The 112,806-nt window shown below is 73.9% G+C and carries 100 protein-coding genes, 1 pseudogene and 2 riboswitches (2 of these 103 only partly in view); of the genes and pseudogenes, 41 read left to right on the plus strand and 60 right to left on the minus strand.

Annotation, left to right across the window (positions count from 1 at the left end; translation table 11 throughout):
* From ACA361_RS30485 to ACA361_RS30495, 3 genes are all read left to right on the plus strand, one after another.
* Positions 1-453, plus strand: the 3' portion of a protein-coding gene (locus ACA361_RS30485) for a winged helix DNA-binding domain-containing protein (protein ID WP_375017662.1). Its footprint begins 693 nt before the window's first position; the window shows 453 of its 1,146 coding nt (coding positions 694-1,146); its start codon lies beyond the left edge, outside the window; the stop codon is at positions 451-453.
* 169 nt (positions 454-622) lie between these two features.
* Entirely contained in the window at positions 623-1,042 is a 420-nt protein-coding gene (locus ACA361_RS30490) for a histone-like nucleoid-structuring protein Lsr2 (RefSeq protein WP_375017663.1), read from the plus strand.
* Positions 1,043-1,218: 176 nt separating this feature from the next.
* Positions 1,219-1,827, plus strand: a complete 609-nt coding sequence (locus ACA361_RS30495) for a hypothetical protein (RefSeq protein ID WP_375017664.1) — start codon at positions 1,219-1,221, stop codon at positions 1,825-1,827.
* On the opposite strand, the gene ACA361_RS30500 is transcribed toward ACA361_RS30495, so the two are convergent.
* The gene (locus tag ACA361_RS30500; RefSeq protein ID WP_375017666.1) at positions 1,790-2,683 is read right to left on the minus strand and encodes a DMT family transporter; all 894 of its coding nucleotides are present in this window, start codon (positions 2,681-2,683) and stop codon (positions 1,790-1,792) included. The two genes, ACA361_RS30495 and ACA361_RS30500, sit on opposite strands and share 38 nt — an antisense overlap.
* Before the next feature lie 74 nt (positions 2,684-2,757).
* Between ACA361_RS30500 and ACA361_RS30505 the strand changes: the two genes are divergently transcribed.
* Positions 2,758-3,654: a LysR family transcriptional regulator gene (locus ACA361_RS30505; RefSeq protein ID WP_375017668.1), complete on the plus strand. Its 897-nt coding sequence runs from the start codon at positions 2,758-2,760 to the stop codon at positions 3,652-3,654.
* Here the strand turns inward: ACA361_RS30505 and ACA361_RS30510 are convergent.
* The gene (locus ACA361_RS30510) at positions 3,651-4,793 is read right to left on the minus strand and encodes an epoxide hydrolase family protein (protein ID WP_375017670.1); all 1,143 of its coding nucleotides are present in this window, start codon (positions 4,791-4,793) and stop codon (positions 3,651-3,653) included. The genes ACA361_RS30505 and ACA361_RS30510 overlap by 4 nt on opposite strands.
* Positions 4,794-4,854: 61 nt before the next feature.
* Here ACA361_RS30510 and ACA361_RS30515 point away from each other — a divergent pair, with 61 nt between their 5' ends.
* Complete coding sequence (locus tag ACA361_RS30515; protein ID WP_375017672.1) at positions 4,855-5,805, plus strand: helix-turn-helix transcriptional regulator; 951 nt, start codon at positions 4,855-4,857, stop codon at positions 5,803-5,805.
* 679 nt (positions 5,806-6,484) lie between these two features.
* Here the strand turns inward: ACA361_RS30515 and ACA361_RS30520 are convergent.
* Positions 6,485-7,216 (minus strand): hypothetical protein, encoded by a 732-nt coding sequence (locus ACA361_RS30520; RefSeq protein ID WP_375017674.1) that lies wholly within the window; start codon positions 7,214-7,216, stop codon positions 6,485-6,487.
* 247 nt (positions 7,217-7,463) lie between these two features.
* Between ACA361_RS30520 and ACA361_RS30525 the strand changes: the two genes are divergently transcribed.
* The gene (locus ACA361_RS30525; protein ID WP_375017676.1) at positions 7,464-8,933 is read left to right on the plus strand and encodes a hypothetical protein; all 1,470 of its coding nucleotides are present in this window, start codon (positions 7,464-7,466) and stop codon (positions 8,931-8,933) included.
* Positions 8,934-8,964: 31 nt separating this feature from the next.
* Here ACA361_RS30525 and ACA361_RS30530 read toward each other — a convergent pair whose 3' ends face one another.
* Entirely contained in the window at positions 8,965-9,783 is an 819-nt protein-coding gene (locus tag ACA361_RS30530) for an IPT/TIG domain-containing protein (RefSeq protein ID WP_375017677.1), read from the minus strand.
* Between the two features lie 87 nt (positions 9,784-9,870).
* On the minus strand, positions 9,871-10,005 hold the full coding sequence (locus ACA361_RS30535; RefSeq protein WP_375017679.1) for a hypothetical protein: 135 nt from the start codon (positions 10,003-10,005) through the stop codon (positions 9,871-9,873).
* Positions 10,006-10,114: 109 nt separating this feature from the next.
* On the opposite strand from ACA361_RS30535, the gene ACA361_RS30540 reads away from it, so the two are divergent.
* Both ACA361_RS30540 and ACA361_RS30545 read left to right on the plus strand, forming a co-directional pair.
* Positions 10,115-10,468: a hypothetical protein gene (locus ACA361_RS30540; protein ID WP_375017681.1), complete on the plus strand. Its 354-nt coding sequence runs from the start codon at positions 10,115-10,117 to the stop codon at positions 10,466-10,468.
* 79 nt (positions 10,469-10,547) lie between these two features.
* Positions 10,548-11,552: an LLM class flavin-dependent oxidoreductase gene (locus tag ACA361_RS30545; RefSeq protein ID WP_375017683.1), complete on the plus strand. Its 1,005-nt coding sequence runs from the start codon at positions 10,548-10,550 to the stop codon at positions 11,550-11,552.
* Between the two features lie 10 nt (positions 11,553-11,562).
* Here the strand turns inward: ACA361_RS30545 and ACA361_RS30550 are convergent, their stop codons facing one another.
* Entirely contained in the window at positions 11,563-15,018 is a 3,456-nt protein-coding gene (locus ACA361_RS30550) for an AAA family ATPase (RefSeq protein WP_375017685.1), read from the minus strand.
* A gap of 170 nt (positions 15,019-15,188) precedes the next feature.
* A complete protein-coding gene (gabT, locus tag ACA361_RS30555) occupies positions 15,189-16,526 on the minus strand; it encodes a 4-aminobutyrate--2-oxoglutarate transaminase (RefSeq protein ID WP_375017687.1) in 1,338 nt (445 codons plus the stop codon).
* 97 nt (positions 16,527-16,623) lie between these two features.
* On the opposite strand from gabT, the gene ACA361_RS30560 reads away from it, so the two are divergent.
* From ACA361_RS30560 to ACA361_RS30575, 4 genes are read left to right on the plus strand one after another with little or no spacing between them, the layout of a single operon-like run.
* On the plus strand, positions 16,624-18,126 hold the full coding sequence (locus ACA361_RS30560; RefSeq protein ID WP_375017688.1) for a PucR family transcriptional regulator: 1,503 nt from the start codon (positions 16,624-16,626) through the stop codon (positions 18,124-18,126).
* Positions 18,127-18,130: 4 nt separating this feature from the next.
* Positions 18,131-19,558, plus strand: a complete 1,428-nt coding sequence (locus ACA361_RS30565) for an aldehyde dehydrogenase family protein (RefSeq protein ID WP_375017690.1) — start codon at positions 18,131-18,133, stop codon at positions 19,556-19,558.
* A gap of 47 nt (positions 19,559-19,605) precedes the next feature.
* Complete coding sequence (locus tag ACA361_RS30570) at positions 19,606-21,078, plus strand: aldehyde dehydrogenase (protein ID WP_375017692.1); 1,473 nt, start codon at positions 19,606-19,608, stop codon at positions 21,076-21,078.
* Positions 21,075-21,779 carry a gamma-glutamyl-gamma-aminobutyrate hydrolase family protein gene (locus ACA361_RS30575; protein WP_375017694.1) on the plus strand — a complete coding sequence of 235 codons (705 nt, stop codon included), beginning with the start codon at positions 21,075-21,077 and terminating at the stop codon, positions 21,777-21,779. Before ACA361_RS30570 ends, ACA361_RS30575 begins: the two co-directional genes overlap by 4 nt.
* Here ACA361_RS30575 and ACA361_RS30580 read toward each other — a convergent pair.
* Both ACA361_RS30580 and ACA361_RS30585 read right to left on the minus strand, forming a co-directional pair.
* The gene (locus ACA361_RS30580) at positions 21,770-23,278 is read right to left on the minus strand and encodes a carboxyl transferase domain-containing protein (protein ID WP_375017696.1); all 1,509 of its coding nucleotides are present in this window, start codon (positions 23,276-23,278) and stop codon (positions 21,770-21,772) included. The genes ACA361_RS30575 and ACA361_RS30580 overlap by 10 nt on opposite strands.
* 55 nt (positions 23,279-23,333) lie before the next feature.
* Positions 23,334-24,365, minus strand: coding sequence for a sensor histidine kinase (locus ACA361_RS30585; protein ID WP_375017698.1), 1,032 nt, complete (start codon positions 24,363-24,365; stop codon positions 23,334-23,336).
* Between the two features lie 566 nt (positions 24,366-24,931).
* Between ACA361_RS30585 and ACA361_RS30590 the strand changes: the two genes are divergently transcribed.
* Entirely contained in the window at positions 24,932-26,233 is a 1,302-nt protein-coding gene (locus tag ACA361_RS30590) for a serine/threonine-protein kinase (RefSeq protein ID WP_375017700.1), read from the plus strand.
* 4 nt (positions 26,234-26,237) lie between these two features.
* On the opposite strand, the gene ACA361_RS30595 is transcribed toward ACA361_RS30590, so the two are convergent.
* Complete coding sequence (locus ACA361_RS30595; RefSeq protein WP_375017701.1) at positions 26,238-27,353, minus strand: PP2C family protein-serine/threonine phosphatase; 1,116 nt, start codon at positions 27,351-27,353, stop codon at positions 26,238-26,240.
* 184 nt (positions 27,354-27,537) lie between these two features.
* On the opposite strand from ACA361_RS30595, the gene ACA361_RS30600 reads away from it, so the two are divergent.
* A complete protein-coding gene (locus ACA361_RS30600) occupies positions 27,538-27,762 on the plus strand; it encodes a hypothetical protein (RefSeq protein WP_375017702.1) in 225 nt (74 codons plus the stop codon).
* A 152-nt stretch (positions 27,763-27,914) separates the two neighbouring features.
* Positions 27,915-29,027: a hypothetical protein gene (locus tag ACA361_RS30605; RefSeq protein ID WP_375017704.1), complete on the plus strand. Its 1,113-nt coding sequence runs from the start codon at positions 27,915-27,917 to the stop codon at positions 29,025-29,027.
* A gap of 14 nt (positions 29,028-29,041) precedes the next feature.
* Here the strand turns inward: ACA361_RS30605 and ACA361_RS30610 are convergent, their stop codons facing one another.
* The 7 genes from ACA361_RS30610 to ACA361_RS30640 form a co-directional block, all read right to left on the minus strand.
* A complete protein-coding gene (locus tag ACA361_RS30610; RefSeq protein WP_375017706.1) occupies positions 29,042-29,524 on the minus strand; it encodes a ribose-5-phosphate isomerase in 483 nt (160 codons plus the stop codon).
* 106 nt (positions 29,525-29,630) lie between these two features.
* Positions 29,631-30,578, minus strand: a complete 948-nt coding sequence (locus tag ACA361_RS30615) for an ATP-binding protein (protein WP_375017707.1) — start codon at positions 30,576-30,578, stop codon at positions 29,631-29,633.
* A 119-nt stretch (positions 30,579-30,697) separates the two neighbouring features.
* Positions 30,698-31,447, minus strand: a complete 750-nt coding sequence (locus ACA361_RS30620; protein ID WP_375017709.1) for an energy-coupling factor ABC transporter ATP-binding protein — start codon at positions 31,445-31,447, stop codon at positions 30,698-30,700.
* Positions 31,444-32,208 carry a cobalt ECF transporter T component CbiQ gene (gene cbiQ / locus ACA361_RS30625; protein WP_375017711.1) on the minus strand — a complete coding sequence of 255 codons (765 nt, stop codon included), beginning with the start codon at positions 32,206-32,208 and terminating at the stop codon, positions 31,444-31,446. The genes ACA361_RS30620 and cbiQ overlap by 4 nt, the downstream gene beginning before the upstream one ends.
* Positions 32,209-32,520 carry a PDGLE domain-containing protein gene (locus tag ACA361_RS30630; protein ID WP_375017713.1) on the minus strand — a complete coding sequence of 104 codons (312 nt, stop codon included), beginning with the start codon at positions 32,518-32,520 and terminating at the stop codon, positions 32,209-32,211.
* Entirely contained in the window at positions 32,517-33,203 is a 687-nt protein-coding gene (locus tag ACA361_RS30635; protein ID WP_375017714.1) for an energy-coupling factor ABC transporter permease, read from the minus strand. The genes ACA361_RS30630 and ACA361_RS30635 overlap by 4 nt, the downstream gene beginning before the upstream one ends.
* Before the next feature lie 125 nt (positions 33,204-33,328).
* Positions 33,329-33,946, minus strand: a complete 618-nt coding sequence (locus ACA361_RS30640) for a disulfide bond formation protein DsbA (RefSeq protein WP_375017716.1) — start codon at positions 33,944-33,946, stop codon at positions 33,329-33,331.
* Between the two features lie 202 nt (positions 33,947-34,148).
* On the opposite strand from ACA361_RS30640, the pseudogene pepN reads away from it, so the two are divergent.
* Positions 34,149-36,716: pseudogene (gene pepN / locus ACA361_RS30645) on the plus strand (aminopeptidase N); the annotation flags it as partial.
* Between the two features lie 934 nt (positions 36,717-37,650).
* On the opposite strand, the gene malQ reads toward pepN, so the two are convergent.
* Positions 37,651-39,738, minus strand: a complete 2,088-nt coding sequence (malQ, locus tag ACA361_RS30650; RefSeq protein WP_375017718.1) for a 4-alpha-glucanotransferase — start codon at positions 39,736-39,738, stop codon at positions 37,651-37,653.
* 139 nt (positions 39,739-39,877) lie between these two features.
* A complete protein-coding gene (locus ACA361_RS30655; RefSeq protein WP_375017720.1) occupies positions 39,878-41,302 on the minus strand; it encodes an amidase in 1,425 nt (474 codons plus the stop codon).
* A 237-nt stretch (positions 41,303-41,539) separates the two neighbouring features.
* Here ACA361_RS30655 and ACA361_RS30660 point away from each other — a divergent pair, with 237 nt between their 5' ends.
* The 3 genes from ACA361_RS30660 (at position 41,540) to ACA361_RS30670 (ending at position 44,942) form a co-directional block, all read left to right on the plus strand.
* A complete protein-coding gene (locus ACA361_RS30660; protein WP_375017722.1) occupies positions 41,540-42,445 on the plus strand; it encodes a nuclease-related domain-containing protein in 906 nt (301 codons plus the stop codon).
* A 385-nt stretch (positions 42,446-42,830) separates the two neighbouring features.
* On the plus strand, positions 42,831-44,684 hold the full coding sequence (gene ilvD, locus ACA361_RS30665) for a dihydroxy-acid dehydratase (protein WP_375017723.1): 1,854 nt from the start codon (positions 42,831-42,833) through the stop codon (positions 44,682-44,684).
* A gap of 39 nt (positions 44,685-44,723) precedes the next feature.
* Complete coding sequence (locus tag ACA361_RS30670) at positions 44,724-44,942, plus strand: zinc ribbon domain-containing protein (RefSeq protein ID WP_375017725.1); 219 nt, start codon at positions 44,724-44,726, stop codon at positions 44,940-44,942.
* Between the two features lie 44 nt (positions 44,943-44,986).
* Here the strand turns inward: ACA361_RS30670 and ACA361_RS30675 are convergent, their stop codons facing one another.
* On the minus strand, positions 44,987-45,496 hold the full coding sequence (locus ACA361_RS30675; RefSeq protein WP_375017727.1) for an HNH endonuclease: 510 nt from the start codon (positions 45,494-45,496) through the stop codon (positions 44,987-44,989).
* A 233-nt stretch (positions 45,497-45,729) separates the two neighbouring features.
* Complete coding sequence (locus ACA361_RS30680; protein WP_375017728.1) at positions 45,730-46,464, minus strand: hypothetical protein; 735 nt, start codon at positions 46,462-46,464, stop codon at positions 45,730-45,732.
* A gap of 199 nt (positions 46,465-46,663) precedes the next feature.
* Between ACA361_RS30680 and ACA361_RS30685 the strand changes: the two genes are divergently transcribed.
* Both ACA361_RS30685 and ACA361_RS30690 read left to right on the plus strand, forming a co-directional pair.
* Complete coding sequence (locus tag ACA361_RS30685; RefSeq protein WP_375017730.1) at positions 46,664-48,724, plus strand: prolyl oligopeptidase family protein; 2,061 nt, start codon at positions 46,664-46,666, stop codon at positions 48,722-48,724.
* A 120-nt stretch (positions 48,725-48,844) separates the two neighbouring features.
* Positions 48,845-49,627 (plus strand): class I SAM-dependent methyltransferase, encoded by a 783-nt coding sequence (locus tag ACA361_RS30690; RefSeq protein WP_375017732.1) that lies wholly within the window; start codon positions 48,845-48,847, stop codon positions 49,625-49,627.
* A 9-nt stretch (positions 49,628-49,636) separates the two neighbouring features.
* On the opposite strand, the gene ACA361_RS30695 is transcribed toward ACA361_RS30690, so the two are convergent.
* Together ACA361_RS30695 and ACA361_RS30700 are read right to left on the minus strand one after the other, a co-directional pair.
* Complete coding sequence (locus ACA361_RS30695; RefSeq protein WP_375017734.1) at positions 49,637-50,227, minus strand: GNAT family N-acetyltransferase; 591 nt, start codon at positions 50,225-50,227, stop codon at positions 49,637-49,639.
* 1 nt (position 50,228) lies between these two features.
* On the minus strand, positions 50,229-51,881 hold the full coding sequence (locus tag ACA361_RS30700; RefSeq protein WP_375017736.1) for an XRE family transcriptional regulator: 1,653 nt from the start codon (positions 51,879-51,881) through the stop codon (positions 50,229-50,231).
* Between the two features lie 402 nt (positions 51,882-52,283).
* On the opposite strand from ACA361_RS30700, the gene ACA361_RS30705 reads away from it, so the two are divergent.
* Complete coding sequence (locus ACA361_RS30705; RefSeq protein WP_375017737.1) at positions 52,284-52,670, plus strand: hypothetical protein; 387 nt, start codon at positions 52,284-52,286, stop codon at positions 52,668-52,670.
* 504 nt (positions 52,671-53,174) lie between these two features.
* Positions 53,175-54,173 carry a mechanosensitive ion channel family protein gene (locus ACA361_RS30710; protein WP_375017738.1) on the plus strand — a complete coding sequence of 333 codons (999 nt, stop codon included), beginning with the start codon at positions 53,175-53,177 and terminating at the stop codon, positions 54,171-54,173.
* Between the two features lie 59 nt (positions 54,174-54,232).
* On the opposite strand, the gene ACA361_RS30715 is transcribed toward ACA361_RS30710, so the two are convergent.
* Positions 54,233-55,423, minus strand: a complete 1,191-nt coding sequence (locus ACA361_RS30715) for an RNA-guided endonuclease InsQ/TnpB family protein (protein WP_375017740.1) — start codon at positions 55,421-55,423, stop codon at positions 54,233-54,235.
* Between the two features lie 219 nt (positions 55,424-55,642).
* On the opposite strand from ACA361_RS30715, the gene ACA361_RS30720 reads away from it, so the two are divergent.
* Positions 55,643-56,026 (plus strand): globin, encoded by a 384-nt coding sequence (locus ACA361_RS30720; protein WP_375017742.1) that lies wholly within the window; start codon positions 55,643-55,645, stop codon positions 56,024-56,026.
* Between the two features lie 50 nt (positions 56,027-56,076).
* Here the strand turns inward: ACA361_RS30720 and ACA361_RS30725 are convergent, their stop codons facing one another.
* The 22 genes from ACA361_RS30725 to ACA361_RS30830 all read right to left on the minus strand — a co-directional run bounded on the left by ACA361_RS30725 (position 56,077) and on the right by ACA361_RS30830 (position 81,186).
* Positions 56,077-57,501, minus strand: a complete 1,425-nt coding sequence (locus tag ACA361_RS30725; protein WP_375017744.1) for a S28 family serine protease — start codon at positions 57,499-57,501, stop codon at positions 56,077-56,079.
* A 155-nt stretch (positions 57,502-57,656) separates the two neighbouring features.
* Positions 57,657-57,878 (minus strand): hypothetical protein, encoded by a 222-nt coding sequence (locus tag ACA361_RS30730; RefSeq protein ID WP_375017746.1) that lies wholly within the window; start codon positions 57,876-57,878, stop codon positions 57,657-57,659.
* Between the two features lie 66 nt (positions 57,879-57,944).
* Complete coding sequence (locus tag ACA361_RS30735; RefSeq protein WP_375017748.1) at positions 57,945-58,529, minus strand: GNAT family N-acetyltransferase; 585 nt, start codon at positions 58,527-58,529, stop codon at positions 57,945-57,947.
* Complete coding sequence (locus tag ACA361_RS30740) at positions 58,526-58,963, minus strand: acyl-CoA thioesterase (RefSeq protein WP_375017750.1); 438 nt, start codon at positions 58,961-58,963, stop codon at positions 58,526-58,528. Before ACA361_RS30740 ends, ACA361_RS30735 begins: the two co-directional genes overlap by 4 nt.
* A 145-nt stretch (positions 58,964-59,108) precedes the next feature.
* Entirely contained in the window at positions 59,109-60,773 is a 1,665-nt protein-coding gene (gene ettA, locus ACA361_RS30745) for an energy-dependent translational throttle protein EttA (RefSeq protein WP_375017752.1), read from the minus strand.
* 63 nt (positions 60,774-60,836) lie between these two features.
* Complete coding sequence (locus ACA361_RS30750; protein WP_375017754.1) at positions 60,837-62,123, minus strand: GGDEF domain-containing protein; 1,287 nt, start codon at positions 62,121-62,123, stop codon at positions 60,837-60,839.
* Between the two features lie 455 nt (positions 62,124-62,578).
* Positions 62,579-63,052 carry a single-stranded DNA-binding protein gene (locus ACA361_RS30755; protein WP_375017756.1) on the minus strand — a complete coding sequence of 158 codons (474 nt, stop codon included), beginning with the start codon at positions 63,050-63,052 and terminating at the stop codon, positions 62,579-62,581.
* 88 nt (positions 63,053-63,140) lie between these two features.
* Positions 63,141-64,781: a GTP-binding protein gene (locus tag ACA361_RS30760; RefSeq protein ID WP_375017757.1), complete on the minus strand. Its 1,641-nt coding sequence runs from the start codon at positions 64,779-64,781 to the stop codon at positions 63,141-63,143.
* Complete coding sequence (locus ACA361_RS30765; RefSeq protein ID WP_375017759.1) at positions 64,778-66,682, minus strand: AAA family ATPase; 1,905 nt, start codon at positions 66,680-66,682, stop codon at positions 64,778-64,780. Before ACA361_RS30765 ends, ACA361_RS30760 begins: the two co-directional genes overlap by 4 nt.
* Entirely contained in the window at positions 66,679-68,004 is a 1,326-nt protein-coding gene (gene cobA, locus ACA361_RS30770) for a uroporphyrinogen-III C-methyltransferase (RefSeq protein WP_375017761.1), read from the minus strand. Before cobA ends, ACA361_RS30765 begins: the two co-directional genes overlap by 4 nt.
* 144 nt (positions 68,005-68,148) lie before the next feature.
* Positions 68,149-69,246, minus strand: a complete 1,098-nt coding sequence (gene cobT, locus ACA361_RS30775) for a nicotinate-nucleotide--dimethylbenzimidazole phosphoribosyltransferase (protein ID WP_375017763.1) — start codon at positions 69,244-69,246, stop codon at positions 68,149-68,151.
* Positions 69,247-69,264: 18 nt separating this feature from the next.
* Positions 69,265-70,299, minus strand: coding sequence for an Rv2231c family pyridoxal phosphate-dependent protein CobC (gene cobC, locus ACA361_RS30780; protein ID WP_375017765.1), 1,035 nt, complete (start codon positions 70,297-70,299; stop codon positions 69,265-69,267).
* Positions 70,289-71,239, minus strand: coding sequence for a sirohydrochlorin chelatase (locus ACA361_RS30785; protein WP_375017767.1), 951 nt, complete (start codon positions 71,237-71,239; stop codon positions 70,289-70,291). The genes cobC and ACA361_RS30785 overlap by 11 nt, the downstream gene beginning before the upstream one ends.
* Entirely contained in the window at positions 71,236-71,832 is a 597-nt protein-coding gene (locus ACA361_RS30790) for a precorrin-8X methylmutase (RefSeq protein WP_375017768.1), read from the minus strand. Before ACA361_RS30790 ends, ACA361_RS30785 begins: the two co-directional genes overlap by 4 nt.
* Positions 71,829-73,619 (minus strand): precorrin-3B C(17)-methyltransferase, encoded by a 1,791-nt coding sequence (gene cobJ, locus ACA361_RS30795; RefSeq protein WP_375017770.1) that lies wholly within the window; start codon positions 73,617-73,619, stop codon positions 71,829-71,831. Before cobJ ends, ACA361_RS30790 begins: the two co-directional genes overlap by 4 nt.
* Positions 73,616-74,887, minus strand: a complete 1,272-nt coding sequence (gene cbiE, locus ACA361_RS30800) for a precorrin-6y C5,15-methyltransferase (decarboxylating) subunit CbiE (RefSeq protein WP_375017772.1) — start codon at positions 74,885-74,887, stop codon at positions 73,616-73,618. The genes cobJ and cbiE overlap by 4 nt, the downstream gene beginning before the upstream one ends.
* The gene (locus ACA361_RS30805) at positions 74,884-75,381 is read right to left on the minus strand and encodes a hypothetical protein (RefSeq protein ID WP_375017774.1); all 498 of its coding nucleotides are present in this window, start codon (positions 75,379-75,381) and stop codon (positions 74,884-74,886) included. The genes cbiE and ACA361_RS30805 overlap by 4 nt, the downstream gene beginning before the upstream one ends.
* Positions 75,378-76,190, minus strand: a complete 813-nt coding sequence (cobM, locus tag ACA361_RS30810; protein WP_375017775.1) for a precorrin-4 C(11)-methyltransferase — start codon at positions 76,188-76,190, stop codon at positions 75,378-75,380. The genes ACA361_RS30805 and cobM overlap by 4 nt, the downstream gene beginning before the upstream one ends.
* Positions 76,191-76,207: 17 nt before the next feature.
* A complete protein-coding gene (gene cobI / locus ACA361_RS30815; protein ID WP_375017776.1) occupies positions 76,208-76,972 on the minus strand; it encodes a precorrin-2 C(20)-methyltransferase in 765 nt (254 codons plus the stop codon).
* Entirely contained in the window at positions 76,969-78,375 is a 1,407-nt protein-coding gene (locus tag ACA361_RS30820) for a cobyrinate a,c-diamide synthase (RefSeq protein WP_375017778.1), read from the minus strand. Before ACA361_RS30820 ends, cobI begins: the two co-directional genes overlap by 4 nt.
* Positions 78,376-78,379: 4 nt before the next feature.
* Entirely contained in the window at positions 78,380-78,982 is a 603-nt protein-coding gene (cobO, locus tag ACA361_RS30825) for a cob(I)yrinic acid a,c-diamide adenosyltransferase (RefSeq protein WP_375017780.1), read from the minus strand.
* 2 nt (positions 78,983-78,984) lie between these two features.
* Positions 78,985-81,186, minus strand: a complete 2,202-nt coding sequence (locus ACA361_RS30830; protein ID WP_375017782.1) for a VWA domain-containing protein — start codon at positions 81,184-81,186, stop codon at positions 78,985-78,987.
* Positions 81,187-81,283: 97 nt separating this feature from the next.
* Positions 81,284-81,417: riboswitch (cobalamin riboswitch) on the minus strand.
* A gap of 133 nt (positions 81,418-81,550) precedes the next feature.
* Here ACA361_RS30830 and ACA361_RS30835 point away from each other — a divergent pair.
* Positions 81,551-82,246: a TetR/AcrR family transcriptional regulator gene (locus ACA361_RS30835; RefSeq protein WP_375017784.1), complete on the plus strand. Its 696-nt coding sequence runs from the start codon at positions 81,551-81,553 to the stop codon at positions 82,244-82,246.
* Between the two features lie 15 nt (positions 82,247-82,261).
* Here the strand turns inward: ACA361_RS30835 and ACA361_RS30840 are convergent, their stop codons facing one another.
* The gene (locus ACA361_RS30840; protein WP_375017786.1) at positions 82,262-82,816 is read right to left on the minus strand and encodes an ATP-binding protein; all 555 of its coding nucleotides are present in this window, start codon (positions 82,814-82,816) and stop codon (positions 82,262-82,264) included.
* A gap of 187 nt (positions 82,817-83,003) precedes the next feature.
* On the opposite strand from ACA361_RS30840, the gene ACA361_RS30845 reads away from it, so the two are divergent.
* The 3 genes from ACA361_RS30845 to ACA361_RS30855 all read left to right on the plus strand — a co-directional run bounded on the left by ACA361_RS30845 (position 83,004) and on the right by ACA361_RS30855 (position 85,158).
* Positions 83,004-83,846, plus strand: a complete 843-nt coding sequence (locus ACA361_RS30845) for a helix-turn-helix transcriptional regulator (RefSeq protein ID WP_375017788.1) — start codon at positions 83,004-83,006, stop codon at positions 83,844-83,846.
* On the plus strand, positions 83,843-84,043 hold the full coding sequence (locus ACA361_RS30850; RefSeq protein ID WP_375017790.1) for a DUF397 domain-containing protein: 201 nt from the start codon (positions 83,843-83,845) through the stop codon (positions 84,041-84,043). The genes ACA361_RS30845 and ACA361_RS30850 overlap by 4 nt, the downstream gene beginning before the upstream one ends.
* A 95-nt stretch (positions 84,044-84,138) precedes the next feature.
* The gene (locus tag ACA361_RS30855) at positions 84,139-85,158 is read left to right on the plus strand and encodes an LLM class F420-dependent oxidoreductase (RefSeq protein WP_375017792.1); all 1,020 of its coding nucleotides are present in this window, start codon (positions 84,139-84,141) and stop codon (positions 85,156-85,158) included.
* A 167-nt stretch (positions 85,159-85,325) separates the two neighbouring features.
* On the opposite strand, the gene ACA361_RS30860 is transcribed toward ACA361_RS30855, so the two are convergent.
* The 5 genes from ACA361_RS30860 to ACA361_RS30880 form a co-directional block, all read right to left on the minus strand.
* Positions 85,326-86,111, minus strand: coding sequence for a methyltransferase domain-containing protein (locus tag ACA361_RS30860; RefSeq protein WP_375017794.1), 786 nt, complete (start codon positions 86,109-86,111; stop codon positions 85,326-85,328).
* Between the two features lie 167 nt (positions 86,112-86,278).
* Complete coding sequence (locus tag ACA361_RS30865) at positions 86,279-86,491, minus strand: hypothetical protein (RefSeq protein ID WP_375017795.1); 213 nt, start codon at positions 86,489-86,491, stop codon at positions 86,279-86,281.
* 177 nt (positions 86,492-86,668) lie between these two features.
* Positions 86,669-88,612, minus strand: coding sequence for an ABC transporter permease (locus ACA361_RS30870; RefSeq protein WP_375017797.1), 1,944 nt, complete (start codon positions 88,610-88,612; stop codon positions 86,669-86,671).
* The gene (locus ACA361_RS30875; RefSeq protein ID WP_375017798.1) at positions 88,612-89,292 is read right to left on the minus strand and encodes an ABC transporter ATP-binding protein; all 681 of its coding nucleotides are present in this window, start codon (positions 89,290-89,292) and stop codon (positions 88,612-88,614) included. Before ACA361_RS30875 ends, ACA361_RS30870 begins: the two co-directional genes overlap by 1 nt.
* Positions 89,289-89,426, minus strand: a complete 138-nt coding sequence (locus ACA361_RS30880; RefSeq protein WP_375017800.1) for a hypothetical protein — start codon at positions 89,424-89,426, stop codon at positions 89,289-89,291. Before ACA361_RS30880 ends, ACA361_RS30875 begins: the two co-directional genes overlap by 4 nt.
* 120 nt (positions 89,427-89,546) lie before the next feature.
* Here ACA361_RS30880 and ACA361_RS30885 point away from each other — a divergent pair, with 120 nt between their 5' ends.
* The 4 genes from ACA361_RS30885 (at position 89,547) to ACA361_RS30900 (ending at position 92,519) form a co-directional block, all read left to right on the plus strand.
* Complete coding sequence (locus ACA361_RS30885) at positions 89,547-90,716, plus strand: sensor histidine kinase (protein ID WP_375017802.1); 1,170 nt, start codon at positions 89,547-89,549, stop codon at positions 90,714-90,716.
* Positions 90,717-90,729: 13 nt separating this feature from the next.
* Positions 90,730-91,377 carry a response regulator gene (locus tag ACA361_RS30890; protein WP_375017804.1) on the plus strand — a complete coding sequence of 216 codons (648 nt, stop codon included), beginning with the start codon at positions 90,730-90,732 and terminating at the stop codon, positions 91,375-91,377.
* Positions 91,378-91,431: 54 nt separating this feature from the next.
* Entirely contained in the window at positions 91,432-91,764 is a 333-nt protein-coding gene (locus ACA361_RS30895; protein WP_375017806.1) for a hypothetical protein, read from the plus strand.
* A gap of 86 nt (positions 91,765-91,850) precedes the next feature.
* On the plus strand, positions 91,851-92,519 hold the full coding sequence (locus tag ACA361_RS30900; RefSeq protein WP_375017808.1) for a DUF4328 domain-containing protein: 669 nt from the start codon (positions 91,851-91,853) through the stop codon (positions 92,517-92,519).
* 12 nt (positions 92,520-92,531) lie between these two features.
* On the opposite strand, the gene ACA361_RS30905 is transcribed toward ACA361_RS30900, so the two are convergent.
* The 3 genes from ACA361_RS30905 to ACA361_RS30915 all read right to left on the minus strand — a co-directional run bounded on the left by ACA361_RS30905 (position 92,532) and on the right by ACA361_RS30915 (position 96,666).
* The gene (locus ACA361_RS30905) at positions 92,532-95,951 is read right to left on the minus strand and encodes a DNA polymerase III subunit alpha (RefSeq protein ID WP_375017810.1); all 3,420 of its coding nucleotides are present in this window, start codon (positions 95,949-95,951) and stop codon (positions 92,532-92,534) included.
* 7 nt (positions 95,952-95,958) lie between these two features.
* Positions 95,959-96,234: a DUF6504 family protein gene (locus ACA361_RS30910; protein WP_375017812.1), complete on the minus strand. Its 276-nt coding sequence runs from the start codon at positions 96,232-96,234 to the stop codon at positions 95,959-95,961.
* A gap of 159 nt (positions 96,235-96,393) precedes the next feature.
* Positions 96,394-96,666, minus strand: a complete 273-nt coding sequence (locus ACA361_RS30915; protein ID WP_375017814.1) for a hypothetical protein — start codon at positions 96,664-96,666, stop codon at positions 96,394-96,396.
* Positions 96,667-96,943: 277 nt separating this feature from the next.
* Between ACA361_RS30915 and ACA361_RS30920 the strand changes: the two genes are divergently transcribed.
* Entirely contained in the window at positions 96,944-97,603 is a 660-nt protein-coding gene (locus ACA361_RS30920; protein ID WP_375017816.1) for a TetR family transcriptional regulator, read from the plus strand.
* Between the two features lie 81 nt (positions 97,604-97,684).
* On the plus strand, positions 97,685-99,409 hold the full coding sequence (locus ACA361_RS30925) for a serine/threonine-protein kinase (RefSeq protein WP_375017818.1): 1,725 nt from the start codon (positions 97,685-97,687) through the stop codon (positions 99,407-99,409).
* Between the two features lie 13 nt (positions 99,410-99,422).
* Here the strand turns inward: ACA361_RS30925 and ACA361_RS30930 are convergent, their stop codons facing one another.
* Together ACA361_RS30930 and ACA361_RS30935 are read right to left on the minus strand one after the other, a co-directional pair.
* Positions 99,423-100,373 (minus strand): alpha/beta hydrolase, encoded by a 951-nt coding sequence (locus ACA361_RS30930; RefSeq protein ID WP_375017820.1) that lies wholly within the window; start codon positions 100,371-100,373, stop codon positions 99,423-99,425.
* A 44-nt stretch (positions 100,374-100,417) separates the two neighbouring features.
* Complete coding sequence (locus tag ACA361_RS30935) at positions 100,418-100,930, minus strand: hypothetical protein (protein ID WP_375017822.1); 513 nt, start codon at positions 100,928-100,930, stop codon at positions 100,418-100,420.
* 112 nt (positions 100,931-101,042) lie between these two features.
* Between ACA361_RS30935 and ACA361_RS30940 the strand changes: the two genes are divergently transcribed.
* Positions 101,043-101,843: a helix-turn-helix domain-containing protein gene (locus ACA361_RS30940; RefSeq protein WP_375017824.1), complete on the plus strand. Its 801-nt coding sequence runs from the start codon at positions 101,043-101,045 to the stop codon at positions 101,841-101,843.
* Between the two features lie 71 nt (positions 101,844-101,914).
* A complete protein-coding gene (locus ACA361_RS30945) occupies positions 101,915-102,358 on the plus strand; it encodes a VOC family protein (protein WP_375017826.1) in 444 nt (147 codons plus the stop codon).
* Positions 102,359-102,362: 4 nt separating this feature from the next.
* Here ACA361_RS30945 and ACA361_RS30950 read toward each other — a convergent pair whose 3' ends face one another.
* Positions 102,363-103,151: an SAM-dependent methyltransferase gene (locus ACA361_RS30950; protein WP_375017828.1), complete on the minus strand. Its 789-nt coding sequence runs from the start codon at positions 103,149-103,151 to the stop codon at positions 102,363-102,365.
* A gap of 200 nt (positions 103,152-103,351) precedes the next feature.
* Here ACA361_RS30950 and ACA361_RS30955 point away from each other — a divergent pair, with 200 nt between their 5' ends.
* Entirely contained in the window at positions 103,352-104,755 is a 1,404-nt protein-coding gene (locus ACA361_RS30955; RefSeq protein WP_375017830.1) for an amino acid permease, read from the plus strand.
* 1 nt (position 104,756) lies between these two features.
* A complete protein-coding gene (locus tag ACA361_RS30960) occupies positions 104,757-104,996 on the plus strand; it encodes a hypothetical protein (RefSeq protein ID WP_375017832.1) in 240 nt (79 codons plus the stop codon).
* Here ACA361_RS30960 and cobN read toward each other — a convergent pair whose 3' ends face one another.
* Both cobN and ACA361_RS30970 read right to left on the minus strand, forming a co-directional pair.
* A complete protein-coding gene (gene cobN, locus ACA361_RS30965; protein ID WP_375017834.1) occupies positions 104,997-108,623 on the minus strand; it encodes a cobaltochelatase subunit CobN in 3,627 nt (1,208 codons plus the stop codon).
* A gap of 62 nt (positions 108,624-108,685) precedes the next feature.
* A riboswitch (cobalamin riboswitch) is annotated at positions 108,686-108,756 on the minus strand.
* A gap of 42 nt (positions 108,757-108,798) precedes the next feature.
* Positions 108,799-109,392 carry a hypothetical protein gene (locus ACA361_RS30970; protein ID WP_375017836.1) on the minus strand — a complete coding sequence of 198 codons (594 nt, stop codon included), beginning with the start codon at positions 109,390-109,392 and terminating at the stop codon, positions 108,799-108,801.
* Positions 109,393-109,551: 159 nt separating this feature from the next.
* Between ACA361_RS30970 and ACA361_RS30975 the strand changes: the two genes are divergently transcribed.
* The 3 genes from ACA361_RS30975 to ACA361_RS30985 form a co-directional block, all read left to right on the plus strand.
* Positions 109,552-110,031: a general stress protein gene (locus ACA361_RS30975; RefSeq protein ID WP_375017837.1), complete on the plus strand. Its 480-nt coding sequence runs from the start codon at positions 109,552-109,554 to the stop codon at positions 110,029-110,031.
* Between the two features lie 102 nt (positions 110,032-110,133).
* Positions 110,134-112,212 carry a hypothetical protein gene (locus ACA361_RS30980; protein ID WP_375017839.1) on the plus strand — a complete coding sequence of 693 codons (2,079 nt, stop codon included), beginning with the start codon at positions 110,134-110,136 and terminating at the stop codon, positions 112,210-112,212.
* Between the two features lie 451 nt (positions 112,213-112,663).
* Positions 112,664-112,806, plus strand: partial view of an HAD domain-containing protein gene (locus tag ACA361_RS30985; RefSeq protein WP_375017841.1) — the 5' end (the start) only. 331 nt of this gene lie beyond the right edge of the window; only the first 143 of its 474 coding nucleotides appear in the window; its start codon is at positions 112,664-112,666; the stop codon falls past the right edge of the window.

Raw genomic sequence — 112,806 nt, forward strand, 5'->3', positions numbered from 1 at the left:
AAGGCCCTGCGGGCCATGGGCGACGGCGTGGAGCGGCTGGAAGGGCCCGGCGGGGCGGTGCTGTACGACCTGCCCGGGGCGCCGCGGCCGCCGGAGGACACCCCGGCGCCGCCGCGGCTGATGGCGATGTGGGACGGCGTGCTGCTGTCCCACGCCGACCGCGACCATGTCATCCCGCCCGAGTACCGGCCGCTCGTGATCCGCAGGAACGGCGACGTGCTGCCGGTGCTGCTGGTGGACGGGCGGGTCGCCGGGGTGTGGCGGGCGGCCGGGGAGGGGATCGAGGCCACCGCCTTCCGTCCCCTCCCCGAGGACGCCTGGGAGGGGCTCGCGGCGGAGGCCCGTTCCCTGCTGCGCTTCCTGGCGGGCCGGGAGCCGCAGGTCTACCGGCGCTACCACCACTGGTGGGCCAGGCTTCCCGGCGGCGCCGCTACGCGCGTCCTGCCCGGGTGACCGGTCTCTCCGTGCCGGGGCGAGGTCCCGTCGGTCGTCCCGAGCCGACCGCGCGACGCCTACGCCGAGGGCCTGCGCGCGCTCGTCCGGGGACTGCTCGCCGAGGGGTGAATCCGGGCGCGTCCGGCCTGACTACCTGCCGGAATCCGCTAGCGTCTTGATGCTCACGGTGGCTAGCGGAAAGGACCACATGGCCGAGAAGGTCATCCTCGTTGACGACATGGACGGCACCGAGGAGAGCGACGTCGCCAAGCGTGACTTCGACGTCCTGGGACGGAAGTTCACGATCGACCTGAGCGACGCGAACGACAAGCGCCTTCGGGACGCGATCGACACGATCGAGCAGTTCGTGGAGAAGGCGCGCGAGGTGAAGGCCGCCGGACGGGGACGCAAGGCGGCCGCCCCGGCGAAGGTGAAGGGCTACACCAACACCGACGTGCGGGAGTGGGCCCGCGCCAACGACGTCGAGGTGTCGGCCAAGGGCGTCATCGCCGACGAGGTGTACGCGGCGTTCATCGCGGCGCACCCCGACGCCGACCCCAACGCCAAGCCGGAGACCGGTTCCGAGGAGCCGGGGAGCGAGGAGTAGGGGCCGGAGAGCAGGGGCCCGGACGGGCGGCACGGGGCTTCCGTGCCGCCCGTCCGCTTTTCCTCCCTGCGGGGGATCCGTCCCGCCTCCGCGGGGGAGTCCCCGGGGCGGCGCCGGGCCGGAGGATCGGATCGCCCGGGTCAGAGCGGCCCGGAGCGACTCCCAAGGGGTACGACATGCGCAAGCTGACGATCGTGGCCGCGGCGCTCGCGTTCGCGTCGGTGGCCGGGATGGGCACCGCCGCGTACGCGCTGCCGCAGGAACGGCCGGCCGGGCCCGAGATCGCGAGCGTGCGGGGGTCGGCCGACTTCCGGCTGACGTTCGCGCCTGACGAGGACGTCCGCAACTTCACCTTCGACGCGCGCGCCGAGCCGTACTCGCGCCCGCTGCCCGGCCTCCCCGAGGGGCTGCCCTCGGACGCGACCGGAACGGTGAAGGTGTCGCACTACGTGGCGAAGGACAAGGTGACCGTACGGTTCGAGGCCGTCGTGGACTGCATGACGACGAGCCCGGGGAACGCGGCGCTGACGGCGAAGGTCGTGCGGGCCGACGACGTCGTGAAGGACTGGGTCGGCAAGCGGCTCGGGTTCAGCGTCCAGGACGGCCCCAAGGGACGCGACCGGGTCGGCTTCTCGTGGTCGATCGGGAACGCCGACCAGAACGAGCAGGGCGAGTGGGTCGAAGGCAGGGTCGGCACCTGCCAGGCCCCGGCGGCGTTCGCCCCCGTCACGCGCGGCGGGTACCAGGTCAGGCACGTCGATCTGGCTCCGCCGCCGCAGGGCTGACGCCGGGGGGGTCGCCGCCGCCGTCGCGGGCGGCGGTGGCGACGACCCCTGCGGACGCGACGCTCACGCACGCGATCGCCGCCCACTGCGGCGGCGCCAGTTCCTCCGCCAGCAGGACGAGGCCCGCGGCGGCTCCGGCGGCCGGTTCCAGGCTCACCATCACGGCGAGGACGCGTTCGGGGAGGCGGCGGAGGGCGGCCAGGTCGAGCGACCACGGGACGGCGGCGGAGACCAGGGCCGCGCCCGCTCCCGCGAGCAGGAGGCCGGGGCGGAGCAGGTCCGTCCCGGCGGACAGCGGCCCGAGCGGGAGCGTGAGCGCCGCGGCGAAGACGACCGCCCAGGTGAGGACCGAGCCGTCGCCGGCGCGCGCGCCCGCGCGCTTGTTCAGCACCAGGTAGGCCGCCATGAACCCGCCCGAGGCCAGCGCGAACGCCAGCCCCGCGAGGGAGGGGACCTCGCCGCCGGGACGGTAGATGAGCACGACGCCGAGTCCCCCCAGGCCCGCCCAGAGCAGGTCGGCCGGCCGCCGCGAACCGGCCAGGGCCAGGACGAGCGGCCCCAGGAACTGCACGGTGGAGGCGATCCCGATCGGGAGCAGGGCCATCGCCGGATAGATGAACTGCATCCCCGCGATGGCCGTTCCCAGCGCGGCGATGAGCGGAAGCGCCTCCCGGCCGGGCAGCGAGGGCCGCCAGAGAAGCAGCAGGAACGCGGCGGCGAACACCAGCCGGAGCGTCACGACGCCCAGCGGGCCGGCCTCGCCGAACAGCTGCTTGCCGAGCGCCTGGCCAGTCTGGACCGACACGACGCTTCCCAGGACCAGGACGGGCGCCGGTACGAGTGCGACACGGGACATGGTTCCGAGTCTGCGAAGAACCCACCGTGCGGGTCCATCGAAAGATCTCTCATCGGATCGTGTTGAATAGCCGCATGATCGACCCTCGGCTGCAGGCGCTGCGCGTCCTCAAGGAGCAGGGCACGGTCACCGCCACGGCGGAGATGCTGCACCTCACGCCCTCGACGGTCTCCCAGCAGCTCCGCCTCCTGGCGCGCGAGCTGGGCGTGACGCTCCTGGAGGCCCAGGGACGGCGCGTGCGGCTCACGCCCGCCGCGCACACCGTCCTCGACCACGCCGACGTCCTCTTCGCCCAGTGGGAACGCGCCCAGGCCGACCTGGCGGCCCACCGGGAGGGCGCCGCCGGGCAGGTGCGGTTCGGCTCGGTGTCGAGCGCCCTGGCCGCGATCGTCACCCCGGCGGCCGTCCTGCTCGGCCGGGAGCATCCGCGGCTGGCGGTGCGGATGAGCGAGACCGAGAGCGAGGACGCGTTCCCGCTGCTGCTGGCGGGACGGCTGGACATCGCCGTGCTCATCCCGACCGCGGGCGGCCCGCCGTCCGACGACCCGCGCTTCGAGCAGCGGCCCCTGCTGGACGAGCCGCAGGACCTGCTCGTCCCGCCCGGGCACCCGCTGGCGGAGCGGGCGCGGCCGGTGCTGGCGGACGCGGCGCGGGAGCCCTGGATCGGCTCCCCCGACCGCGGCGACCAGCACCACCTGATGCTCACCGCCTGCGCCGCCGCGGGGTTCACGCCGCGGATCGTCCACCACGCCAACGAGTGGTTCGCGGTCGCCGCGCTGGTGGCGGCCGGGTTCGGGGTCGGGCTGGTCCCCCGGCTCGCGCCGCTGCCGCCCGAGCACCGGGCCGTCCGGGTGCCGCTGCGCGGGGAGCCGGTCCCGTCCCGGCGGATCATCACCTGCGTCCGCCGGGGCAGCGACCGGCAGCCCGCCATCGCGCACGGCCTGGACGCGCTGCGCCGCTCCGTCCCCTAGCGCCCGTCGCGCAGGGAGCGGAAGAACGCGCGGACGTCGCCGACGAGCAGGTCCGGCCGTTCCAGCGCGGCGAAGTGCCCGCCGTGCTCGAACTCCGTCCAGTGGACGATCTTCTCGTCGCGTTCCGCGAGGGCGCGGACGGGCAGGGCGATGTCGTGCGGGAACACGGCGACCCCCATGGGTACGGTCGACGCCTCCGGCACGCTCCAGCCCGCGTGCGCGAACTCGTAGTACAGCTGCGCGGAGGAGGCCGCCGTGTTGGTCAGCCAGTAGAGGGTGACGTTGGTCAGCAAGGCGTCGCGGTCCACGCCGTTCTCGGTCCATTCGGCGAACTTCTCCGCGATCCAGGCCAGCTGCCCCGCCGGCGAGTCCGCCAGCCCGTACGCGAGCGTCCGCGGCCGCGTCCCCTGGATCGCCATGTAGCCGCCCAGGTCTCCCTGGAAGCGCTCCAGCCCGGCGAGCCGCTCCCGGTCGGGCTCGGTGAGGCCGTCCAGCTCGCCCTCCCGCCCGGACGGGAACGTGAGGAGGTAGTTGACGTGGACGCCCAGGAGGTGATGCGAATCGATCTTGGCCAGCTCCCGGGACACGCCCGAGCCCCAGTCGCCTCCCTGCGCGCCGTACCGGTCGTACCCCAGGCGGGCCATCAGCGCCGCCCACGCCTTCGCGATGCGGCGCAGGCCCCAGCCGTCCTCCCGGAGCGGCGCGGAGAAGCCGTAGCCGGGCAGTGACGGGACGACCAGGTGGAACGCGTCGGCGGGGTCCCCGCCGTGCGCGCGCGGGTCGGTGAGCGGGCCGATGACGTCGAGGAACTCCACGACCGAGCCCGGCCAGCCGTGCGTGAGGACGAGCGGCGTCGCGTCCGGCTCGGGCGAGCGGACGTGCAGGAAGTGGACGTCCTGCCCGTCGATCTCGGTCACGTACTGCGGGTGGGCGTTGATCCTGGCCTCGTGCTCGCGCCAGTCGTACGCGGTGGCCCAGTGGTCGACCAGCGCGCGCAGGTCGCCCGCGGGGAGGCCCCGGTTCCCGCCGCTGCCGGGCACCTCTGCCGGGAGCCGCGTGCGGGCCAGGCGCTCGCGCAGATCGTCCAGGTCGGCCTGCGGGACATCGATGCGGAACGGGCGGATCTCGTTTTCGCTCATGTCCCGACCGTAGGAAGAAATGCGGCAGGATCCCTGCCGCGATTGCCGGACAATCGATCCCATGCTGGAAGCCTCGGCACGACTCCTCCGCCTGCTGTCGCTGTTGCAGGCGCGTCCCGGCTGGACGGGCGCGCAGCTCGCCGAACGCCTGGAGGTCAGCCCCCGCACCCTGCGCAACGACATCGGCAAGCTCCGCGACCTCGGCTATCCCGTCCACGCCGCCCCCGGCGTGCACGGCGGCTACCGCCTGGGCGCGGGCGCCGCCCTGCCGCCGCTGCTGCTGGACGACGACGAGGCCGTGGCGGTCGCGATCGGCCTGCGCACCGCCGCGGCGGGCACGGTCGCGGGGATCGAGGAGACCTCCGTACGGGCGCTGGCCAAGCTGGAGCAGGTCCTCCCGTCACGGCTGCGCGAACGCGTGAACGCGCTGCACGAGTACACGACCCCGCTGCCTACAGGCGCCCCCACGCCGTCCGTACCGGCCGAGGTCCTCACCACCATCGCCGCCGCCTGCCGCGACCGCCACCGCCTGCGCTTCGACTACCGCGCGCACGACGGCACGGCCCTCGCCCGCGACGTCGAGCCGTACCGCCTGGTCAGCATGGGGCGGCGCTGGTACCTGCTCGCCTGGGACGTCGCGCGCGGCGGCTGGCGCACCTTCCGCGCAGACCGGATGGAACCGCGCGTCCCGCACGGCCCGCGCTTCTCCCCGCGCGAGGACCCGCCGGCCGATCTCGTCCCGCGCGGCGTCGACATCGCGCTGTCCCGCTACAAGGCGAAGGTGACCGTCCACGCCCCCGCCGAGACGATCGCCGCCCGCGTCCCCGCCGCGATCCTGGTCGAGCCCGTGGACGAGCGCACCTGCCTCGTCCACGCGGGCGGCGACACCCCCATGCAGCTCGCCCTGCACATCCTGATGCTCGACGCCGGCTTCCACGTCACGGGGCCGCCCGAGCTCCTGGCCGCCCTGGAGACCCTCGCCTCCCGCGCCTCTGGCCCTTTCACGCCATAAGGGGGCGCGGAGGGTGGCGGCGCGCTACCATCTCGAAAATGCACGTGCATCGGCTCATGCATCTGCACGGTACTGCGACCAACCGGGGGTTGGCTGTGCGAGAAGTGGCGCCCGCCATGCACTGGGCGATCGTGTACGTGGACGTGGCGGGCTTCGGCGACCGGCGGCGCACCAACCGCGACCAGATCGCGGTGCGCGAGGGCCTCTACCGGGCGCTGCGGCGCGCGCTCGCGCGGTCCGGCGTGCGCTGGGAGGACTGCCGCACGGAGGACCGCGGCGACGGCGTCCTCATCCTGGTGCCCGCGGACGTGCCCAAGGAGCGGCTCGCGGTGACGCTGCCGCTCCAGCTGGCCGCCGCGCTGGAGTCCTGCAACGCGAAGGCGTCCGAGGCGGCGCGGATCGAGCTGCGCGCGGCGCTGCACGCGGGAGAGGTGCACCACGACGAGCACGGCGTCGCCGGCACCGCCATCAACCTGGCGGCCCGCCTGCTGGACGCGGCGCCCCTCAAGGAGGCCCTGCGCGAGTCCGCCGGTCCCTTGGCGCTCATCGCGTCCGACTGGTTCTACGACGAGGTCGTACGCCACCACCCGGAGAGCGCACCGGACGCCTACCGGGAGATTCACGTGTCGGATCCCGGAGTCCGGGACCCGGTGCTCGACCGGGGCCCGGGCGGGACGCTTCAGCCCTGCGAACGGCCGCGCTCCCCGGTACGGCGGGGGGCGTCGGGGTCGTCCGGGCGGCGGGGGGCGCCGTCCACGAGGTCGGTGCCGCGCGACCGCGCCGAGACGGGCTCGTCGCTCTCCCTGCTCTCCCTGCCGTCCTTGCTCTCGGCGCTCTCCGCCGGCTCCTTCAGCAGGCCGGCGTTCTCGGCGTACTGGAGGCCGCGGGGGGTGATGTCCCACGCGTTGTGGCGCCACTCCTTGCGCTTCCACACCACGCCCGCCGACAGCAGCCGGCGGCCGACCCGGCTGATCTCGGTCTCGTCGGTGCCGAGCTCGGCGGCGAGCTGCTGGTTCGACAGGCCCTGGCGGCGGGCCACGGCGGCCAGGAAGCGCGCCGCGTGGCCGCCCGGCTGGAGGGAGAGCTGGAGTCCGGAGGGAAGGCGCTGCAGCGCCCAGTGCGCACAGTCGATCAGGCCGAGGATCCGGCCCCGCTGCTCGCGCTGGTCGCCGTCCAGGGAGCGGGTGTCGAGGTAGTTGCGGTGCAACCACTGGAGCCCGTCCTTCACCTCGGTGAGGGCGGGCTCGTCGGCGTTGAGGGAGGCATCGGTGATGAGCATCCCGAGCGCGCTGAAGTGCCCCTCGGTCAGCTCCTTGGCGTGTTCCATCGCGTCGATCAGCCGCCGCGCCTCACTCCTGCGGTCGCGGCCGAGCTGCGGCATCCTCGCCTGCGTCTCTGCCCTCGCGTTCACCGGCTCACCCCAAGGTCGTCGAGGAAGGGCGGACCCCTCCAGAGTGCGCCCATGCCAAGTGAATGTCAAGTGACAGCTTCGTCCGATTTCGGACCACGCCGAAGCGGCTCGTGACCGTTCCGGTACCCAGGATCTCCAACATCCGTGGCCGAATCTGTATCTGATGCCACTGAAGACGCGAACTCGCGAGAGTTAGCATCGATCGACTACCCGTAACCGGCCCTGTCAACCCCCTGGGGGAACATCTATGACCGATCAGTTGGCGGCTGTTGCCCAAGCGGCCTACCCGGCCGAGCCGGCTGATCTCTTCATCCGCCTCTACGACGCCCTTCCGGACCACGTCTTCCAGGGCTGGACGGCGACGATGTGGAACGACGACGCGCGGGTCCGCCGCCGCGCCGCGGAGATCTCCGAGATCGTGCTGGCCCTCGGCGTGCTCGACCCCGACATGACCGAGGAGATCATCGCCGCGGACGGCGACCGCGGCCGGTTCGCGATCCTGCTCGGGCTCGACGCCGCGCTCGCGCACGCCAACCCGTACGGGCCGTACCACAACGTCCCCGCCATGAGCGGCGTCCTCATCCAGTACCTCACCGAGGGCCGGTTCAACGGCGACGAGGGCGAGGGCGCGCTGCTGCCGCGCTGCGCGTTCCCGGGCCGGCCGCTCGGCCGCCGGACCAAGGCCGAGTTCTTCGGCGTCCACCGCGTCCCGCCGGAGGAGTGGGACCGCGTCGAGCACCGCGTGCTGCCGTCCGTCCACGACCCGCACTTCAGCCGGGACGAGCCGGTGCGCGTCGGCTGCGCGCCGATGCTGGAGAACTTCGACGACATCGAGATCGAGTTCGAGAAGCGGCACGGCATGACCGTCTACCGGCTGTGCCCCCGGGACTCCTCCAAGATGCACACCCGCGTGCGGTCGGTCATCCGGCGGCTGGACGAGGCCGGCGCGCAGGTCGCGGTGATGCCCGAGATCGCGCTGTCGGACTCCCTCCTCGAACACTGGAAGGAGGTCGCGTTCGACACCGCCGGGCGCGACCGGCACCGCCACCCGCTGCGGTTCATCCTGCTCGGCAGCGGCCCGCTCGGCCCGGACGACCCGCCGCCCAACCGCGCCGTGCTGCTGGACCGCTGGACGGGCGAGGAACTGCTCGTCCAGGACAAGCTCTCCGGCTTCACCCTCACCGCCGGGCAGATGGCGCTGTGGCGGCTGCCGGGCGCGCCGAAGAGCGGCACCGCCGACGAGTACATCGCCCCCGGCACCGGCGTCGCCCTGCTCGACACCGCCCTCGGCCGGCTCGCCGTGCTGATCTGCGAGGACCTCGGCCGGTCCGTCGGCTGGGAGCGCGAGCTGCTGGCCTGCGGCGTGTCGCACCTGCTCGTCCCGATCTTCTCCAAGCCGATCCTGCGGTACCGCTGGGAGCAGCAGGGCGCCGAGCGGCAGATCGCCGCGCTGGGCAGCTGGGTCACCGTCTCCAACAGCCTGGTGATCAGCAACGCGATCCCGGACGGCGACCTGGAGGGCGACCGCTTCACCTCGCTGGTGGCGGGACCGATCAGCCCGGAGCGCGACACCTACAGCGACTCCGCCGTGTTCGCCGCCTCGCACGCCGGCGACCGGCCCGCCGTCCTCGACCCGGCCGATCCCCGGTCGCTGCCCACGTTCCTGCCGGGCGCGGCGTACGAGCAGTGGCACGACCACTGGCCCGACCCGGCCTGACCCCGGCCCGGCCCGCGGGGTCCGGCCCGGTTCAGGCGACGGTGAAGTCGGCGGGGCTGGTGGCCGACCCGGCTGGCGTGGTGACGACGAGGCGGCCGGTGGACGCGCCCGGCGGGACGGTCGTCTGGAGCCGGCCGTCGGTGACGTCGGTGACCGCCGCCTCCACCGTCCCGAACCGCACGGCCGACGCCGACCCGAGGCCGATGCCGCGGATGACGACGACACCGCCGACGGGCGCGCCGGCCGGCTCGACCGCGTGGATCCGCGGTGGCAGCGCCTGGTCGCGGCCGGCCTTGGCGGGCGCGAGCAGCGTCTGGAACACCGCGCGCAGCTTCTCGGCGGTCTCCTGCGAGAACAGCCCGACCAGCGCGGCGATCGCCGTCATGCCGTACGGGTTGACCTCGGTGAACCCGCCGGCCGGCGAGGTCAGCCCGCCGCGCAGCACGAGGTAGACGATCAGCCCGTACAGGGCGCCGGTGACCGGGAGCAGCAGGTACATCATCAGCCAGCTGCGGCGCAGCGCGCGGTTGCCCACGTACCAGTACAGCGAGCGCAGCGCGTGGACGACCGCGCCGAGCGCGCCCGCCGCCATCACGATGACGAAGAAGCTCGCCTCGCGGCCGACCGCGGGCCGCCATCCGAGCAGCCGGAGCGTCACCGACTTCACCGGCGCCTCCGGCCGGCCGTCCGGGGCGATCTGCGGCGCGGGCGGCCACGCCTGCACGAGCAGCGTCACGAGGGCGGCGGTGAGGAGCAGCAGGAACGCGGCCATGAGGACGATGTCGCGCGTCCGCGCGTACCGCGTGCCGACCGACGACTCGTCCCCCACCAGCACGCCCCCATCGCTCATCCGGCCGCTCCCCCGCGGCACGGCCATCTGGTTCATCGCCCCGTCCGGCGGCGGCGTTTCCGCGGCACGCCCCGCTCCGGGTGTTCATCACGACCCCAGCTGAACGTCGACCCGCGCGATCGGATCGGCGTCGATCGGACGATCGCGAATCCGGCCACCACCAGTGACGGCGACGACCAGCAAGGCCGGGACCTGGAGCGCTACCGACGACGCGCGGGCCATCTGTCATCCTGGCCGTTCCACCGGCTCGGTGAGTTCATCAGCCACAAGACTCGCCGGGCGTACGAGTGAGCGTATGATCCGGGTCACATCTGAAGACCCGGAGGACGCCATGACCGAAGCCGCTCCGTCCACGCCGCCCGTGCCCCCCGTGCCGGCCGTCCCCGGCGCGTTCGCTCCGCGGCTCGCGCCGGGGATCGGGCCCGACGGCACGTACACGCTCGGCGGGCAGATCACCGCGTTCCTCCTCGGGCTGTACGCGATGGTGGTGTTCTTCCCGGCGCTGATCGCCGCCGCGCTCCTCTACACCTGGGCCGAGGAGCGCTTCGAGCGCGACCCGGCCGGCGCCCGCACGCGGGTGATCTGGTCGTGGATCTGCGTCACGGCCGGCCCGGTCGTGGGGCTGCTGGCGGCCCTGCTGGTGGGCGGGCTGGTCTACGGCATCGTCCGGCTGGTCACGGGCTGAGCCGGGTGCGGCCGGGTGGACTGAGCCACACGCGGGACGCGGCGGGAAGACGCGCGCCGGTCGCGGGGTTGCACGAGGAATGACCGTCCCGTTCTCTGTTCTCGACCTGTCCCCCGTGGTGAGCGGATCCACCTCCGCCCAGGCGCTGCGCAACACCCTGGACCTGGCCCGCCGCACCGAGGCGCTCGGCTTCCACCGGTACTGGCTCGCCGAGCACCACACGATGCCGGGCATCGCCAGCTCCGCGACCGCCGTGCTCATCGGCCAGGTCGCCGCAGCGACGGCCCGGATCCGGGTCGGCTCGGGCGGGATCATGCTGCCCAACCACGCGCCCATGGTCGTGGCCGAGCAGTTCGGGACGCTGGAGGCGCTCTACCCGGGGCGGATCGACCTCGGCCTCGGCCGGGCGCCCGGCACCGACGCCAAGACGGCGCGGGCGCTGCGGCGCTCGCCGGACGCCCTGTCGGTGGACGACTTCCCCGAGCAGGTGCACGAGCTGCGCGCCTACTTCGGCGAGCACAGCACGGTCACCCCGGCCGCCGGGAACGAGCCGCCCGTCTGGCTGCTCGGCTCCAGCGGCTACAGCGCGCGCCTGTCGGGGCTGCTCGGGCTGCCGTTCGCGTTCGCGCACCACTTCAGCGCCGAGAACACCCTTCCGGCGCTCAAGCTCTACCGCGAGTCGTTCCGGCCGTCCGCCGAGCTGGAGCGGCCGTACGCGATGATCGCGGTGTCGGTCACGGCGGCCGACACCGACGAGCGGGCGCGCGAGCTGGCCGCCCCGAACGCGCTGTCGTTCCTGCGGCTGCGGCAGGGCCGTCCGGGCCCGCTGCCGAGCCCTGAGGAGACGGCCGCCCACCCGTACACGCAGCTGGAACGGGAGATCGTCCAGTCGCGGCTGGCGGGGCAGGTCATGGGCGGGCCCGAGACCGTCCGCAAGCAGCTGGACGCGCTGCTGGAGGAGACCGCGGCCGACGAGGTCATGGTGGTGACCTCGACGTACGAGCACGCCGACCGGCTGCGCTCGTACGACCTGCTCGCCGGCCTCTACGACCTGAAGACGGCCCCGGACGAGGCGGCGGTCTAGCCGGGGCGACCTACAGGTAGTTGCCGACGGTGCCTGCGGCGTCGCCGGCGGCGGGCGGTCCGGGGAGGTCCTCGACCAGCAGCGTGACGACGTCCTCGGGGCCGGGCCGCCCGCCGGTGGCGAGCCGCTGCGCCTGCGCGCTGATCGTCGCGTCCAGCAGGTTGCGCATGAACCGCCCGTTCCCGAACGAGGGCCCGCGCTCCACCCGGCGCAGCAGGTCGAACAGCGCGCCGGTCACCCCGCCGGCGAGCGCGAAGCCGTCCACCGTGGCGGCGTGCTCGAAGATGCCGACGAGTTCGGCGTCGCTGTAGTCGCGGAAGCGCAGGTGCTTGGCGAAGCGGGAGCGCAGGCCCGAGTTGGCGTCCAGGAACCGCGCCATCTCGTCCTCGTAGCCGGCCGCGATGACGACGAGGTCGGTGCGGTTGTCCTCCATCAGCTTGACCAGCGCCGCGACCGCCTCCTTTCCGAAGCGGTCCTTGTGCAGGGCGTACGCCTCGTCGATGAACAGGACGCCGCCGAGCGCCTGCTGCACGGCCTTGTGGACCTTCGGCGCGGTCTGGCCGAGGTACTCGCCGACCAGGTCGGCGCGCGTCACCTCCACCAGGTGCCCGGACGACAGCAGCTCCAGCCGGGCGTAGACGCGCGCGATCAGGCGGGCCACCGTCGTCTTGGCCGTCCCGGGGTTGCCGGAGAACACCATGTGCCGGGTCGGCGCGGGCGTCCGCTGCCCCGCCGCCCGGCGCGCCTCCAGCACGCGCGCCTCGGCCCTCAGGGCGCGGACCTCGGCCTTGACGTCCTCCAGCCCGACCATGGCGGCCAGCTCGGCGAACGGGTCGCCGTCGGCGACCGTCCGGGTCGCGCCGCTGAGGGAGTCGGGGATGTCCCCGGGCAGCAGGACGGCCAGGTCCTTCTCGCCGCCGCCGGCGTTCAGCACGCGGTCGGCCTGGAGCGGGAGCGCGCGCTGGCAGAGGTTCCGCATCACCCGGGCGTTGCCGAACGACCTGCCCCGCGGCGCCCGGCGCAGCAGGTCGGCGACCTTCTCCCGGGCGCCGTCGCCCAGCCGCAGCCCGGCCTTCCGCGCCTGCCCGACGAAGATCTCCACCAGGTCGTCGTCGGTGTAGTCCGGGAAGTGCAGGGTGACGGGGAACCGGGAGGCCAGCCCCGGGTTGGCGGACAGGAAGTCCTGCATCTCCCGCTGGTAGCCCGCCGCGAACACCACGAGGTCGTCGCCGTGGTCCTCCATCAGCTTGACCAGCGTGGCGACCGCGTCCGCCATCGAGTTGGACTCGCCGCGGCCGAGCACGTACGCCTCGTCGATCAGCAGCGCGCCGCCGATCGCGCGTTCGATCACCTGGCGGGGCTGGCCGTAGTTCTGGCCGACCAGGTCGGTGGGCGTTACCTCCACCACGTGCCCCGACGACAGCACGCCCAGGTCGGCGAACACGCGCGCCAGCAGCCGCGCCACCTCGGTCTTGCCGGTGCCGGGGTTGCCGGTCAGCACCATGTGCCGGGTGGGCGGGGCGACGGCCGGCCCGGCGGGGTCGCGGGTGCGCATCTCGGCCGCCCGCGCCTCCGCCAGCACCAGCTCGACCTGCCGCTTGACGGAGGCGAGACCGGTCAGGGAGGCCAGCTCGGCCAGCGGGTCGCCGGTGGCCCCGGTGACGTTGATGCTCGCCGGGACGTGCCCTCGCCGTACCACCGTGGCCGCGCCGGCGGGGGTCGCGCGGCGGGCGTTCTCGACGACCGTCCCGGCGAGCCGGTTCGCCAGCCGGGCGTTGCGCATGTTGCGCACCGGCCTGGTGCGCAGCAGCAGTTCGGCCGCGGCGTCCAGCGCGGGGCGGGTGGCCGTGGCGCCGGCCCGCCGGACCGCCTTGTCGAACAGCTCCCGGTATCCGGCCGCGGTGAACGGGCGGGACCGCGCCACGGTGAACCGCAGCGCCAGCGCCGGGTTCATCTCCCGGATGCGCTCGTCGCCGCCGGTCTCGCAGAGCGCGATGACGCTCAGGTCGGGGAACAGGTCGATCGAGCGGTGCAGCTCCTCGATCACCGCCTCGCCGTTGAACGGCTCGCGGGCGGCGGCGTCCAGCCCGTCGATGATCAGCACCCGCTTCCCGTCGCTCTCCCGCGCGATGTCGGCCAGGTACGTGGTGGCGGAGAAGATGTTCATGCCGTTGAGGTAGTCGGCCGCCAGCCAGAACGGCGCCTCCTGCATGGGCCCCTGCCGCTTCGCGACCAGCTCGTTGATGCGCTTGGCCGCCCGGCGCTTGCCGGTGCCGTCGGGTCCGGCGATCAGCAGCCGGACCGGGCCGGACCCCTCGGCCACGTCCCGGATGGCCGCGGCCAGCTCCGGCTGGTCGATGGTCCTGCCCGCCTCCTCTTCGGCCGCGGGAGCGGTGCCGGTGCCCGCCGTGCCGCGCGTGCCCGCCGTGCCCTTGCCGGGGCTCTCGCCGGCGGCGGCCGGGCCGGGCGGCGCCGAGCGGTACGGGCTCCAGATCTCCCGCAGGTCCTGCTGGAAATCGCGGACGAGGTTCAGGTAGGGGGTCGTGTAGAGCGCCACGAGCGTTCCGTCCCTCGCCGCGGTGGCGGCGGTGGCGGCGAACCGGACCGCCAGGTCGATCCAGGCGCGGCAGTCCTCGGCCTCGCCCGCCCACAGGAGCCGCCGCAGCCACGCCCGGGTCCGGGCCGCCCACTGGGCTTCGACCGACGCGAGCGACCCCGAGGCGACGTCGTCGATGAGGGTGCCGAACCGCTCGGGCGGCAGCACCGCGAGCAGGGCGTTCGGCACGGCGGTGACCTTGGCCGCGAGCAGCAGGTCGCGCAGCAGGTGCGGCTCGTCCCAGGTGGTGGCGGAGGCGGCGCACAGCCTCCCGTGCACGGCGAACAGCCCGTCGCAGATCCACTTCAGGTGGCCGGCGAACCCCGCGACCTCGGGCAGCGCCGCCAGGACGCCGTCCGTCGCGTGCTCCGCCCAGAGGTCCCGCCAGGCGCCGCGGCGCGCGTCCTCGACGCCGGGCGGCGGGTCGGCGAACAGCTCCAGCAGCGCCCGCCGCCGCGGCTCCAGCGGTTCCAGCCCCGCCGGCACCTCCAGCAGCTCGCGGACGATCTGGAACGCCTTCCCGGGCCCGAACCGCTCCCGCAGCGCCGGGAACTCCGGGACGCCGACGGCCTCGGACACGTGGTAGTCCCAGGCGACGGTCCGCGGCGGCAGGTAGGGCCGCAGGATCCCGCGGGCCAGATCGCCGTACTCGCCGCCCCGCGCGCCGGCGCCGTTCAGGAACTCGAAGAGCGGCCGGGCCGCGGCGAACACGGCGGAAGCGGGCTCGCACACCTCGCCCCATCCGCCGACGACCTCTTCGAGCCGCTTCCGTGCGGCCTCGACCGTCTCGTCCGGCACCCGCCACGGGGCCCGCGAGTACAGGTCGAGGACCGGTTCGCCGGTCAGCAGCACCCGCAGATCCTCCGGCAACGACAACGCGATCCCCCGAAACACCAGAAACTCCGCAACACCAGCCGATCGGTCCAGCAGCCTAAAGCCTGCCGAACCGCCCGACCGGGAGATCGCCGCGTCGACTCGTGGCGTGTCCCCTCCTGAGCGCGCCCGCCGCGGGCCGACACGCCACGAGTCGACGCTCGGGGCTAGCCGGCGGCGAACGCCTCCTCCAGGACGTCCAGGCCCTCCTTGAGCAGGTGCTCGGGGATGACCAGCGGGGGCAGGAAGCGCAGCACGTTGCCGTACGTGCCGCAGGTCAGCACGAGCAGCCCGGCGGCGTGGCAGCGGCGCGCGATCTCGGCGGTCAGCGCCGCGTCCGGCACCGTGGTGCCCGGCTCGACCAGCTCGATCGCGAGCATCGCGCCGCGGCCGCGGACGTCGCCGATGGCGGGATGGCGCTCGGCCAGCGCGCGCAGGCGCGGCAGCATGATGTCGCCGATGGCGCGGGCGCGGTCGGCGAGCTTCTCGTTCTCGATCTCCTCCAGGACGGCCAGCGCGGCCTGGCACGCGACCGGGTTGCCGCCGTAGGTGCCGCCGAGCCCGCCCGCGTGGATCCTGTCCATCAGCTCGGCGCGGCCGGTGACGGCTGCCAGCGGCAGCCCGCCCGCGATGCCCTTGGCGGTGGCGACGATGTCGGGCACGACTCCCTCGTGCTCGCAGGCGAACAGGTCGCCGGTCCGCGCGAAGCCCGTCTGCACCTCGTCCGCCACGAAGACGATCCCGTTGTCCCGGCAGAACGCGGCGAGCGCGGGCAGGAACCCGGGCGCCGGGTCGATGAAGCCGCCCTCGCCCTGGATCGGCTCGATCACCAGGGCCGCGACGTTGGCCGCGCCGATCTGCTTGGTGATCTGGTCGATCGCCTGCGCCGCCGCCTGCGGGCCGCAGTCCTCGCGGCCGCCCGGCCAGCGGAACGGGTAGGCCATCGGCATCCGGTAGACCTCCGGCGCGTACGGCCCGAAGCCCTGCTTGTACGGCATGTTCTTGCTGGTCAGCGTCATGGTGAGCAGGGTCCGGCCGTGGTAGCCGTGATCGAACACCACCACCGCGTCGCGGCCGGTCGCGTACCGGGCGATCTTGACGGCGTTCTCCAGCGCCTCCGCGCCGCTGTTGACCAGGATCGACCGCTTCTCGTGGTCGCCCGGGGTGAGCCGGTTGAGGGCCTCGCACACCTCCACGTACGACTCGTACGGCGCGACCATGAAGCACGTGTGGGTGAACCGGTCGACCTGCGCCTTCACCCGCTCGGCGACCCGCGGGTTGGCGTTGCCGACGTTGGTCACCGCGATGCCCGACCCGAAGTCGATCAGGGAGTTGCCGTCGGCGTCGACGATCACGCCGCCGCCCGCGTCCGTCACGTACACCGGCAGCACGCTGCTCACCCCCGGCGCGACGGCGGCCGCGCGGCGCTCCTGCAGCGCCCGCGAGCGGGGTCCCGGGATCTCGGTGACGACTCGGCGTTCCTGCGGCGGATTCTGGCTGCTCATGGCGCGAACATAAGCCGGTCCTGACCTACGCTGAACCGTACGGACCGGCGAATCCCGCCCGTCCCGTTGGACACCGTGCACAGGAGGGGCCCGCGAGATGCCGCCCACGCTCGGCAAAGTCGCCGCGCTGCCCGGGCTCGGCCTGCGCCCGCTGACCGAGGTGCCCCGGGACGCGCCCGTCCGCTGGGTCGCGGTCAGCGAGCTGGAGGACCCGACCCCGTTCCTGGAGGGCGGCGAGCTCGTCCTCACGGTCGGGATGCGGCTCACGCCCGGGAACGCCGGCCCGTACGTCACCCGCCTGGTGGAGCGCGGCGTCGCCGGGCTGGGCTTCGCGGTCGGGGTCATCCACCCGTCCGTGCCGCCGGAACTGCTCGCGGCGGCGCGCGCGCAGGGCCTGGCGCTGCTGGAGGTGCCGCGCCCGACGCCGTTCATCGCGGTCGGCAAGGCGGTGTCGCGGCTGCTCGCGGCGGAGGAGTACCGGGACGTCACCCGCTCGTTCCAGGCGCAGCGGGAGCTGACCCGCGCCGCGCTGAAGGGCCCCGGCACCCTGATCGTCCGGCTGGCCCGCGAGCTGGACGGCTGGGCGCTGCTGCTCGACCCGGCCGGCGCGCCCCGCCACGCCGAGCCGTCCCGCGCCCGCAGGCACGCCGGGCACCTGGCCGAGGAGATCATCCGCCTGCGGCCGTCCGGGGGCGGGCCGGTGAGCATCGCGCTCGCCGGGGCGGACGGCCATGTCGTGGCGCAGTCGATCGGGCTGGGCGGGCGGCCGCGCGGCTACCTGGTGGTCGGCACGGAGGAGCCGCTGCCGCCGGCGGCGCACACGATCGTCGGGGCGGCGGTGTCGCTGCTGACGCTCCAGCTGGAGAGCCCGCGCAGCGGGCGGCGGGTGCGGGCGGCGCTGGGCGGGGTGCTGCTCGGGGTGCGGCCGCCGGGCGCGGCGCTGCCGGAGCCGCCGCTGCGGGTGCTGGCGTGCGGGGACTCGGGCGGCGCCGTCCTGGACGCGCTGGAGGCCGACCCGGTGGGCGAGCGCTGCCTGGCCGTCCCGGTCGGCGACTTCACCGCGGTGATCGTCCCGGACCGGCTGGCGGGGCAGGCGGCGGCGCCGGCCCGCACCTGCGGGCCGGTCGGGGTGAGCGGGCCGGTCCCGGATCCGGAGTCGCTGCCCGGGGCGCTGGAGCAGGCCGGGCGGGCGCTGGCCGCGGCGCGGCGCGTCCGGGAGGGGCCCGACAGCCCGTACGGGCTGATGCGGTACGAGGACCTGCCCGGGCAGGGGCTGCTGGGGCTGCTCCGCGACGACCTCGCCGAGGGCTTCGCGGACGCGCTGCTGGCGCCGCTGCGCGCGGAGGACCCGGCGCTCGTCGCGTCGCTGCGGGCGTACCTGGCGGCGAACGGGCAGGGCGAGGCGGCGGCGCGGGCGCTGGGCGTGCACCGGCACACGCTCCGCGCCCGGATGCGCAAAACGGCCGAACTCCTCCATCGCGACCTGGACGATCCGGCGGTCCGTGCCGAATTGTGGGTCGCGCTCGCCGTGGCGGCGAACCGGGACACCCCGATTGGACACGCTGGAGGCTTTCCCGGCGGGCCCGCGGGGATAGCGTGAGCGCATGGACGTGACCCCATTCTGGCTGGCCGGTCGGCCCGCGACCGGTGACGAGGAACTGACCGTTGCCCACCCGTACGACGGCCGCGTCGTCGGGACCGCCGCCGTACCGACCCCGGATCAGGTCGAGGAGGCCGTCGCCGCCGCGTACGCGCTGCGCAAGGAGGCCGCCGCGCTGCCGCTGCACGTGCGCGCCGAGGCGCTGGCGCACGTCTCGCGGCGGCTCGCCGAGCGGTCCGAGGAGATCGCCCGGCTGATCACCGGCGAGAACGGCAAGCCGCTGCTGTGGGCGCGCGGCGAGGTGACCCGCGCCGTCTCCACCTTCCGGTTCGCCGCCGAGGAGGCCCGCCGCTGGAGCGGGACGACGCAGCGGCTCGACACCGACCCGGCCGCCGCCGGCCGGATGGCGTACGTGACGCGCGTCCCCAAGGGCGTGGTGCTCGGCATCTCCCCGTTCAACTTCCCGCTCAACCTGGCCGCCCACAAGATCGCCCCGGCGATCGCGGTCGGCGCCCCGATCGTGCTCAAGCCCGCGCCCGCCACCCCGCTGTCGGCGCTGCTGCTCGGCGAGCTGCTGGCCGAGACCGACCTGCCCGCGGGCATGTTCTCGGTCCTGCCGGTGCCCAACGACCGCGCGCCCGCGCTGGTGGACGACCCGCGGCTGCCGATCGTCTCGTTCACCGGGTCCGTCCCGGTCGGCTGGGCGATCCGCGACCAGGCGCCGCGCAAGCACGTCACGCTGGAGCTGGGCGGCAACGGCGCGGCCGTCGTGCTGCCCGACGCCGACCTCGACTGGGCCGCCACCCGGATCGGGCTGTTCTCCAACTACCAGGCCGGCCAGAGCTGCATCGCCGTGCAGCGCGTCCTGGTCGACCGCTCGGTGTACGAGGAGTTCGTGCCGAAGCTCGTCGACGCGGTCAACGGCCTCGTCACCGGCGACCCCTGGGACGACAAGACGCAGGTCGGCCCGCTGGTCAGCCAGGACGCCGCCGAGCGCGTCGAGTCCTGGGTGAAGGAGGCCGTCGAGGCGGGCGCCCGGGTGCTGGCGGGCGGCACGCGCGACGGCGCCGCGTACGCGCCGACCGTGCTGGCCGACGTCCCCGCCGACGCCAAGGTCGCCCGCGAGGAGGTCTTCGGGCCGGTCATGCTCGTCCAGCCGGTGGACGGCGTGGACGAGGCGTTCGCGACCGTGAACGACTCGGCGTTCGGCCTCCAGGCCGGCGTGTTCACCCGGAACCTGGACATCGCGTTCCGCGCCCACCGCGAGCTGGACGTGGGCGGCGTCGTCATCGGCGACGTGCCCTCCTACCGCGCCGACCAGATGCCGTACGGCGGCGTGAAGGACTCCGGTGTCGGGCGCGAGGGCCTGCACTCGGCGATGACCGACTACACCGAGGAGAAGGTGATGGTCCTCACGGGCCTTCCCCTCTGAGCCTTCCATCCCCTCTGATCCCCTCTGATCCCCCAGGAGGAGACCCTTTGACCGGCGTTGCGTACGAGGACTGGCTCGCCCGGGCCGACCGGCTCGACCCGTACACCGACCATCACATCGACGGCGCGTCCTCACCCGGCGAGGGGACCGCGCCCGTGGTGTCGCCGCGCGACGGCCGCACCATCGCGCGCGTCGCGTCCGCCGGCGCGGCGGACGTGGACCGCGCGGTGGGCGCGGCGCGGCGCGCGTTCGACGCCGGGCCGTGGCCGCGGATGTCGCCCGCCGAGCGGAAGGCGGCGCTGCTGCGCTGGGCCGCCCTCGTGGAACGTGACAGGGAGGAGCTCGCGCTGCTCGTCAGCCTGGAGATGGGCAAGCCGATCTCCGAGGCGGACGGCATCGAGCTGCGCGCGGTGATCGGCTGCCTGCGCTGGTACGCCGAGGCCGCCGACAAGCAGCTGGACGAGTCGCCGCGCACCGACGCCGGCTCGCTGGCGCTGGTCACGCGCGAGCCGGCGGGGGTCGTGGCGGCCGTGGTGCCGTGGAACTTCCCGCTCACCATGGCCGCCTGGAAGATCGCCCCGGCGCTGGCGGCCGGCTGCACGGTCGTGCTGAAGCCCGCCGAGGAGTCGCCGCTGTCGGCGCTGCGGCTGGCCGCCCTCGCCGCCGAGGCGGGGCTGCCGCCCGGGGCGTTCAACGTCGTGAACGGCCCCGGCGAGATCGCCGGCCGGGCGCTCGGCGAGCACCCCGGCGTGGACGTCATCGCGTTCACCGGGTCCGGCGAGGTCGGGCGGCACTTCCTGCGGTACGCCGCCGGGTCCAACCTCAAGCGGGTCTGGCTGGAGCTGGGCGGCAAGTCGCCCAACATCATCCTGCCCGACGCGCCCGACCTGGACGCCGCCGCCGACACCGCCGCGTGGGGGATCTTCTTCAACGCCGGCGAGATGTGCACCGCCCCGTCCCGGCTGCTGGTGCACCGCTCGGTCACCGGCCGGGTGCTCGACCGGATCGTGGCGCGCGCCGAGAAGCTCGCGGTCGGCGACCCGCTCGACCCGGCCACCGAGATGGGCCCGCTGGTCTCGGCGCGCCAGCACGAGCGGGTGCTGTCGTACGTCGAGGCGGGGCGGGCCGAGGGCGCCCGGCTCCGCGCCGGCGGCGAGGGCGAGGGCCTCTTCCTCCGGCCGACCGTCTTCGACCGGGTCGAGCCGGGGATGCGGATCGCCCGCGAGGAGATCTTCGGGCCGGTGCTGTCGGTGCTGGAGTTCGACGACGCCGACGAGGCCGTGCGGCTGGCCAACGACACCGAGTACGGGCTGGCCGCCGCCGTCTGGACGGGCGACCTGTCGGCGGCGCACCGCATCTCCCGTTCCCTGCGGGCGGGGACGGTGTGGGTGAACTGCTACGAGGAGGGGGACATGAGCGTCCCGTTCGGCGGGATGAAGCAGTCCGGGCACGGCCGCGACAAGTCGCTGCACGCGTTCGACAAGTACACCGACCTCAAGACCACCTGGATCACCCTGTGAGCAGGCCGCTCATCGCCCTGCCCGCCCGCTTCTCCACGAACGCCTCCGCCCTCCGGTACGCCGCCGAGGTCGCGGCGCGGGCGCTGGTGGAGGCGGTCTGGCGGGGCGGCGGCGAGCCGTTCGTCATGCATCCGGCCGATCCGGCCGGCGCGGCGGAACGGCTGGACCGCTGCGACGGCGTCCTGCTGCCGGGCGGCGGCGACCTGCACCCCCGCCACTACGGCGCGGCCGACGAGCACGAGGCCCTGTACGACGTGGACGAGGAGCAGGACGCGTTCGACCTCGCCGTCGCGCGGCACGCGCTGTCGGCCGGGATCCCGCTGCTGGCCGTCTGCCGGGGCCTCCAGATCGTGAACGTCGTGCGCGGCGGCACCCTCCGCCAGCACATGGACGCCGAGCACCGCCACCTCGTCCATCCGGTCGCGGTCTCCCCCGGCACGCTGCTGGCCAAGGTCCTGGACGGGACGGAGGCCACCGCGTCCTGCTACCACCACCAGGACATCGACGTCCTCGGCGCCGGGCTGGAGGTCACCGCGCGGGCCGCCGACGGGACGATCGAGGGCGTCGAGGTGGCGGGGCACGCCGGGACGGGCTGGTTCCTCGGCGTCCAGTGGCATCCGGAGGACACCGCCGCCACCGACCCGGCCCAGCAGGCGGTCTTCACGGCCCTGGTGACGGCGGCCGGCACGCGTCAGCGGTAGCGGGCCGCGCGGCGGGCGAGGCGTTCCTCCGGCGGCAGGCCGGCCAGCGCGGTGAGCGCCTCCCCGACCGCCGCGGCGGTCCGGCGGCAGAACGCCTCGGGTTCGTCGGCGGCGTCCGGGCGTTCGTCGATCAGGGCGTCCGCGATGCCGTCGCCGAGGAGGTCGGCCGAGCGGACGCGCTGCGCCGCCGCCATCTCCGCCGCCCGGTCCGGGGTGCGGTGGACGATCACCGAGGCGCCCTCCGGCGGCAGCGGGGACAGCCAGGCGTGCCGGGCGGCCAGCACGCGGTCCGCGGGCAGCAGCGCCAGCGCCGCGCCGCCCGTGCCCTCGCCCATCAGCAGGCACAGCGTCGGCGCGGACAGCGTGATCAGGTCGGCCAGGCAGCGCGCGATCTCCCCCGCGAGCCCGCCCTCCTCCGCCTCCGCCGACAGGACGGCGCCGGGCGTGTCGACGACCGTGAGGAGGGGCAGCCCGAGTTCGGCGGCCAGGCTCATGCCGCGGCGCGCGACCCGCAGGCCCGCCGGGCCGAGGAGGTGGCCCTCGCGCTGGCTGCGGCGGTCCTGGCCGACGACCACGCACGGCGCGTCCCCGAAGCGGGCCAAGGCGAGCAGGACCCCCGGGTCGGCCTCGCCCTGCTGCGTCCCCGACATCGGCGTGACGGCCGCCGCGCCGTACCGGAGGAGTTCGCGCACGCCGGGACGGTCGGGGCGGCGGGAACTCACGATCGAGTCCCACGCCGGGCCCTGGTCGGGGACCCGGACGGGCTGGCGGCGCTCCACGGCGGGCGGAGGGAGCGGCGGAGGTGCCGGGGGCGGGGTGCGCGCGCAGAGGACGTCCAGCGCCCCGGCGGCGACCGCGCCCAGCTCGCCGATCCCCACGACCGCGTCCACCAGGCCCTTGTCGAACAGGTTCTCCGCCCGCTGGACGCCTTCGGGGAACGGCTCGCCGTACAGGCCCTCGTAGACGCGGGGCCCCAGGAAGCCGATCAGCGCGCCGGGCTCGGCCGCCGTCACGTGCCCCAGCGAGCCCCACGACGCGAACACGCCGCCCGTGGTGGGGTGCCGCAGGTACACCAGGTACGGCAGGCCCGCCGCGCGGTGCCGGGTGACGGCGGCGGTGATGCGGGCCATCTGCGCGAACGCGAGCGTCCCCTCCTGCATGCGCGTACCGCCCGAGGACGGCGCCGCGACCAGCGGCAGCCCCTCCGCGGTGGCGCGTTCCACCGCCGCCACGATGCGGTCCGCGGTCGCCACGCCGATCGAACCCGCCAGGAAGCCGAACTCCGAGACCACGTACGCGACCCGGCGGCCGCGCAGCAGGCCCGCGCCGGTCACCACCGCCTCGTCGCGGCCGCTGCGCTCGCGCGCGGCCGCCAGCTCCCGCTCGTACGCCGAGCCGGGCGCCGCCACCCGCCGCGGCGGCACGTCCCAGGACTCGCGGCCGCCCGCGTCCAGCACCCGCTCCAGCAGTTCCCCGGCCCCAGCCCGCCCGCCCGGCATGCCCACCTCCGTCGAATCCGCGGCCTTCAACCTAGCCCGCGCCGATCTTGCCGGGTCAGGCCAGGGGCAGGCGGAGGACCAGCCGGGCGCCGCCGGCGCCGTCGGCGTCGCCCACGACCAGGTCGCCGCCGTGCGCGACGGCGATGTCGCGGGAGATCGGCAGGCCGAGACCGGTGCCGCCGGCGTCGCAGCGGCGGCCCTCGGCCAGCCGCTGGAAGCGCTGGAAGACGCGCTCGCGCTCCTCGGGCGGGATCCCCGGGCCGTCGTCGGCGACCATCAGCAGGGCGTGCCTGCCGTCGGTGCCCACGGCGACGCGCACCCAGGACGTGGCGTGCCGGTCGGCGTTGTCCAGCAGGTTGGTCAGCAGCCGGATCAGGTGCGAGCGGGCGCCGTGGACGACCACGCCCTCGTCGGTCTCCAGCTCGATCGGGACCCGGCCGGTGCGGCGGCGGGCCGTCTCGGCGCGGACCAGCTCGCCGAGGTCGATCATCTCCTGGTCGCCGATCACGCCCGCCTCCAGCTTGGCCATGACGAGCAGGTCGCTGATGATCCGGTGCAGCCGGTCGGCGTCGGTCAGCGCGGACCGGGCGGTGTCCGGCCAGTCCTCGTCCTCGGGGTGCGCCAGGGCCAGTTCGAGCTGGGCGCGCAGGCCGGTGAGCGGGCTGCGCAGCTCGTGCGAGGCGTCGGCGACCCAGGCGCGCTGGCGCTCGTTCAGGCGTTCCAGGCGGCGCAGGGTCCGGTTCACCGCGCCGGCCAGCTCGGCGACCTCGTCATGCCCGGCGGGCACGGTGACCTGGTGGAACGAGCGGTCATCGCTGATCGCGCAGAGTTCGCGGGTCATCGTGCGGACGGGGCGCAGGGCGCGCTTGACGGCGTGCCAGACCGACCAGGCCACCGCGGCCAGCGCGGGGACCAGGCCCAGCAGCAGGAACGCCAGATCGCGCGGCGCCTGGTGGAAGTGCCCGGCCGGGGCCAGCGCGTAGAACACCGCCATCCCGACGGCGAGGAGCACGGCGACCACGGCGGTCGCCATGCCGGTCACCCTGGCCTCGACCGACCAGTGCCGGCGCAGTACCGGATTCCCCATCCCGGCACCTCCCGTTCCCGGTCCCGCGCGGTACGCCGCGCTTCCCGCGCCTGGGGGGTGAGCGGAATGTTCGTCTCTACCTGGCCTAGAACTGGTTGTAACCCTCCCATTGCCGTGCGAAACACCGGCCTGGCCGTGGCCCACCGGTGGCCCGGGACGTGCCGTGCCTCCGCCGTCCCGGGCCACCCCCGCCCCTGCCGCCGAAAGCGCCCTTGACGGCGGGGACCACGCGCCCATCCTGGCGCCGATTCCCTATAAAGTCAACCAGTTTTATAGGGAATTAGGCGAAACCGATGCCCGCGCGGAACGGTGCCTCCCACCCCTGGGGTACCGACCGCGCGGACATCGCCTTCGGTGCCGCCAACCACCGGCCCCGCGCGCCGAGGAGGATCCACCGGAGCCGGGCGATTGCCGAACTGGAGATAACTCTGCCCTGTCCGGATGCCATCGGGGCTACATCGAGGTGACGAACACGTTTCCTACAACCCGTGTTCATGCGGCACCATACTGTGCACACGATCGGGGACAGGACGGACTGAGCCGACGAAAGGGGACGAGGGGACAGCATGGACGGGCACGCCACCGGGTCCCCGACGGACCACGCACATCCCCTCGAAGCGAGCGATCCGCCGATGGTGGGCGGCTACCCCCTGATCGGCCGGATCGGCGCGGGCGGGATGGGAACGGTCTACCTCGGCCGCGAGCCGGGCTCGGACGCGCGCGTCGCGGTCAAGACCATCCACCCGCACCTGGCCGCCGACGCCGCGTACCGCCGCCGGTTCGGCGACGAGGCCGTGCTCGCGGGGCGGGTCGCCTCGTTCTGCACGGCCCGCGTCCTCGCGCACGGCGAGGAGGACGGGCGGCCGTACATCGTGAGCGAGTACGTCGGCGGCCTGTCCCTCCAGCACCGCATCAGCGCGAACGGCCCGCTGCCCGCCGCCGACGTGCACGGCGTGGCCGTCGGCGTGATGTCCGCGCTGGCGGCGATCCACTCCGCCGGGCTCGTCCACCGCGACCTCAAGCCCGCCAACGTGATGCTCACGCTCTCCGGCTGCCGCGTGATCGACTTCGGGATCGCCCGCGCGCAGGACGCCGCGGGCACGCTCACCGGCGCCGGAACGGTCCTCGGCACCCCCGGCTGGATGGCCCCCGAGGTGCTGACCGGCGGCGCCGCCGGCCCGGCCGCCGACATCTTCGCCTGGGGCTGCCTGATCGCGTACGCGGGCACCGGGCGGCTGCCGTTCGGCGACGGGCAGCCGATCGCGGTCGCCCGCCGGGTGATCCGCGACGAGCCCGACCTGGCGGCGCTGCCGGGCACGCTGCTGCCGGCCGTCCGGTCCGCGCTGTCCAAGGACCCGGAACGGCGGCCGTCCGCCGCCCGGCTGCTGCTCGCGCTGGTCGAGCAGAGCGAGATCCCGGCCGTGCCCGAGCCCCGTTCCTCGTCGCGTCCGTCCCGGCCGTCCCGTTCCGGGGGGCGGAGGAAGGGCGCCGTGCTCGTCCCCGAGCCCCGGCGCGCGCCCGGCGGCGAGGGGCCCGACACCGCGGCGTTCACGGTGATCACGCATGTCGGGGCGCGCTCCACCACCCGGGTACGGCTCCTCGCGGCCGCCGGCGCGGCCGCCGCGACGCTGCTGATCGGCGGCCTCGTCGCCGGCCTGGGCGGCCGGGAGGGCGGCGCCGCGCCCGTACCGCAGACCACGGCCGCCTCCCCCGCGCCGGCCGATCCGGCGGCGTCGCCGTCCCCCTCGGAGGCCCCCGTACGGCGCGCCGTGCCCGTGCAGAAGAGGAGGCCCGAGCTCCGGCCGAAGACGGGCGCGACGTCCAAGCAGAAGGGCAAGGGGAAGGCGAAGAAGGGGCGCGGGCGCTGAGCGGTCAGGTGCGCCAGATGAGGATGAGGGCGCAGTCGTCGTCGCGTTCGGCGGCCATCGTCTGGACCAGCTCCCTGGCGCCCTTGCGGAACCCCTCCGGGACGAGCCGCTCGGCCTCGCCCAGCAGCCGGTCGATGCCCGCGTCCAGATCGCGGCCGGGCGACTCCACCAGCCCGTCGGTGTAGAGGAGCAGCGCGTCGCCGGGGCGGAGCTGGCCGTGCTCGGGGACGCAGCGCAGGTCGGGCACGACGCCCAGCACCACGCCCTTGGCCGGGCTGACCTGCCAGGTGCCGCTGCCCGCGTCGAACTGGACGGCCGGCGGGTGGCCGGCCGACTCGACGGTGTACTCGCCCGTCGCCAGGTTCAGCACCAGGTGGACGGCCGTGACGAAGCCCTCGTCCCAGCGCTGCCGCTGGAGGTAGGTGTTGGCGGCGGGCAGGAACTGCCCGGGCTGGAGCGATCCAAGCAGACCACCGAACGCGCCCGAGAGCATCAGCGCCCGCGTTCCGGCGTCGGTGCCCTTGCCGGACACGTCGACCAGCGCCAGCTCCAGCATGTCGCCCTCGCGGGAGGAGACGACGAAGTCGCCGCCGAACGACGAGCCGCCCGCCTGGAGCAGCACGACCTGCGAGTCCCACCCGGCGGGCAGCTCGGGCATCTGGCCCTGGCGGTGCAGCCGGTCGCGCAGCTCCAGCAGCATCGAGTCGCCGCGCAGGCCCTGCACGCCGAGCTGCTGGCGGGTCCGCGCCAGCGTCAGCGCCAGCACCGCGGTGATCACCAGCGTGGCGATCATGCCGGGGCCGACCTCGCGCGGGTCGTGCCAGTTGTTGTACGCGACCATGACCGCGACCACGCCCAGCAGCGCCACCAGGCTCCTCACCTTCAGCAGCAGCCCGCCGCCGAGCACCGTCAGCACCAGCGCGCTGGGCGGCGCCCAGGCCCGCGACACGGTCGCGCCGATGCCGAGCACCACCGCCAGCACGGCCAGCGCCACGAACACGTTGCGCTCGCGCTTGAGCCGGCCCATCCGGAGCCACCGGTACAGCCGCACGAGGGGAGGGATCCGGCGCAGGAACGCGCGGACCCCCGGCGGGAGGAGGTGGACCAGACGCTGCAGCATGACTCCGGCACTGTATCGAGCATCCACCTCGGCGGGCGCGCATCCGCGCCACCGATCACCCGTTGCAACGGTCCAGCAACGGTCCAATTCCCCGCCTCCGGGCCAGGGGCCGGGTTCGTCCGGGTTTCCGAGCGGCCCGGCCTGGCGAGAATCAGGGGAACGGCGAGGCGAGGGAGGCGGCGCGATGGGCCAGCCGGGCATGCGGATCACGCTGGACGCGGCGATGCGGGCACGGGAAGTGTCGCGGCCGCGCCCCGACGGCGCCGCACCGCCGCCGCCCAGGCCGGCCGCCGTTCCGGACGAGCAGACCGCCAGGCGCGGCAAGGCCGCCAAGAACGAGCGCCGCCGCCTCGGCAAGCGCGGCCCCCACCGCCCGCCCGCCCCCTCACCGGCGGCCGAGAACCTCTGACCCGCCCGCTGATACGGCCGGGCCACCGCCGGAAGCGGACACCCCGCGCCCGTTGCCACGGCGCGGCCGCGAGCCGACGATGAGGGCCGCATCGGGGGTCACGCCCGGCGCCGGCATCGGGTCCGCGCCGGGGTGGCCGGAACGGGGGGCACATGATCCTCCACAGGCCGTACCACGAGGACAGCGACGCGCTCACGAAGATCAAGGACGATCTGGAGACGCAGGAGACGGTCGCCGCGCTCCGCGCGCAGGGCCTCCAGGACGACACGTTCGACGGGTACGCGGTGCAGGCCGTGCGCCCGCCGCTCAAGAACTACGCCGTCGGGCACGGCATCGCCGGCATGATGATCGACCAGCCGCTGGAGGACCGGTTCGCGGCGAACCTCGCCGCGCGCGGGATCCAGGGCGGCGACGAGATCGTGCTGATCGTCTGCTTCGCCGGCGAGCCCGGGGGCGCGGCGCAGAAGCTGGCCGACGAGCTGGGCCGGCTCGGCCTGGTCGGCGTGAAGGTCACCGGGGCCGTGCACTTCGTGCACTGGACCTCGCAGGGCGCGCTGCCGATCAAGCGCTACCCGTCGAACGACGCCGTCAGGGCCGCGGAGAGGGGGTACACCAAGGCCGAGGACAACGCGTGGAAGTCCTACGTCACCGCGCTGAAGGCGGCGGCCGCCGTGCACATGGCGACGGCGCTGAAGCACGGGGAGGACATCGTCGTCGCCCGCGTGCTCCGGTTCGCCGGGGCACGGCCGGACGACAACAGGGCCAAGCTGAACGCTGCCATGACCGCCGCCAAGACCGGGACCAACACCGGGGCGGCGCTGAGGGACATCATCATGAGGTCCGAGCCCGACTACGTGTACGACAGCAAGCGCATCGTGCTCCGCCCCCTCTCGCACGAGCGCTGGTCGGCGGAGCTGCGCGCCCTGCTGACGGACCTGAGCGTCCTGGCCGACCCGGCCGGCGGCGCGATCCGGGCCGAGACCGACATCACCGAGGCCCGCGACGCGCTCCGCAACTCGCTGAAGGCCGCCTGGCCCGCCTACAGCAGCGGCTACCTGGACGGGATGCGCGCCCTGCTCACCCCCGACGCCACCGGCGAGTGGGCCTCCTACACCAGTGCGGCCGTGCGGAGCATCGCCCCGCCCCCGCAGCAGCCGACCGCGCAGCCTCCCCAGCGCACGCTGGAGGAGACCCGGGCCGCCGAGGCCCTGGACCTCGACGAGATCGACGCGCTGATCCGGGAGCTGGGGGGCGGCGACGGCTGACCGCCGGGGTCAGGTCAGCCCGCGGGCGGTACGGGAAGCGGCGGGAGCTCTCCGGTCGTCTCGTAGTCGCTCAGCATCGTGATGCGGCGGGTGTGCCGCGGCTCCTCGGAGTACGGCGTCTCCAGGAAGAGGCGGACGAACTCCGTGGCGGTGTCCTGGTCGTGCTGGCGCGCGCCGATGCTGATGACGTTGGCGTCGTTGTGCTCGCGGGCCAGCCGGGCGGTGTCCTCGTTCCACACCAGCGCGGCCCGGACGCCCTTGACCTTGTTGGCGGCGATGGCCTCGCCGTTGCCGGAGCCGCCGAGCACGACTCCCAGCGAGCCGGGCTCGGCGGCGGTCCGCTCGGCCGCCCGCAGCACGAACGGCGGGTAGTCGTCGACGGCGTCGTACTCGAACGCCCCGCAGTCGACCGGCTCGTGGCCGTTCGCCTTCAGCCAGGCGACCAGGTGCTCCTTCAGCTCGAAGGCGGCATGGTCGCATCCAAGAAACACGCGCATGCGCCGATTCTCCCAGGTGCGCCGCACCGCTCCGGCGCCGGGGCGCTCCCGCCCGCCGATCGACCGCCGGCCACCCCGCCGGCGACCCCGCCGGCCGGCCCGCCGGTCAGCCCGCGACGGGGACGGGGAACCGGAAGCCGTGGTCGACCTGGCCCTCCAGGTCCTCGCCCACGGCCCGGTTGGCCCAGCTCCGCGCGTTCTTGACGTGGAACTCCACGCCCTGCCGCCGGAACCGGTCCCAGTCGCGCTCGCGCGCGTCGACGGCCGCGAGCATCCGGTCCAGCGCCGCCTCGTTCGCCGGCTCCAGCGGGACGCCGCCGCGGCCCTGCTCCAGCGCCCGCACGGCGGCGGACTGGCCGAGCCACGTCAGCAGGTCGTCGCCGACGTGCTCGCGCAGGTACGCCACGTCGCCGTCGCCCTGCACCTTGTTGCCCACGACGGTGATCGCGACGTCGTAGTCGCGGGCGTAGTCGGTGTACTGCCGGTAGACGCCGACGCCCTTGCGGGTCGGCTCGGCCACCAGGAACATCAGGTCGAACCGGGTGAAGAGCCCGGAGGCGAACGTGTCGGCCCCGGCGGTCATGTCGACCACGACGTACTCGCCCGGCCCGTCGACCAGGTGGTTGAGGTAGAGCTCCACCGCGCCGGTCTTGGAGTGGTAGCACGCCACCCCGAGATCGTCGTCGTTGAACGGGCCGGTGGCCAGCAGCGTGACGCCGTCGACGTCGTACCCCAGCGCGTGCACGGGATCGTCCCCGCCGATCCGCAGCAGCCGGGACCCGGCGCCGGGCGGGGTCGTCTTCACCATCGCGGCGGCCGAGGAGATCCGCGGGTTGTCGCCGCGCAGCCATTCCTTGATCTCGGGGAGCCGGTCCCCCATGGCGGGCACCTCGGCGGCGCGCGCCTCGTCCAGCCCGAGCGCCACGCCCATGTGCTGGTTGATGTCGGCGTCGATGGCCACCACCGGCAGCCCGCGCGCGGCCAGATGCCGGACGAAGAGCGACGACAGCGTCGTCTTGCCGCTGCCGCCCTTGCCGACGAACGCAACCTTCACGAAAGCCCCCGTTCCGGATTGTTTCGGGTCGATTTGGATATGAAAACCGTTGCCATTCCGGGAACGAGTTTCCCCAACCCCGCCGGTCGAAGCAAGCGGAACGGCCGAACTCCCCCGACTCAGCTCCGCACGGCGCCGGGATCGAAGCCGAAGGGGAGTTCCAGGCGATGGGACGCCAGGAGGTCCGCGTCGGACAGGACGTCCAGGGTGGGGCCGTCCGCCGCGATGACGCCGCCGGAGAGGACGAGGGCGCGGGGGCACAGCTGCGCCGCGTACGGGAGGTCGTGGGTGACCATCAGGACCGTCACGTCGAGGGAGAGCAGGACCTCGGCGAGCTCGCGGCGGCCGGCCGGGTCCAGGTTGGAGGACGGCTCGTCCAGCACCAGGATCTCCGGCTCCATCGCCAGGACGGTCGCGACCGCCACCCGGCGGCGCTGGCCGAAGCTGAGGTGCTGCGGCGGGCGGCCGGCGGCGTCCAGCATGCCGACGGCGGCCAGCGCCCGCTCGACCCGCGCGTCCAGGTCGGAGCCGCGCAGGCCGAGGTTGGCGGGGCCGAACGCGACGTCCTCGCGGACCGTCGGCATGAACAGCTGGTCGTCGGGGTCCTGGAAGACGATGCCGACGCGGCGGCGGACCTCCCGCAGCGCCTTCCTGTCCCCGGGGTCGACGAGCAGCCCGCCGACGCGGACGGAGCCGAGGCCGCCGTGCAGGATGCCGTTCAGGTGCAGGACGAGCGTCGTCTTGCCCGCGCCGTTGGGGCCGAGCAGCGCCACCCGCTCGCCGCGCTCGACGGCGACGTCCACGCCGTAGAGGGCCTGGGTGCCGTCGGGATAGGCGTACGCGAGGCCGGTCACTTCCAGGGACTTCACGGCACCGTCCAGGCGGCGAGGGCGATCAGGGCGGCGGCGAGGGGCAGCGCGGCCGCGGCCGACCACTGGCGGGGCGAGGCGGCCACGTCGTACGGGACGGGCATGCGGCCGTCGTAGCCGCGGCTGACCATCGCCAGGTGCACCCGCTCGCCGCGCTCGTACGAGCGCAGGAACAGCGCGCCGAGCGAGCGGGCCAGCACGCGCGCGTCGCGGAGGCCGCGCGGCTCGAAGCCGCGGGCGGCGCGGGCGGTCCTCATCCGGCCCAGCTCGGCGGCGACGACGTCGCCGTACCGGAGCATGAACGCGGCGATCTGCGTGATCGGCTGCGGCATCCGCAGCCGCTCGATGCCGTGCAGGAGCAGGCGCGGCTCGGTGGTGGCGGCCAGCAGGACCGAGGCGACCACGCCGAGGGTGCCCTTGGCGAGGATGTTCCAGGCGCCCCAGAGGCCCTCCACGCTGAGGTGGAGGCCGAGTACCGCGGTCTCCGGGCCGGTCGCGACGAACGGCATCGCCAGCGCGAACGCCACGAACGGGACCTCGATCATCGTGCGGCGCAGCACCGTCCCGTACGGGATCCGGGCCGCTGCGGCGACGGCGGCGAGCAGGGCCGCGTACGCCGCGAAGGCCCAGACGCGTTCGCGGGGCGTCGCCACCACGGCGAGCACGAACGCCAGGTGCGCGACGAGCTTGCACTGCGGCGGGAGCCGGTGCACCGGCGAGTCGCCCCGCACGTAGAGCCGGTGCACATGGCCCGCGCCCATCTAGTCGTCCTGGGACGGGCGCCGCCGCAGCGCCCAGAACAGGCCGCCGCCCACCAGCAGCACGGCCCCGACGCCGATCACGCCGGACAGGCCGCCCGAAAGGCGCGCGTCGTCGATCCCCTTGACCCCGTAGTCGCCCAGCGGGGAGTCCTTGAGCGCGTGCTCCTTCTCCCCGGCCTCCCCGGCGCTGATGCCCTTGTCGCCGGCGACCTTCTCCAGGCCGTCCGGGCTGGAGCTGGCGTAGTGGCTGACGATCCCGGCCATGACCAGCGTGACCAGGAGGGCGGCGGCGAAGAAGCGCCTGGTGGTCATACCGCCGCCTCCTTCGTGCGGAGCGGCGCCTTCGCGGCCAGGCCGCGCGCCCCGTACACCAGGTCGGGCCGTACGGCCAGGACGCTGGAGACGGCCAGCGCGGTGATCAGCCCCTCGCCGACGCCGATGAGCACGTGCACCCCGAGCATCGCGGCGGCGACCGTGCCGATCGGGACGTCCGTGGTGCCGCCGGCCGCGTAGAGCAGCGTGAACGCCAGCGCCGAGGCCGGCACCGACACGGCGGCGGCCAGGAACGCCGCCCCGCTCGCCGCCGGCCGCGTCTTCGGCAGCACCCGCAGGAGCGCCCGGAACAGTACGTACCCGACGGGGACGGTGACCAGCGCCATCAGCGTGATGTTGACGCCGAGCGCGCTGACGCCGCCGTCCGCGAACAGGAGGGCCTGGAGGAGCAGGACCACCGACACGCACAGGACGCCCGCGTACGGCCCGACGAGGATCGCCGCCAGCGCGCCGCCGAGCAGATGCCCGCTGGTCCCGGCGGCGACCGGGAAGTTGAGCATCTGCGCGGCGAACACGAAGGCGGCGGTCAGCCCGGCCAGCGGCGCCGTGCGGTCGTCCAGCTCGCGCCGCGCGCCGCGCAGCGCCACCGCCACGCCCGCGACGGCGACCGCGCCCGCCGCGAGCGAGACCGGCGCGTCGAGAAATCCGTCCGGTACGTGCATGATCGTCACCATCCACACGGCATGTACGAATAAGAGCCAGTGTGAACGCACGCGGACGGCAATTGCAAGAAAGTCGCAACAGCCGATCACTCGCCGGAACGGGCCGCGCGGGCCCGCGCGGAAGATCAGTCGAAGATCGGCTCCCGGTCGCGGGTGCGCTTGAGCTCGTAGAAACCGTCGGTGGACGCGACCGCGAGCACGCCGTCCCAGAGCTTGACGGCCGCCTCACCGCGCGGGATCGGGGTGACGACCGGGCCGAAGAACGCGCTGCCCTCCACCTCGATCACCGGGGTGCCGACCTCCTGGCCGACCTTGTCGATGCCGACCTTGTGCGAGGCGCGCAGGGCCTCGTCGTACGCGGTCGAGTCGGCCGCCTCGGCGAGCGCCGGGTCCAGGCCCGCCGCCTCCAGGGCCGCCGCGAACGTCTCCTTGGTCTTCGGCAGCTTCTCGTGGTGGAAGCGGGTGCCGAGCTCGGTGTAGAGCCGGCCGAGGACCTCCGGGCCGTACTTCTGCTCGGCCGCGATGCAGACCCGCACCGGCCCCCAGCCCACGTCCATCAGGTCGCGGTACTTCTCCGGCAGGTCGCGGCCCTCGTTCAGGACCGACAGGCTCATCACGTGCCAGCGCGGCTCGATCGGCCGCAGCTTCGCCACCTCGTGGATCCAGCGCGAGGTGATCCACGCCCACGGGCACAGCGGGTCGAACCAGAAGTCGACGGGCGTACGCGATTCTTCGGACGGCAAGGCGGCCTCCCACAGGAACGGACTGATCAGGGTTCTTCCACGGCAACCCGGGAAGGGGCACCGCCATTCCCGGCCATGAGGTGGCCGTACCCGGCCCCTCCCAGGCGCCACACCGGAACCGATGGACGCGCCACCGCCCCACGAGCGGCGGGGCGGTTGGTAGACATGGAGCGACACCTTTCAGGACACCCAAGGAGTACATGTGGCAGGCAACCTCACGCGCGACGAGGCGCGGGAACGGGCCCGGCTGCTCACCGTCGACTCGTACACGGTCGAGCTCGACCTCACGACGGGTGAGGAACGGTTCGGTTCCACCACCGTGATCCGGTTCGGCGGCACCGAGGCCGGCGCGTCGACCTTCGTCGACCTGCACGGCGCCGTCGTGCGCGAGGCCACGCTGAACGGCACCGCGCTCGACCCCGCCACCTACGACGCCGAGAAGGGCCGGCTGCCGCTGCCCTCCATCGCCGAGTCCAACGAGCTGCGCGTCGTGGCCGACTGCGCGTACTCCCGTTCCGGTGAGGGCCTGCACCGGTTCGTGGACCCGGTGGACCAGAGCGTCTACCTGTACACGCAGTTCGAGACGGCCGACGCGCACCGGATGTACACGTGCTTCGACCAGCCCGACCTCAAGGCGACGTTCGAGTTCACCGTGACCGCGCCCGAGGACTGGCAGGTCGTGACGAACGAGGCCGCCGACCGGAGCGAGGGCGGTTCCTGGCACTTCCCGCCGACGCCGCGCGTCTCGACCTACATCACGGCGCTGATCGCGGGCCCGTACCACGTCGAGACCGACGAGTACCGGCGGGCGGACGGCAGCGTGATCCCGCTGGGCGTCTACTGCCGCGCGTCGCTGGCCGAGCACCTGGACGCGGCCGCGATCGTGGACGTGACGCGGCAGGGCTTCGCGTACTTCGAGGACGTGTTCGGGCGGCCGTACCCGTTCACCAAGTACGACCAGCTGTTCGTGCCGGAGTTCAACGCGGGCGCGATGGAGAACGCCGGCGCCGTCACGTTCCTGGAGGACTACGTCTTCCGGTCGCGGGTGACGGACGCCGCGTACGAGCGCCGCGCCGAGACGATCCTGCACGAGATGGCGCACATGTGGTTCGGCGACCTGGTCACCATGCGCTGGTGGGACGACCTGTGGCTGAACGAGTCGTTCGCGACGTACATGAGCGTGCTGTGCCAGGCAGAGGCCACCAAGTGGAAGGGGTCCTGGACGACGTTCGCCAACCTGATGAAGGCGTGGGCGTACCGGCAGGACCAGCTGCCGTCCACGCACCCCATCTCGGCGGACATCCCCGACATCCAGGCGGTCGAGGTCAACTTCGACGGGATCACCTACGCCAAGGGCGCCAGCGTGCTCAAGCAGCTGGTCGCGTACGTGGGCCGCGACAACTTCCTGGAGGGCGTGCGGCGCTACTTCCGGCGGCACGCGTGGGGCAACACGGTCCTGTCGGACCTGCTGGACGCGCTGGAGGAGACCTCCGGCCGCGACCTGGCGTCCTGGTCGAAGGAGTGGCTGGAGACGGCGGGCGTCAACACGCTGCGGCCCTCGTACGAGGTGGACGCGAACGGCGACTTCACCTCGTTCGCCGTGCTCCAGGAGGCCAAGCCGGACTACCCGACGCTGCGCTCGCACCGCGTCGCGATCGGGCTCTACGACCGCACGGACGAGGGCCCTGACGCGGTCGCCGGGGGGAGCGGGGGGTCGTCCCCCCGCAGCAAACTCGTGCGGCGGGAGCGGATCGAGCTGGACGTCGTCGGCGCGCGCACCGAGGTCAAGGAGCTGGTCGGCAGGAAGCGGCCCGACCTCGTCCTGGTGAACGACGACGACCTCACCTACGCCAAGATCCGGCTGGACGACCACTCGCAGTCGACCCTCGTCTCCGGCATCGGCGACATCAAGGACGGGCTGCCGCGCGCCCTGTGCTGGTCGGCGGCGTGGGACATGACGCGGGACGCCGAGATGGCCACCCGCGACTACGTCAAGCTCGTCATCAGCGGCATCCGCGGCGTCACCGACATCTCGGTCGCGCAGACGCTGCTGCGGCAGACGCGCACCGCGCTCCAGCAGTACGCCGACCCGGGCTGGCGCGCCACGGGCCTCGGCCTGCTCGCCGACGCCCTGCACGAGCTGGCGACCGGCGCCGAGGCCGGGTCGGACTTCCAGCTCGCCTACGTCCAGGCGTTCGCCGGCACCGCCGTCTCCGACCGGCACCTGAACGTGATCGCCGGGATGCTGGACGGCTCGGAGGTCCCCGCCGGGCTCACCGTCGACACCGAGCTGCGCTGGACGCTGCTGCGCCGCCTGGTGGTGACCGGCCGCGCCGGCGAGGCCGAGATCGACGCCGAGCTGGAGCGCGACCCGACCGCCGCCGGCGAGCGGCACGCGGCCGGCTGCCGGGCCGCGATCCCGACCGCCGAGGCCAAGGCCGCGGCCTGGGAGTCGATCATCGGCGGGAAGCTGCCGAACGCGGTGTTCCGGGCGACGCTGGGCGGGTTCGTGGAGCCCGACCAGGCCGAGCTGCTCGTCCCGTACGTGGACAGGTACTTCGCGGAGGTCGGCCGGATCTGGAAGGAGTGGAGCGGCGACATGTCCCAGACGTTCGCCGAGGTCGCCTACCCGTTCCTGGTCGTCGACCAGACCACGATCGACCGCACCGAGTCCTACATCGCCGAGAACCGGCCGCCGGCCGCGCTGGTGCGGCTGCTGTCGGAGGGCCGCGAGGTGGAAGGCTGGGACGGTGAAGACCGCGCGGGACGTACTGACGGAACTGGCACGAAGGCATGCGTTCGGGGACATCGAGGCGCTCGTGTCGAGCGGCCCCGTACTGGACGGGGACGCGACGCGGGTGGCGGCGCTGTGCGCGTTCGGGCAGCGGGTCCTCGACCTGGACGCCGAGGACTTCGGCATGCCCGAGGAGGTCGGGGAGGTCCCCGAGGATCTGCTCGAACGCGCCCATTTCAGCCGGATGCCGCAGCGCCCCCGCGAGTACCCCCGGGGCGCTCTCGCCAGCCTGCGCCCGGCGTACGCGCTGCTGCTGGAGGTCGTCGCGATCCGCTGGGAGCGGCGCGAGATGGCCGCGCTGGTGGCGGCGGTGCACATCGCCAGCGAGTACGCCGCGCTCCTGGCCTGGGAGCCCGTGCTCGGCCACGCCGGCGACCCGGCCCGGCTCAAGGAGGCCGTCACAGGCCCCGGCAGCCGCTTCGGCGTCGCGCTCGAACCCGGCGAGGCGCGCACCTGCGACCACACCCGCCCGGAGCGGTCGGCGTGCGACCGCGCCCTGCGCGTCGCCAACGAGCCCCCGCCCGGCTGGCGCGCCTACCTGGACCGCCAGCACAGCCAGGTCGCGCAGGCGCTGGGCGACTGCGCGGCCCGCTGCCGGACGCCGTGCTCTGTCATGGGCCGGCTGGACGCCGATGTACGGGCCGACCTGGAGGCGCGGTGCAAGCTCGCCGCCGAGTTCACGGAGGGCGCGCTGGTGAGGCTCCGGCACGCCGCGCCGGTAGGGCACGGCTTCGGTGTGCCCTCTCCCGAGGAGGTCCAGACGGCGTGGGCGCGTGCGCGCGCGTCGTTCAAGCGCCATCCGCTGGCGAAGGACGTCCTCGCCTCCGCCGAGGACGACACGTACCCGCTCCCGGGTCTCCCGGCCCTGTTCTCGGCGATCGCCGCTACCCGGATCGAGCCCGACACGCTCCTAGACGACGTCTCGTCCCGCCTCGTCGCGGCCCTGTCGTGAGGCGCTGAACGGCGCGAGCGCCGCTTGCAGGGAGGCCGAGGACGGCAGGTCCTCCATCATCACGGGCTCGCCACCGGAGTCGGCCAGAGGGACGCGCCAGTTGGGGTACTCGTCCACCGTCCCGGGCTGGTTCTGCGTACGGCGCTCCCCCACGGCGTCGGCCAGGGAGACGCCGATGAGTCGCGCGGGCGTACGGCACAGGAAGGCGTGCAGGGCCGCCGTAACCTCCGCGTCGTAGGAGGTGTCACCGGCCTCCACTGCGTGCAGCACGTCCTCCGGGGGCGTACCCAGCAGCCCTTCCTCGTGGAGCAGGCGCAGCCAGTCCGTGAGCTGCGCGCGGTGGTCGCCGAGCTCCGTCTCCACCGGGCGCGTGAGGAGGTCGAGGCGGTCGCGCAGCTCGATGTGGTCGGCGTGCAGGAACCCGGTGATGGGCGGCATGTCGTGGGTGCCGACGGTGGCCAGCGACGCCTCCCGCCATCCGGACGGCCTGCGCGGCCGCCCCTCGCCGTCCCGTTCGAACCACAGGAGCGAGGTGCCCAGGACGCCCCGGTCGGCGAGGTCCTCGCGCACCTCCGGCTCCACCGTCCCGAGGTCCTCGCCCACGACGACGGCGCCGGTCCGGGCCGCCTCCCAGACGAGCGTGGACAGCATCGCCTCCCGGTCGTACGCGACGTACGTGCCCTCCGCCGGAGAGCCGCCCTCGGGCACCCACCAGAGCCGCGAGATCTGCATCGCGTGGTCGAGCCGGAGGCCGCCGCCGTGCCGCAGGGCCGCGGCGAGCATGCCCCGGAACGGCAGGTACGCGGCCTCGGCGAGCCGCTCCGGATGCCACGGCGGCTGCCCCCAGTCCTGGCCGCGCTGGTTGAACTCGTCCGGCGGGGCGCCGACGCTCATCCCGGGGGCGAACATCGGCCGGTACATCCAGGCGTCCGCGCTGCCGGGATGCACGCCCACGGCGAGGTCGTGGACGATCCCGACCGGCATGCCGGACGCCCGCGCCACCGTCTGCGCCTGCGCGAGCTGCTCGTCCAGCTGCCACTGGAGCCAGGCGTGGAAGTCGACGCGGTCGGCCAGCCGCTTGGCCGCGTACGCGACCGCCGGGTTCTCCGCGTCGCGCAGCTCCGCCGGCCAGCGCCGCCAGTCCGCGCCGTGCTCCTCGCTGAGGGCGCTCCAGGTGGCGAACGCCATCAGCGGCGCCCCCTCCCGGTGGCGGTACCAGTCGAACGCCTCCTGCCTGGCGGTGCCGCGCGGAACCGCGTACACCGCTTCGAGCGCCTCGCGCTTCGTCTCCCATACGGCGTCCCTGTCGAGGGGCTCGACCGTCATGGCGGCGAAGCGCTCCCGGTCCCGGGCGGGGAGGGCGGCGTACTCCGCCACGTCCTCCACCCGCAGGTAGAGGGGACTGGCGAAGCGGCGGCTCATCGGCGAGTAGGGGGAGGGCGTGATGGGAGGCACCGGCTCGGTCGCGTGCAGCGGGTTGACCAGGAGGAAGCCCGCGCCCATCTCCTGGCCGCTCCACGCCGCGAGGTCCGCCAGGTCGTGCAGGTCGCCCATGCCCCAGGAGTTCTCGGACCGGACGGAGTACAGCTGGACCGTCAGGCCCCACGCCCGCGCCGGGGGTTCCAGCCGCTGCGGGGTGACGAGAAGGGGCGCGCCGACCTCCCGCCACTGGCTCCGGACGCGGACGCGCACCCGGTGCCAGCCGGCGGGCGTCCCCGGAGGCAGGTGGTACTGCTTCAGCAGCCCCTCGGGCGAGCGCACCGTCGTGCCGTGCAGCTCGACGCTGCCGCCCGTGGCCATGTCCAGCCACACCTCGTCCGCGCCGCGGGCGCCCCAGGGGATCCGGATCGTGCCGGGACGGCCGGCGCGCTGGAAGAGGATCGGCGGGAGCAGCCGGGTGCGCCGCTCCTCCTCCAGCCGGGCGAGGGTGTCCCGTACGGCCGAGGGCGTGGACACGTCCGCGCCCAGGGACGTGAGGACGGCCTTCAGCGTGTCCTCGGAGACGTCGGTGTCGCGCCCCCGCCAGTCCGTGTAGCGCGTCGCCACCCGATGCGCCGAAGCCAGCCTGTTCAGTTCCGCATCCGCCACGCTCTGACCCTGCCCTTTAGTCCGCGGCCCACCGCACTCCCTGACACCCCCTTACGCAATACCCCTGAGCGCGGCCTTAAGCTCCTGCCGGTCCCGGTCACTCGTTCCAGATGGGGGGCTTGCGGTCGATCCAGGGGCGCGCCTCCTCCAGTTGCGCCGCGAGCGACAGCAGGGTGCCCTCTCCCCCGAGGCGGCCCGCGAGCATGACGCCGATGGGCAGGCCGTCGGCGTTCCAGTGGAGCGGCACGGTGACGGCGGGCTGGCCGGACACGTTGTACGGCGCGCAGAACGGCGTGAAGTGCTTCTGGCGCTCGAAGTTCTCCGCCGGCTCCTGGCCGTGGAAGTGGCCGACCGGCACGGGCGGCCGCGCCAGCGTCGGATGCAGGATCGCGTCGAACTCGTTCATCACCGGGAACGCGGCGCGCAGGGCCGCCTGGAGCGTCGCGTGCGCGCCGAACAGCTCGGGGGCGGACGTGGCGTGCCCGCGCTCGCGCAGCCAGCGGGTGAGGGGCTGGAGGAGGTGCTCGCGGGCGGGGTCGACGGGGGTGACCGTGGCCATCACGCCCCAGAGCGTCTCGAAGATCGGCACCAGTTCGGGCCCGAGCACCTGCGGCAGCTCGACGACGTCGTGCCCGAGCTCCTCCAGCAGCACGCTCGCGTCCTCGTACGCCGCGACGCAGTCCGGGTGCACCTCGGCGCCCGGAACGGCCGGCTCGCGGCTGCGGGCGATGCGCAGGCGGCCCGGCGGGCGCTCGGCGTGGGCGAGGAAGGACCCGTCCGCCTCGGGTGCCCGGTAGAGGTCGCCGGGCATCGGGCGGGCCATCACGTCGAGCAGCAGGGCCGCGTCCCGGACGGTGCGGGCGATGGGGCCGTTGGTCGACAGGCCGAACAGGTCCGGGACGACCGGGCCCTGCGAGACCCGGCCGCGGGTCGGCTTGAGGCCGAAGAGCCCGCACGCGCTGCTCGGGATGCGGATGGAGCCGCCGCCGTCGCTGCCCTGGGCGACCGGCGCCAGCCCGGCCGCCACCGCCGCGGCCGCGCCGCCGCTGGAGCCGCCGGCCGACCGGGAGAGGTCCCAGGGGGTGCGGGCGGCGGGCGCGACGGCGCTTTCGGTGTAACAGGGCAGGCCGAATTCGGGGGTCGTCGTCTTACCCGGAAGGACAGATCCCGCTTGCCTCAGCAGGACGACGACGTTGTCATCGGCAAAACCGGTCAGATCATGAAAAATCGCCGAACCGAAGGTCATCGGCACGCCGTTCACCATGTTCAGGTCCTTGATCGGCACCGGGACCCCCAGCAGCGGCGGCAGCTCGGCGGGGTCGGCCGCCTCCGTGACCTGCTTCTCCGCCGTGCGGGCCTCCTCCCGGAACCGCTCTCCGGTCACCGTCACATAGGCCCCCACCTGGGCGTTCAGCCGTTCGATGCGGTCCAGGTAGTGGTCGGCCACCTCGACCGGGGACAGTTCGCGCGCACGGATCGCGGCGGCCAGCCGGATGGCGCTCAGATCATGGGTATGAGTCACACAGCGGAACGCTAGACGGCGGATGCCTCAGCATCAAAGATGGGCAACGGCGACCAACCGCGAAAGAGGGGCGCGAAGAGCGAGAGAACGGCCGTACCCGGTCATGCCAACAACCAACCCCATCGCGGCGGCGACAAAAGTATTAACCCGGCATGGCTAGTCTCCGAACGCGGAAAATGATTACTCTGCGCACGGAGGATCATGCCTGCCCGACGAAAGGAACACGGAGCGTCACTCATGGCGATCACGGAGCGGGGCGACACCAACGGGGCGCGGGGGCAGCCTCAGGAAACCTCTGCCGGCGGGCCGCAGGACCGGCCGCCCGGGCGGGGGTCGTTCGACGAGCTGCTCAAGCAACCGCGCGTGCGCCTGTGGCTCTGGCGCGCCGGCGCGGCGGTCGTCCTGGCCCTGGTGGCCTCGATCCTGGTCAGCGTGCGGGTCGGGCTCACCGTCGCCGTGCTGGCCGTCGTCGCCGACGTGGTGCGCCGGTCCCGCACGGACTCCAGCGTGCCCGCGTGGCAGCGGTCCTCGGCCGCCGAGCGGCGCACCGAGAAGCAGCTGCGCTCGCTGGAGAAGGGCGGCTACCACGTGCTGCACGCGCGGGCCGTCCCGCGCGACGACGAGGGCGTCAGCGACGGCCGGATCGACCACCTGGTCATCGGCCCGAGCGGCGTGTACGCCATCGACTCGGAGAAGTGGGACAAGCGGCTCCCGGTGCGGACGCTCTCCCATCGCAAGCTCTTCCACGGCCCGTTCAACAAGAAGGACCGGCTGGACGAGGCGCGCTGGGAGGCCGAGCAGGCGGCCAAGATCATCGGCACCCGGGTCGGGTTCGACGTCCCGGTCCAGGCGTCGGTGGCGATCTACGGCCCGTCCATCCCGTGGAAGGTCATGCGGGTCCGGGACGTCGACGTCTACGCCGGCAACCGGGCGCGCGGCTACCTGCGCCGCCGGCCCAAGGTGCTGACCGAGACCGACATCATGCGGATCTACCAGGCCGCGCAGAAGGCCCTTCCGCCCAAGTATCCCGACGCGGCCGCGCATCTGGACGGCCCGCCGGCCGAGACGGCGGCCGCGCAGCCGGCCTCCGCGCAGTCCGCGCAGTCCGCGCAATCCGTGCGGGCCGCCGAAGGAGAGAAGTAGGCGCCGTTCAGGGGGCGGCCCTACTCTTCCCCAGGGCCGCCTGCCCCTTCCCAGGGCCGTCTGACTTCCCCGGCACCGGCCGCTTCCCAGGACCGCCCGGTTCTCCCTGGGCCGCCTGGCTCTTCCCCTGGTTCACCTGGCTCTTCTCCTGGGCCGCTCGGCCAGGACGCACCCGGCGTGCTCACCTGCGCGCGGTTGATACCATCGAGCGATACGGGCCGGCCCTACACGACCTCTGCCGAGCCGGCCGCAGCGCCGCGATCCGCCGCTGCACACACGAATCGGGAACAGCCCCGGAAATCTTGATCGTTCCGCCCGCCGCGAGGACGCGGCCGCCGGACGTACGATCGATGCCGGAGCACGTCACAGGTTGGAGAGGTCTCGGATGCCCCCGCTCAGGTCACGTACGGTCACCCACGGCAGGAACATGGTGGGCGCGCGCGCCCTCATGCGCGCCAGCGGCGTAGAGCGGGAGGACTTCGGCAAGCCGATCGTGGCGGTCGCCAACAGCTTCACCCAGTTCGTGCCCGGCCACGTCCACCTGCGCGAGGTCGGCGACATGGTCGCCGCCGCGGTCAAGGAGGCCGGCGGCGTCCCCCGCGAGTTCAACACGATCGCGGTCGACGACGGCATCGCCATGGGCCACGGCGGCATGCTCTACTCGCTGCCGTCCCGCGAGCTGATCGCCGACGCGGTCGAGTACATGGTCAACGCGCACTGCGCCGACGCGCTGATCTGCGTCTCCAACTGCGACAAGATCACCCCCGGGATGCTGATCGCCGCGATGCGGCTCAACATCCCCACCGTCTTCGTCTCCGGCGGCCCGATGGAGGCCGGCAAGCCGGTCGAGGGCGTCAGCGGCGGCCACAAGCTCGACCTGATCGACCCGATGATCGCCTCCGCCGACGAGTCGGTGTCCGACGAGACGCTCGCCAAGATGGAGGAGGCCGCCTGCCCGACCTGCGGCTCCTGCTCGGGCATGTTCACCGCCAACTCGATGAACTGCCTCACCGAGGCGCTCGGGCTGGCGCTGCCCGGCAACGGCACCGTCCTGGCCACCCACACCGCCCGCAAGAAGCTGTACGCCGACGCGGGCCGCACCGTCGTGGAGATCGCCAAGCGCTACTACGAGCAGGACGACGACGCGGTCCTGCCGCTCAACATCGCCACCCGCGACGCGTTCGAGAACGCCATGGCGCTCGACATCGCGATGGGCGGCTCCACCAACACGATCCTGCACCTGCTGGCCGCCGCGCACGAGGGCGCCGTCGACTTCGGCCTCAAGGAGATCGACGAGCTCTCCCGCCGCATCCCCTGCGTGTGCAAGCTCGCCCCCGCCACCCCCGAGTACCACGTCGAGGACTGCCACCGCGCCGGCGGAATCCCCGCCCTGCTCGGCGAGCTCGACCGGGCCGGGCTGCTCAACCGCTCCGTCCACGCGATCCACGCCGCGTCCCTGCCGGAGTGGCTGGCGGCCTGGGACGTCCGCTCCCCCGACATCGCCCCCGAGGCCGTCGAGATGTACCACGCGGCGCCGGGCGGCGTCCGCACCACCCAGGCGTCCGGCCAGAGCGCCCGCTGGGACGACCTCGACCTCGACCGCGAGCGGGGCTGCATCCGCGACGTCGAGCACGCCTACACCACCGACGGCGGCCTGGCCGTCCTGTACGGCAACATCGCGCCCGACGGCGCCATCGTGAAGACCGCCGGCGTCGAAGAGGAGCTGTGGACCTTCACCGGCCCCGCGGTCGTCTTCGAGAGCCAGGACGAGGCGGCCGAGGGCATCCTCGGCGGCAGGGTCAAGGAGGGCGACGTCGTCGTCATCCGCTACGAGGGCCCCAAGGGCGGCCCCGGCATGCAGGAGATGCTCTACCCGACGAGCTTCCTGAAGGGCCGCGGCCTCGGCAAGGCATGCGCGCTGATCACCGACGGCCGGTTCTCCGGCGGCACGTCCGGCCTGTCCATCGGCCACGCCTCCCCCGAGGCCGCGGCCGGCGGCGACATCGCGCTGGTCGAGGACGGCGACAGCGTCGTGATCGACATCCCGCGCCGGATCCTCCAGCTGGACGTCCCGGAGCACGAGCTGGCCGCCCGCCGCGAGAAGCTCCAGGCCGACCTCGGCGGCTTCCGGCCCCGCGACCGGCAGCGCCCGGTCACCGCCGCCCTCCAGGCGTACGCGGCCATGACCACCTCGGCGTCCACGGGCGCCGCGAGGGACATCGGCCAGCTCGGCCGCTGACCGTACCGTTCGTGGCACGCCGCCTCTATCCTTGGTGGCGTGCCACGCTATGACTACCGCTGCCGCGCGTGCGGGACGAACTTCGAGGTGTCCCGCCCGATGAGCGAGGCGTCCGCGCCAGCCTCCTGTCCCGACGGTCACGACGACACCGTCAAGCTGCTGTCCACCGTCGCGGTCACCGGCGCGGCCCGCGGCGGAGCCCCCGCGCCCCCGCCGGCGGGCGGCGGAGGTTGCTGCGGAGGCGGCTGCTGCGGCTGACCGGTCGAACGGGATGAGCGGGCCGAACGAGATGAACGGCCCGCTCAGGCGGCCGGCTCGCTGACGTAGGCGGCCCACTGGGGGTCGCCGTCGTTGACGATGCCGATCAGTCTCCAGTGCGCGCCGCGCGGGACGCCGGGCGTGACCTTGAGGGTCCAGCCGATCTCCTCCAGCAGGCGGTCGGCCTTGCGGTGGTTGCAGGGCGTGCACGAGGCGACGCAGTTCTCCCACACGTGCTGGCCGCCGCGGCTGCGCGGCTGGACGTGGTCGATGGTCTCGGCCCGGCGGCCGCAGTAGGCGCAGCGGAAGTTGTCGCGCCGCATCAGCGCCGCGCGGGTGAGCGGGACGCGGGTGCGGAACGGGATCCGGACGTACCGGCGGAGCCTGATGACCGACGGCACCTCGATCGACATCGCGGCCGAATGGAGCACCGCGCCCGAGGCGTCGGTGTGCACGACCTCGGCCTTCTCCCGCAGGATCAGGCAGACGGCCCGCCGCATGGAGAGCGTCGTGAGCGGTTCGTAGGTGGCGTTCAGGAGGAGCACCTGTCTCATCGGGCGTCCTCCACCCGGCTCTGCGTAGCCTCGGCGGACGCGCGCGGACGCGCCTCCCACCGAGGCCCGAGTATTATCTCCGGCACCTGCGAACCCGCCATGAGGACCTCCTCAGGGGCGAACCGACCCGCAATCAGTGTGGCGCCTGAGGAGGCGGTCCGCTACCCCATTAATCCCCCCAAGGACTGCGAATTGAACGCGCCTTGACCTGACCCGTGGTAATGAGCGGCGTTTCAGGGCACCTGCGTGACGGCGTTCAGGTTCGGCCTCGGCTCGGGGCCCTCCTCCCGTTCGGGCGGCGCGACGGCGGTGGCGGCCCCCTCGCTCGGCACGGACGAGACGGGCGTCCCCGCGTCCGCCGGGGCCTGCGCGGGCGGCGACGACTGCCCCTTCGGCGGGGCCTGCTCCTTCGGCGCGGACTGCTGCTTCGGCGCGGTCTGTTCCTTCGGCGCAGACGGCGTGTCCGTCGTGTTCGGCGTGTTCGGCGAGGTCTGCGCGTCCGGCGTCGACTGCGCCGGCGGCGCGGCCGTGTCGGTGGCGGGCGCGGTGCCGTGGCGCCAGGTCACCCGGCCCTTGACCTCGACGGCGCCCGCGGCGTCCCGCGGCAGTTCGGCGACCAGCACGCCGCTCTTCTCCCCGTCCGGCCGCAGCGCGCGGTAGTCGCACCGCACGGCTCCCTCGCGCACGCGGCAGGGCGCGCTCACCGAGGAGACCTTGAGGCGTGGCGTCAGGGTGTGGACGAGCTTGAGGTCGTTCACGGCCTTGGCGCCGCGGTTGTGCACGGTCCAGCGCCAGGTGACCCGGTTGCCGGACTCGGCGAACTCCGGATCGGAGTACCGGAACTCCACCTCACCGCCCTTGGGCGGTGCCGCCTGCGCGGGCCCGGCCGCGAGCGGCGCCACCGCCGCGGCGGCGGCGAGGACGGCGAGGCGGGCGGGCGCGCGGCGCCCGCCGACGATGCGTTTCATGATCAAACCCCCGTTGATCGAATCCGCTGTCCCCCCCACTACTACCAAGATGACCTGCGCATACACCCTCCGACACGGCCGCGCCGCCAGGTCGGTACGGCGCTTTGCCGGAAAGCTTCCCGACTCGCCGGAACGCGCCGTCCTGTATCGGCCGCGGGGACGGCGCGGGCAGGGACGGGAGCCGCATAAAGTGCAGATCATGAACCGACCGCCGTACCCGCCCGCCCAGCGCGAGGACATCGTCGACGATCTCCATGGGCACCAGGTGGCCGACCCGTACCGCTGGCTGGAGGACCGCGCGGGCGGCGACACCGAGGCATGGCTCGCGGCCCAGGAGCAGCTGTTCCAGGAGCGGATCGGCGGGCTCCCCGGGCGCGAGCGCCTCCGCGAGCGGCTCACCGAGCTGCTGTCGGCCGGCAGCGTGGGCCCGCCCGTCTGGCGGGGCGACTGGTGCTTCTACACCCGGCGCGGCGCGGACCAGGAGCACCCCGTCCTCTACACCGCCGGCCCGGACGGCGGCGAGCGCGTCCTGATCGACCCGATGGCGCTCGACCCCGCCGGCACCACGACGCTGGACGGCTGGCAGCCCGACAAGGAGGGCCGGCGGCTCGCGTACAAGATCTCCAAGGGCGGCGACGAGGAGTCGCTCCTGTACGTCATGGACGTGGCAACCGGCGAGCGCGTCGAGGGCCCGATCGACCGCGGCCGCTACTCCGCCGCGGCCTGGCTGCCCGGCGGCGAGGCGTACTACTACGTCCGGCGGCTGCCGCCCGGCGCGGTCCCCGCGGGCGAGGAGCAGTACCACCGCCGCGTCTACCTGCACCGCGTCGGCACCGACCCGGAGACCGACGACGTCCTGATCTTCGGCGACGGGCTCGACAAGACCAACTACTACGGCGTGGGCGTCAGCCGCGACGGCCGCTGGCTCACGATCTCCGCGTCCCAGGGGACGGCGCCGCGCAACGACCTGTGGATCGCCGACCTGCACGCCTCCGCCCCCGAGGCGCCCGCGCTGCGGGTCGTCCAGGAGGGCGTGGACGCCGGGACGAGCCTGCACGTGGGCCGCGACGGCCGCGCGTACATCTTCACCGACCGCGGCGCGCCGCGCTCCCGGCTCTGCGTCGCCGACCCGGCCGACCCCGCGTACGAGAACTGGCGCGACCTGGTCCCGGAGGACCCCGAGGCGGTCCTCACCGACTACGCGATCCTGGACGGCGTGCTGCTGGCCGGCTGGACCCGGCACGCGATCAGCGAGATTACCGTGCACGACCTGGCCACCGGCGAGCGGACCGGCACCGTCCCGCTGCCCGGCCTCGGCACCATCGGCGGGCTCGTCGAGCGGCCCGAGGGCGGCCACGAGGCGTGGTTCGCCTACACAGACAACGTCACCCCGACGCGCGTCCTGCGGTACGACGCGCGCACCGGCGAGGCCGGCACGTGGGCCACCGCACCCGGGACGGTCGACGTCCCCGAGATCGAGTCGCGGCAGGTCACGTACACCTCGTACGACGGCACCGAGGTCCGGATGCTGGTGCTGTCCCGGCCCGGCGCCACCGGCCCCCGCCCCGCGATCCTGTACGGCTACGGCGGCTTCAACATCTCCCTCACGCCCGCGTACTCCGCGAGCATCCTCGCCTGGGTGGAGGCCGGCGGCGTCTACGCCGTCGCCAACCTCCGCGGCGGCTCCGAGGAGGGCGAGGAGTGGCACCGCGCCGGCATGCGGGAGAACAAGCAGAACGTCTTCGACGACTTCCACGCCGCCGCCGAGAAGCTGATCGCCGACGGGCTGACCACGCCCGCCCGCCTGGCGATCTCCGGCGGGTCCAACGGCGGGCTGCTCGTCGGCGCCGCCCTCACCCAGCGCCCCGACCTCTACCGCGCCGTCGTCTGCTCCGCGCCGCTCCTCGACATGGTCCGGTACGAGCGCTTCGGCCTCGGCCAGACCTGGAACGACGAGTACGGCACCGCCGCCGACCCCGAGGAGTTCGGCTGGCTCCTCGGTTACTCGCCGTACCACCGCGTCCGCAAGGGGGTGGCGTACCCGGCGGTCCTGTTCACCGTCTTCGACAGCGACACCCGCGTCGACCCGCTGCACGCCCGCAAGATGTGCGCGGCGCTCCAGCACGCGACGTCCGGCGACGCGCCGATCCTGCTGCGCAACGAGGCGGAGGTGGGGCACGACGCCCGGTCCGTCAGCCGCACGGTGGGGCTGATGACCGACACGCTTTCGTTCATGGGGGCGCAGACCGGGCTGTTCTGACGGCCGTTCGACGGGAACCGCTCGCACCGGAGACCGCGCCCGTTCCCGCGGTACGTAAGGTTCGTCACACCGTGGGTGAACGGCGGGCGCGGCTAATTGACGCGTGGTCGAATAAAGGGTGTGAACGCCTCGATGCTGAGCGGCCGTGCCGTGCGCGAGCGGATCCTCGGGCTGCTGGACGCGCCGCCGGCCGTCCCCGACTTCTCCGCCGGCTACCTCGACCTGCTGCCGCCGGGCGAGGAGGCCGCGCCCAGCATCGCGCAGCGGGTGATGGAGTCGGCGTTCCTGCCGCAGATCTACGAGCGGGTGTGGCGGCCGGTCGGGTTCAACCTGGCCAAGGGCTGGCCGCTCGGGCCGGACACGGCCCAGGAGCACGCGCTGGCACGCGCCTGGCTCGGGCTCGGCGCGGACCGCCCGGACGCGAACGTCCTGGACGTGGCGTGCGGCCCGGGGAACGTCACCCGCGCGCTCGCCGCGGGAACCGGCGAGGACGGCCTGGTCGTCGGGCTGGACGTGGCCGAGGGGATGCTCGCCCGCGCCGCCCGCGACACCGCCGACCCCCGGGTCGGGTACGTCCGCGGCGACGCCGTGGACCTGCCGTTCCGGGACGGGACGTTCGACGCGGTCTGCTGCTTCGGCGCGCTCTACCTCATCGACGACCCGTGGCGGGCGCTCGACGGCATGGTGCGGGTGCTCCGGCCCGGCGGCCGGCTGGTCGTGCTGACCAGCCGGCGGCCGGGGCTGCCGCTGAGCCGGCTCGGCGGCCGCGCCATCGCCGAGGTGTCCGGCGTCCGGCTCTTCGGCGACGGCGAGATCACCGGCTTCCTGCGGGCGAGCGGGTTCGAGGACATCAGGCGGCGCCGCTACGCGGCCATGCAGATGGTCGGCGCCACCCGGACCTGAGGGCCCGCGTCAGCGGAGCCGCTTCTCCAGGTAGACGTTCACGATGCCGCCGATCGGCTCGCGCCGGGTCACCGTCCAGCCGAAGCGGCGGTAGAGGGCGAGCGCGGGCCCCTGGAGCTCGGTGGTGTCGGCGCGCAGGACGCGGTAGCCGTACTCGGCGGCGCGCTGCTCCAGGGCCTCGACGACCGCGGCGCCGTAGCCGCGGCGCTGGACGTCGGGGCTGACGCGCAGCCGGACCATCTCGACGGCGTCCAGGGCCGGGCCGCCCAGGATGTAGCCGCCCAGCGCGCGGTCCTGGCCCGCGGGGACCAGGTCGGCGCGGCGCAGGCCGCCCATCGCGACGATCCGGCCGTCCAGCTCGCCGACCAGGAACTCGCCGTCGTTGCGCAGGTAGATGTCCTCCATCCGGAAGAAGTCGTGGTCGTAGTAGACGCCGTCACCGGGGCGCAGGCCGACCTGTGCCAGGCCCTCCCGGTGCAGGTCGAGGACCGTGCCGTGGTCCTCGTTGCGGTAGCGGCGCAGGTAGAGGTCGCCGAACCCCCAGGCGGGCGGCTCCCCGCGGAGCCGGACCAGGGTGCGGGCCGCGTCTCGGAACGCCATGTCAGACCTGCTGGGCCGGGGGAACGGCCGGGTCGGTCGTCGGGCTGGTCACCGAGGGGCCCGCGAGCGCCTCGTAGAAGTCCTGGAGGCCGGGGAAGCCGGGGTGCTTGGCGCCGACCGCGGCGCCGATCTGCCGGGCCCGGTGGACCAGGATGTCGGAACGGTGCTCGGGGGGAAGGTCCAGGATCGCGTCCCGGCCCGCGTGCAGCGCCCCGTCCGGGTTGCCCGCGTGCAGCTGGCAGGTCGCGCGGTCGAGCCGGACGAGGGTGCGGTCGACCCGGTCGGTCGGCGAGTACAGCGTCAGCGCCCGGCTCAGCACCTCGTCGCCGTGCCGGTGATCGCCGAGATTAGTGAAGGTGTCACCTTCGTAGAAGGCCATCTGCCGGTCGGTGAAGCCGAACGCCAGATCACCGGTCTGTTCGGCGCTGAGCTGGTCGAAGACGGCCCGGCCGCGCACCAGGGCGCGGCGGGCGCTGGGCGCGGCGTCGCCCCGGCCCCGCATCGCCAGCAGGCCGAGCGCGCGGGCCTCGACGGCGGGCGCCATCGCGGCCGCGACCCCCGGGCTGCGGCCGGCGAGGTCCTGGGCCTTGCGGGCCAGGTGCAGCGCCTCCCGCGGGTCGCCGTAGTACATCGGGACCAGCGACTCGCGCACCGTCACCCAGGCGCGCAGGTGCCGGTCGCCGGTCTCGTCGGCGGCCGTCCGGGCCGTCCGGAAGAACGAGCGGGCCAGCCGGTGGTCGCCAAGGTTGATCATGATCAGGCCGGACAGGCCGGACAGCTGGGCGGCGATGCGGCACAGCCGCTCCTGGAGCTCGACCGGCTGCCGCTTGTCGGCCATCCGCCGGACCTCGCTGAAGTCCAGCAGCACGTCGCACAGCATCCGCAGGGACGGGGTGGCCTGGTACTGGCGGCCGTAGCCGAGCGTCGTCTCCTCCCACTGGTCGAGCATCGTCGGCGACACGGTGGCGCTGACCAGGGTGTCGTCCATCTTGCGACGAAGGTTGTCGACGGCGCCGAGGAACTGGCCGTCGAGCGCCACGCCCGCTCCGGCCAGCAGTTGCAAAAGGGTTCTACGAAGCACGATGTCCTCCTCTCCCACATCGATGGAGACGGGGCCGCCGGCGCGGTCGGCGCCCCGAAGTTCACTGACGGAGATCCAATGTTGGTCGCCCGGCTGTCCGACGACCGTGCCCTCGAGCGGTCGGTCCGGCACCGGAGCGAGAGGGGAGCGCTCCGGGACGGCGGGATGCTGCGCGGCCACCGCGGCCGCCGGTCCGGCCGCGTGACCGCGGCCGCAGATGCACGGGCTCTGGTACCCGAGCTCGTCCGGTTCGACCCGATATACGGCGCAGAGGTAATGGAGGTATTCCGGTCCGGGCCGCTTGTAGCCGCTCTCGTACGCCGACAGCAGGGTCTCCCCCAGACGCGGCAGGGGTTTGCCGTCGACCTCGTACAGCGCCTTGACCTGGGCCACGACGTCGGACAGGGCGACGCCGTGCGAGAGCCGGTGAGCCTTGACCCGGCTCGTCCCGAAAAGCGGCCCGCATTCGTCGTGGATGCGCTCCGCGATCTCTACGGGACATTGCCCTCGGGCCAGACCACGCGCGCGTATTTGGCGCGCAATGTCGGTTTCTTTCCTGGGGGGATCCGACATCGGTTCCGGCCTCCTCACCGCTGGGGCCAGAAGAGGGATAAACACCCCGCTTCCGGACACGGCGACCGGTTTTCTAGATGGCCACGACAGATAACTTGGTGCGCACAGAGCGTAACTCTGACGGCGAGGCCGGCCAAGCCATTCCGCAGAAACTCCGGTGATGGGGAGTGCGTCCCGGATACCGAGGTAGAGATTCTTCCTCCGAAGAGGGGGATCCTCTTCCCGCGGATGAGGTGTACCACCCGGCACCGGAGGGGTCCCCTTGACCGCGGGGTGTGAGAGTTGCAATTCTCGCGGCGTGTAACGGAGCGAATCCACAGAGTTCGATCTTCGATCACGCGGATCGAGGGCGGGCCAGTGTACAGAACGTGAGCGGTCTTCATGACGGAGGGGGTGGGCAGGGTGGTCACGGACAGACGCACGGGCTACCTCGAGGAGCTGGAGCACGAGCTCGGCACGCGGGGGCTCGTGGCCAGGGTCGTCCGGACCCGGTCGGGGCCCGCCTTCCTGCGGGTGGTCAACCCGGACGCGGCCAGCCTGGCCGAGGACGTCACCTGCGCCCCCTGCCCGGAGTCCCCCGGCCACTACTTCTGGTGGTCCTGGGGGGAGCGCATGCACCGGGTGGACGACCCGGACGGCGCCGCCTCCAAGCTCGCGAACGTGCTGCGGCCCCTGTCCTGCCTCCGCGGCAAAGAGTTCCCCAGGGAGCAGTTCAGCGGGGAGGCGTTCCCTGGGGGGCTTCATCGTCCGCCGGAAACGGCGGTGGAGTGGCCGGCCGGCCACTCATAGAGCCGGGCGTGTCCCGCGGGGTCGCGGCCGGAACGGCGCGGCAGCCGCCGGCCTCGCGGGACACGTTCGTCCGGTGCGTCCGCGGCGGGCCTTCCGTACGGAACGTCCGCCGCGGTCCACCGGCCTCACCCGCCCGGGCTCCCGGGCGGCTCACGGGCCACCCCGTCCGGTGCCCGGCTCCGGCCGGGCGCCTCACGCGGGTTCGGGGACCGGGAGCGCGGGCGGGCAGGCCGCCGCTCCTGCCCTGCCCTGACCGTCCCTGCGCGGCACCGCACCCGCGCCGCGCATCGCGCCTCCCCGCGCCCAGACCACGCCGCGGACCCGTCTTCCTCACACCCGTATCGCCGGGTCCGCGGCCTTCCTACCAGTCCCTCCCCGGCCGGGTCGCCGCTCGTCCGGCGCGTACGAACCGCTCGTCACGTCCCCTACGATCGGGCTCGTACCGCCGCGGGTCCACGGCGAGTCGACGCGACGTCCACGAACCGGCCGGGGAGGGTCTGCCCGATGTCACTCACGCTCGGTCCCTTGCGCCTCCTCGCCCAGGAGGGCACGCCGGAGGCCGCCTGCAACAGCAAGAGCCCAAGCGTGGCCTGCCGGATGGTGTGGAACGTCTCGCACAACGATGACTTCACCCGGTTCTTCCACGCCTGGCTCGACAGGCCGCTGACCACGCTCTTCTGGATCACCATGATCCTGGTGATCGCGCTGGTGCTGCGCTCGATGGCGCACCGCATGATCACCAGGATCACGCTGCGGATGGCCGAGAGCACCATGTCGGCCAAGGTCCGCGAGCACTCCCGGACCATCTTCGACGGCAGCCCCGCGCTGCTCAACCAGCGGCGCGCCCAGCGGGCCCAGACCATGGGCTCGGTCCTGCGCAGCATCGCGTCGATCGTGATCATGGGGCTGGCGTTCTTCAGCGTCCTCGGGCAGATCGGCCTCAACCTCACCCCGGTGCTGGCCAGCGCCACCGTGATCGGCATGGCGGTCGGCTTCGGCGCGCAGAACATCGTCAAGGACTTCCTGGCGGGGCTGTTCATGCTGCTGGAGGACCAGTACGGCGTCGGCGACGTGATCGACGTCGGCAGCGCCAAGGGCACGGTCGAGGCCGTCACCCTGCGGGTCACCCGGATGCGCGACGTGAACGGCGTCGTCTGGTACGTCCCGAACGGCGAGATCAAGAAGGTCGGCAACGAGTCCCAGAACTGGGGCCGCACCGTCCTGGACATCCCCGTCGACATCGGCGAGGACGTCGAGAAGGTCAAGGAGATCATGAAGCGCACCGCCGACGAGCTGTCGGTGGCGGCCGACTGGGACGAGATCATCCTGGAGGAGCCGTCGGTGTGGGGCGTCCAGGCGCTGGCCGGCGACGCCGTGATCGTCCGGATCGTCCTCAAGACCGCCCCGGGCCGCCAGGCGGACGTGGCGCGCGAACTCCGCGAACGCGTCAAGAAGGCGTTCGACGAGGCCGGCATCGCCGTCGCCAGCCCCGCCGCCCCCTGATCCGGACGGCCCGCGATTCGTTAAATGATCTTGCCGAAACCGCCGGACTCTCACACTCCTCACATAGGGTGGACAGCGCTGTGACTCCACCCACCGCCGAAGCGGCGGGCTTCCTGCGGCGTCGACTCAGCGCCGCCGCAGAGGACCAGCCCGGCCCTGTTCAGGATGTTCGCCGCGCCGACATGATCGGCGTTGGCCGCGTACCCGCACGCGGTGCACCGGAAGTCGGCTTGGGTGAGGCGGTTCTCCCGTGCGCAGTGCCCGCAGCGGGGGCAGGTGCGGGAGGTGTTGCGGGCGTTCACTGCGATCACGCGGCGACCGGCGCTTTCAGCCTTGTTCGCCAGGATCGTCAGGAACCGTCCCCAACCCGCGTCGAGGATGGCGCGGTTGAGTCCGGCCTTGGCGGCGGCGCCGTTGGGCAGGAACGCGCCGGGCATGTCCGGGGCGGGCTTGGGTACGGGTGTGCGGGTCATACCCGCAGTGTTGAGCCGCTCGTGCGCGATGACGTCATGGGTGGTGACCAGGGTGCGGGCGGTCTTGTGGTGGAAGTCCAGGCGTTGCCGCCGGATCTTGGCATGCAACCTGGCGACCTTGCGGGCGGCGGCCCGGTGCCGCTTGGTGCGCTGCCGCGTCCGCTCGGGGAACGTGGCCAGATGCCGCTGAGCTGCGGCCAGTTCCTCACTGGCGGCCTCCAGGAATCGGGGATTGGCGACATGCCGGCCGTCGGAGGTGGTCAGGAAGTGCACGATCCCCACGTCGACGCCGACAGCCGCGCCGGTGGGCGGGAGCGGTTCGCCGGGCACGTTGTCGCAGGCCAGAACCACGTACCAGCGGGTGCCCTCGCGTTTGACGCTGATCGTTTTCACGCGGCCCCGGACCGGACGGTGCTGGTGGACGCGGACGTGCCCGACGCCCTGGAGCCGGAGGCGGGTCTGCGGGTCGTGCGGGGTGGAGTCCCAGCGGCACCCGTCGCCGTCCTTGGGGAAGACGACGGTGTCGAAGTGCCCGGCGCCCTTGAACCTGGGATAACCAGGGCTCTCGCCCCTTTTCACGCGGCGGAAGAACGCGGCGAACGCCCTGTCCAGGCGCCGCAGCGTGGCCTGCTGCGAGGAGAACGACCAGCGACCCTGACGTTCAGCGTCGTATGCCCGGATCTCCTTCAGCTGCGCGGACTGGTCCCCGTACCTGACCTTGGTTCTGGAGGGGTGCCGGTAGGCGTCCCGCCGCTCCTGCAACGCGGCGTTGTACAACGAGCAGTGATCGCGAAGCTACGCGTCCAAGGCCTGCCGCTGACCCACGGTCGGGCGCAGCAGGAACTTGCAGGCGCGGATCACCATTCAAGTATGCATGTGCACGCACATTCGTGGGACGGTTTTCTCTCCAGAGGGCGGCCCGGCCATGCCGGGCCGCGCTGAGGGCCTCCGATACCCCTACCTGCCGAAGCACGTGTTTCCCTCGAAGGAGTCCTGATGGCTGAACAGGTGACGTTTTACGAAGCGGTCGGCGGTGAGGAGACCTTCCGGCGCCTGGTCCACCGCTTCTACGAGGGCGTGGCCGAGGATCCGCTGCTCCGCCCCCTCTACCCGGAGGAAGATCTCGGGCCGGCCGAGGAGCGGCTGCGGCTCTTCCTCATCCAGTACTGGGGCGGGCCCGGCACCTACAGCCAGGAGCGCGGCCATCCGCGGCTGCGGATGCGGCACGTGCCGTTCGTGATCGGCGAGGCCGAGCGGGACGCCTGGCTGCGCCACATGCGGGACGCCGTGGACGAGCTGGAGCTGCCCCAGGAGCTTGAGGACATGCTCTGGCGCTACTTCACCATGGCCGCCAAGAGCCTGGTCAACTCCCCCACCTGAACGGGCGGCGCCGGCCGGCCCCTCGGCGGGATCGGCCGGCGCCCGGCGGGCTACAGCGGCGGCCGCTGCTTGAGCATCGGGTCCTCGGCGTCGGCCGGGGTCGACAGGATCCCGGCGCGCTGCTGAGTGCCGGCCCAGCGCATCAGGTCCGCGAGGGCCCGGGTGCGCTGCTCGGCGGGTAGCCGGTCGATGAGGCGGCCGCTGTGGTTCATGCCCGGCGCCTCGTACACGGCCGAGTCGCGGCTCCCGCGGCCCAGGCGGAAGCGCTCGGAACCCCACGGGTCGTTCTCGCCGTACAGGAACATCAGGCGGCTGCCGTGGTCACGGACCCACCGGTCGATGTCCCGCATGGCGCGGCCCCTGTCGAACCGCATCGGGATGTCGCGCGGGACGTACGTGCGCGGCTGGTAGCTGTCCTCGTACCGCAGCAGGGGGCGCAGGTGCGTGAACTGGGGCTTGCCCCAGCCGAGCTGCGTGCCGGCCTGGTAGTAGTACGGGATGTACGGCTCCAGGCCCTGGTCGGTGTAGAACGACAGTCCCGCGATGGCGTCCAGGCTCGCGTAGAGGGCGTCGTCGGAGGCGTCCAGAGGGGGCAGGGACGGGCAGTCGGACTGGAGCATGTACTGCCAGAAGCCCCATTCGAAGTCCATCACCGAGTTCTCGAACGCGCGGTCCGGGGTCTTCAGGATGGAGAACGTCCAGCCGTTCCGGGCGGCGTCGGCCTCGAACCTCTCCAGCATGGCCGGCCGGCGCTTCAGGAACTCGCGGGCCAGGCTCTTGACGTGCGCGCGGCAGCGGTCGTCGGAACCGACGGTGGCGAAGAACCGGTCGTAGCGGCTGTCCTCGTCGTTGTCGACGTCGTTGGGCGCGACGTAGACGACGCTGCCGTCGACGTCGTTCGGGTAGAAGCGCTTGTGGTAGACGGCGGTCATGCCGCCCTTGCTGCCGCCGGTGGAGATCCACCGGCCCTGGTAGATCTTCTTCAGCGCCCTGATCAGCCGGTGCTCGTCGGTGGCGGCCTGCCAGATCGTGTCCTTGGTCCAGTCCGTGGGGACGGGCCGGGACGGGGTGAAGTACCGGTACTCCACCGAGATCTGGTTGCCGTCGACGAGCGCGGTCGGCTCCGACCGGAACATCGTCGTCGGGGTGTTGTAGCCGCTGGTGTAGAGCACCATCGGCCGGTCCGCCGACTTGTGCTGGAGCAGCACCCGCTGCTCGAACCACTGGCCGTTCGGGCGCCGGTGGTCGACCGGCTGCCGGTAGCTCAGCCAGAACCAGCGGTGGCCGGGCAGCGTCGAGGTCCTCTCCTCGACCTTCATGCCCGGGATCGCCTTCAGCTCGGCCGCGATGTCCGCCGCCGCGGGCTCGGTCCGGGTGGGCTCCCGGGTGGGCTCAGCCGCCCATGCCGTGGTGCCGGCACCGGACAGGCCCGCGGCGAGCATGAGCGCCGTCGCTCCGCGTGAGACGCGCCGCATCCTTCCCCCTTCGTCCGTGGGTCGTGGGATCGCCACGATCGCGAAGGACAGTAGAGGGAAATGTCAGAACAAAGCAGACAGCGGGGACGCTCGTTACCGATCCGTGACGGCGCGCGCCGGAGCGTCCGGGCGCGTACGGGCCCGGCCGCGCGGGGTCAGACCCAGCCGCCGGTCACCAGATGGGCCACCAGCCACACCAGGCCCACCAGCAGCCCGAGCCGGCGCAGCTGCCAGCCGGCCGGCTTGCCGCGCACGGCGAAGACGTTCCAGATGACCTCGGAGAGCGTGTCGCCCTGCCGCCGGTTGAACAGCGCGGGCAGCTCGATGGCGAAGAACATCATCACCCAGAAGATCCAGGCGGCGAGATAGGGGGACATCGATCACCTCACTCGGGGGGAGTTCCTTACTGGTTACTCCCCGTAAGTGATGATCGTCACCCCAGGTCAGGCGGGTGGAAACGGCGCGGTCCCGTCGTCCCACGGCGCCAGCCGCTCGAAGAACCGCTCGTCGCGCCAGCGGCCGTCCACGTAGATGTGCCGCCGCGCCACCCCGACCGCCGTGAAGCCGTTGCGCCCCAGGACGCGCTGGGACGCGTGGTTGTCGACCCGCGTGAACGCCTCCACCCGGTGCAGCCGCAGCTCGCCGAACGCGATGTCGAGCGCCTGCCGGACGGCCTCGGTCGCCACCCCGCGGCCCGCCCGGTCGCGCGCCACCCAGTAGCCGACGAAGCAGCTCTGCAACGGCCCGCGCAGGATGTTGTTCAGCGTGATCCGGCCGGCGATCCGCCCGTCCACCAGGATGACGCCGGGCCACATCTCGCCCGCCTCGCGCGCCTGGAGCAGGTCGCGCACGTTGCCGCGCTGGCCCTCCAGGGTGAAGTACGCGTCGTCGCGCTGCGGCTCCCACGGCCGCAGGTACTCGCGGTTGGCGCGGCACAGGGCCGCGAGCGGCGCGGCGTCCGCGGGCCGGACGAGCCGCAGGCGGACGTCGACGGCGGCCCGCGGGCCGCCCTCGATCATCGCGGTCATGCGCGCGGGGCCGCGTACCGGCCGATGAACTCGCGCTCCTGCGGCGTCCAGCGGCGCAGCCGGTTCGCCTCGACGTCGAACGCGACCAGCGTGGAGGTCGCCTCGGCGTACACGTTCTCGTCGTCGCGCACCTCGTAGGCCAGCTTGAACGAGGCGGCGCGGGCCTCGGTGACCCACGTCTCGACCCGGATCGGGTAGACCGTCGGCAGCAGCGGGACCCGGTAGTCGATCTCGTGGCGGGAGATCACCATGCCGCGGACCGGCTGCTCGCCCTTGCGGACCGGGTCGCCGTGGAACATCTCCAGCCGGGCGTCCTCCAGGTAGCCGAGGAACTTGACGTTGTTCACGTGCCCCTGGGAGTCGATGTCGCCGAACCGGACGTGGAACTCGTACACATGGCGGTACTCGGCCGGGGGCAGGGTGTTGTCGGGCATGTCCTCGCCTGGGGGTTCGACGGCAGCGGTCGCGGGATCGCGCCGATGTTACCCGCCCGTTCGGCCCGGTCCGTTCCCGGGCCCGGTGCGGGGAACGGCGGAGCGCCGCACCCGGAAGGCGGGTACGGCGCTCCGGGAAGAAGGATCAGTCGCGCTTGAGCTTGCGGTGCGTGACCCGGTGCGGGCGCGCCGCGTCCGCGCCCAGCCGCTCGATCTTGTTCTTCTCGTAGTCGGCGAAGTTGCCCTCGAACCAGAACCAGTTCGAGCCCTCCTCCCACGCCAGGATGTGCGTGGCGATCCGGTCCAGGAACCACCGGTCGTGCGAGGTGATGACCGCGCAGCCGGGGAACTCCAGCAGCGCGTTCTCCAGCGAGCTCAGCGTCTCGGTGTCGAGGTCGTTCGTCGGCTCGTCCAGCAGCAGCACGTTGCCGCCCTGCTTCAGGGTCAGCGCCAGGTTCAGCCGGTTGCGCTCGCCGCCCGACAGCACCCCGGCCGCCTTCTGCTGGTCCGGGCCCTTGAACCCGAACGCCGCGACGTACGCCCGGGACGGCATCTCGACCTGGCCGACCCTGATGTGGTCGAGCCCGTCCGACACGACCTGCCACACCGACTTGTCCGGGGCGATGCCGCCGCGGCCCTGGTCGACGTACGAGATCTGCACCGTGTCGCCGATCTTGAGCGCGCCCTCGTCCGGCTGCTCCTCACCGACGATCATGCGGAACAGCGTGGTCTTGCCGACGCCGTTCGGGCCGATGACGCCGACGATGCCGTTCGGCGGCAGGTTGAACGACAGCTTCTCCATCAGGAGCCGGTCGTTGAACCCCTTGGTGAGGTCCTCGGCCTGGATCACCAGGTTGCCCAGGCGCGGGCCCGGCGGGATCTGGATCTCCTCGAAGTCCAGCTTGCGGGTCTTGGCCGCCTCGGAGGCCATCTCCTCGTACCGCGCCAGCCGGGCCTTGCTCTTGGTCTGCCGGGCCTTCGGGTTGGACCGCACCCACTCCAGCTCGTCCTGGAGGCGCTTCTTGCGCTTGGCGTCCTTGTTGCCCTCGACCTTGAGCCGCTCGGCCTTCTTCTCCAGGTACACCGAGTAGTTGCCCTCGTACCCGATCAGCCGCCCGCGGTCGACCTCGCAGATCCAGCCGGCCACGTTGTCGAGGAAGTACCGGTCGTGGGTGACGGCCAGGACGGTGCCCTCGTACTTCTCCAGGTACTGCTCCAGCCACTGGACGCTCTCCGCGTCCAGGTGGTTGGTGGGCTCGTCCAGCAGCAGCAGGTCGGGGTGCTCCAGCAGCAGCTTGCACAGCGCCACCCGGCGCCGCTCGCCACCCGACAGCTGCGTCACCGGAAGATCGCCGGCCGGGCAGCGCAGCGCGTCCATCGCCTGCTCCAGCTGGCTGTCGAGGTCCCAGGCGTTGCGATGGTCGAGCTGCTCCTGCAGCTTGCCCATCTCCTCCATCAGCTCGTCGGAGTAGTCGGTCGCCATCTTCTCGGCGATCTCGTTGAACCGGTCGAGCATGCCCTTGGTCTCGGCCACTCCCTCCTCGACGTTGCCGAGGACCGTCTTCTCCTCGTTGAGCGGCGGCTCCTGCGCCAGCAGGCCCACCGTGTAGCCGGGCATGAGCCGGGCCTCACCGTTGGAGGGCTGCTCCAGGCCGGCCATCATCCGCAGCAGCGTCGACTTGCCCATCCCGTTGGGACCCAGGACACCGATCTTGGCCCCGGGCAGGAAGCTCTGGGTGACGTCGTCGAGGATGACCTTGTCACCGTGCGCCTTGCGCGCGCGCTGGAACGTGAAGATGTACTCCGCCATGTTGTCAAGCCTAGGGCCTCGCGGGCACCGGTCGTTCCAGCCCTGACCGGCACCGAGATCGTTTCAGCCGCCGGACGCCCTGGGGCCGTCCACCGCGGGCAGGCAGACCCGGTCCCGGCCCGACTGCTTCGCCCGGTAGAGGGCGAGATCGGCCGCCGCGAGCAGCTCGATCAGGTCCTCCCCGTGCATCCGGAAAAGGGCCACCCCGACCGAGATGGTCACCGCCACCGTGCCGTCCTCCGCCGGCACGGCCAGCCGCCGGATCCGGCCCCGCAGCCGCTCCGCCACCCGGCACGCCTCCACCGTGTCCGCCCCCGGCAGCAGGACGACGAACTCCTCGCCCCCGAACCGTCCCACCACGTCGTAGTCGCGCAGCTGCCCGCAGAGCGTCCCGGCCACCCCGACCAGCACCTGGTCGCCCACCAGGTGGCCGTGGGTGTCGTTCACCCGCTTGAAGTGGTCGATGTCGATCAGCAGCAGGGCCAGCGGGTCATGCGTCCGCTGCGCCCGCGACAGCTCCGTGTCGGCCTCCCGCTGCCAGGCCGCCGCGTTCAGCAGCCCCGTCTTGGCGTCGGTACGGGCCGCCGCCTGCAACTGCTGGTGCATCAGGCTCCGCTGGAGCAGCACCACGGGCGGCAGCGCGAGCAGCAGCAGCCCCAGCGACAGCGCGCACGCGATCGCGACGAGCATGCCCACGCACAGCTCGACGACATCGAGCAGCAGGCTCTCGCGGTTCCACAGGACGTCCCGCCAGCGGCTCCCGGGGTTGGCCGCGTGCGCCGCCACCGCCACGAGCAGCGCGTTCAGGATCGTGAAGAGGGCGGCGCAGCCCACCGCCACGACCACGTCCGGGAACCCGTCCAGCACCCACAGCGGCCGCTCCAGCGGCTCGGGCACCACCAGGTGGAACACCACCGACGCGGCCGCGCCCGCGACGCCGAGCGCCGACATGACCAGCATCCGCCGGTAGAGCAGCGTCCGCCGCACCCGGAACTGCAGCAGGATCTGCAACGGCACCGGCGTCAGCAGCGCGTACAGGGGTGGGAGCAGCAGCACCACCGGCAGCCACCACGCCGACAGCATGTCCCGCGCGACCCCCGCCGGCACCCCCAGCCGCCGGGTCGCCTCGATGCAGGCGGCCCCGCACGCCACGAGCGCGGCAAAAGTCAGTAGATCATCGGCGCGCGGAACGGTGTTCAGCAGCCCGGCGACGATCAGCGCCAGGTGCAGCGCGACGACCATCGGCACATAGACGGCCAGCAGGGACGGACGCGCCAGAAGCGCCCGCCGCCGGGGCCTCGGGGCCAACTCCCCACCGCGATCCTCGGCGGACGACTGCACGGCCGTCATCCTTCCCCCTTATGCCTCACGTTGCGTAACACGATAATTGCAACGTGTGCGGAGCGGGCCGGAAACCGGTACCTTCGATAACGCACATGTGGGTCTCCCAGCGGAGGACTCACCGCATGACCAGCGAAATCGCTGACCGCAGCACATCCAGAGGGGGAGTACGCCATGCGCGGCGTTTCCTGGATCTAACCCGTCCGCGACCCTGCCCCACCCGGCGAACCCGAACCCCGCCCCGGGTCCCCCCTTGCCCGCCCCCTGCCCACCCCGGCCCGAACACGCACCACGCTCACACCCCACCGCACCCACATGCCCTCACCCCGCCCTACCGCCGCCCCTCCGACCAAACGCCTCCGAAGTCAGGCGTCCCCACAGAGCAGGCGTCCCCTGGTCAGGCAACAGGATGGGAGCCCCGGCCGGGCAAGGGGATCGGTGGCCGGCCGGGGCCGGTTCGGGGGTCAGGCGGCCTCCTCGGTGGCGCTCCCGGCGGCGGTCTCGGGAGCGCCCAGGGCCCACTGGTCGGCCACCGCCTGGGCTTCGCGGCGGTCCTCGTCGGTGGGTGTGCCGCCGCGCTGGACGGGGCGGAAGGCGGCGGTGCCGCGGGTGAGGTCGTGGCCGAGGGTGGCGGCCTCGACCTCGGCGGCGAAGCGCCACTGGCCGTCCTTCTCGTACTGGCGGATGCGCAGCCGGCCGGTGGCGACGACGGGCTGGCCCCGCTTGAGCTCGGAGGCGTTGACGTTGTCGGCCAGGGCGCGCCAGCAGTTGACGGTCAGGAACATCGTCTCGGTGTCGTGCCACTGGCCCGTCCGGCGGTCGTAGCGGCGCGGGGTGAAGCCGACCCGCAACGACAGGAACGGGGTGCCGTTGCCGGTGACGGTGTAGTAGGGCTCGGCGGCGACCCAGCCGGTCACCGTGAGGTGCGCTTCGTTCATGGCTCAACGGTGGCGCCGGCCGGACCGCGCCGGGAAGGGGGTCGCCCGTATGTGGATAACCGAGCGTGGACAACCCAGCGCGGACGACTCAGCGGGTCAGGAGGGCTCGTACTTCCTCACGGAACGCGGCGTAGCGGGAGAGTTCCTCGGCGACGGGGGCCAGGACCTTCTCGTCGGCGACGGTCTCGATGCGCTCGCGCATGTGGGACTCCATGCGCTCGCCGTGCTTGGCGGAGGAGAGGGCGACCAGGTTGCGGCAGGCGGAGGCCGTGAGGGCGCCCATGCCCAGCGTGCAGACGACCAGGATGGCGACGTACGGGATCAGGCCCGCCTCGCTCAGGAGCACGTTCCCGCCGTCGGCGCCGACGGCGGCGGACGCGCTGAGCACGGTGATCCACAGGATGCCGAGGCCGCTGACCAGGACGAGGAAGTACTGCCAGGTCTTGACCAGCCACCACCAGCCCGGGACCTGGTTGAACGCGGGCAGGGCCTCCATCAGGGAGACGCCGAGGGCCTCGGGGATCTCGGCGGCGTGGGTACGGGCGGCGGCGCGGACGGAGCGCGCCCACGGGGCGGGCAGGTCGGCGGCGACGCCGTCGGTGACGCCCTGGAGGGCGTTGTCGACGTCGCCCTGCTGGGCGCCGACGGGGCCGGTGAACGCGTTGCGGAGTTCCTCGCGGAGTTCGGTGAGGCGCATCCGGCGGAGGGGGTCGCTGCGCAGGCGGGTGACCATGGCGGTGACCGGCCAGCCGACGAAGTCGGCGGCGCGCAGTTCGTAGGCGCTCTCCATGGCCTCGGCGACGGCGGGGGCGCCGGCGGCGTCGGTGAGGGCCTGGACGAGTTCGGTCCGGCGCTCGGCCCCGATCCCGGCGGGCGGGTCCGCCTCGCCGCGGAAGTCGGCGAACCGTTCGGCGATCTTGTCGATGTCGGTGTCGAGGCGGGAGTCGCGGGCGCGGCGGGCGGCGACGGTGTCGACCAGGACCTCGCGGAGCCCCTCGACGCCCTCGTCGCTGACGGCGGAGGTGGTGACGATGCGGGGGTCGGCCAGGCCCTCGGCCTCCAGGAGGCGGCGCAGGTCGGTGACGCAGTCGTCGATCTCGGCGGGCTGGAGCCGGTCGACCTGGTTGAGGACGATCAGCGTGACGTTCGCGTGCCGGGCGAACGGGACGATGTAGTTGCGGTGCAGGGCCGCGTCGGCGTACTTCTGCGGGTCGACGACCCAGACGAGCAGGTCGGCGATGCCGACGAAGCGGTCGACCTCGGCGCGGTGCACGGCCTGGATGGAGTCGTGGTCGGGCAGGTCGATCAGGACGAGGCCGTGCAGGGACGCGTCGGCGCGTTCCAGGTCGAGGGCGCTGGCGCGGGCGTACCGGTGCCGCTTGTCGACCTCCAGCCAGTCCAGCAGCGGGCCGGCGCCGTCGAGGCCCCAGACGCAGGCGTGCGCCTTGGACGTCATGGGGCGGCGCATGCCGGTGGGCGAGAGTTCGAGCCCGCAGACGGCGTTGAACAGGGACGACTTGCCGCTGCCGGTGCCGCCGGCGAGGGTGACGACGGTGTGGTCGCCGGACAGGCGGAGCCGCTGGCCGGCGCGGTCGAGGAGGGTCCCGGCCTCGTCGAGGAGGCCGGGGTCGAGCCGGCCGGTGCCCGACCGGACGACGCGTTCGAGGCCGTCGAGGCGGCCGGCCACACCGGGGCCCTCGACGCTTCTGGGGATGGCCGACGTGGTCATCGGGCGACCTCGAGGTTGTAGGTGGCCTGGTAGAGCTGGACGGGTACGGTCTCGTCGGGGATCCCGGCGGCGTCGATGGCCTGCCCGTACCGGATCGACTCCTCGTCGAACAGCATCCCGATGCGGGAGCGGAGGTCGGCGCGGGCCTTGGCGCCCATGCCGCGCAGCGACTCGGCGCCGAACAGCGCCTTGAGGAGGCGCTGCGGCACGGCGCTGGTACCGCCCTCGACGTTGACGTCGGACGTGCCGTACCCGAGCAGCCCGACCATGAGGACCAGGGAGACGGCCTCGGAGTCGAACGACACGAGCTTGGCGACCGAGCGCTTGGTGACGCCCTCGGTGCGGATCAGCTCCTGCACGTGGTCCTGCCAGGAGCTGACGGCGCGGGTGACGCGGCGGGACAGCTCCGGGGAGGCGTGGCCGAGGCCGGCGCCGGGCCCGGCGAGGACCTGCCGGCCGGCCGGGTGCTCGCGCCAGCGGGCGACGGCCTGCTCGGCGCCGTGCTCGGCGGACGAGACGATCAGCGATTCGAGGCCGGCGCGCAGGGCGGCCTTCAGCGCGAGGACGCGGGCCGGGCTGCGGTGCCGGCGGTTGGAGCGGCGCCCGGGCCGGCCGCGCTGGACGCGTAGAGAGCGCAGCAGGTCGCCGGTGCCGGCGAAGTCCTGCCAGCGGGCGAGGACCTCGCCGCGCAGGAGGGAGCCGTTGCGGGTGGCCTCGTCGAGTTCGGCGAGGGCGGTGCCGTACGCCGACTCGACCTCCTGGGCCAGCTCGGCGCGCTTCTCGACCTGGAGCTCGACCTGCTTGGCCAGCTCCGGTACGCGGGTGCGGAAGCTGTCGAGCACGCCGGCGAGGGTGTCGCCGATGACGATGGTGCGGTCGTCGGCGTTCTCGGCCAGGCCGACCAGCCAGTCGCGGACCTCCTCGACGGCGTCCTCGGGCAGCCGGCTGTCCTCGACCTTGGTCTCGGGGACGGTGAAGCGGCGGGCGTCGCCGACGCCGTGCTCGCCGAGCATCTCGGCGAAGTGCTCGACGACCTCGGCCGGCCCGTCGCGGCCGGCGACCTGCGGTACGCGCGACAGGACGACGCCGATGGTGGCGCCGTTCTCGCGGGCGCGGCGGAGCATGTCCCAGACCTGGGCGTCGGCGTAGCGGGCGGCGGTGGTGACGCACAGCCAGAGGTCGGCGGCGGCCATCAGCTTGGTCGCGAACTCGTAGTGGTCCTCGAAGACCGAGTCGAAGTCGGGGCTGTCGAGGAGGGCGAGGCCGGGCGGCAGCGCGTCGCTGCCGATGATGACCAGCTGGTCACCGGCGATGGCGTCGGGGGCGGGCCCGCGGACGCGGCCCATGCCGGGCAGCATCGGCCCGTTCAGGAACCAGTCGGTGTGGTCGGGGTGGCACACCAGGATGGGGCTGCTGGTGGTGGGCCGGAGCACGCCGGTGGCGCTCACGCGGGCGCCGACCAGGGTGTTGACCAGGGTGGACTTGCCCGCGCCGGTGGAGCCGCCGAGCACCACCAGCATCGGGGTGCCGGCCGCCTGGATGCGCGGCAGCACGTAGTCGTCCAGCTGGTTCCTGATCTCCAGCCGGGCCTCGCGGGCCTCCTCGACGCCGGGCACGTCCAGCAGGAACTCGAACGCGTCGAGCTGCTCGCGCAGGGCGTGCAGGGCACGGATCAGCTCGCCCTGGCGCACCTGGATCCCGCCGCCGTCATCGGAGGACGAGCCGGCCGACGACGAAGAAGACGGCGACGAAGAGGCGGCCGGGCCGCGGCCCCTGCGCCGGCCCGGAGCGTCGCCGCCCCGCGCCTCCGTGTCCTGGGCGGCCTGGTTCTGGGCGGCCTTGTCGGCGCGACCCGCCGCCTCCTGGTCGTCCACCGCGCTCTGCTCTGCCGGGGGTGTCACGGATCCCGTCCCATGTCCGCTCGAATCGTGTCGATCTCTCGTGCCACGTTCACCACGTCGCCCACGACGACGATCGCCGGCGGCCGGACCCCGGCGGCGTCCATCTCCGCGGCCACCGTCCCCAGGGTGGCCGACAGCGTCCGCTGGCCCGGGAGGGTGCCGTCCTGGACCACGGCGACCGGCGTGTCCGGGGACCGACCATAGCGCATGAGGGCATCGGCGATGAGGGTGATCCGCTCCACCGCCATCAGCAGCACGAGGGTGCCCTGGGCGCGGCCCAGCGCGGGCCAGTCGACGGTGGAGGCCGGGTCGCCGGGGGCGACGTGGGCCGAGACCACGTGGAACTCCTGCGTGACGCCGCGGTGGGTGACCGGGATCCCGGCGGCGGACGGCGCCGCGACCGCGCTGGTGATCCCCGGCACGACCGTGACCGGGATGCCATGCTTCGCGCAGTGCAGGACCTCTTCGGCGCCGCGCCCGAACACGAACGGGTCGCCGCCCTTGAGCCGGACCACGAACCTCCCCTGCCGCACGTGCTCGACCAGGTAGTCGTTGATGCGGTCCTGCGTGACCGTGCGCCCGTACGGGATCTTGGCGGCGTCGACGACCTCGACGTCCGCGGGCAGCTCGTCGAGCAGCTCGCGCGGCGCGAGCCGGTCGGTGACGACCACGTCGGCCTGGGCGAGCAGCTGCCGGCCGCGCACGGTGATCAGCCCGGGGTCGCCGGGGCCGCCGCCGACCAGCGCGACCCCGACGGGCTTGTGCCGCGAGTGCCGCGCTTCGAGGGTGGCGTCGCGCAGGCCGTCCACGACGGCGTCGCGGATCCCGGCGGCACGGCGCGGGTCGCCGCCCGCGAGCACGCCGACGGTGGTCTCCCCCACGGTCCCGGCGGCGGGCGTCCAGGCGGCGGACGCGTCGGCGTCGTCGGCGCGCACGCACCAGACGCGGGCGGCCTCGGCCTCGGCGGCGACGGCCGCGTTGACCTTGGCGTCGTCGGTGACGGCCTGCACCAGCCAGGCGCCGCGGCAGTCGCCCTTCTCGTACGCGCGGCGCAGCCAGGTCAGCCGGCCGCCGGCGCCCCGGTCGCGGGCCGGCCGGGGGCCCGCCTCGGCCGCGGCGATCTCCCCGCCGGCGGCGGCCCCGGCGGTGCCGGCGTCCGTGCTGACCAGGTCCTCCAGGGACGGTGTGATCTCGGGCGCGACCAGCACGACGTCGGCCCCGGCCGCGAGCAGCGCCGGAACCCGGCGCTGGGCGACCCGGCCGCCGCCGACGACCAGCACGCGTCGTCCGCCGAGTCGCAGACCTAGGAGGTACGGGGGCACGTCGGTGTTCTCTCGTTCGGGGCTGTGCGGTCGTCCGCCGGGGCCGTATTCGGACACGTCTGTGGGGACCAAAGGTACTCGGGTTGGCGGGTGCATGGAGAGGGCTCCCGCGCAGTCGATAGCCGAGCGTGACTCATACCGTGATCATGTCGTGACTCCGTCGGCGCCCTTCTCGCTCACCCCGGCCGAGTCGAAGGTGGCGACCTCGTGCAGGACCCGTACCGCGCCCTGGACCAGCGGCAACGCCAGCAGGGCGCCGGTGCCCTCGCCGAGCCGCAGCTCCAGGTCGACCAGCGGGCGCAGGCCCAGGTACTCCACGGTAGCGGAGTGTCCGGGCTCGGCCGAACGGTGCCCCGCCACGCAGGCGCCGAGGGCGTCGGGGGCGATCGCGGCGGCCGCCAGCGCGGCCGCCCCGGCGATCACGCCGTCCAGGACGACGGGCACCCGCAGCGCCGCCGCCGCGAGGACGAATCCGGCGAGCGCGGCATGCTCCAGTCCCCCGACGGCGGCGAGGACATCGAACGGATCGAGCCCGCCGCCGGCCCGGCCGGCGGGCGGGAGGCCGTGGCGGGTGAGGGCGGTGCGGACGACCTCGACCTTGCGGGCGTGGGTGGCGTCGTCGATGCCGGTGCCGCGGCCGGTGACGCGCTCGGGCGGCAGTCCGGTGAACGCGGCGATCAGGGCGGCGGAGGCGGTGGTGTTGGCGATGCCCATGTCGCCGGTGAGCAGGCAGCGGGCGCCGCCGCCGACCAGGTCGCGGGCCGTCTCGATGCCGGCGGCCATGGCGTCCCTGACCTGCTCCCCCGTCATCGCGGGGCCCTGGGTGAGGTCGGCCGTACCGTACGCGATCTTGCGGCGGCGCAGGCCTGGGGCCTCGTCCAGGTCGGCGGCCACGCCCACGTCCACGACGGTGACGGTGGCGCCGACCTGGCCGGCGAACGCGTTGACGACCGCGCCGCCGGCGAGGAAGTTGGCCACCATCTGGGCGGTGACCTCCTGCGGCCACGGGGAGACGCCCTGGGCGTGCACGCCGTGGTCGGCGGCGAAGACCGCGACGGCGGCAGGCTCGGGCAGCGGCGGCGGGCACTGGCCGGTGAGCCCGGCGAGCCGCACCGGCACGTCCTCCAGGACGCCGAGGGAGCCCGGCGGCTTGGTGAGGCGGGCCTGGTGGGCGCGGGCGTCGCGCATGGCGGCCTCGTCCGGGGGCCGGACGGCGGCGACGGTCTCGTCGATCAGGTTCACGGGTGCTCCTCAGTCTCCTCAGATTCCCAGGTCGCCGAGGACCTTGAGCAGGTCGTCGTTCGCCGCCCGGTCGCGGACGGCGACGCGCAGCCAGTCGGTGCCGAGTCCGGGGAAGGTGTCGCCGCGCCGGACGGCGTAGCCGCGCTGGCGCAGCAGGGCGCGGATGCCGAGGGCGTCCGGGACGCGCAGGCACAGGAACGACGCGCGCGCCCCCGGGACGACGTAGAGCCCGCGCGCGGTGAGCTCGGCGGCGAGCCGGTCGCGTTCGGCGGACATCGCGGCGGCCCAGGCGCCGGCCTCCGCCACGGCGGCGGGCGCGGAGCACTCCTCGATCGCCACGAGCGCGGGGGTGGACACCGCCCACAGCGGCTGCGCCTCGGCCAGCGCGGCGATCAGCCGCGGCTCGGCCAGCACGTACCCGGCCCGCAGCCCGGCCAGGCCCCAGGTCTTGGTGAGGCTGCGGACGACGACCACGCCGTTCGGGAGCCGCCCGGCCAGGCTCTCGGGCTCGCCGGGCACGCAGTCCATGAACGCCTCGTCCACCACGACCGTGCGGCCGGGACGGGCCAGCGCGGCGACGGCGGACGCGGGGTGCAGGACGGACGTCGGGTTGGTCGGGTTGCCGATCACGACGAGGTCGGCGTCGGCGGGGACGGCGGCCGGGTCGAGCGTGAAGTCCCCGCCGAGGACGGCCCGGCCGACCTCGTGCCCGGCGGCGCGCAGGGCGGCCTCGGGCTCGGTGAACTGCGGGTGCACGACGACGGCGCGCTCCGGCCGCAGCACCCGGGCCAGCAGCACGAACGCCTCGGCGGCGCCCGCGGTGAGCAGGACCTCGGCGGCGGCCCGGCCGTGCCGGCGGGCGACCGCGCGGCGGGCCGGCCCGGGGTCGGGGTAGGCGGCCAGGTCGGCGAGCGAGTCGCGGATCCGGGCGGCGAGCCACTCCGGCGGGGTGCCGGTGCGGACGTTCACCGCGAAGTCGGCGAGCCCGCCGCCGACCTCGGCGTCGCCGTGGTGGCGCAGGTCGATGCCGTCGCCGGCGAAGTCAGTGGACATGCGCGTGCCCGTGGCCGTGGCCGTGCCCGCCGTGGCCGTGGCCGTGGCCGGTGGGGTCGTCGGGGTGGTCGTGCGGCGTCTGCGGGGCGCCCACGCGGTGCTCGAAGCCCGGCATGGCGATCCGGTAGACGCAGGTGTCGCAGTTCATCCGGATGTCGCCGGCGAGGGCCTCTTCGTACCGTTCGACGACCACGTCGGCGAGGCCGTCGCAGTCGCCGATCACCTCGGCGGAGCGGACGTCCAGGCCCGGGTGGGCGGCCGCGTACGCCCGCGCCTCCTCGGCCACCCGGTCGGGCAGGACGCCGCGGAACAGGAAGTACGGGAGCACGACGATCCGCCGGGCGCCGAGCCTGCGGAGCCGTTCCAGGCCCTCGGGGACGCTGGGACGCGCCAGCGACACGAACGCCGGCTCCACGCCCGTCAGCCCGCCGTCCCCTCCGGCGCCGCGGCCTTCCCAGAAGAGGCGGGCGACCTTGTGGACCTCGGCGTTGGCGTCGGGGTCGGTCGAGCCGCGCCCCACGAGCAGGACGGCCGTGTCGCCGTCCAGGGGGTCCGGGGCCTCCCGGCCGAGCGCGGCCCGCATGCGCTCCTCCAGGAGGGCGAGCAGGGTGGGGTGCGGGCCGAGCGGGCGGCCGTAGGTGTACGACAGGCCGGGATGGCGGACGAGCTCGCGCGCCATCGCGCCCGGGATGTCGCCCTTGCCGTGCCCGGCGGCGACCAGCACCAGCGGGACGGCCGCCAGGTGGCGGTGGCCCTCCCCGTACAGCCCGGAGACGACCTCGGTGAGGGGCGGCGGGGACAGCTCGATGAAGCCGCCCGCCACGGTCACCGCCATACGGCCGCGCAGCCGCTCGATGAACCGGCCGAAATCGGCGACGCCGTCCGCGTCGCGCGTTCCGTGCCCGGCCACCAGCAGCGCCGGTCTCGCCCGGCCGTTCATGCCCTGTCCCCCTCGTAGTAGAGCAACGCGTTGGCCGCCGCGGCGGCGACGGCGGAGCCGCCCTTCTCGGAGACGTTGCTGAGTTGCGGGAGGCCGCTGGCGCGCAGCGCCTCCTTGGATTCGGCGGCGCCGACGAAGCCCACCGGCATCCCGATGACCAGCGCGGGCGTCACCCGGCGGTTGATGATCTCGAACAGCGCGGTGGGGGCGCAGCCGACGACCCAGACGGCGCCCGGGCCGACCTCGGCGTACGAGAGCCGGACCGCCGCCGCGGAGCGGGTGATGCCGGCGGCCCGCGCCATCCGGGCCGCGGCGGGGTCGTTGACGTGGCACACCGGCTCGCGGGCGGTGATCCCGGCGGCGACCATGCCGACGTCGGCGACGATCGGCGCCCCGGCGCGCAGCGCGTCCAGGCCGCGCGCCAGGTGCTCCTCGCGGGTCTGGATGTCGACGGCGTACTCCAGGTCGGCGCTGGCGTGGATCACCCGCTCGGTGACGGCCCGCCACAGCGGCGGCATCGGGCTCAGGTCGACGCGCGAGCGCAGGATCTCGTACGAGCGCACCTCGATGGGGTGCGGGCGGCGGACCGTCATCGGCTCGCCCCCGCCGGCTCGTCCGGCTCGCTCGGCGCGCTCTTCTCGAAGCTCCATCGGTACCCCCTGGGAGTAACAAATCGCCCGGCCACGGTCCGGCTGCGGCTCGATCCGACCAGCACCACGGTGTACATGTCCACCTCGCCCGGGTCCACCTCGGCGAGCGTGGTGACCGTGGCGGTCTCGTCCGGGCGGGACGCGTTGCGGACGAACCCGACCGGCGTGCCGGCCGGGCGGTGCTCCGCCAGGATCCGCAGCGCCGCGCCGAGCTGCCAGTCCCGGGCCCGGCTGCGCGGGTTGTAGAAGCAGACGGTGAAGTCCCCCTCGGCGGCGGCGCGCACCCGCCGCTCGATGACCTCCCAGGGGGTGTGCAGGTCGGAAAGCGAGATGTAGGCGTGGTCGTGCCCGAGCGGCGCGCCCAGCAGGCCGGACGCGGCCACCGCGGCCGTGATGCCCGGGACGCCGTCCACGTCGATCGCGCCGATCTCCCCGGTCGCGAACTCCAGCGCCGGGCTCGCCATCGCGTACACGCCCGCGTCGCCCGAGCCGATCAGCGCCACCGCGCGCCCGGCGGCGGCCTCCTCGACGGCGGTACGGGCCCGCTCCTCCTCCTGGCCGAGGCCGCTGGACAGGATCCGCGTGCCCGGGCGGAGCAGGTCGCGGACCTGGTCGACGTACTGGTCGAGCCCCACGACCACCGACGCGCGCCGCAGCGCCTCCTCGGCGCGCGGCGTCAGCAGGTCGCGCGCGCCCGGCCCCAGCCCCACGATGCTCAGCCGTCCCCTGGGCCGCAGCCGGGCGACCGCCGCCGTGGCGTTCGCCGACCTGTGCTTCTCGGCGATCAGCTCGGCGCTCCGGCCGAACGAGCGCGCCGCGTGCAGCGCCGCCGCCTCGGCCACGCTGGGCGTGCCGACCTCGGCGCGGACCACCTCGGACGGGTTGGGCACCTCGACCCCGGCCAGCACCTCGGCGGGGAACGTGACGACCTCCCAGCCGCGCTCCTCCGCGGCCCTGAGGATGCCCTCCTCGTCCGCCTTGAGGTCGACGGTCGCCAGGGCCCGGACGGACTCGGGCGCGACCGCCGCGCCGCCGAGGACCAGGTCGATCAGGTCGCCGACCTCCTCGGCCGACACCCCGCGCGCCGACCCGACGCCGACCACCAGGGACGGCGGCCGGTACACCAGCCGGTTGCCGAACCAGCTCTCGTGGCACATGCACACGATCTCGGCGCCGTCGGTGACGAAGATCCCCGTAGCGGCCTCCCCGGTGTCCGTACGGACGTTCGGCGGCAACGCCGGCAGCGGCCAGTCGTCGGCGCCCTCCAGCGCGACCGGCTCCCCGGACAGGACGGCCGCGCCGACATGCGCCAGCAGCTCGGGGTTGTGGACGGTGAAGCCGATGTCGGCGCCGTACGAGTCGAGCGGCGCCACGTTCGTCCGGTCGCTGGCGGTGGTGACGACCGGCTCGGTGCCGAGCACGCCGGTGAGCCGCCGGGCCAGCAGGTTCGCGCCGTGGTGGCCGCCCAGGACGGCGACCGCGAACCGCATGCCCTCGTCCACGCACACCACGGCCGGATCGCTGGTCTTGTGCGCCAGCAGCGGCGCCAGCACCCGTACGGTGGCGCCCACGGCCAGGAAGCTGACGATCGCGTCGCACGTCTCCCACGCCGCGCGGAGCGCCTCGCCCGCCTTCAGATCGGTGAACTCGCGCACCTCCCCCGGCCACGCGGCGGCCAGCGCGGCGGCGGCACCGCGCCCGCCCGCGGTGGCCGCGACGACCCCGATCACAACACGCTCCCCTCGCCGGACGGCACCTGCCTGATCGTCACGACGGTCTTGCCGGACGGACCGGTCCGGCCGCCGCCGGGGGTCGCGGCGTTCCGCTCTCCCCAGACAACGAAGACCGGCTCGGATTCGTTCGCGCCGAACGGGGCCGCGTCCAGCCGGACGACCCCCGTGGCCAGCGACTCCTTCTTCAGCGCGGCCTCGGCGGGCCGCACCTCGGCGGGCTCGCGGACCACCGCCACGACGCCGCGCAGCGCCCGCGCCGCGCACGCCCGCGCCACCGCCGGCCCGCCGCCGCCGACGAAGACCGCGTCGGGCTCGGGCAGGTGGTCGAGGACGGCCGGGGCCGTGCCGCGCGAGACCGCGACCTTGACGCGGTGCGCGCGGACGTTGCCGCGGATGCGCTCGCAGGACGCCAGGTCCCGCTCGACGGCCACGGCGGCGGCGCCGAAGCGGGCGCACTCGATCGCGACCTCGCCGGCGCCCGCGCCCACGTCCCAGACCATGTCGCCGACGGACGGCCCCAGCCGGGCCAGCACCAGCGCCCGGACCGCGGCGGACGTCCCGAGCGGGCCCGGCCCGAACGCGGCGTCCGGCAGCGCCCAGCCGGGCGGCCCCGGCCGCGCCCCGGCGACCCAGCCGCGCTCGCCGGTCTGGCGGCGCGGATCGAGGACGAGCACGACGTTCGGGTCGCGCCAGGGCCGGGTGCTCGCCTCGGCGGGACGCACGTGCACGACCCGCTCGTCCGGGCCGCCGAGGTTCTCGCAGACCACGAACGTGCGCGGCGTCTGCGGGAACAGCTCGCGCGCCAGCACCGCCGGCCCCGAGTCCGGCGCGGTCAGCACCGCGACCTTGGGGTGCGCGCGGCAGGCGTTGACGGCCCGGCGCAGCTCGCGGCCGTGCGCCGACACCACCAGGGCGTCGTCCCAGGGCAGCCCGGCCCGCGCGAACGCCTGCGCCACCGACGACAGCGCGGGCAGCACCCGCGGCCGGTGGCCGCGCTCGCGCAGCGCCCGGACGATCCCGAAGAAACCCGGATCGCCGCTGGCGACGACCACGACGTTCCGGTCCTTCTCCAGGTCGGCGTCGATCGCGTCCAGGGCCGTCCGCAGCTCGCCCATGACGACGGTACGGGCCGACGCGGGGATCGGGACGGCCGCCAGGTGCCGGGCGCCGCCGACCACCAGCGCGGCGCGTCCCAGCAGCTCGCGGGCCTCGGCCGGGAGCGGCGACCCGTCGTGGCCGAGCACGGTCAGCAGGTGGGCGTTCATCGGCGCAGCCGCCCGTACATGCCGACCATGCGCCCGGCGGCGGGCGCCAGCAGCACGACCTGGACGGCGACCGCACCGCCCGCGATGTCCTCCAGGACGCCGGCGACCCGGCGGCACAGCTCGCGGCCGCACCGGCCCACCAGGTCGCGCGGGTACGGCGAGTCGGGCCGCACCTCGTGCAGCGCCGCGGCGGCGTGCCATGTCTCGTACGCGGCCCGGACCGTCGCCCCCTCGGTCACCTGGGCGGCCAGACGGTCCGTGCCGCCCATCTCCGTGGTGATCTCGGCGAGCGGCAGGTCCAGCTCCGCGCGGTCCAGGGAGTTCGGCTCCGCGATCAGGATCAGCTGCCCGATCCCGTCGGCGGCCGCCCGGCGCGCCGCCTCCCCGATGTCGACGGCCTGGACGAACCGGTCCTCGGCCAGCTTGGGCAGCATCCTCGCCGCGGCGCGCCGCAGGGGTTCGCCGCTGTACAGCACGCGCATGTCTTCGCTCATGGGCGTCGAGCCTCCCGAAGGCGGCGGCGCGCGGCGGGCTCGGCACGCCGGTGGCCGTGGAAGTGGCCCGGGTGGTAGAGGTGCGAGCGGGTGCCGCCCGCCGCCAGCGCCGGTCCGACGAGCACGAGCGTGTGCTTCCACAGCTTGTGCGCCTTGACCGTGTCCGACAGCTCGCCGAGCGTGCACCGCACGACCAGCTCGTCCGGCCAGGTCGCCTGGTAGGCCACCACGCAGGGGGTGTCGGCCGGGTAGCCCCCTTCCAGCAGTTCCTCCTGGAGCTGCCCGGACCGGGCCGCCGACAGGAACAGCGCCATCGTCGTCCCGTGCCGCGCGAACTCCCGCACCTCCTCGCCCGGCGGCATCGGCGTCTTGCCGCCGCCCAGCCGGGTGAGGACGACCGACTGCGCCACCTCCGGGATCGTCAGCTCGCGCTCGACCACGGCCGCGACCGCGCTGAAGCTGGAGACGCCCGGGATCACCTCGGTGTCCAGGCCCATCTCCTTGCACCGGTCGAGCTGCTCCTGCAGCGCTCCCCACAGGGCGGGGTCGCCGGAGTGGATGCGGGCGACCGTCAGGCCCTCGGCGAGCGCGCGCTCGTAGTACGGGAGGACGCCCTCCATCGGCAGCCGCGCCGAGTCGACGATCTCCGCGCCCTCCCGCGCGTGCTCCAGCACGTCCGGATGGACCAGGCTCGCCGCCCAGATCACCACGTCGGCCGCGGCGATCGCGCGGGCCGCCCGGAACGTCAGCAGGTCGGCCGCGCCCGGCCCGGCGCCCACGAAGAGGACCCTGCCCTTCTCCGTGCTCATCGGCGTCTCCGTGCCCATCAGAGCCTTCCTCCCCGCACCGTACGGCGGTGCCCCGGCACGATCAGCGTGGACAGGTACGGGACGGGCCCGCTCAGCTCGCGGGCCGGCCGGATCTCCTCGCCCGGCAGGCCGAGCCGCGTCCCGTACCGGGCGCCGTCGAGCCGGCCGGCCTCCTTGAGCGCCTCGATCACCTCGGCGGCGACCGCGCCGAACTTGTACGCCACGACGGTGTCGCCGGTCGCCAGCGCCGCCCGGAACGCGGCGACCGGGTCGGCGCCGCCGGCCAGCGGCACCAGCCCGATCGACTCCGAGCCCTCGGCGAGCACCGTTCCGGAACGGGCGGCCAGGTCCTGCATCGCGGTGATGCCGGGCACGGTGGCGATCTCGGTCTCCGGGCGCAGCTCCCGTACGGTCTGCGCCAGGTAGGTGAAGGTCGAGTAGACGTTCGGGTCGCCGATGGTGGCGAACGCGACGGTCGCGGCGCCCTCGTCGAACGCGCGGACGACCCGCGCGGCGGCGGCGTCCCAGGCGGCGGCGCGGCGGGGCGTGACGCCGCCGCGGTCGTTGAGCGCGAACACGACGCGCTCGGCCCCGTCGGTGTACGCGCGGACGACCGACTCGGCGCGGCCCTCCTCGTCCAGCGCCATGACCGGCACGAGGACGACGTCGGCCTCCCGGAGGATCCGCACGCCCTGGACGGTCACCAGCTCCGGATCGCCCGGCCCGACGCCGATCCCGACCAGCCGCGGCGGCCCGTTCCGCCCGCCTCGCTCGGTGGTCATTCGGCCGCCTCCTCGATCATCCGTTCCGCGAACGCGGGCTCCCCCGCCCAGTGAAGGTGGAGGTACGAGGCGACGCAACGGCCCCGCACGAAACCCTCCGGCCCGGCCGTCGACCACTGCCACGCCGCCGTACCGCCGTGCGCCGGGTCGGTCACCGTCCGGTGGAACTCGTGGCCGCGGACGCGCTCGCCCGTACGGGCGACGACGGAGTCGGAGACGGCGACCGCCGACCGGTAGCCCAGCGTCAGGCGCGGCGCCATCGTCGCGGTCACGTCGTCCAGGACGCCGCACATCGGCTCGCCGTCCAGCTCGCGGGCCAGGTACAGCAGGCCGGCGCACTCGGCGTACACGGGGCCGCCCGCGGCGGCGAACGCGGCGACGTCGCGGCGCAGCGGCGCGTTCGCCGACAGGTCCGGCGCGTACACCTCGGGGAAGCCGCCGCCGATGACGACGCCGCGCGTCCCGTCCGGCAGGCGCTCGTCGCGCAGCGGGTCGAACCGGACGACCTCGGCGCCGGCGGCGGCCAGCAGCTCCTCGTTCTCGGCGTACCCGAACGTGAACGCCGGCCCGCCCGCGACCGCGATCCGCGGCGCCGGCCCGTTCCGGGCGGCGACCCGCGCGCGCGGGTCCCAGGGCTCTTCGCGCAGGCCGGGTGCGGTCCGGGCCACCGCCATCACGGCGTCCAGGTCGCAGGACTCCGCGACCAGCGCGCCGATGCGCTCGACGGTCGCGACGGCCTCGGCGCCGCGCTCGGCGGCCGGGACGAGCCCGAGGTGCCGGGACGGCTTCGCGACGTCGTCGCGGCGGCGCAGCGCGCCCAGGACCGGCACGCCCAGCTCCTCGATCGCCTCCCGGCACATGCGCTCGTGGCCGTCCGACCCGATCCGGTTGAGGATCACGCCGCCGAGGCGGATGTCCTCGTACGTCCGGAATCCGTGCACGGTGGCCGCCACCGAGCGCCCGGCCGCCGCCGCGTCGACGACCAGCACCACCGGCGCGGCCAGCAGGCCCGCGACATGCGCCGTCGACGCGAACCCGCCCTGCTCGGTGCCGTTCCCGGGGGCGGACCCCCGGACCCCCAGGGCTCCGCCCCAGGAGCGGGGGGAGGCACCGTCGTACAGGCCCATGACCCCCTCGACGATCGCGAGGTCCGCGCCCGCCGCGCCGTGCAGCAGCAGCGGGACGATCAGCTCCTCCGACGTCAGCCACGGGTCGAGGTTGCGGCCGGGACGGCCGGTCGCCAGCGCGTGGTAGCCGGGATCGATGTAGTCGGGCCCCACCTTGTGCGGCGACACGATCGCGCCGCGCGCCGCGAACGCCGCCATCAGGCCCGTGGCCACGGTCGTCTTGCCGCTGCCCGAGGCGGGCGCCGCGATGACCAGGCGGGGCGGTCCGGTCACCATCGGCTCACCATTCGATGCCCTTCTGGCCCTTCTGGCCCCGGTCCATCGGATGCTTGACCTTGCCCATCTCGGTGACCAGGTCGGCGAACTCCAGCAGCCGAGGGTCGGCGTCCCGGCCGGTGATCACGACATGCTGCGCGCCGGGCCGGTCGCGCAGCGCCGCGATGACGTCCTCGACGTCGATCCAGCCCCACTTCATCGGGTACGTGAACTCGTCCAGGACGTAGAAGCGGTACGTCTCGGCGGCCAGGTCCCGCTTGATCTGCTCCCAGCCCTCCCGGGCGTCGGCCTCGTGGTCGGCCTCGCTGCCCGGGCGCTGGATCCACGACCAGCCCTCGCCCATCTTGTTCCACGTCACCGCGCCGCCCTCGGCGCTCTCGCCGAGCACGCGCAGCGCGTGCTCCTCGCCGATCCGCCACTTGGCCGACTTCACGAACTGGAACACCCCGACCGGCCAGCCCTGGTTCCACGCGCGCAGCGCCAGCCCGAAGGCGGCGGTCGACTTCCCCTTGCCCGGGCCCGTGTGGACGATCACCAGCGGCCGGTTCCGGCGCTGCCTGGTCGTCAGCCCGTCCTCGGGAACGTACTCCGGCTTCCCCTGCGGCATCCCTACGCCACCTTCCTCGAAGACCGGACGACTCCGGCCAGGCCGTCGGCGCCGAGCTCCTCCAGCCGCACGGTCTCGGCGCCGAGCCGCGCGCCCAGCTCGGCCGCCAGCCCGAGCCGTACCGGGCCGGACTCGCAGTCGACGACCACCGCCGCCACGCCCGCCAGGGCCGCCGCGGCGGCCGCCGGGTCCGGGCCGTGGGTGGCGCGGCCGTCGGTGACCACGACCAGCAGCGGGCGGCGGGCCGGGTCGCGCATCCGCTCCACCCGCAGCGTCTCGGCGGCGCGCAGCAGCCCGGCCGCCAGCGGCGTGCGGCCGCCGGTGGGCAGCCGGTCCAGCCGCCGCGCCCCGGCCTCCACCGACGACGTCGGCGGCAGCGCGACCTCCGCGCCGGTACCGCGGAACGTGATCAGGCCGACCTTGTCGCGGCGCTGGTAGGCGTCCAGCAGCAGGCTGCGCACCGCGCCCTTGACCGCGCGCATCCGGTGCCGCGCCGCCATCGAGCCGCTGGCGTCGACGACGAACAGCACCAGGTTGCCCTCGCGGCCGTCCCGTACCGCCTCGCGCAGGTCGGGCGGCGCGACGATCATCCCGGCGCCGGTACGGCCGCGCGCGTGCTGGTGCGGGGCGGCGGCGCGGAGCGTGGCGGCCAGGTGCAGGCCGCGCGCGCCGGGGCGGGCGCCGGACACGCGGCCGTACGGGCTGCGCGCCTTGGAGCGGCGGCCGGGCGCGCCCGCGCCGGTCCCCGGCACCGTGAACAGCCGGGGCCGGAACGCGGCGTCGGCGGGCGCGGGATCGGTCCCGTCCGGGCGGCCGGACTCGCCGGTCTCGGGGGCGTGCCGCTCGTCGGCGGGTCGCTCGCCGTCGGACTCGGTCACGGGACGGCCGCTGAGCAGGGCGTCCAGCACGCTGAGCGCGCCGCCGGGCCGATCGTCCGGCCGCCCGCCACCGCCGGGACCGCCGCCGCCGTCGCCGTCCGGGCCGTCGTCCTCGGGCGGCCCCTCGCCGCCGCCGTCCTCGCCGTCGCGCGGCGGCTCCGGCCGCGGCTCGGGCCCGGGGCGCGGCTCGGGCTCGGCTTCGGGCCGCTCCGGTTCCGGGGCGGCGTGCTCGTCGAGGATCTCGTCGAGCCGCCGCTCGTCGAGGCCGGGCGCGTCGAACGGGTCGCGGCGGCGCCGGTGCGGCAGCGCCAGCCGGGCCGCCGTCCGGACGTCCTCGGCGGTCACCACGGTCCGCCGGTGCCAGGCCGCCAGCGCGATCGCGGCGCGCGCCGTCACCAGGTCGGCGCGCAACCCGTCCACCTCGAACGCGGCGCACACCGCGGTGATCTGGCGGAGCGCGGCGTCGGTCAGCTCCACCCGCGGCAGCCGGGACTGCGCGGCGGCGATCCGGGCGGCCAGCTCCGCCTCGGCCAGCGCCCACCCGGCCGCGAACCGCACCGGGTCCTCCTCGAAGTCCAGCCGGCGCCGGACGACCTCCGCCCGCTCGGCCGGATCGCGGGTCGCCGCCACCTCGACCGTGAGCCCGAACCGGTCGAGCAGCTGCGGCCGCAGCTCGCCCTCCTCCGGGTTCATCGTGCCGACCAGCAGGAAGCGCGCGGCGTGCCGGACCGACACGCCCTCGCGCTCGACGTACGACTCGCCCATCGCCGCCGCGTCCAGCAGCAGGTCCACCAGGTGGTCGTGCAGCAGGTTGACCTCGTCGACGTACAGGACGCCGCGGTGCGCGGCGGCCAGCAGGCCCGGCTCGTACGCCTTCACGCCCTCGGTGAGCGCGCGCTCGATGTCGAGGGAGCCGGTGAGGCGGTCCTCGGAGGCGCCGACGGGGAGCTCGACCAGCCGCGCCGGGCGCTCCTCGGTCCCGGGCGGCTCGACCGGCGCGCCGGATCCGTCCCCGCCCTCGCCGGCCGTTCCGGCCCCGCCGTCCTCGTCCTCGGCGTCGTACACCGGGTGCGGGCCGTCGGGGCAGCCGGGATCGGGGTCGCGCGGGTCGCAGGCGAACCGGCAGCCCGCCACCACCCGCGTCGACGGCAGCAGATCGGCCAGCGCGCGGACGATCGTCGACTTGGCGGTGCCCTTCTCGCCCCGTACCAGCACGCCGCCCACGCCCGGGGACACCGCGTTGATCAGCAGCGCCAGCTTGAGGTCGTCCATCCCGACGACGGCGGAAAAGGGGTAGCGCGCCGCGGCGGCGCGCGCACGGCTCATCGGCCCATCAGACAGGGCATGCCTCATCGTCCTTCCCTCGGGTGTCCACGCCCGTGGCGGCTGTTCGCGGGCACCGGAGCGCCCGCCACGACGGCCGGAGTCTCCTGGCTCCCGGATCGCCGCTCCCCCTCGGCCTTCCAGCGTCCCTGGCGGGACGCCGTGGCCGCTTTCGAGGGGGAGCTCCCCATGGTCACAGTTGCGGGACAGCCCCGGATTCGCACCGGGTTCCTCCGCTTCCGTCGCCTGCACAGGATGGCATACCGCCCTGACCGGCCCAAGTCGCGCCCAGGTGACAGCGCCGCGGCGGGCCCCGCGCGAGCCCCGGGGCGGGCCCGCCGGTCGCGCCGCCGCATAGGCTGTCCGGGTGGCCCAGTCACCCTCCCGCAGCCCGGATTCCCGCCGCTACCAGCGGCTGTCCCCGGACGAGCGGCGCGACCAGATCCTCGGCGTCGCGCGGCGGATGTTCACCGAGCTGCCGTACGCCGAGGTCTCCACGTCCGCGATCGCGGCGGAGGCCGGGGTGCGGCGCGGGCTCCTGCACTACTACTTCGGCACCAAGCGCGAGCTGTTCCTGGAGGTCGTCCGGGACCTGTCCGGCGCGGCCGCGATGGTGGCCCCGCCGCCGGACGAGAACCGTTCCCTGGAGGAGGCCGTCGACCTGTGCGTCCGGCTCTTCCTGGAGGCCGCCGAGGGGAACGCGACGACCTGGTTCGCGGCGGTGGACGCCGAGGGGTTCGGGCGCGACCCGCAGCTCCTGCACATCGTCAACCGGTTCCGCGACCTGACGGTCGAGCACATGCTCGCCGTGCTGCGGATGGAGCCGACCGGCACGCTGCGGGCCGTGCTGCGCACGTACTCCGGGCTGGCGGAGGCGGCCACCCGCCAGTGGCTCCAGGAGGGCACCCTCGACCGCGGGCAGGTGTACACGCTGCTGTCCCGCTCGCTGCTGGCGCTGCTGACCGACATCGCCCCCGCCGTCGAGGACGCCCGCGCGGCCGGAACCGAAGCGGGAGACGGGGCCGAGGCCGGCGACGCGGCGGCGGCCCCGGCCGGCGCCTGACGGCCGGGGCCGCCGTCAGGGCAGCCGGGCCTCGCCGGGCACCGCGAACCAGACCGCCTTGCCCGGCACCCCGGGCGCGCGGCGCGAGAACGTGCGCAGCATGCCCCAGCGGCCGTCCGACAGCTCGCGGACGATGCTGAGCCCGCGGCCGTAGTCGCCGGACGTCCAGGAGTAGGCGGGCAGCAGCGTGGCCGCGTGCCGGTCGAACACCGCGCACCGCAGCTCGCCGGGCGGCCCCGCGTACAGCCACAGCTCGTGCGGGCCGTGCTCGCGGGCGTGCTGGTGGGCGTTGGTGGCCAGCTCGCTGACCATCAGCCGCGCGTCGCCGGCGGCGGCGCGCGGCACGCCCGCCTCGGCCAGCGCCGCGGCCAGCGTGGACCGGGCGTGGCCGGCGCAGGCGGGGCCCGCCGGCAGCGTCCAGGTCAGGCCACCGGACGGCGGCGCGGCGGGGACCGCGGCGGTCGGGACCTGTGGCGGGACGGTCGGTGCGAGGGGGACGGCGTCGCCGAGGGAGGCCGGCGGGTACGGGGCGTGACCGGCGAGGCCGGCCGTCTCTGGCGAGGTCTTCACGGGATCCTCCCGTGTAGTTCCGTGGTGCGCGGTGGTGAACCGCACGGTCACTGAGTGTTTCCGTTCGGTCACATGAGCACAGCTTCGCGTGAGATTCTCAGTTCCGCAACACGCTTCGCGAGATTGCCGTTACCGGCTTGCTCGTATGCCTTGAACGGCACCGACCGAATAGAGAGACTCTCGGCCCATGACCTATCGCCCCACCGTGCGCGGCCGCCGGCTGGCCCGCGAGCTGCGCAGGCTGCGAGAGACGCAGGGGCTCACCCTGCAAGAGGTGGCGGACCGGCTGGACTGGTCGCGGGCCACCGTTTCCCGGCTGGAGACGGGGCAGACCCGCCCCAAGCCCGGCGACATCGCCGACCTGCTCGACCTGTACGGCGTCCCCAGCCCCGACCGGGACGCCCTCATCAACCTGGCCCGCGAGGCGGGCCAGCGCGGCTGGTGGACGGCCTACGCGGACGTCTTCACCGGCAGCTACGTGGCGCTGGAGGACGAGGCGTCGCGGATCCGGGCCTGGGACACGCAGCTGATCCACGGGCTGCTCCAGACCGAGGCGTACGCGCGGGAGGTCATCACGGCGGGCCGGATGCTGCCCGGCCCCACCGAGATCGAGCGCCGGATCGACGCCCGCAAGGCCCGGCAGAAGCTGCTGGACCGCGAGGAGGCGCCGCGGCTGCACCTGGTCTTCGACGAGTGCGTGCTGCACCGCCCGATCGGCGGGCCGGCGGTCATGCGGGCCCAGCTGGAGGCGCTGCTGGAGTTCGCGGCCCGGCCGCGGATCGAGATCCAGATCCTCCGGTACGACACGGGAGCACATGCCGGACTTGACGGACGTTTCACGATACTTTCGTTCCCGAACCCCGCGGACCCCGATATCGCCTACGTAGAGGGCACCATGGGCGACGTTTATCTCGAAAGCGCCGAGGCAATAGCAACACATGGAGACCGCTTCGACCGCGTCGCGGCGGCCGCCCTTCCCCCAGAGGATTCCGCGCACCTCATCGCCGAGGCAGCAAGGAGCAGCAAGTGAACCACCCCGATGGTGACCTCACCCGGGCCCGCTGGCGCAAGTCGTCCTACAGCGGGAGCGGCAACCAGTGCGTCGAAGTCGCGGCGCTCACCGGCGGCCGGCGCGCGGTCCGCGACTCCAAGGACCCGTCCGGTCCGGCTCTGAGCTTCACGCCGGACCAGTGGCGGGCCCTGCTTGAGGGCATCAGGACCGTCTGAGCGAGGAAGCGATCCGAGGGGCCGCGGCGATCCGCCGCGGCCCCTCACCGTTCCGGCCCTTCCACCGAAAGTAGAACGTGTTCTACTATCGCGCCATGACCTCGGAACTGAAGCTCGGCATCAACACCGGCTACTGGCAGCGCGACCCGGAGGACCAGACCGAGACCGTCCTGGCCGCCGAGCGCCTCGGCTACGACTGCGTGTTCACCGCCGAAGCCTACGGCTCCGACGCGTTCACGCCGCTGACCTGGTACGCCGCCCGCACCTCGAAGATCAAGCTGGGCACCGCCGTGGTGCAGATGTCGGCCCGCACCCCCGCCGCCACCGCGATGCACGCCCTCACCCTCGACGCCCTGTCCGGCGGCCGCGTCATCCTGGGCCTCGGCGCCTCCGGCCCGCAGGTCGTCGAGGGCTGGTACGGGCAGCCGTTCCCGAAGCCGCTCGCCCGTACCCGCGAGTACCTCGACATCGTCCGCAAGGTCTGGCGCCGCGAGGAGCCCGTGACCAGCGACGGCCCGCACTACCCGCTCCCCTACCCGGGCGGCGCGGGCCTCGGCAAGCCGCTGAAGTCGATCGTCCACCCGGTCCGCCCGGTCATCCCGGTCTACCTGGGCGCCGAGGGGCCCAAGAACATCGCGCTGGCCGCCGAGCTCACCCAGGGCTGGCTCCCCCTGTTCGTCGACCCCACGCAGATCGAGCCGCTGTTCGGGGAGTCCCTGGCCGGCCGCCCGGACGACTTCGAGATCGCCGCCACCGTCACCGCGATCGTCACCGACGACGTCGCCTCCGCGCTGGAGTTCGCCAAGATCCCCCTCGCCTTCTACATCGGCGGGATGGGCGCCAAGGACAGGAACTTCCACCTCGACCTGATCGGCCGCCTCGGCTACGCCGAGCAGGCCGCCCGCGTCCAGGAGCTCTTCCTGTCCGGCCGTCGCGCCGAGGCCATCGCCGCCGTCCCCGACGAGCTCGCCGACTCCATCTCGCTGCTCGGCCCGATCGGCCGCATCAAGGAGCGCCTCCAGCTCTGGCGCGACAGCCCGGTGACCACCCTGCTGTTCGCCGGCGTCAAGGACGAGCCCACCCTGCGCGCCCTCCGCGATCTCGTCCGCGGATAGAAAGTCGGCACCTGGACGTTCGAACATACTCACGTAACGGCAAGTTCCTTACCGCGCGTGACCGCCCTAGATTCACCGTGGGTGCCACCCCACGACCGGGGCATAGGGAGGGGCGGCCCGGCTCGGCCGGGCCGCCCCCTCCCTATTGCGCTCATCCGGCCGGGCGGTCAGCGGCGGCAGACGACCTCACCGTGGGTGACCGAGTACCAGCCGTCCTCGGCGGCGGCCCACTCCTTCCAGCCCGCGTAGATGCGCTCCAGTTCCGCCCGGGTGGCGTGGCCCCCTGCGACCGCACGGTCGGCGACCGACGAGCGCAGCATGCGGCCGCCCCACGACTCGCTCCACCACTCGCGCTCCTCGGGCGTGGAGTAGCACCACGCGGACGCGCTCGCGGTGACGTCGGTGAAGCCCGCCGCGCGCGCCCAGGACACCAGGCGGCGGCCGCCGTCGGGCTCGCCGCCGCCGTCGCGGGCCGTCCGGTAGTAGACGGGACGCCACGCGTCCATGCCGGGCGGACTCGGGTACCAGGCCATCGTGCCGAAGTCGGCGTCCCGCGCGGCCACGACACCGCCCGGCTTGCAGACGCGGCGCATCTCGCGCAGCGCCCGCACGGGGTCGGGCACGTGCTGCAGGACCTGGTGCGCGTGGACGACGTCGAAGGTCGCGTCGGCGAAGTCCAGCGCGTGGACGTCGGCGACGGCGAACTCGACGTTCAGCCCCTCGGTCGCCCGGCGGGCCTCGTCCAGCACGGAGGCGGCGGCGTCCACGCCCGTGACCTTGCCGGGGGCGACGCGCTCGGCCAGCCCGGCCGTGATCGTCCCGGGTCCGCAGCCCACGTCCAGGACGGTGGCCCCGGGCCGGAGGTGCTCGACCAGGTAGGCGGCGGAGTTCTCCACCGTCCGCCACTGGTGCGAGCTCAGAACGGTCGCGTGATGGCCATGGACGTAGCTCATCGGAATCACCCCTCATGCGCGTGGCCGATGCCCCTCACCCTAGAACGAGTGACCAATATCTGAGAATTCTGTATCAATATGCGAGACGGGAGGGGCTGAGAAAACGGATCCCCGCACCCTGTGGCGGGTGCGGGGATCCGGTGGCGCGAGGCGTCCTGCCTGGTGGGCTACGCGGCCTCCGCCAGGACGAGGCGGCGGGCGGCGGCGGGCTCCGGGACGGGCAGGGGTTCGACCATCGCGAGCGCGGGGGCGGCCGGCTCGGCGTAGGCGTTGACGGTCATGTGGGAGAGCTGGGTGAGCCACGGTTCGATGACGGTCCGCTCGGCGGGTCCGTCCAGCCGCGGGTGAGTAAGGTGGAACGTGCCGGTCGCTTCGCTCACTGCCACTACCCCTTTCTGCGAATCCGGTGGACCGCCCTCCCCCTGAGGGCCGTTCCGCCGGACGGGAGATACCCGGAGGTACGCACCGAACAAGCTCCCCGGTTCGATGCCTATTCCCCGGTGTACCCCGGATCACGCTGCTAACTTACGTCCCGGGTCCGACATTTTCTCGAACGGCTATTCGCCCGTGACCGAACGCAGAAGCGGGCGGCTCAGGGCGCTCGCGCCGAGGACTCCGGCGAAGCCCAGGACGGCCGCGGCCAGCAGGGTCAGCGCGCCGGCGGAGCCGAAGCCCGAGGCGAACGGGAGCGCGAAGAACAGGCCGGTGAGCAGCGAGCCGCCGCCCATGACCGCGAGCGGGACGAGCACCTCCTGGCGGCGCGCGCGGTCCAGGACCGCCAGCGGCGTTCCGGCCAGGCGCAGCGCCTCGTACGTCCGCCGCCGGTCCAGGACGGAGCCGGCGCCGGTGATGCCCGCGCTGGTGACCGCGATGAGGAACGACACGACCAGCACGGTCAGCGACCCGGTGCGCAGGTCCGCAAGCAGGTAGCCGGCGGCGCCCGTGTCGGCGGGGGCGGTCGCGACCTTCCCGGGGACGGTGCCGGCGAGGGCCGTGCGGGCGCGGTCGACGGCGGCCGCACCGCCGGTCACCGTGGCGGACACGAGGGCCCGGTCCTCCCCGGGCGTGACCGTGACCCTGGCGGGGAGGCCGTCCAGGCGGTCGCGAACCTGGGCGGCGACCGCGGCGGCGCGGTCCTTCGGGACGGCCAGGTCGAGCCGGTCGGCGGGGCCGGTACCGGCGGCGCCCGGGTCGAGCAGGGCCAGGAATCCGGCGACGAACCCGGTCAGCGCCACGCCCGCGACCGTCCGCCAGGCCGAGCGCGGGTCGTCGATCAGCCGGCGGCCGGCCAGGAGCCCGGCGGGGCGGCGGGCGGTGGCGGCGGTGAGGTGGCCGAGCGTCCAGACCACCCAGGGCCCGGCGAAGTTGAGCGCGAGGAACGCCAGCGCCAGGAAGACCAGCAGGATCGCCACGCCGAGGTTCCCCATGCGCGTCACGCCGCCGCCGATGACACCGAACGCGACGATCAGCACGACCAGCGCGACGGCCCGTACCGCGCGCATCGCGGGCGGCGTGTGCCGCTGCGCCACCCCCAGCGGGCCGATCACGACGCGGCGCAGCCCGGCGACGGCGCTGGCGCCGACGAACAGCGGCACGGCCGCCAGGACCCCGAGCAGCATGAGGTGGCCCGGCCACAGGTCGCCGGCGTACCAGCCGCCGCCGGCGATCCGGATCCGCGCCAGCGCGGGGATCGCGGCGGCGTACAGGACGGTTCCGAGCACGGCCCCGGCGGCGGCGGTCAGCACGGCCTCGGCCGTGGTGATCGCGACCACCTGGCCGGGCGTCGCGCCCGCCAGCCGCAGCGCGGCCAGCCGCCGGTCGCGGCGCGCGACGGTGAGCCGGGCCGCGGCGCCGCCGAAGACCAGCAGCGGAACGACCATCAGCACCGACGCGACGTACATCAGGATCCGGTACATCTGGGCACGGGTCGTCGCCGCGCCGGTGGCGTACGCGTCGATCCGCTCCGGCCCGGCGACCGTGTCGACGCCGCCCGCCACGGGCCGCCCGGCCGTCATGGCGGGGTCGTCCGCCGTACGGCCGACGACGGCGACCAGCTCGTCCGGGTGCTCGACGGCGGCGCGGCCGAGCGTCCCGGCGGGGGCGCCGGCGAAGCGCTCCGCCAGCTCGCCCGGCGGCAGCTCCTTCATCAGCGCGGCGAGCGCGGGCGACACCCAGACCTCGCCCGGCGCGGGGAACCGTTCCATGCCCGGCGGTACGGGCGCGCGGCCGGACAGGGCCGCCAGGTCCACGATCGTGAGCGGGCGGCCGCGGACGGAGTCGGTGGCCTTGGCCTCGACGGCGGTGGGTGTCCCGGCGGCCTTGACGGGGTCGCGCCAGGCGTCCGCGTCGGCCCGTTCGGCGAACGCGTGGTTGGCCCCCGCCGCGAACAGCAGCAGGCCGGTCGACAGCGCGACCGCGGCCAGCGTGAGGAGCGGGCCGAGCGGGCCGCCGCCGCGCAGCAGCCGCCAGGTGAGCCCGAAGAGGGTACGGCCGGCGCCCATCAGCGTGCCCCGTCCGCCGCGAGGATCCGGCCGTCGCGGACCTCGACCGTGCGGTCGCACCAGGCGGCGACGTCCGGGTCGTGCGTGACGACCACGAGGGACGCCCCGTTCCGCTTGGTCGCGTCGGCGAGCAGCCGCATCGTGTCGTGCCCGGTGGCCTGGTCGAGCGCGCCGGTGGGCTCGTCGGCGAAGACGACGGCGGGCCGCGCGGCCAGCGCCCGCGCGATCGCCACGCGCTGCGCCTGGCCGCCCGACAGCTCGCCGGGGCGGCGGTCCTCCATGCCCGCCAGGCCGAGCGGCCCGAACCACGCCCGGGCCGACCGGACGGCCTCGCGCCGCGCCGTGCCGCCGAGCATCAGCGGCAGCGCCACGTTCTCGTCGGCGGGCAGTTCCGGGAGCAGCTGCCCGGACTGGAACACGAAGCCGAAGCGGGTCCGCCGCAGCTCGCTGCGGCGCCGCTCGCCGAGCGTGTCGATGCGCTGCCCCAGCAGGTGCACCTCGCCCGCGTCCGGCCGCATGATCCCGGCCAGGCAGTGCAGCAGCGTCGACTTGCCGGAGCCGCTCGGCCCCATGATCGCCACGGCTTCGGCGCGGCCCACGGTGAGCGTGATGCCGTTCAGCGCCACGGTGGTCCCGAACCGCTTCTCCAGCCCACCGCCGTGCAGGATCGCGCCGGTCACGCCGCACCGCCCCCGGACCGCCGGGCGCGGACGGAGTCGGCGATCTCGCGGGCGGGCAGCACCAGCCCGCCGTAGATCACGAAGGCGAGGAAGGCGGCCAGCGCCGGGAGGAAGATCAGATTCAGCGGGTTCATGCCCTCCAGCCTGCGAGAAGGGTGGGGTCCGCCACATCGGGCGTAGGTTCGGTCCGTACGGCCGCCCATCGGCCGAATGGCCGATCCGAGCGGTACGCGCCAGGTCGTAGCCTGCGGGTCATGGACGTCCAGGGGGCGCGGCTGGACCGCGTCCAGTCGGTGAGCGGCTGCCTCTTCCGCGTCGTCGCGGGGGGCTGCACCGCCCTGTTCCTGCTGCTGAACGTGTTCGGCCTCCACTCGGAGCCGGCGAGCCTGCTCCTGGTCGCGGTCGCCGCCGTGGGCGCGACCGCGGCGCTGCTGCCCGGCCGCGACCGGGCGGGGGCGCTGGTCGCCGCGGTGCCGTCGCTGGCGATGACGCTGATCATCCAGTTCTGGGACGTCCCGGTGCAGGGCCCCAGCGTCCTGATCGAGCTGCCGGCGCTGCTGGTCCTGCTCGGCCGGATCGTGTGGCGCTCCCAGCCGCCCGTGCTGCTGCCGCTGGCCGGGTTCGTGGGGTTCACGGTCGTGGTGCTGCCGCTGCGCGGGTCGACGATCGCCATGGTCGTCCTCACGGCGCCGCTGGCGGTGCTGGTGGCGGTCGCCGTCGGCGCCGGGCTCTACCTGCGGGCGGTGGACGCGCGGCGGGCCCGGGCGCTGGCGGACGCGCGCCGCGACGAGCGGCTCGACCTGGCCCGCGACCTGCACGACTTCGTCGCCCACCACGTGACCGGGATCGTCGTCCAGGCGCAGGCGGCCCGGTTCACCGCCGGTACGGCCGCCGCGCAGGACCCCGAGCGGCTCGACCGGATGCTCGGCGACATCGAGGCGGCCGGCACCGAGGCGCTGACCTCGATGCGCCGCATGGTGGGCCTGCTCCGCGACGCCCAGGACGGCGGCGCCGCCGACGGGCACGCCGGCCGGCGGCCGGTCGGCGGGCTGGACCAGGTGGAGGAGCTGGTGGCGAGGTTCGCGCACCCGCCGGCGACGCTGTCCCTCGATCCCGGCCTCGGCACGCTCCCGCCCGAGGTGGCGACGTCCGTCCACCGGGTCGTGCAGGAGGCGCTGACGAACGCGCGCAAGCACGCCGCCGACGCCACCGCCGTGCACGTCGGCGCGGCCCGGCTGGCGGACGGCTCGATCGAGGTGGCGGTCCGCGACGACGGCCGCGGGCGGGGCGGCCGGCGGCTGCCGTCCGGCGGGTTCGGGCTGGCCGGGCTGGGCGAGCGGGTCGAGGCGATCGGCGGGCGGCTGACCGCGGGGCCGCGGCCCGAGGGCGGCTGGGAGGTCGTCGCGGTCATTCCGGGTACCTGAGAGAATCGCCCGCGTGACCATCCGCGTACTCATCGCCGACGACCAGGAGATGGTCCGGACCGGATTCCGGATGATCATCGACTCGCAGCCGGACATGGAGGTGGTCGGGGAGGCCGCCGACGGCGTCCGGGCGGTGGAGCTGGCGCGCGGGCTGCGCCCGGACGTGTGCCTGTTCGACATCCGGATGCCCGGGATGGACGGCCTGGAGGCCACCCGGCTGCTGGCCGGGCCCGCGGTGCCCGACCCGCTCCGGATCGTGATCGTCACCACGTTCGACATGGACGAGTACGTCTACGGCGCGCTGCGCGGCGGCGCGGCCGGCTTCCTGCTCAAGGACGGCGGTCCCGCGCTGCTCGTGGAGGCGGTGCGGGCGGCGGCCAACGGCGGGTCGCTGGTCTCGCCCACGGTCACCGTCCGCCTGCTGGAACGGCTCGCCGCCCCGGCCGCGCCGCCGTCCCCGCCCCGGGAGGCGCTCACCGAGCGCGAGCTCGACGTCGTCCGCCTCATCGCGCGGGGCCGGACGAACGACGAGATCGCCGGGGAGCTGTTCGTCTCGCTCTCCACGGTGAAGACCCATCTGGGCAGCGTCTTCCGCAAGCTGGACGCCCGCAACCGCGTCGAGATCGCCGCCTGGGCCTGGGAGACCGGCCTGATGCGCTGATCCGCTCTCGCCGAAAGGAACGTCCTGCTACTCGAGTCGCTGAGCGGCATCCCCGTGCCGGTCCTGGTCCTGTGGCTGCTCGCCGGTACGGGCTGGCTCGCGGTCACGCTGGGCCTGGCCCGCGCCCCGGCCGGCTTCGCGCGCCGCACCGCCCTGGCCGCGCATCTGATGACCGCCCCCGGCCTGGTGCTCTTCTGCGCCACCACCGGCTTCGGCGCGCTGCACGGCACGATCGCGCTCGCCGCCGAATGGTGGGCGCTGGTGCTGGTCACCGGCTTCCGCCCGCGGCGGCTCCTGGACGGCGGCACGCTGCCCCGCCTCGCCGCCTGGGCCGCGGTGGCCGTCACGCTCGCGCTCCTCGCCACCCGCTGGGTGCTGCGAATCTGAGCCGGCCGCGAACCCCCGCGCGGCGAAACCGGTCAAACGTCCGTAGGATCCGGACATCGGCCGAGACGTCCCTGCGGAGGTGGATCATGCCGTGTGCACTGTGCGGCGACATCATCCCGACCGAGGTGACGCGCTGCCCGGCCTGCGGCGCCTGGGCCCGCCGCCGCGACTTCCGCGCCGTCGGCGTGGCGGTCTTCATGCTCCTCGGCTTCAACGCGTTCATCGCCCTCGGCTCCGGCATCAGCCTGATCCGGCTGATCCGGCCGCTGCACCGCGCCACCCACGACACCTACGACCCGGTCCGCACCGCCGAGGCCCTGGCCCCGTACACCGACGTCTTCGTGATCTGCGCGGTGATGGCCGGGGTGACCGGGCTGCTCTACCTCGCCTGGCTGTGGCGCGCGTACGGCCAGTCCCCGGGCCCGCACCGCCACCACCGCGCGTGGGTGCTGTTCGGCTGGTTCTGCCCGCTGGTCAACCTGTGGGTCCCGCCCCGCATCGTGTACGACGTCTGGGTCACCAGCGGCCGCTTCCGCGCCCCCCAGCGGCACGCCGCCGCGATGATCGTCACCGGCTGGTGGACCTGCGTCGTGCTCGGCGTCGGCCTCGGCAAGATCTTCACGATCAGCAGCGTGCACACGCTCGCCGAGGCCCGCTTCGCCGTCCATGTGGGCGTGGCCGCGACCGCCTGCCAGGCCCTCGCCGCCGCCCTCTGCATGGCCACCGTCTTCGAGATCACCAGAGAGCAGCGCTGACCCGCGGCGGGGTCACGGCAGGGTGGGGCCGGAGCTGCCGCCGCTGGCGTGCCAGAGCCGGGCCGGGGGCCGCTTGACCGACTCGCCCGCGTGGCCGATGTCGGAGTACGGCGACATCGCGAACCCGTTGGCGTAGGTGAGATGGCGGGCCGGCCGGCGCGGGGACCGCCCGGCCGGGCCCCGCGGGGCCATCGCCCGCCGCAGGGCCTCGGGACCGCCCTGCCGCCACGCCTCGTTCAGCGCGGCCAGGTCCCAGCAGTCGGCGGCGGTCAGCGAGACGGCGCGGGCGCCCGGCCGCCGGAGCCTCCCCCGGACGAGCAGCAGCCAGGAGCCGAAGAGGGTCGCGGCGCAGCGGTCCTGGACGGACTCGAAGAACGCCAGGTCGACCGGGCCCGTCGAGTCGTCCAGGGTGGCGAAGATGACGCGCTGCCCCGACCGCACGGCGGGCGTCTGGGTGGCGACCTTGACCCCGGCGACCAGGATCTCCTCGCCCTGCCCGCGGCCGGGGAGGTCGGCGGCGCGGACGGCGCCCAGGTGGTCGAGCAGGTCGGCGTAGAACGTCAGGACGTGGCGGCTGACGTCCATGCCGAGGATGTCCAGCTCCGCCTCGACCATCTCGCCCGGCGTCATCGGCGGCAGCTCGCCGGCCGGGATCGGCTCGACCAGGTCGCCGAGGGGCAGCTGGCCCTCGACGGCCGGCCGCGCCGCCGCCCGGTCCAGCGCCCCCACCTGGCAGAGCAGGTCGCGGCGGGACGTCCCGGGGCCGTACAGGGAGTCGAAGCCGCCGGCCAGGGCGAGGCGCTCGGCGGTGGGGCGGGAGACGCGGGCGCGGTTCCAGAAGTCGGGCAGGGACGTGTAGGGCCGGCCGGCGACGATCCGTTCGGTCTCGGCCGCGCTGATGCCGCGCACCTCGTCCAGCGCCACCCGGATGCCGCCGTCCTCCACCCGCCAGTCGGCGGCCGAGCGGTTGACGTCCAGCGGCAGGACCGGCACGCCGAAGTGGCGGGCGTCGTCGAGGATGACGCGCTTGGGGTACATGCCGGGATCGTGGGTGAGCACGCCCGCGTAGAAGGCGGCGGGATGGTGCCGCTTCAGCCAGGCCGACTGGTACGTGGGCAGCGCGAACGACGCCGCGTGCGCCTTGCAGAAACCGAACGCCCCGAACGCGGTCAGCGTCCGCCAGACCCGGTCGACCGTGGCCTCCTCGTGGCCGCGGGCGAGGGCCCGCTCGCGGAACCACGCGCCGACCCGGGCCTGCCCCTCCTCGGACGACAGCGCCCGCCGGGCCGCCTCGGCGTCCGACAGCCCGCAGCCGGTCATCGCGTCCACGATCCGCAGCACCTGCTCGTGGAAGACCACGACGCCGAGGCTCTCGCGCAGGGCCGGTTCGAGGTCGGGGTGCGGGTACGCGGGCGCGCGGCGGCCGTGCCGGAAGTCCAGGAACGGGTTCACCATGTCGGAGTTCACCGGCCCCGGCCGGAACAGCGAGATGTCGATGATCAGGTCGGCGAACGTGCGCGGCTGGAGCCTGCCGATCAGCTCCCGCTGGCCCGGCGACTCGATCTGGAAGCAGCCGAGCGTCCGGGACGTGCGGATCAGCTCGAACGTGGGCTCGTCGTCGTGCGGGACCGCCTCCAGATCGATCCGCTCGCCCTCGGTCCGGTCGATCTCCGCGACCGCGTGGGCCATCGCCGACTGCATCCGCACGCCCAGGACGTCCAGCTTGAGCAGGCCCATCGCCTCGACGTCGTCCTTGTCGTACTGGCTCATCGGGAAGTCGAGCAGGCTCGGCTCGACCGGCGTGCGGTCGCGGAGCGTGGGGTTGGACAGCAGCACGCCGCAGGGGTGCATCGCGACGTGCCGGGGCAGGCCGTCCAGCCGCTCGGCGATGCGGAACAGCACGTCCAGCTGCCCCTGCGCCAGGTTGCTCTGCCGCAGCTCGGGCAGCTCGTGCAGGGCGGTGCGGATCTGCCGGGCCCGCACGTGCGGGAACGCCTTGGCGATCGCGTCGATCTCGCTCGGCGGCAGCCCCACCGCGCCGCCGACGTCGCGGATCGCGCTGCGGGCGCGGTAGGTCTCCATCATCGAGACGCAGGCGACGCTGCCGGAGCCGTACCGGTCGAAGAGGGCGCGGTACGCGTCCAGGCGCCGCGCGGACTCCACGTCCAGGTCGATGTCGGGCAGGCCGGGGCGGCTGTCGGCCAGGAAGCGCTCCATCACCAGGTCGTGCCGGAGCGGGTCCACGTCGCCGATCCCGATCAGATGGTTGACCAGGCAGCCCGCGCCCGAGCCGCGGATCGAGCAGCGGATGCCGAGCGAGCGGATCAGCGCGGCGGCGTCGGCGACGGTGAGGAAGTAGGAGGCGAGCCCCTTGCGGGCGATGATGCCGAGCTCGTGCGCCAGCCGCCGCGCGGCCTCGGCCGACCGGTCCAGCCCGCGCCGGACGAGCCCCTCCTCGCACCTGGCCGCGAGCCGCCCGTACGGGTCGTCGCCCGCGTCGGGCAGGTGCACCCGGTCCATGCCGAGGTCGGCGCCGGTGTCGAGCGCGCAGCGCTCGGACAGCCGCCGGGTCTCGGCCAGCAGCTCCGCCGCCGCCTCGTGCCCGCAGCTCAGCTCGGCGACCCGGCGCATCTCCTCGGCCGGCTTGAGGTACGCCTGCCCGGTCCGGTCCTCCAGGTGCCGCCGGTGCAGCGGCACGAGCCGGCGCGCGACGTCCAGCACCTGCGCCACCGGATGGTCGGCCGGATCGAGGTAGCGGACCGCGTTCCCCAGCACCGCCGGGATGCCGGCGTCGCGGGCCAGCGCGAGCATCCGCGCCGCGCGGTGCCCGTCGCCCCGGCCCTGGTGGTCGACGATCTCGACGGCGACCTCGGCCGTCTCCCGCCAGGCCGCCAGCCGGGCCGCCGCCAGGTCGGGCCGCCGCTCGGCGATCGCGCGCCCCACGTCCGAGCGCGGCCCGAGCAGCACGACCAGCCCCTCGGCGTGCGCCCCGACCAGCTCCCGGCTGGTCACCGGCCGGCCGCGCCCGCCCGCCGCGTGCGCCGCCGTGACCAGCCGGCACAGCGACCCCCAGCCGGCCTTCCCGGTGGCCAGCACCACGGCCCGCTCCTGCCCGGCGGGCTCCCCCGCGTCGCGGGCGGCCCCGGCCGCCCGCCCGGAGGACCGGCCACCGCCCGCGCGGCGGCCGCCGGCCGTGCCGCCCTGGCCGCGCTCGGGCCCGGGCTCGGGACCGGCCATGGTCAGGTCGGCGCCGACGACCGGGCGGACGCCGGCCGCCGTGCACGCCTGGACGTGCTTGACCGCGCCGTACAGGCCGTCGCGGTCGGTCAGGGCGAGCGTCTCCATGCCCAGGCCGGCCGCCCGCTCGGCGAGCGCGCGCGGCGGTGCGACGCCGTGGCGGAGCGAGTACGAGGACGCGACATGCAGGTGCACGGCGGCCTCAATCCCACACGCGGGAGAGCGTCCAGGCGTCGGTGGCCGCGTCGTAGCGCAGCTCGTAGACGCCGATCTCCAGGTCGGGCGTGGCCTCCACCCGCCAGAACTCGCGCTCCCCGGTCACGTCGGACTCGGGCTGCTGCTCCCGCCACCAGTCGCGGGTCGTGACCCAGTGCTCCAGGACCCGCCGTACGGTGTAGAGCCGCTCCCGCCAGACGAACCGGACCGGGCGCCCGTCGGTCACCCAGACGTCCACCGGGTCGCCGAACACGCGCGTCATCTGCCTCCCCCGCCCTTTGTGCCTCTCGATCACCGCACGGGGGAAGAAGGCATGCGGCCCGTTCGAACATGTGTTCGTTACCGAGTCTAGGGAAGCCGGGACCCGGGAGGCAAGGCGGGGCGGGCCCGGGATCGCGGGCCGGGAAAGCGCAGGTCAGGCTTAGACGAGCAGCCGCACCAGCCGGTCGGCGACGACCGCGACCTCGGCCACGTCGGCGATCCCGCCGCCGGGCCACAGATAGCTCCAGCCGCCCCGGGCCGGGGTGGCGACGACCATGATCTGGCGGCGGGTGCGGGGGCCCAGGACGGCGAGCACCGACTCCTCCGGACCGGCCAGCCGCCAGCGCAGCCCGCGCGCCTCGGCCTCGTAGGCGAGCGCCGCGAGATGGTGGCGCCGGACCTCGGCGAATTCCTGCGCATCGACAACAGACACGATCATCCGCCTCTGGTGGTTGGGATCCCGGTCGTCCCGTGGCGAGCGGCGCTCGGACGGCGACGAACGGTGACCTCCGACCAGCATGGCCCGTGACAAGTGATCACCTCGGGGTTTATCCGGGAAGGTAGGTGAGGTCTTCCTTCCCTGACTCTCCGCGATCCTCCGTTACCCAGAGTGACGTAACCCTTACGCGTTCACCCCGCGTACACTTCGCTGATGTGCCTGTAACCGCGTTGCCGCGGGCGCTCCGCCCCCGCCCGGCGGGCGTCCGCCGATGACCGCGGCCGTCCCCGCCGGCCGCGACGTCCCCGGCCCCGCCGGCGGGTGCGGGCGGCGCGAGCGCAAGAAGCGGCAGACCCGGACGGCGCTCATCGACGCCGCGCTCGAACTCTTCCGCGCCAAGGGGTACGAGGCCACGACGATCGACGAGATCGTGGCCGCCGTACCGGTCTCCCAGCGCACCTTCTTCCGCTACTTCGCCACCAAGGAAGACCTGGTCATCGGGCTCCAGCAGGAGAAGGACCGGGCCATGGTGCGGGCGCTGGAGGCCCGGCCGCCCGGGGAGCGGCCGCTCACCGCCCTGTTCGAGTCGGTGCGCGCCGTGCTCCGCACGATCGCCGAGAGCGACCCGGCCGACAGCGCCCGGTTCCGCGCGGTGCGGCAGGTGATCGAGTCCAATCCGGCGCTGACGGCGGCGCACCTGGCGCGGGTCGCGGCGATGGAGCACGAGCTGGCCGCGATGATCGCGCGCCGGGAGGGCGTCGACCCCGCCGAGGACATCAGGCCGCAACTGGTCGTCGCGTTCCACACCGCCGCGATCCGGGTGGCGTTCGAGGACTGCTCCCGGCACGGCGTGTGGGATCCCGCCGCGATGGCGGCCCGGGTCGAGAGCACGATGGCGCTCGCCAGGGAGGGCCTGCCCGGCTGGGTGTGACCGCCCGGAGTGAACGCGTACATACCGGAGTGCCGCTAAGGTTTCTGGTCAGGACGGCTCCCCCTCGACCCCAGGAACAGCATGACCATGCGCGTAGGAGAGAACGCCGAATCCCTCCGGCCCGAGGACCCTCGCGAACTCGGGAGCTACCGGCTGCTCGCCCGCCTCGGCCGGGGCGGGATGGGGACGGTCTTCCTGGGCGAGAACAGCGCCGGCGACCCGGTCGCCGTCAAGGTGATCAACAGGGAGCTGGCCAGCGAGGAGACGTTCCGCGCGCGCTTCCGCGGCGAGGTGACCGCGGCCCGCCAGGTCCGCCGGTTCTGCACCGCGCCCGTCCTGGACGCCGAGATCGACGCCGAGCCGCTGTACGTCGTCACCGAGTACATCGAGGGCCCCAGCCTGGAGCGCGCGGTCGCCGAGCGCGGCCCGCTGGCCGGCTCCGACCTGGAGGGCCTGGCGGTCGGGATGGCCACCGCGCTGGCCGCCATCCACGGCGCCGGGATCGTGCACCGCGACCTCAAGCCCGCCAACGTGCTGCTGTCCGCCACCGGCCCGCGCGTGATCGACTTCGGGATCGCCCGCGCGCTGGACGCCACCGACGGCCCCACCCGCACCGGGCAGTTCGTCGGCACCCCCAACTACCTGCCGCCCGAGCTGCTGCGCGGCGAGCAGGTCACGCCCGCCTCCGACGTGTTCGCGTGGGGCTGCGTGATGACGTACGCCGGTACGGGCCGCGCCCCGTTCGCCGGCAACACCGTCCCGGAGATCTTCTACCGGGTGGCGCACGACGAGCCCGCCCTCGACGACCTGGACCCGGGGCTGCGCGACATCATCGCCGCCGCGCTCGACAAGGACCCGGCCAGGCGCCCGTCCGTCCAGGAGCTGCTGGGCCGCCTGGTCGGCCACTCGCGGCCCGACCCGGCCCGGCTCGCCGAGACCGTCGAGTCGAGCTGGCACACGCCGGCCACGCCGCCCCCGCCGACGTACCAGGCGCCCCTGCCGCCGCCACCGCCGCCGCCGGCCCCGCCGGCCGGCGGCGTCACCCGCGACGACGCCTCCCACCCGGGCGGCGGCCGCGGGCGGCCGAGCGCGCCGCACCTGTCGAGGAAGAGGCTGGGCATCGGCGGCGGCGCGGTCGGCGCCGCGGCGCTGGCGGTCGTCCTGCTGTTCGCCGTGTTCGGCTCCAGCGGCCCGCCGGAGAAGCTGGCGACCTCGTTCGCCGACGACTTCTCCAGCACCGGCTCCGGCTGGGGCGGCGGCAGCACCTTCACCGGCCAGTACGGCTACAAGGACGGCAAGTACCGCCTGGAGACCACCAGCATCGACGAGATGCGCGACCGGTGGGTCCCCAAGGAGAAGGCCACCGACATGCCCGAGCGGATGCTCGTCACCGCCACGGTCACCGTCGTCCAGGGCGCCGACGACAGCCGGTACGGCCTGAGCTGCCGGGCCAACAACGACGGCGCGACGCAGTACGCGTTCCTCGTCCGCAAGGACGGCAAGGGCGCGCTGCTCCGCAAGACCGCGGGCGCGCAGGGCACCAAGGAGCTCGCCAACGTCGACAGCGTCCCGGGCTTCGACGGCAAGGGCCCCAACAAGCTGCAGATCGCCTGCGAGCCGCAGGACGAGAACAAGGAGGTCCGGCTGCGGCTCTGGGTCAACGGCGAGCAGGTCCTCGACCACACCGACGGCGACCAGCCCGTCGGGCACGGCTGGGCGGGGCTGCTGATCGAGCGCGGCGGCAACGCGGCCCAGCCGATCGTCGCCGACTTCGACGACTTCGACCTCTCGCAGATCCGCGACTGACCGCCCCGGCACGCTAGCGCAGGTAGCCGGTCATCCAGCGGTCCAGCTCGGCGAAGACCTGGTCCCTGGCCGGCTTGGCCGACAGCACCAGGTCGTGCAGGCCGCCCTCGATCCGTACCAGCGTCACGTGCCGGCCGAGCCGGGGCGCCCAGCGCGCCATGTGCTCCACGTCCAGGACGGCGTCCGCGCTCGACAGATCGGCCACCCCCGGCTTGGGCTTCACGCTGCGCTCGGACGCCATGACCAGCACGGGCACGTCGATGCCGAGCCCGGCGTGCACGCGCAGCTGGCCGCGCCGGACGGCCGCCAGCCACCCGGCCCGCACCGGGAACCCGAGCAGCGGCTTCCACTCCAGGTCGAAGTCCCACTCCCCCTCGTGGTCGCGGTGGATGCTGCGCGGGTACAGGTCGGACACGCCGGCGGGCAGCTTCGCCGCCGGGAAGCGCCGCCCCAGCATCCTGGCCAGCCCGGCGCCCGCCTTCCGCATCACCAGCGGCTCGTTGATGTCCAGGAACGGGCTGTTGAGGAAGAGCCCGTCCACCAGGCCCCTCCCCTTCATCCGGTCCGCCCACAGGGCCGCGACCAGGCCGCCCGTCGAGTGGCCGTTCAGGAGGAGGACGTCGTGCCCGTCCTCCTCGCGGACGATCCGCACCGCCTCGTCGATCTCCGGGAAGTAGTCCGTCAGGCTCCGCACGAAGTTGGGCGTCTGGTGCGGCCGCAGCGAACGGCCGTACTTGCGCAGGTCCAGCGCGTAGAAGTCGTACCCGCGCTCGACGTAGAAGTCGGCCAGGTGCTTCTGGAAGAAGTAGTCGATGAAGCCGTGCACGTACAGCACCGCGCGGCGGCCGCGCTCGCTGCCGCGCCGCCGTACGAGCGTGGCCACGACCTCGCCCTCGGCGTCCTGTCCCAGCGGCAGCTCGATCGCCTCGTACCCGGCCCCGAGCACATCGGTCGTCACGTCCATGGCCCCTCCCGTTCCACCGCGGACCAACCTATAGCGCACGGGGCTCACCGAGCTCGGCGAGATCCTGGGCCGGCGCCGGCCCGCACGGGGCGGGCGAGGGCGTTCGCGGCTCGCGCCCGGCGCAGGGCCCTCAGCTCCAGGGCGGCGTAGGTCACGACGACCGCGGCTCCCACCAGCAGGAACGCCACGCCCCAGGCCGTCAGGCCGATCACACCGGAGAAGGCGATCAGTATCAGGAGCGCGCCGGAGAGGGCGTTGCCCGCGACCACCAGGGCGGCGTGGCGGGCGCGGATGCGGGGGTAGCCGGCGATCAGGTTCAGGGCGGCCGCCCCGCCGAACATGGCGACGCCGAACGGCACGGACCAGGCGGTCGGCAGGCCGAGGGGGCCGCTGAGGGGCGCGGCGGCCGCGAGCAGGACGGCGCCGAAGGCGGCCGTGCTCCAGCCGTCGATCCGCAGGATCGTGCGGAGGGCCCCGTCCTCGGCCGCCGGCAGCCGGTCGGTGTCGGTCGCGCTGGTCGTGCCGGTCACGCTGGTCACGCTGGTCACGCTGGTCATGGTCGTCCCCTCTTCGCGGTGGTGCTGGGACGACCGTTCCAGCGGCGGGTCATGGTCTCAATGACGTCCGGGGTCATGGCGCCCGGCGGCGGGCGGGCTAGGCTCGGCGATCATGGACACCGAGCACCGCGCGGGCCCCCTCCTGCGAGAATGGCGGCGGCGCCGCAGGCTCAGTCAGCTCGACCTGGCCCTGGCCGCCGGCAGTTCGGCCCGGCACATCTCGTACGTGGAGACCGGCCGCTCGCAGCCCAGCCGCGCGATGGTGCTGCACCTCGCGAGCGTGCTCGACGTTCCCCTGCGGGAGCGCAACACGCTGCTGCTGGCCGCCGGTTACGCGCCCGCGTACCCGGAGAGCGATCTCGACGACGCGTACATGGCCTCGGTCCGGTCCGCGCTGGACACGATGCTCGCCGCCCACGAGCCGTACCCGGCCGTGGTCGTGGACCGCCTCTGGAACGTCCTGTCCGGCAACCGCGCGATGTCCGTCCTCATGGACGGCGTGCCGCCGCGCCTCCTGGAGCCGCGGCCGAACGTGTTCCGGCTGGCGCTGCACCCCGACGGCCTCGCCGCCCGGCTCGCCAACCTCACCGAGGTCAGGAGCCTGTTCCTGGAACGCCTGCTGCGCCAGGTCAGCGTCACCGGGGACGCGGACCTGCGGGCGCTCTACGAGGAGGTGCGGGACTACCCCGTCCCGGCGGGCGGGGACGCGCCCGCGCCGTACCCGGCGAGCCCGATCCAGGTGCCGCTGAGGATCCGCACGCCGGCCGGCGAGCTGTCGATGTTCAGCACGATGGCCACGTTCGGCGCGCCCGCCGACGTGACGCTGTCGGAGCTGGCGATCGAGTTCTTCTACCCGCTGGACGAGTTCACCGCCGGGGTGCTGCGGGCGCTCGGCGAGGTACCGGTCAGGTGACTGATGCGGGCCCGGTCGCGCCGTTCCTAGGGTCGTGGACATCCGCCCGACCTGCACGAACGGAGACGAAGATGAGCACGCGCCGCGTTCCGGAACACTACAGGTACAGCGCCGTCCCGCACCTGATGATCGACGGGGCGGCGGAGGCGATCGCGTTCTACGAGCGGGCGTTCGGGGCGGAGGAGATCTTCCGGCTGCCCGGCCCGGACGGGACGATCACGCACGCCGAGATCAGCGTGGAAGGGTCCGTGCTGATGCTTGGGGACGCCGACGGCGCCTTCGCGGCGCCGTCCCGGACGGGCTCGACGAGCGTGGTCCTGCACGTCTACGTCGCGGACGTGGACGCGCTCCACGAGCGGGCGCTGGAGGCGGGCGCGACCTCGCTGATGACCCCGGCGGACATGCCGTACGGCGCCCGCCAGATCATGCTGCGCGACCCGTTCGGCCACGTGTGGGTGTTCCTGACCCACCTGCGGGACGTCGCGCCCGAGGAGATCGTCCGGTCGATGGGCTGACCGGCTACCGCTTCACGCCCACGCCGCAGAAGTGGTACACCTCGGGCGGCGTCCCGATGTCGGTCGGCTCGGGGCGCCAGCGCGAGCAGGACACCACGCCCGGCTCCAGCAGCTCGACGCGGTCGAAGAAGCCGGCGAGCTGGCGGGCGGAACGGGCCACGATCGGGGTGCCGCCCGACTCGTTCACCGCGCGGGTGGACTCGTGCATCGCCGCGCCGTCGACCTCGTCGGTGGTGTGGCTGATCGCCAGGTGGCTGCCCGGCGGCACCGCGTCCACCAGCCGGTGCACGATGTCGAGCGCCTCGGCGTCGTCCAGGATGTGGTTCAGGACGCCGAGGAGCATGAGCGCGACCGGCCGCGAGAAGTCGAGCGTGCGGGCGGCGGCCTCCAGGACGGCGGCGGTGTCGCGGACGTCGGCGTCCACGTAGTCGGTGACGCCCTCGGGGGTGTGGCTGGTGAGCAGCGCGCGGGCGTGGACCAGGACGAGCGGGTCGTTGTCGACGTACACGACCCGCGAGTCGGGCGCGGCCCGCTGGGCGATCTCGTGGGTGTTGCCGGCGGTCGGGAGCCCGGTGCCGATGTCCAGGTACTGCCGGATCCCCACCTCTTCCGCGAAGAACCGCACCGCCCGGCCGAGGAACGCCCTGTCGTGCCGCGCGGAGAGGGCGATGTCGGGCAGCAGCCGCTTCACCGTCTCCCCGGCCTCGCGGTCGGCGGCGAAGTGGTCCTTGCCGCCGAGCCAGTAGTCCCAGATCCGCGCCGAGTGCGGGACGGTGGAGTCGATCCCGTCCATCGGTTCCTCCCTGCGTCGACCGCGGAGCGGGAACGGTCCCCGTCTCCCTCAGACGGATCATTGTAGGGAGAAGCGGCCCAATGTGTGATCTTGCGGCGGCGACAGGGGCGGTACCGAGCAGTAGGCGGCGGCGACCTAGAGTGGTCGGGTCAATTCCGGCGGACTGGATTCGCCGGAGAGCTGCGACCGGAAAGCCAGGAATGTCCGAAAGTACGGCGGCTCCTCCGCAGGAGGGCCTGCGGGCGGGGCTGCGCCGCCGCCACATGACCATGCTCGCCATCGGCGGCGCGGTGGGGGCCGGCCTCTTCGTCGGCAGCGGCGCTGTGATCAACACCGCCGGGCCGGCCGCGATCCTCTCGTACGCCGCGGCCGGCCTGCTGGTGCTGTTCGTGCTCCGGGCGCTCGGCGAGATGGTCGTCGCCCGCCCGGTCGCGGGCTCGCTCGCCGAGTACGCGCGCATCGCGCTCGGCCCCGCCGCCGGCTTCACGATCGGCTGGCTCTACTGGTACCTGTACGTGATCCTCGTCGGCGCCGAGGCCGTCGCCGGCGCCGCGATCCTGGCCGAGTGGATCGACCTGCCGCAGTGGTCGCTGGCCGCCGTGCTGCTGGTCGTGATGACCGCGGTGAACCTGGTCTCGGTACGGTCGTTCGGCGAGTTCGAGTTCTGGTTCGCCTCGATCAAGGTGGCCGCGATCGTGGTCTTCCTGGTCCTCGGGCTGCTGTACGTCCTGGGCCTGTGGCCGGACTCTCCCGGCGGCCTCGGCGACATCACCGGGCACGGCGGATTCGCCCCGAACGGCGTCGCCGCGATCTTCTCGGCGATCGTCGCGGTGATGTTCGCGTTCGGCGGCACCGAGATCGTCACGATCGCGGCGGCCGAGAGCAGGGAGCCCGGCCGCGAGGTCGCCCGCGCCACCGGCAACGTCCTCTGGCGGGTCGCGCTCTTCTACGTGCTGTCGATCTTCCTGGTGGTGGCGATCCTGCCGTGGAACGACGCCGAGATCCTCTCCAGCCCGTTCGTCGGGGCGCTGGAGGAGCTGGGCGTCCCGGCGGCCGGCACGATCATGCAGGCGGTCATCCTCACCGCCGTCCTGTCGGTGCTGAACTCGGCGATCTACGTCTCGTCCCGGATGCTGTACGTCCTCACCCGCGACGGCGACGCCCCCAAGGGCCTGGTCAGGCTGAACCGCCGCGGCGTCCCGGTCCGCGCGATCCTGCTCGGCACCGTGGCGGCCTGGGCGGCGGTGGTGGCCTCGTACGTCTCGCCGGACGCGGTGTTCAAGTTCCTGATGAACTCGATCGGCGTCATCCTCGCCTTCGTCTACCTGTCGATCGCGTTCTCCCAGCTCCGGCTCCGGTCCCGCCTCCAGCGCGAGGACCCGGCCAGCCTCACGTACAGGATGTGGGGCCACCCGTACCTCACCTGGCTCGTCGTCATCGCGCTGCTGGCCGTGCTGGTCTCCATGCTGTTCATGCCGGAGCTGCGGTCCCAGCTGCTCGCCTCGCTGGCCAGCCTGGCGATCGTCGCGGCGGTCTACCCGCTGCGGAAGCGGTTCGGGCGGATCCCGCCGGTGACCGGGGCGGAACTGATCGAACGCCGGTAACGTGCCCGCGGACCGCGACCGGCACGTTCCGAGCGTCTTCCTCGCCGAGGACGGCGCCGGCCGGCGCGTCGCCGTCAAGGTGATCAATCCCGATCTCGCCGACGACGCCGCGTTCCACGAGCGCTTCCGGCGGGAGGTCACGGCGGCGGCGGGCGGCGCGACCGGTCTCGTCCTGTACGACCGGGGCGCCGCCGAGCGCGTCACGGCCACGTTCGACGACTTCACGCTCTCCCGGCTGTGATCACTCGGCCTCCAGGTCGCCCTCCAGCTCCAGGTACGTCTCGCGGAGGCGGCGCAGGACGCCGGCGTCGGGCTCGGCCCACAGCCTCCGCTCGGCGGCCTCCAGGAGGCGTTCGGTGATGCCGCGCAGGGCCCACGGGTTGGACTGCTCCATGAACGCGCGCGTCTCGGCGTCGAAGACGTACTCCTCGGCGAGGCTCTGGTACATCCAGTCGTCCACGACGCCGGCCGTCGCGTCGTACCCGAAGAGGTAGTCGACGGTGGCGGCCAGCTCGAACGCGCCCTTGTAGCCGTGCCGGCGCATCGCCGCGATCCAGCGCGGGTTCACGACGCGGGCGCGGAAGACGCGGTGCGTCTCCTCGGCGAGGGTCCGCGTCCTCACCTGGTCGGGCAGCGCGGAGTCGCCGACGTACGCGGCGGGGCTGCTCCCGGTCAGCGAGCGGACCATCGCGACCATGCCGCCGTGGTACTGGAAGTAGTCGTCGGAGTCGACGATGTCGTGCTCGCGGGTGTCCTGGTTCTTGGCGGCCACCGCGATCCGCCGGAACGACGCCTCCATGTCGGACCGGGCCTCGCGCCCGTCCAGGCCGCGCCCGTACGCGTAGCCGCCCCACACCGCGTACACCTCGGCGAGGTCGGAGTCGTCGCGCCAGTTGCGGGCGTCGATCAGCGGCAGCAGGCCCGCCCCGTACGCGCCGGGCTTGGAGCCGAAGATCCGGGACGTGGCGCGCCGCCAGTCGCCGTGCCGCGCGTGGTCCTCCGTGGCGTGCCGCCGCAGGTGGTTGCGGTCGGCGGGCTCGTCCAGCTCCGCGACCGCGCTGATCGCGTCGTCGATCAGCGCGATGACGTGCGGGAACGCGTCCCGGAAGAAGCCGGAGATCCGCAGCGTGACATCGATGCGCGGCCGGCCCAGCTCGTCCAGCGGAACGATCTCGAAGCCGGTCACCCGGCGGGACGCGTCGTCCCACACCGGGCGGCAGCCGATCAGCGCGAGCACCTCGGCGATGTCGTCGCCCTGCGTCCGCATCGCGGAGGTGCCCCAGACGGTCAGGCCGACGCTGGACGGGTACTCGCCGGTGTCGTCCAGGTGCCGCGCGATCAGCGAGTCGGCGAGCGCGACGCCCACGTCCCACGAGTTGCGGGACGGGATCGCCTTGGGGTCGACGGAATAGAAGTTGCGGCCCGTCGGGAGCACGTTGACCAGGCCGCGCGTCGGTGAACCGGACGGCCCCGCGGGCACGTACCCGCCGTCGAGGGCGTGCAGGACGGCGCCGATCTCGTCCGCGGTGGCGTCCAGCCGCGGCACGACCTCCGTCGCCGCGAACTCCAGCAGCCGCACCACGTCCGGGACCTCGCGGCCCAGCACCCCGGCGCAGACGCCTTTCGGGTCGCGCCAGCCGCCGCGCTCCATGCCCTCGACGAGCCGCCGCGCGACCGCCTCCAGCAGGTCCACCACGTCCGACCCCGTACGGGACGGGCCGTCCGCCAGCTCGGCCAGCGCGCTCACGTCGCCGACCTCGCGGCCGGGGTCGGCGAGCAGCTCCTTCTCGTCCAGGTCGTACTCGGCGGCCAGCGCGGCCCGCAGCCCCGGCATCGCCCCTTGCGTGCCGCCCCAGACCTGCGTGGCGCGCAGCACGGCCAGTACGAGGTTGATCCGCGCCTCGCCCTCCGGCCGCTGCCCCAGGATGTGCAGACCGTCCCGGATCTGCACGTCCTTGATCTCGCAGAGGTAGCCGTCGATGTGCAGGATGAAGTCGTCGAACTCCGACTCCCCCGGCATCTCCTCCTGGTGCAGGTCGTGGTGGAGCTGGGCGGCCTGCACCAGCGTCCAGATCTGCGCCCGGACGGCCGGCAGCTTGCCCGGGTCCAGGTCGGCGACGGTCGCGTACTCGTCCAGGAGCTGTTCGAGCCTGGCCAGGTCGCCGTACGTCTCGGCGCGCGCCATCGGCGGCACCAGATGGTCGACGACGGTGGCGTGGCCGCGCCGCTTCGCCTGGGTGCCCTCGCCCGGGTCGTTCACGATGAACGGGTAGACCAGCGGGAGATCGCCGAGCACGGCGTCCGGGGCGCACTCCTCCGACAGCCCGAGGCCCTTGCCCGGCAGCCACTCCATCGTCCCGTGCTTGCCCAGGTGGACGACCGCGTCCGCGCCGAACTCCCGGTCCAGCCACCGGTACGCGGCCAGGTAGTGGTGCGAGGGCGGCAGGTCGGGATCGTGGTAGATCGCCACCGGGTTCTCGCCGAAGCCCCGCGGCGGCTGGATCATCAGGATCACGTTCCCGAAGCGCAGCGAGGCGAGCACGATGTCGTCGCCGTCCACGTACAGCTCGCCGGGCGGCTCGCCCCAGTGCCCGCGGACGCCTTCCCGCAGCGTCTCCGGGAGGGCCTCGAACCATTCCCGGTAACGGTCGAGCCGCACGCGTGCGGGCGCCTGCCGCAACTGCTCCTCGGTGAGCCATTCCACGTCGTGGCCACCGGCCGCGATGAGGGCGTGGATGAGCGGATCGCCGTTCTCGGGGTCGTTCCACAGCTCCCGGTCGTCCCCGAGCCGGTATCCGGCCTCGGCCATCCGGCGCAGCAGCCGTACGGCCGAGACGGGGGTGTCGAGCCCGACCGCGTTCCCGACCCGCGAATGCTTGGTCGGATAGGACGAGAGGACGAGCGCGACCTTCTTGTCCGCGTTCGGCTTGCGGCGCAGCAGGGCGTGCCGGACGGCGATCCCGGCGACCCGCGCGGCCCGTTCCGGATCGGCGACATAGACGGGGATCCCGTCCGGGCCCTCCTCCTTGAACGAGAACGGCACCGAGATGAGCCGCCCGTCGAACTCCGGAATGGCGACCTGCATGGCGGCGTCCATCGGGCTCAGGGCGCCGTCCGACCCGTCCCAGACGCCCCGCGCGGAGGTCAGGCACATGCCCTGGACGATCGGCACGTCGAGCCCGGCCAGGGCGCCCGCGTCCCAGGAGTCCTCGCCCGCCTCGCCCCCGGCCAGCACGGTCGCGACCAGCGCGTCCGCCCGCCCGAGGATCTCCAGCAGCCCCTCCTCGGCGCCCCGCAGCGAGCCGCAGAACACCGGCAGGGCGTTGGCGCCCGCCGCCTCGATCCGCTCGCACAGCACATCGACGAACGCGGTGTTCCCCGACAGTTCATGGGCCCGGTAGAAGACGACCCCCACCGTGGGCCTGCCGCTCTCCTGCGCCCATTCGCCGTGCACCCCGTACGAGGGCATCCGCACGGGCGGCGCGAATCCCTCCCCTGTCAGCAGCACGGTGTCGCTCAGGAAACGGGCCAGTTCCCGCAGATTCCCGACGCCGCCCTCGCGCAGGTAATCCAGCGCCTCCGCCGCCACCCCGCCCGGAACGGTCGACAGCGCCATCAGCTCGGCGTCCGGATCGGCCTCTCCGCCCAGGAGCACGAGAGGCAGGCCCATGCCCCTGAGCCGTTCGATGCCGTCGGGCCACGTCTTCCGCCCGCCGAGCAGCCGGACGACGGCGACATCGGCGCCTTCCGCCAGAGAGTCAAGTTCGTCCAACCCGATCCGTACCGGATTGGCGGTCACGTAACCGGCGTCCGCCGCACGCGCGGCGAGCAGTTCGGTATCGGCCGTGGACAGCAGAAGAGCACGCATCGGCGGAGCCTCCCCCGGGGTCTCCACGCCCCGGCTCGGGTGATGAGGTCAGCGGCGGCGCGGAGTTCCTGACTCCCGGGTCTCCGGCCCGGTCACAGTTGCGGGACAGCTCCGGATTCGCACCGGATTCCTCCCCCGCCGTCGCCCGGCCATCGTAGCCGTGCCGTCCCGCCCGTCAGCGCGCCGCCCGCCTGCGCTCCTCCACGCGGCGCAGCAGATGGTCGAGGCCGCGCCGCTCGTCGAAGTAGGACCACACCAGGTACGGACTCCAGCTTCCGTTGATGTACGGCAGCCGCAGCACGCGCTCCCTGGGCGCCTTCTCCGCCCGCGCCTCCGCCAGGCAGTCGCCGCACAGCGGCCGCGGCCCGGCCCCCTCGTCGCCCATCTCGATTTCCAGGCTTCCGGCGGCCTGCCCGTGCAGGGGGTCGTGCCAGCAGTACGGCACCGTCCCGTCCACGGGCACGCCGGTGTCCAGCGCCGTCAGCCCCGTCCGGCACAGCACGATGGCCACGAGGTACTCGCCCCATCCGCCGTAGTAGACGGTCTTCCCCCGGCGCACGAACTCCCGGATGACCGTGTCGGCCGTCTCCAGGCACGTGACGGCCTGCGTCCTCGCCGGCCCGTCGGGCACCCCAGCCTCCAGCCGGGCCCGCAGGTCCGCCATCGCCTCCTTGGCGCCCTTGGTCAGCGCCTTCGGCGTCATCCGCTCGAACGGCCCTTGCCTCCACTGCTCCGGGTCGCCCATCACGATCCTGCGCAGCACGCCCATCGCCCTCACCCTCCCTGGCACGACCGCCCGGAACGTACGTTACGCGGCGAAACGATCAAGGAACGGCGAATCGACTGGATCATCCTTACCCGTACAGGTGCGTCTCCAGAAACCACGGGTAATCAAGGCGGTAACGGCACCAGTGTCAAGGGGGGACCCATGTCCATGCACGCCATCCCGCCCATCACCGATCGTCCGGTCGTGGGCTCGTACAGCACGTACGCCGGCGCCCAGCGCGCCGTCGACTTCCTCTCCGACGACCACTTCCCGGTCGAGCACACCGCCATCATCGGCTCCGACCTGCGCATGGTCGAGACCGTCCTCGGCCGCGTGACCAGGAGCAAGGCGGCCCTCGCGGGCGCGGGCAGCGGCGCCTGGTTCGGCCTCCTGGTCGGCCTGCTGCTGACGTTCTTCACGGTCAACCACTCCGCGGTCCTCCCGCTGCTGATCGGCGGCATCGTCTTCGGCGCGGTGTTCGGCGGCGTCTTCGGCTTCATCGCCCACTCGATGACCGGCGGCACCCGCGACTTCGCCTCCCGCAGCCAGATCGTCGCCGCCAGCTACGACGTCGTCGCCGACGCGGAGGTCGCCGAGGACGCCAAGAACCGCCTCATCAAGCTCTCCTGGCGCGAGGACTGACCGCGCGGGGCGCCCGTTCCGGCATGTCGGACCCGCGCTGTACGGTCACCGGCCAAGTGATCGCAACGGTGTGATCCGGGTTCTCGGGAATGGGTGGACCGCATGCCGCGGGTGTCGCAGTGGGTACCGGCCGGTGACGATCACGAACTGCGCCTGGCCGCCGGAGTGCTGGAATGCCGCGACGCGCAGGGACGGGCCGTCGACCCGCCACCACCCCAGGTGGCCGCGACGCGCGCCTATCCGGCCTGGGCCCTGCTCAACCACCCCGGCGACGCCGAGGCGGCCCTCGCCACGCTCCCCGCACTTACCCAGGCGGCCCGGGCGGACCCGCACGACGCGGTGCCGATCTACCAGGCGGCGGCGCACGGCCTCCCGGCCCCGCACCTCCCGGTCTACTTCGAGCAGGCCGCCCGGGAACTGGCCGCCAGAGCCGTGGGGCTGACCGCCAAGGACATCGCCTCCTTCGCGGCACGGCTGGCCGAGTCGTTCCCGCCGGGCCAGGCGCTCGACGGCCTCATCGAGACCGCGGCCGGCCGCGCCGCCGCGGACCGCCCGCCCTGGCCGCGGCTCCCCCGCCAGCTGTCTGCGCTGGCCAAGGCGGCGGGCCGCGACGAACTCGCCGAACACCGCCGCCTGCTCGAACGCCTCCTGCCGCTGCCGGTGACCCGCCGGTTCCCGCTCGGCCTGTGGAAGACATGGCGCCCCACACTGGTCCGCATCGCCCAGAACTCACCACGCACCCAAGGACGGCTGCTCGACCTGCTCCCCTACGCCGACCACATCGACGGCTGGTGGCTGGACTTCCTGGACGAGTGCGGCGCCCTGGAAGCCGTGTGCGGCACGGCCGTACCGGAAGCACGGCCGGCGGGCGGCGCCGCGGCCTGGCTGGCACGCGCCGTCCAGCACCCCCGCCTGAACGAGACGGCCCGGCTGCGCAAGGACCGCGTCCGCCGGCCCCTCCCGCCGGAACTCCTCGCCCTGATCCCCCGCATGAGCGCCGAGCTCATCGCCGACGGCGTTCCCGTGCGACTGGACGGAACCGGCGACGGGGCACGCAAGATCGACCTCCGCGTGCTGGAGGCGTGCCTGGCCGACGGCGTACCCGTCGCCCCGCCCGTCCCGCCCGCGGAACTGGGCCTGGACGACTGGCTCAGGTGGCGGGCCGACGACGAGGACCTCCCCGCGACCGCGGCCGACCCGTCCTTCGGCCCCCGGCTGCTCGCGGCGGCGGCCGCCAACCCCGATCACAGCCGGATGCCCGGCGTCTGGGCGGTCCCCGCCCTGCGCCCCCACCTCCCGCTCCCCGCCGGCCCGGACGGCCCCGTCCCCCACCCGCTCGACGACCGCCACGTCACCGCCTCCCTGCGGGGCCTGCGCCCGGCCGGCCCTCCCTGGTCCCCGGTCAGAGGCGACCTGTACCGCATCGAAGTCATCGCGGCACTGCTCCGGAACCCCTCGCTTCCCGTACGAATCGAGAACCACCTGACCGACCTCTACCGCCTCACCGGCCGGATGGGCGCCGTCGCCCTGCGCGCGGCGACGGCCTGCACCCCAGAGGTCCACCGCCGACGGCTCCTGCTCCTCTTGGACGTGTGGTCGCGAACCCCGTTCGCCGACCCGGCCGCCCGCCTGCGCACGGCAGTCGTGACGACTCAAGAACAAATAGTCCACAACAGCAACGGCACGGCCGTGATGGTCCTCTTCCAGGGACGTGACGGGAGGCTTTTCCTGGAGTCGCTCACCGGCGAGGGAGACCCGCTGGAGGGCCGGTCCGTCGCGGAAAGAGCCGACCTGTCCTGCGGCTGGGACGAAGCGGACCGCCTACGAGCCTTCGCCGACCTGGTGAACGAACGCGGCCCCGTCCCCTGGGACCCGGCCGCAGCCACCCACCTGGCCGGACGCGTCGGCATCAGCGAACCCGCGGCCAAGCTGGTGATGGCGACGTTCCCCGAAGTGGACGACGGCTCGTATCCCGGCGAGCCGGCCCGCAAGCTCCTCGGACTCCGAACGGAAGAGGCCGACCGGGCCCGAGCCGAACTCACCGGCCTCACCCACGACCGCCGCCTCGCCCTCTTCGCCGACGCCCTCCCGGACCGTCCCGCCGACCTGTGGAAACCAGACGCGATGATCACCGTTGCCGACCAGGTGGCCGACACCTGGCTGAAACCACCCACCGCCTAGCGTTCGGCCCCTGACACCCCGGCCGACCGCGAGCTCGCCGGAGTACTCGACTGGGACGACGTCCCACTCGGGGCCCGCCCATAACCAGGCACGTTGACTCTCCCAGCAGAGAGGCGGACGCAGGAGGCCACCCGCCACTCCGCAGGAAGGCGTCACCTGGCGGCGATGGCTTCGACCCCAGGAGCATCGCCGGGTCCGACAGGCCGGCGACGCCGGCGGCGAGATTCCACCGCGTCGCCCCTCTTGTTGACTCGTGGCGTGTCCACCCCTCCGCACAGCCGCCGAAGGCAGACACGCCACGAGTCAACGTCTCAGGGCCGCACCCTGTCTACAGCGGAGGGGTCTCCCGCCGCCGCGGCGACGTCCTCTACGCCATGCTGGGCGGCGAACAGCCCTGCCAGCCAGGGCGCCGGCCACTTGCCCAAGCCGCCTGACGGAGACATCGCACACGATGACCCGCCGCCCGTTGCTCTTCCTGGACGTCGACGGTGTCCTCAACCCGTATGGCTACAGCCGCCGCCCGCCTGGCTTCAACGAGCACCATCTGTTCCCCGGCGAAGAGCCCGTCCTGCTCAACCCTGCACACGGCGCCTG

Origin of the sequence: Actinomadura sp. 21ATH (genome assembly GCF_041951345.1) — a bacterium.
In the GTDB taxonomy this organism is placed as follows: domain Bacteria; phylum Actinomycetota; class Actinomycetes; order Streptosporangiales; family Streptosporangiaceae; genus Spirillospora.

Bases quoted from the DNA above. Each gene is read 5' to 3' on its own strand.
- ACA361_RS30660 (WP_375017722.1), top strand. From the start codon at position 41,540: ATGGCGATCACGGAGCGGGGCGACACCAACGGGGCGCGGGGGCAGCCT.
- ACA361_RS30545 (WP_375017683.1), top strand. From the start codon at position 10,548: ATGACCGTCCCGTTCTCTGTTCTCGACCTGTCCCCCGTGGTGAGCGGA.
- ACA361_RS30560 (WP_375017688.1), top strand. From the start codon at position 16,624: ATGCCGCCCACGCTCGGCAAAGTCGCCGCGCTGCCCGGGCTCGGCCTG.
- ACA361_RS30900 (WP_375017808.1), top strand. From the start codon at position 91,851: ATGCCGTGTGCACTGTGCGGCGACATCATCCCGACCGAGGTGACGCGC.
- ACA361_RS30955 (WP_375017830.1), top strand. From the start codon at position 103,352: ATGTCCGAAAGTACGGCGGCTCCTCCGCAGGAGGGCCTGCGGGCGGGG.
- ilvD (WP_375017723.1), top strand. From the start codon at position 42,831: ATGCCCCCGCTCAGGTCACGTACGGTCACCCACGGCAGGAACATGGTG.
- ACA361_RS30635 (WP_375017714.1), bottom strand. From the start codon at position 33,203: ATGCACGTACCGGACGGATTTCTCGACGCGCCGGTCTCGCTCGCGGCG.
- gabT (WP_375017687.1), bottom strand. From the start codon at position 16,526: ATGAGCAGCCAGAATCCGCCGCAGGAACGCCGAGTCGTCACCGAGATC.
- ACA361_RS30755 (WP_375017756.1), bottom strand. From the start codon at position 63,052: ATGAACGAAGCGCACCTCACGGTGACCGGCTGGGTCGCCGCCGAGCCC.
- ACA361_RS30940 (WP_375017824.1), top strand. From the start codon at position 101,043: ATGGACACCGAGCACCGCGCGGGCCCCCTCCTGCGAGAATGGCGGCGG.
- ACA361_RS30750 (WP_375017754.1), bottom strand. From the start codon at position 62,123: ATGACGGCCGTGCAGTCGTCCGCCGAGGATCGCGGTGGGGAGTTGGCC.
- ACA361_RS30695 (WP_375017734.1), bottom strand. From the start codon at position 50,227: ATGGCGTTCCGAGACGCGGCCCGCACCCTGGTCCGGCTCCGCGGGGAG.
- ACA361_RS30535 (WP_375017679.1), bottom strand. From the start codon at position 10,005: ATGGCCCGCGCGTCGTCGGTAGCGCTCCAGGTCCCGGCCTTGCTGGTC.
- ACA361_RS30725 (WP_375017744.1), bottom strand. From the start codon at position 57,501: ATGCGGCGCGTCTCACGCGGAGCGACGGCGCTCATGCTCGCCGCGGGC.
- ACA361_RS30685 (WP_375017730.1), top strand. From the start codon at position 46,664: ATGAACCGACCGCCGTACCCGCCCGCCCAGCGCGAGGACATCGTCGAC.
- ACA361_RS30730 (WP_375017746.1), bottom strand. From the start codon at position 57,878: ATGTCCCCCTATCTCGCCGCCTGGATCTTCTGGGTGATGATGTTCTTC.
- ACA361_RS30805 (WP_375017774.1), bottom strand. From the start codon at position 75,381: ATGAGCGAAGACATGCGCGTGCTGTACAGCGGCGAACCCCTGCGGCGC.
- ACA361_RS30505 (WP_375017668.1), top strand. From the start codon at position 2,758: ATGATCGACCCTCGGCTGCAGGCGCTGCGCGTCCTCAAGGAGCAGGGC.
- cbiQ (WP_375017711.1), bottom strand. From the start codon at position 32,208: ATGGGCGCGGGCCATGTGCACCGGCTCTACGTGCGGGGCGACTCGCCG.
- ACA361_RS30585 (WP_375017698.1), bottom strand. From the start codon at position 24,365: ATGGGGAATCCGGTACTGCGCCGGCACTGGTCGGTCGAGGCCAGGGTG.
- ACA361_RS30735 (WP_375017748.1), bottom strand. From the start codon at position 58,529: ATGACCGCGATGATCGAGGGCGGCCCGCGGGCCGCCGTCGACGTCCGC.
- ACA361_RS30565 (WP_375017690.1), top strand. From the start codon at position 18,131: ATGGACGTGACCCCATTCTGGCTGGCCGGTCGGCCCGCGACCGGTGAC.
- cobM (WP_375017775.1), bottom strand. From the start codon at position 76,190: ATGAGCACGGAGAAGGGCAGGGTCCTCTTCGTGGGCGCCGGGCCGGGC.
- ACA361_RS30595 (WP_375017701.1), bottom strand. From the start codon at position 27,353: ATGCTGCAGCGTCTGGTCCACCTCCTCCCGCCGGGGGTCCGCGCGTTC.
- ACA361_RS30525 (WP_375017676.1), top strand. From the start codon at position 7,464: ATGACCGATCAGTTGGCGGCTGTTGCCCAAGCGGCCTACCCGGCCGAG.
- ACA361_RS30700 (WP_375017736.1), bottom strand. From the start codon at position 51,881: ATGTCGGATCCCCCCAGGAAAGAAACCGACATTGCGCGCCAAATACGC.
- cobI (WP_375017776.1), bottom strand. From the start codon at position 76,972: ATGACCACCGAGCGAGGCGGGCGGAACGGGCCGCCGCGGCTGGTCGGG.
- ACA361_RS30760 (WP_375017757.1), bottom strand. From the start codon at position 64,781: ATGACCACGTCGGCCATCCCCAGAAGCGTCGAGGGCCCCGGTGTGGCC.
- ACA361_RS30845 (WP_375017788.1), top strand. From the start codon at position 83,004: ATGACCTATCGCCCCACCGTGCGCGGCCGCCGGCTGGCCCGCGAGCTG.
- ACA361_RS30980 (WP_375017839.1), top strand. From the start codon at position 110,134: ATGCCGCGGGTGTCGCAGTGGGTACCGGCCGGTGACGATCACGAACTG.
- cobN (WP_375017834.1), bottom strand. From the start codon at position 108,623: ATGCGTGCTCTTCTGCTGTCCACGGCCGATACCGAACTGCTCGCCGCG.
- ACA361_RS30910 (WP_375017812.1), bottom strand. From the start codon at position 96,234: ATGACGCGCGTGTTCGGCGACCCGGTGGACGTCTGGGTGACCGACGGG.
- ACA361_RS30630 (WP_375017713.1), bottom strand. From the start codon at position 32,520: ATGACCACCAGGCGCTTCTTCGCCGCCGCCCTCCTGGTCACGCTGGTC.
- ACA361_RS30860 (WP_375017794.1), bottom strand. From the start codon at position 86,111: ATGAGCTACGTCCATGGCCATCACGCGACCGTTCTGAGCTCGCACCAG.
- ACA361_RS30540 (WP_375017681.1), top strand. From the start codon at position 10,115: ATGACCGAAGCCGCTCCGTCCACGCCGCCCGTGCCCCCCGTGCCGGCC.
- ACA361_RS30930 (WP_375017820.1), bottom strand. From the start codon at position 100,373: ATGGACGTGACGACCGATGTGCTCGGGGCCGGGTACGAGGCGATCGAG.
- cobO (WP_375017780.1), bottom strand. From the start codon at position 78,982: ATGCCGCAGGGGAAGCCGGAGTACGTTCCCGAGGACGGGCTGACGACC.
- ACA361_RS30870 (WP_375017797.1), bottom strand. From the start codon at position 88,612: ATGGGCGCCGGCCGTACCCTCTTCGGGCTCACCTGGCGGCTGCTGCGC.
- ACA361_RS30530 (WP_375017677.1), bottom strand. From the start codon at position 9,783: ATGAGCGATGGGGGCGTGCTGGTGGGGGACGAGTCGTCGGTCGGCACG.
- ACA361_RS30975 (WP_375017837.1), top strand. From the start codon at position 109,552: ATGTCCATGCACGCCATCCCGCCCATCACCGATCGTCCGGTCGTGGGC.
- ACA361_RS30675 (WP_375017727.1), bottom strand. From the start codon at position 45,496: ATGAGACAGGTGCTCCTCCTGAACGCCACCTACGAACCGCTCACGACG.
- ACA361_RS30885 (WP_375017802.1), top strand. From the start codon at position 89,547: ATGGACGTCCAGGGGGCGCGGCTGGACCGCGTCCAGTCGGTGAGCGGC.
- ACA361_RS30855 (WP_375017792.1), top strand. From the start codon at position 84,139: ATGACCTCGGAACTGAAGCTCGGCATCAACACCGGCTACTGGCAGCGC.
- ettA (WP_375017752.1), bottom strand. From the start codon at position 60,773: ATGGCGGAGTACATCTTCACGTTCCAGCGCGCGCGCAAGGCGCACGGT.
- ACA361_RS30820 (WP_375017778.1), bottom strand. From the start codon at position 78,375: ATGGTGACCGGACCGCCCCGCCTGGTCATCGCGGCGCCCGCCTCGGGC.
- ACA361_RS30590 (WP_375017700.1), top strand. From the start codon at position 24,932: ATGGACGGGCACGCCACCGGGTCCCCGACGGACCACGCACATCCCCTC.
- ACA361_RS30720 (WP_375017742.1), top strand. From the start codon at position 55,643: ATGGCTGAACAGGTGACGTTTTACGAAGCGGTCGGCGGTGAGGAGACC.
- ACA361_RS30710 (WP_375017738.1), top strand. From the start codon at position 53,175: ATGTCACTCACGCTCGGTCCCTTGCGCCTCCTCGCCCAGGAGGGCACG.
- ACA361_RS30790 (WP_375017768.1), bottom strand. From the start codon at position 71,832: ATGACGGTCCGCCGCCCGCACCCCATCGAGGTGCGCTCGTACGAGATC.
- ACA361_RS30495 (WP_375017664.1), top strand. From the start codon at position 1,219: ATGCGCAAGCTGACGATCGTGGCCGCGGCGCTCGCGTTCGCGTCGGTG.
- cobC (WP_375017765.1), bottom strand. From the start codon at position 70,299: ATGTCCACTGACTTCGCCGGCGACGGCATCGACCTGCGCCACCACGGC.
- ACA361_RS30785 (WP_375017767.1), bottom strand. From the start codon at position 71,239: ATGAACGGCCGGGCGAGACCGGCGCTGCTGGTGGCCGGGCACGGAACG.
- ACA361_RS30600 (WP_375017702.1), top strand. From the start codon at position 27,538: ATGGGCCAGCCGGGCATGCGGATCACGCTGGACGCGGCGATGCGGGCA.
- ACA361_RS30970 (WP_375017836.1), bottom strand. From the start codon at position 109,392: ATGGGCGTGCTGCGCAGGATCGTGATGGGCGACCCGGAGCAGTGGAGG.
- ACA361_RS30950 (WP_375017828.1), bottom strand. From the start codon at position 103,151: ATGGACGGGATCGACTCCACCGTCCCGCACTCGGCGCGGATCTGGGAC.
- ACA361_RS30935 (WP_375017822.1), bottom strand. From the start codon at position 100,930: ATGACCAGCGTGACCAGCGTGACCAGCGTGACCGGCACGACCAGCGCG.
- ACA361_RS30680 (WP_375017728.1), bottom strand. From the start codon at position 46,464: ATGAAACGCATCGTCGGCGGGCGCCGCGCGCCCGCCCGCCTCGCCGTC.
- ACA361_RS30610 (WP_375017706.1), bottom strand. From the start codon at position 29,524: ATGCGCGTGTTTCTTGGATGCGACCATGCCGCCTTCGAGCTGAAGGAG.
- ACA361_RS30740 (WP_375017750.1), bottom strand. From the start codon at position 58,963: ATGCCCGACAACACCCTGCCCCCGGCCGAGTACCGCCATGTGTACGAG.
- ACA361_RS30920 (WP_375017816.1), top strand. From the start codon at position 96,944: ATGACCGCGGCCGTCCCCGCCGGCCGCGACGTCCCCGGCCCCGCCGGC.
- ACA361_RS30580 (WP_375017696.1), bottom strand. From the start codon at position 23,278: ATGCCGGGCGGGCGGGCTGGGGCCGGGGAACTGCTGGAGCGGGTGCTG.
- ACA361_RS30605 (WP_375017704.1), top strand. From the start codon at position 27,915: ATGATCCTCCACAGGCCGTACCACGAGGACAGCGACGCGCTCACGAAG.
- ACA361_RS30515 (WP_375017672.1), top strand. From the start codon at position 4,855: ATGCTGGAAGCCTCGGCACGACTCCTCCGCCTGCTGTCGCTGTTGCAG.
- ACA361_RS30945 (WP_375017826.1), top strand. From the start codon at position 101,915: ATGAGCACGCGCCGCGTTCCGGAACACTACAGGTACAGCGCCGTCCCG.
- cbiE (WP_375017772.1), bottom strand. From the start codon at position 74,887: ATGAACGCCCACCTGCTGACCGTGCTCGGCCACGACGGGTCGCCGCTC.
- ACA361_RS30925 (WP_375017818.1), top strand. From the start codon at position 97,685: ATGACCATGCGCGTAGGAGAGAACGCCGAATCCCTCCGGCCCGAGGAC.
- ACA361_RS30880 (WP_375017800.1), bottom strand. From the start codon at position 89,426: ATGAACCCGCTGAATCTGATCTTCCTCCCGGCGCTGGCCGCCTTCCTC.
- ACA361_RS30500 (WP_375017666.1), bottom strand. From the start codon at position 2,683: ATGTCCCGTGTCGCACTCGTACCGGCGCCCGTCCTGGTCCTGGGAAGC.
- ACA361_RS30510 (WP_375017670.1), bottom strand. From the start codon at position 4,793: ATGAGCGAAAACGAGATCCGCCCGTTCCGCATCGATGTCCCGCAGGCC.
- ACA361_RS30830 (WP_375017782.1), bottom strand. From the start codon at position 81,186: ATGAGCCGTGCGCGCGCCGCCGCGGCGCGCTACCCCTTTTCCGCCGTC.